Consider the following 104,288-nt stretch of genomic DNA (forward strand, 5'->3'; position numbering starts at 1 on the left):
AGTGCAAAGCCAGAAAAGCCACTTCGCCCTGTCCGAATCGATAAGTGGGGAACACTGTTTCGAGGGCTTGGCGGACAGCTGTCACGATTTCCTGATAATCTTGTTCAATTTTCTCCGTAAGCGGATTGTATGTTTGGATACCTTCCCTTGCGCGGCTGATCGCAGGTTCGATGTGGGCGAGCAGTCCATCGGTGAACGTTTCGTCCTTGTCCAGCTGAGGCAGCTGGATATCGGCTGCGACCGTCTGGATGAAGGCTTGCACTTGCAGCTCGAATAGCGGGTCGGAACGATGTGTCGTTTCATTCCGCTTGGCTCCTTGAATCTGTACTGCGATATAGCCGATCTCCGAAGCCGGAAATGTAATGGAGAAGGTAGTTTCCAATTCCCTGCTTAGCGCTGCGGCAATCGTATATTCTTCCGTTTTTTGTAAAGATTCAAGTAAAGGATGTGATAAGGTTACCAATTTATCCTGCCGTATTCTTTGAATCGTAATACTGATATACGTGATAAGCGCAACATATGCGTTATCCGCAATGGAATACGGCAGTTTGGTCAAATGATCCATTACATATTTCTCCACTGTTGTCATGCTCTGTACTTTGATGATGTTTTGAAGGAACTGATGCAACGTCTGTTCTTCATAATCCTTCGTGAAAGAATAGATGGAAGCTTGATCCAGCTGCTCCATCATGAGCTGGACGAGTACTTTCCTCTTTTCATTCTCTTCGCCTTCCAGCTCAACTCCAACACCGCGGCGCCTTACGATGGATAGCGAATAATCAGCTAGTCTTGCTTCCAATGCATCCAAGTAAACAGATATAGCTGTTTTCGATAATTGTACTTCATTTGCCAAATAGGCAACCTTAACCGGTTCGGCAGCTTCAACGAGCAAGTAAAGCAAATGGAGCAGCCGCTCTTCTTGTGTCGTATCCACTTCGACCGCATCGCGCAGCTGCTCTTGCAACGCTTCCATCTGAGCATTGTCTCCTTCGATCCGGATACCTGATCCGGTGACACGAAGCAATGATAGCTTATTCTCAGCGAGTGTCCGTTCCACTTGCTTCAATTCCCGGTGAATAGTTCGAGAGCTGACATTCAAATGCTCTGCCAGCTCTCGGATGGAGATGAATTGGTGTCTGGAACGCAGCAATTGCAGGATTATTCTTCTTTCTCTGCTGCTAACCATTTCCAAATCAATCACTCCTTACTTATGCTTGATGCTTTTTGAGGTTCTCGATCAGCTCTGCATATTTCGGACTGTTCAAGAAGTTTTCCACTGAGATATGCTCAGCATCCGGACGCTTATTGCGTGCACGGTCTGTTAGATTTTTCTGGGTGATGACAATGTCAGCATCATCCTGGATATTGGAGATGGCTGCGTTATCGACTGTTATATCAGTCAAGCTGGCATCTTTCAACTTCTTGCGGAGAAGGGAAGCACCCATCGCACTCGAGCCCATCCCAGCATCACAGGCGAACGTGATCTTATTTACATTGCTGTAATCGAATGTTCCGCTGCTCTGATCTTCATGCAGTGCCGCTGTATCCAGTGTTTCAGCAGCTTCATCCATAGCACCGCCGGTTTGGTTGATCCCGACTGCAGCTGCAGGTTTTGTACCCTTCATTTCCTTAGACTTTGCAGTTGCTTCTTCGATATCCGTTTCGGAAGCTTTACTGCTCTTCATGATGACTGCAGAGATAGCGAATGATACTGCAGCTGCGCCTAAAATACCAAGCGACAAGCCGAGATAATCACTTGGGTTGCCCATCAAGAAGATTGCGATGATACTGCCTGGTGATGCCGCGGCACGAAGACCGACATCCATCAGGGAGAATATAAGTGTTCCGGCTACACCGCCGCCAATTGCAGCAACAATCAAAAATGGTTTCATCAGGATATACGGGAAGTATATCTCATGGATTCCACCGAAGAAATGGATGATTGCTGCTCCTGGTGCAGATGCTCTTGCACTGCCTTTGCCAAAGAGCATAAAGGCAAGCAGGATACCTAATCCGGGACCCGGGTTAGCTTCCAATAGGAACAGAATGGATTTACCGACTTCAGCCGATTGCTCCAGTCCAAGCGGTGTGAAAATACTATGGTTGATTGCATTGTTTAGGAACAATACTTTCGCTGGTTCTATCAAAACGTTGACAAGCGGCAGAAGACCAAGTCCTACAAGCCAATCAACGCCAGCTGCTAATACATTCGTCAATCCTTCAAGCAGCGGACCTACAAAGTAGATAGCGCCAATTGCTAATGCGCCGCCGATGATACCGGCAGAGAAGTTGTTGACAAGCATTTCAAAACCAGAACGGACTTTGGATCCGATATGCTGATCAAACAGCTTGATGGCATATCCGCCAAGCGGACCCATCGCCATCGCTCCAAGGAACATCGGTGTATCCGGGGAACCGACGATCGCCCCCATGGTGACGATTGCCCCTACGACCCCTCCTCGGATATCGTGGACGAGACGACCTCCAGTGAAACCAATCAGCAGCGGTAATAGATAAGTGATCGATGGACTGACGATTGCTGCAATCGTTTCATTCGGGAAATACCCATCTGGTATAAATAACGCTGTAATAAGACCCCATGCGATAAATGCGCCGATGTTCGGCATCACCATGCTGCTCAGGTACGAACCAAACTTTTGAACTCGAGCGCGGACACTGGCTTTTTCCTGTGCCATGCTTTTTCCCCCTTTTATATGTGTGCAAAATAAATGAATAATGTAGTGCTTGCTTCTATCTTACGTCCCATGTATGCGATTTCACAACAGAAACAAACACCACCTTTGTCACTTGTCTTCCTGCCAACTGTGTCCATTCACTCAAGTATCCTTAAAAGAAATTGTTGCAGTATGCGGCGAATGTAAATATGACACTTTTGTTACTGATTTCCTCTTAGCTTTTAAAAGAAACGTAAAATTCATGAAAAAAGATACAGATTTTATGAATGTATCCGATATTAAGGGTAATCAAAAATTTTTAGGAGAATGGAAATATGGATAAATCATCAATCATTGGTGTCATATTGGGCTTGGTTGCCGTCGGAGTCGGTATGGTATTGAAAGGCGTAAGTCCAGCAGCACTTATCAACCCTGCTGCCATAATGATCATCATCGTAGGTACAGCAGCATCGGTCACATTAGCATTCCCGGGAAATGAATTGAAACGATTCCCGAAACTGCTTGGTGTAGTATTCAAAAACAAGCAGGAATTCGATACAAAAGAGCTTGTCCGCATGTTCTCGGAATGGTCGCAAATCAGCCGGAAAGAAGGGCTGCTGGCATTGGAGAATAGCGCTCGTGATGTAGAAGATGACTTTTTGCGTAACGGATTGAGCATGGCCGTTGATGGGGAATCACCAGAATATATCCGCAATGTGCTGAATGAAGAAGTCGATGCATTGGAGGAACGGCATGCAGTTGGTGCAGCCATCTTCACGCAGGCCGGCACTTATGCACCTTCATTAGGGGTTTTGGGAGCCGTTATCGGGCTTATTGCAGCACTTGGCGACATTTCGGATATCGATAAGCTGAGTCATGCCATTGCTGCTGCCTTCGTCGCAACGCTGATGGGGATTTTCACGGGGTATGTCATCTGTCACCCGATCGCCAACAAACTGAAACGGAAGACACAGCAGGAAGTCCAGCATAAGCTGCTGATGGTGGAAGGTATTCTTTCCATATTGGAAGGAGAGACGCCGCGCATGCTGGAACAGAAGATGTTAGCTTACTTGCCGAGTAAGGAAAAAGCTGAATTTGCCGAAGCTGAAGAGGATGTGGCAGTATGAGCCGGAAGCGCAAGCGCAAAAAACATGAAGAACATGTGGATGAATCCTGGCTGCTTCCGTATGCCGATCTTCTGACCCTGCTGCTGGCGCTTTTCATTGTCCTTTTTGCCAGCAGCTCGATTGATGCGCAGAAGTTCAATAAGATTTCTGATACTTTCAGCAATATCGTTCATGGCGGTGAAGGGCTGTTGGATTCCAATACGAGCATGACGCCGGGAAGTGAATCGGACTCTGCCATAATCGATCAAAATAATGAGGAAGAAAAGAAAGAAGAGACAGCTGCTGAAGAAAAAGAGAAGGATAACGAAGCTGATTTGGAAGCAGCGGAGCAGGAAGAGCTGAAAAAAATCCAGGAGAAAATCGAGACATATATCAAGGATAAGGACCTCAGTGATAAATTCTCAACCGATTTGACGGACGAGGGCTTGTTGCTGACGATCAACGATAATGTCCTGTTTAACTCGGGAAGCAGTGAGGTCAGTGTCAAGGATGAGGAGATTGCAAAAGAAATCTCCGACTTGCTTGTCATGGATCCGCCTCGGGAAGTAATTATCAGCGGCCATACCGATAATGTACCGATCAGCACATCGTCGTATAATTCCAATTGGGAACTAAGCGTGATGCGTTCGGTCAACTTCATGAAGTTGGTATTGGAGAATGATAAGCTGGATCCACGCTGGTTCAGCGCCAAAGGGTATGGGGAGTACAAGCCGATTGCATCAAATGATACACCAGAAGGCAGGGAAAAGAACCGTCGAGTGGAAGTTTTGATACTGCCGCGAACTGCCGAAACAGACTAACAGTCCTCTAAGGGCTGTTATTTTTTATTATGGAATGAAACTGCCTACAAAAGAATAGGGAAATAAGGTAGGATTGAGTTGGGGAAAATGGTGAAATACTAGGTATAAGCAGGAAAGAACGGAGGGAATAGCATGATACAAAAAGAAACATTACCAAAGCCGGTGGTTGATGCGTCCGATCGCAGCCGCCAACAGGAAGATGAACGTGTTGACGTTTGTCCTGCGGTCTGCAAGGACAACCAGATACCGGTCCATTATTACTTCACTTTTATGCCAAGTAACGAGCGTTTGCTTGTTGCAGAGGATGGCAGGGTACCTGCACAGCATGAAGTGGAAGAACTGGCTGTTCGTTATTATAGTTATATGACCAGTGTCCAGATGATACGGAGGCTGACTTCTGACAATGGAGTCAAATTGACAGATCAGCGCTATCATTCCTTTCGTCAGTTGCTGGAGGCTGTGGAGAAGAATGTCATGCATCTGGCGACCGACATCATTCAGCAAGCATTTGCCAGATTCTTTGAGCTTCTGGATACGATTCGGGAAAAGCAGCAGACAATATTGAAGCATACAGCCGAAGCGGAAAAACTGATGGATGATACGATCAGCAAAGGAACATTCACGAAGGCGGAACAGGAATTGATGGAACAGCATTTAAACAAAGTCGTACAGGCACAATATGCAATTGCACAGAAGAAAGAGGAGACGACAGCAAGCCAAGCAGAAGTATTTGAATTCTTCAAAGAGGAGATGTGGCTTGATCTCAAACTGATGTTTTATTATGTCAGGCTGCGGGTTTTGAAGAGAGAGCTATGGAGTGAAGAAAATTCGTATATGCAACATCCTGACAAACCAGCATTGGTGCCGGAAAGCCAGGATGAGCAATTCAAAGCATTTATCAAACAAAAACTGCGCAATGAAAAGAAGATATTAGCTTAGGGAAACAGCTTTAGGTTCGCGTTTATCAAACTGATATATATGGGTGAAACCGCATTGCTTTGCAATTTGAGCAGCCTCTTTTATGCCTGCACCGACTGTTTCTGCCTTATGAGAATCCGAGCCAAGTGTCAGGATCTGTCCGCCTAAATCATGGTAAAGCGATACGATTTGCGGTGTCGGAAGAGCTTCCCCTAGGGAGCTCCGAAGACCGGATGTATTGATTTCGATGCCGATACTGCGCTGTATCGCTTTTTCCAAAACAGCGGCAATCTGGTCCTTATACTGCTCGAATACATAAACTTCATGTCCTTCTTGGACAGCATACCGCTTCATCAAATCGATATGTGCGAGTACATCGATATCTGCATCCGAAACGAGCTTGTACATTTCGGCAAAGTAATCATCATAGAAGGTATCCCGATTCGCACGCAAATGCAGTCTTAGTTTTTGGTTGCCGATATTATGAACAGAACCCATGATGAAATCAAATGGAATAGAGCTGAGCTCTTTCTCATATACATCCATCATCAAATGCGGCTCACATAATTCGATCCCCATCTTGATGGTTAATTGGTCCCCATAGGATTCACGGGAATCCTTGATATCCTGCTGATATTTAGCGAAATCCATATGACCGTAGGTAGGTGCATCCGGATTCACGGAATAATGCTCAGTGAAACAGATTTCTTTGATTCCTTTGCTGATTGCTTGTTCACACACATCTTGCATCACAGCTTTGGAATCGATTGAGTTATTCGTGTGATGATGGTAATCCATATACATATCTCTAATCTGCCTTCTTTCCGTTTCGTACATATTAGGTTATCCACAAGTGGATAACGGCCACGGAATAGTATAACAAATTTATTGTATATATGCGATACCAATTAAATGAAACAAAGCCCATCATGCTTTCATCAAAGAGAGGATATAAGAGAAGAAAGCATCATGATCGACATCATACACCAATTGAATTTCCTTGCCGCTCTCATCTTCATATGTACGTCCCTGCGATGGACCGTCAGCCTCGACACTTATTTGGACAGGCTTTTTCTTCACTAATGAGCTGTTCCCGACAGAAGCTGTCGTAAGTACATCCCATAAATAATAGGTGGAATTCGTCTCAAAGTGGACTAGCGGCGGTACGGCAGCATAGCTTTGGCCGACAAAATCCACCCCTTCATGCTTGCGATTACGGGCCCATTCTTCCCGAATATCCACAGTCAAAGGCACTTGATTGGTACTTTCCAGCGCTACCATATCAATTAGTATGTCACTTTTCCAAACAATGTCCATCGCTTCTGGATCCCAGAAAGCATTCCACTCAGCAGTCCCATCATGTTCGGGCTCTTCGACATTGCCTGTTGGCAGCAAGGTGCCACCCATCCATACAAGCTTCTCGATATGCTGTACGATGCTGGGGTCCATTTCCAGAGCACGGGCCAAATCAGTAAGCGGCCCGATGAAGATAAGGGTTGTTTTTTCTTCTTGTGCTTTCAATTTATCGATTATATCCAGATGGGCAGGTTTTTCAGCAACCTTTGTACGCACTGGCAGATGTTCATTCAATATTGGTAATGCATCAACAAAGAATGCATGCATGCGCCAGTCTTTCGGAAACGGGTTCTTGCCCCGGGAAGTGGATGCTGCAATCTCAAGTGTCTCGCTATTGCCGAAGCGGTCGCTGATTTTCCGGCTCGCTGATAGAGCGGGCTCCAAATAGCAGTCTGCTGGAATGACGGAGCAGCCGATAAGGCGCACATTCTCCATTTTTAGTAAAAGATAAAGTGAAATTAGATCATCGACGCCGCCATCATGATTCAAATAGACGTTTTTCATTGTTATGACTCCCTTTCTTCTATGCTGTCTGACTTCCTTACTATATCATAGAAAGAGAGAGTCAATTTTGAGTATTCGCAAAAGAAGGAGAGTGCTTGGATGAAGCTAGTAGCTTATAAAGTTGGCAGAGACCTTAATCCGTATCGGATCGGCAGCAGGGTGGAAGGACGTATCATCGATTTACAGGAAGCGTACCGTCAGTTTCTCCTGTCAGAGGGGGAAATGGATTTGGCGATGACGGTGGAGAGTCTGCTTCCGGCTGATCCGAATGCTTTTTACAGCATGGGGCCGCATGCGATGAAGCGCGCTTTCCGAGCAGAGTCATTTGCACTTGCAGAAGGACTGGAGGAAGTTCAGTACAGGGCAGAAGAAATCACCCTCGGGCCGCCGGTTCCAAAGCCCGGAAAAATTGTTTGCGTCGGTTTGAACTATAAAGATCATATTGAAGAAATGGGCCGGGAATTGCCGAATTACCCAGTTCTTTTCGGAAAGTTCTCCAACGCGGTTTGCGCGCATGAACAAGGTGTGTATCATTCGAAGCTAACCGAAAAACTGGATTACGAAGGTGAATTGGCAGTGGTGATCGGGAGGAGGGCGCAAGAAGTAACAGAAGACGAAGCGATGGACTATATAGCAGGATATACCATTGCCAATGATGTATCGGCACGTGACTTGCAGCGTCGAACGCCGCAATTCCTTCAAGGAAAGACATTGGATCGCAGTGCGCCGATGGGTCCGCATCTTGTCACTGTGGAGGAAATAGAAGATATATCGAATCTATCGATACGCACGTTTGTGAATGGGGAAAAACGGCAGGATTCCAATACGAAGCATCTGATATTTTCCGTTCCTTACTTGGTTTCATTCATCTCTGGTATCATGACCTTGGAACCAGGGGATGTAATCATGACCGGCACGCCAAATGGAGTCGGATTTGCCATGGACCCGCCGCAGTTCCTGACTGAGGGGGACGTAGTCGAAATCGAAATCGAAGGAGTCGGACAGCTGCGGAACACAATCATTCCAAAGCCATCCCGACTTTAAAGGAAAGACGGCTCCGGACAACGGAGCCGTCTTTTTATTTATTGCTTATTTCCACAGGGAGGCCGTTGCTGAGGAATACATCCCGCATCGCCTTCTTTGCTTCCTCGGCGTCTTCGCCATATATCTCCAAGCGGAAGAAATCGGACGTCAGCACACTATTGGATAGTCCGAGCATACTTTTGGCATCTACCACTTTATTATCCATCACTAGAACAATACTCGATTTGAATTTGTTTGCAGTCTGGTTGATATCTACTGCAGCATGGATGAGTGTTTTCTTCGATCGCATATATCATTCTCCTTTATCTAGCATTTTGCAATACCAAATTTTACAGCAGTAGCACAAAAGTGCAAGCTCAACTAATTGATAGCGCTTACAAAGATCTTTGGTAGCAGTATAACATATTGTACAGTTAGTGCAATGATTTTAATAAGCATATGCAAAAAAGCGCACATCGCGTGCGCTATTATTAGAAAAATTCGAAGTTTTTTTCGCTCTGGCGGAAACTGACTTCAAATTTCCATTTCTTCGAATTGACAAAGTAGACGTTTACATCAACCGGTTCATCCGCTGCTGTGTAAGAGGTCCTTGTCACTTTGATCAAAGGTGTGAACTTCTGATCGAGTTGAAGTATTTCCTGGAGACTGTCATCGGCGATCACAGCTTCGATTTCTTCGTCAGCCCGGGCCACTTTCACTTGGAATTCATCATTGAGTATTTCAGCAATGGAGAAGAAATTATCATTCGTTTGTAATGACTCAACCGGAAACCGAGGGTGGACATAATGCTCCAAATAAATGATCGGATCTTCCTCGTAGTAACGCAGACGGGTCATTTTTGTCAGCTCTACATTTTCATCCACCTTCAATAGCGGAGCAATGGCTGGTGCATATACACTTTCGATATTGATTGTGCGCGACGTGATCTTTTCCCATTCGCTCAAGTAATAGTTGGTGAAACCTGTCATTCTTGTCCAGAGCTGTTTCGGTCGATTCTCGGATACGAACGATCCGCGACCTTGCAATCGGTAAATGAAACCGTCACTTTCCAGCTTGGATAAGGCTTGCCTGACTGGTGTCCTGCTAGCCTGATAGAGCAGGTCCAATTCTTTCTCGGACGGAAGCTTCTGCCCTTCTTTATAGAATCCACTCATGATCTTGCTGACTAGATCATCGTAGATGGTTTTGTATAAAGACTTCATTTTCACATCGTCTCATCCTTTAAATTAGAGATATAACTGAAACTAATGATAAGGAAGATTCTCCAGGAAAGTCAATGTATAGACTGAAAAAAAACAGGCCGGCCAATACTGGCAAGCCTGTTTTTCATATTATAGATTCATACTTTCTTCCTTCGTGGGAACTTCATCATGTTTTTTCGTCAGCTTACTAACTGCCAGCAGAACAATGGTGGAGATTGCCAGTCCCGGAATGATTTCATATATATACGTATCCAAGCCAAATCCTTTCCAGATTACAGTGACGACTGAACCGGTAATCATGCTCCAGAAGGCACCCCATTTGGTTGCGATATCCGAATAGAGGCTGAATAGGAGGACAGGAGCGAAACTCGCGGCAAGCCCAGCCCAGGCGTACTGTACGAGAGCGAAGACGGATTCCAGATTCAATAAGGCGATACCGATGGAAAGCAACGTTAGCACGACCATGGCGGATCGGCTGATGAATAAGGTTTGTTTACCGGTGTACTGCCTCTTTGAAAAGGACTTCCATATATCGCTTGCAATTGCTTGTGTCGTTACCATCAATTGCGAAGAAAAAGTCGATTGTATCGCGGCGAAAATTGCCCCGACAATTATACCTGCTATGATCGGATGCGACACCTCCAAAGCCACAGTAGGGAACACATATTCCGGGTCATCCAAATTTGGCAATAGGACACGTCCGATGAGCCCGAGTAAATTGGCCCCCGTCATGGTAATGATGATCCATGCCATCGCGATGATGGAGCCCTGCTTGATCGTCTGGCCGTCTTTGGCTGACAGGAAACGCTGGGAGATATGCGGCTGTCCGGGTACGCCAAACCCGAAAGCGATATGTCCAATGATGATGCCGAGTGCCAGTGAACCAGCATTGCCGGCTGCCGGGGAGACAAGCAGTGGATCGATGCCGGCAATAGTGTTGAAGAAGGCGTCAGGTCCGCCCAATTGGAAGAAAATCATATAGATAGGGAATCCCAGGAGTACACCGAGCATCATGAGACCTTGGGTGACATCTGTAATCATGACAGATCGGTACCCACCGAGTATGGAATACCCTAATACAAAAATACCGCTCAATATTAGACCGGTATTGAAATCGAAATCAATGACAGCATCCAATGTCTTTCCGGCAGCAGACAATTGGGAACCCATATAGGCAACGAAGAAAATGACGATTATCAAACTGGAGGTAACCTTCAGTAAATGCGATTTATCATGGAAGCGTTTCTCGAAATAATCGGACATGCTCAGAGCTTCCGACTTTTCGGAAAACTTACGCAGTCTCGGGGCAACGACAAACCAGTTTACAAAATAACCGATCAAAAATCCAGGCAGCATCCACATAGTCGATATACCGGCAAGATAGGCCTGGCCTGCTGCTCCGATAAAGATCCATCCGCTTGAATCGGTAGCACCTGCACTAATGGCAGTCGAAAACGACCCAAAATTACGATCTCCCAGATAAAATCCTTCTTCTCCTTTTGTGATGAATTTTTCAGCTGTATAACCAATCACGAAAACGGCCACTAAATAGATGATAAATGTTGCAATCATTCGTTATCTTCTCCTTCCTCTTTCATGCGGCTTGCTTGGATGAATGCAGCAAGCATACCTAAAACGGGGACGATAACGTATAAAAACCAAATGAGCGGTGTCATGCTATTGGCCTCCTTTAATCGATGCATTTAAGCTCTTCAATGATAAGGTGGGACAGTTATAGAGTCTGTTTTTTACCGTTGCGCGTATCTAAGATGCAGCGCAAAATAATATACTGATTATACATAGTATTATAAGTGGGGTCAAGATGTGAGGTGGTTATGGTATAGTTTATATTTTTTATCATACCTATTGAATAAAAATACACATTAAAGTATAATTACTAACTAATTCATACTGGTTTACAGGGGGTTACGATTGTGAAAGTTGCAATAATTGGCGGTACAGGTTATGGAGCGGTAGAGCTGCTTCGGCTTTTACATATACATCCATATGCAGAAGTGAAAGCAATCATCTCCCATTCCAGTGCGGGAAAATCATTGACCGAATTATATCCGCACACAGATGGTTTTATGCAAGGGAACATGGAAACATTTGATGTTGCAGCCCTGAAAGAGCAAGTGGACTTTGCCTTTTTTGCAGCTCCGCCTGGGGTTAGCAGAGATTTGCTTCCACAGCTTGCTGACGCGGGTATACGCTGTGTGGATCTGGCCGGGGATTTCCGCTTGAAGGATTCCGAAGTTTACAGCCAGTGGTATAAAGTGAACCCAGCTTCACAAGAATTATTGGAAAAGGCAGTTTACGGACTGCCTGAATGGAATAAGAGCAAGATAGCGGAAGCAGACTTTGTAGCAAATCCTGGTTGCTATCCGACGGCGGCTTTGCTTGGTCTGTTACCGGCTGTACATAATGGCCTGGTCGATCCAGCCTCCATTATCATCGATGCCAAGTCAGGCCTTTCGGGAGCAGGTAAGTCTCCGGGTGCCGTAACACATTATAGTGAAATCAATGAAAATATGAAAGCTTATAAACTGGGATCGCATAAGCATATTCCTGAGATTGAACAGCTTTTGGCAGAAGCGGGCGGTACGCAGCAGCCCATCAGCTTTTCCACACAGCTGGTGCCGATGACTCGAGGGATCATGACCACGATCTATGCCAATCTGCAAGTCGGTTTGTCGGAAACTGAATTATTGGAATTATATGAAACTTATTACAGGACTCACCCGTTTGTCCGACTCAGGCCGCAGGGAGAATGGCCGGCAACGAAAGAAGTTGCAACAAGTAATTTCTGTGACATTGGATTGCATCTGGATGAACGGACAAATAGGCTTACCATCATATCTGTCATTGACAACTTGGTAAAAGGAGCAGCAGGTCAAGCCATCCAGAATATGAATATCATGCAAGGCTGGGAGCAGGCTTCGGGTTTATGGATGCTGCCGGTTTATCCATGAAGGAGAGGGAACAAATGATAAAGGCAGAAAAAGCGGCATATACAATAATTGAAAATGGAAATGTCACCAGCCCAAATGGTTTCCAGGCAGGCGGGGCAGCTATTGGCATCCGCAAACACAACAAACTTGATTTAGGATGGCTATATTCAGACATCCCAGCTGCAGCTGCAGGTGTGTATACGTTGAATGCTTTTCGGGCAGCTCCGCTGCTCGTGACCGAAGAAAGCATCGAATTCGAGGGCAAACTACAGGGAATTGTGGTGAATAGCGGTATTGCCAATGCCTGTACTGGAGAAGAAGGTTTGGCGAATGCTTATGCAATGCGTAAAGCTTTTGCTGACCAGCTTGGGATTCAACTCCAGCATGCGGCAGTAGCATCTACTGGGCTGATCGGTGTCCAGCTGCCGATGGAAAAAGTGATGTCGGGAATCCAGGCAATTGAGGGAGAAGGCAGGGCGGATGATTTTGCTACAGCCATCCTGACGACGGATACATGCACAAAGCAGATTGCTGTCAGTCTGGAGATTGATGGTGTACCGATTACAATCGGCGGGGCTGCGAAGGGATCTGGCATGATTCATCCAAATATGGCGACCATGCTCGCTTTCGTGACGACAGATGCTGTTATTCCAAATGACATGCTGGAACAGCTGCTGAAGAAGACTACGGATAATTCCTATAATATGATCACAGTTGATGGGGATACAAGTACGAATGATATGGTTCTTGTACTGGCCAATGGAAAAGCAGGTAATAAAGAGCTAAGCCCGACTCATCCGGAATGGGAGAAATTCTCTGCAGCCTTCCAGTATGTGTCACAGGAATTGGCGAAGAAAATCGCTCGCGATGGAGAAGGAGCGACGAAACTTGTCGAAGTTCGTGTACAGCAAGCCAAAACAGAAGAAGATGCCAAAAAAATAGGCAAGGCTGTCGTGGCTTCCAGTCTTGTGAAAGCGGCAGTATATGGAGCGGATCCGAACTGGGGCCGTATCATTACGGCAGCAGGATACAGCGGCGCTTCCTTTTCCCCGGATAAGATTTCGGTTTGGCTAGGCGATAGCATGGTTGTTCAGAATGGCAACCCTATACTGTTTGATGAAGCGGAAGCTAGCGAGCACTTGAAGCAGGAAGCGGTCCTGATCACAATTGATTTACAGGAAGGATCCGAGGAAGCAAACGCCTGGGGCTGTGATTTGTCATATGATTATGTCAAAATCAATGCCTCCTATCGGACATGAGGGGGGCGGCTAGATGAATTTCCTGGTTATAAAATGCGGTGGCAGCATCATCGACCAGCTGCCCGATAATTTCTATGATAATATCGCAGCCATTCAAAAGCAGGGCGATTGGAAACCTATCATTGTACATGGTGGAGGCAAGCTGATCAATGATTTGCTGAAACAGACAGGGGTAAAGACGGAATTCGTCGATGGACTCCGGGTGACGACAGAAGAGGTGCTTGATGTTGTCGAGATGGCATTGAGCGGCGCTGTAAATAAGTTTCTTGTCCGAAAGCTGATGGCCCGGACGGATGCCTATGGCGTAAGCGGATTGGATGGCAAGCTGCTGTATGCAGAACCTGTTGCGAATGCGGATAAGCTCGGGCTAGTCGGAACTGTGACAGAGGTGAACACAGCTCTGATCGAACAGATTGTCTCACAAGATAATATTCCGGTCATTTCCCCGCTGGCTGGCGGGGAAGGAAATTGCCGGTTCAACATCAATGCCGACCTTGCAGCATCAGCCATCGCGCGTGCGCTCCATGCAGAGCTGTGCTTCATAAGCGACATTCCGGGGATTTATCGGCAGGAACAAGGGCAGAAACAGATGCTTACTAATGTAACGGACAGAGAATTGAAACAGATGATAAATGAGGGACTCATCAAGGATGGTATGATCCCGAAGGTGCGAGCAGCATTGGAAGCTTTGGAGCATGGAGCAGGAAAAGTCACCATCGTCAACGGACTTGCAAAGGACAGTTTATTGCAACTAGTGGAAGGTAAAGTCGCAGGAACAACCATTACATTATCGGAGGAGGCCCATCATGTCTGAAACGAATACAGCCGTATCAGCTGTCATGCCGACTTACAGCAGGTTCCCGATTTCCATAACAAAAGGGGAAGGAAGCTATGTCTGGGATGATGCAGGTAAACGTTATCTTGATTACACTGCCGGAATCGCCACTTGCAACTTAGGTCATGCCCCGACAACCGTGAAAGAAGCTGTCAAGGAACAGCTGGATACTCTATGGCATTGTTCCAACCTTTATCATATTCCGATTCAAGAACAGCTCGCGGAGCTTCTGACTGCCCATACATTCGCTGATCAAGTATTCTTTGGCAATAGTGGCGCAGAAGCGAATGAAGCAGCAATCAAACTGGCGCGCAGTTATGCCCAGAAGGTAAAGGGAACGAAGGCTTTCGAGGTCGTCACCTTCAGTCAATCCTTCCACGGACGTACGCTTGCGACACTGGCTGCAACAGGTCAGGAAAAGATCCAGAAAAACTTCGCACCGCTGACAAAGGGCTTCCGCTATCTCCCTTATAACGATGTCGAAGCATTGGAAGAGCTGATCGGTCCGGACACTTGCGGCGTTCTATTGGAGCTTGTCCAAGGAGAAGGCGGCGTAATCCCTGCTGATCCTGCGTGGGTAAAGGAAGTAGAAAGTCTTTGTAAAGAACATGATGTACTGTTCATGCTGGATGAAGTGCAAACCGGTGCAGGACGTACTGGTACGCTTTATGCTTATGAGCAGTATGGGGTAGAGCCCGATGTGCTGACTACCGCTAAAGGGCTAGCTTCAGGGATACCGATCGGGGCTATGCTTGCTTCCGGGAAGGCAGCCGCAGCTTTCGAAGCGGGCAGTCATGGCAGTACGTTCGGAGGAAATCCGGTAGCGGCTGCAGCGGGAAAAGCTACCTTGGGAGTGATCACGAATCCTGGATTTTTGATAGAAGTACAAGAGACCGCTGCTTATTTCCGGGGTGAGCTGGAAGCTATCGCTGCCAAGTCCAGTGCATTCACCGATGTGCGCGGGAAAGGGCTGCTGATCGGTCTAGGTACGACAGGAAAAGCGATCGAGCTTGTCCACCAGGCTCGTGAGCTAGGTTTGCTTGTTTTGGTAGCCGGGGAGCATGTGCTGCGTATATTACCGCCGCTCAATACAACCAAAGCGGAAGTCGATTTCTGCATCGGGACATTGAAGCAAATTGCAGGTGCATAAAGCAACGGAGCACTCATACAATACTTACGATTCCATTCAATTTGGAATCGTATTTTTTTGTCACAACTATCTGTTGTCGAAACAAGATACAATCGTTAAGATAGAAGAATATTAGGAGGTAAGCCATGTCCGCACATTATCTAGAAAAAATCAAAGCTTTCCAGCAGCAGAATGAAAACAGATATCGGATCGTCATTTCCTGTCCTGATCAGCCGGGAATTGTCGCAGCAGTTTCCGAATTCCTTTATAAGCAGCAAGCAAATATCATGGAATCAAATCAATATACAACAGATCCGGATGGGGGGAGTTTCTTCCTGCGGATTGAATTCGAATGCCGACAGGACGGCGATACGCAGCAGGAGCTGGAGCAAGGGTTCCAGCAGATTGCGGATCATTTCCAAATGGAGTGGCAGCTTGTGCGCGTCCGTAACCTGAAAAAAATGGCTTTATTCGTGTCGAAGGAACTGCATTGCCTGCAGGAAATTTTATGGGAATATCAAAGCGGCAACCTGATGGCCGACCTTGCGGTGATTGTCAGCAATCACGAGGACGCACGCGAATTGGCAGAAGCCTATGATATCCCATTCCATCATATCCCTGCCAACAAAGATATCCGTCAGCAAGCAGAGCGCCAGCAGCTTGAGCTATTGGAACAATACGATATCGACACCATCATTCTCGCGAGGTATATGCAGATCCTGACACCTCTATTCCTGGAGAATTATAAAAATAAAATCATCAATATCCACCATAGTTTCCTTCCAGCCTTCATCGGCGCTAAGCCGTATGAACGTGCTTTTGAACGTGGGGTGAAGCTGATCGGGGCAACGAGCCACTACGTGACATCTGATTTGGATGAAGGTCCGATCATCGAGCAGGATATCCACCGGGTCAATCATAAGGATAAAACAGAAGATCTAAAACGTGTCGGCCGTCTTGTCGAACGGAGTGTACTCATGCGTGCAATCAAATGGCATGTGGATGACCGTGTAATCGTATATGGCAATAAAACGATCGTATTTTAAAGGAGGACTTGACCATGGCGCCGAAAATAACGGTAATCGGCAGTCTGAATATGGATTTGACTGCTACTTCAGCAAAGCGTCCCGCTGCCGGCGAAACAATACTGGGTGAGCGCTTTGAGACATTCCCTGGCGGCAAAGGGGGCAATCAAGCTGTCGCAGCAGCTAGGCTTGGAGCGGATGTTACCATGATTGGAATGGTCGGTCAGGATCCTTTCGGGGATGAGCTGATGCAAGTTCTCCAGCGGGAAGGCATCTGGACAGAGCATATTGGCAGAGCCGCCACTTCTTCGGGTGTTGCTGTCATCCAGGTGGTAGAAGGGGATAACAGCATCACTGTCATCCCAGGAGCGAATTATCAGCTCACATCGGATTATATCGAAGCGAAGCGGAAAGTCATCGAAGAAAGTGATATTGTCCTCATTCAACTGGAGATTCCGCTCGAGGCAGTAGCAGCTGCGGCTGCATGCTGTAAGGAAGCGGATATACCTTACATATTGAATCCTGCTCCGGCACAGTCGCTGCCTCGTGAAGTCATCGATCAGGCAGCGTACGTGACGCCGAATGAATCAGAAGCTGCCATTTTATTTGACGATACAGATAAGGCACTAAGGGAATACGCCGATAAACTTGTCATCACAAAAGGGGAAGCGGGCGTCACCCACAGCGGCGGGCATGTAGCATCATTCCCTGTCCAGCCAGTTGATACGACCGGAGCTGGCGACACATTCAATGCTGCCCTCGGCCTCAAGCTGGCCAGCGGCAGTCCGCTGGATGAAGCTTGCCGCTACGCCAACGCAGCCGCCGCCTTGCAAATTGGCTCCCCAGGTGCACAAGCCGGAATGCCGACACATGATGAAGTCATCACCTTCATGAGACAAAACGGACAAAATCCTTTATAATAAGAAACGCTTGTGTAAAAGTCAGCAAGGAGGAATACAAATGGCAGGAAGAAAGCCAGAAGAAATGGAAGACGTAACATTGCTCGGTAACAAAAACAATGTCTACGATTTCGATTACAAACCTGAGGTTCTCGAAACCTTTGATAATAAACACACATACCGTGATTACTTCGTGAAATTCAACTGCCCGGAATTCACGACGCTGTGTCCGATCACGAACCAGCCTGATTTCGGTACTGTCTACATCAGCTACATTCCGGATGAAAAAATGGTGGAAAGCAAATCGCTTAAGCTGTATCTGTTCAGCTTCCGTAACCATGGAGATTTCCATGAAGACTGCATGAACATCATCCTGAATGACCTGAAAGAACTGATGAACCCACGCTACATCGAAGTATGGGGCAAGTTCACACCACGCGGCGGAATTTCTATCGATCCTTACGTCAACTACGGCCGTCCAGGCACGAAGTATGAGCAAATGGCAGATCATCGCATGATGAACCATGATATGTATCCGGAGAAAGTGGATAACAGATAAGATGTGATAAACTATATGGCCATGGGAAACTTGTAAAAATATGACCATTTGAGTATATGAGGAGGCATCCCTGATAAAGGGATGCCTTTTTTGTGCATACTATTACATGTAATGGCGGAAATGGATGAAGAATTGTTTTGCTCAGGTGTTATAATTCATTTATAGTAATTAGAATTTTGCTCTGCTTGAATCAAGAGCTCTAGCGGAGTATCGTGGGCTGCAATTATCGAAGGAGGAAATACATTATGAAAATCGTTGTTACAAGTATATTCGTAGACGATCAAGACAAGGCATTGACTTTTTACACAGAAACGCTGGGATTTGTGAAAAAGCATGATGAACCTGCTGGAGAATTCAGATGGATAACCCTTGTTTCTCCTGAAGAGCAAAACGGTACCGAACTTTTGCTCGAACCGAATAATAATCCAGTTGCCAAAGAGTATCAGGAGAAGCTTTTTGCGCAGGACATCCCTGCAACGATGTTTGGGGTGACGGATATTGAGAAAGAGTATAAACGCTTATCGGAACGCGGTGTGCGGTTTACTACAAAGCCGACAGAAATGGGAGAAGTCGCATTAGCTGTTTTCGACGATACATGCGGCAACTATATTCAAATAGTACAGAATAAAGTGAACGGTTAATTAGCTTTTTTTATATAAAAATGCCTGACAGATCAATTACTGTCAGGCATTTTTATTATTCCCCATCTGCTACTTTAACCAGTTGCTTACCTAGATTCTCACCTTTGAACAATCCAAGGAAAGCATCCGGTACATGCTCAAAACCTTCCACTACATTTTCTTCGTATGTTAGCTTGTCCTGTTTGAACCATTCGGATAGCTGTTTTTTTCCTTCGGCGAAGCGGTCGCTGTAGTCTCCGACGATGAAACCTTGCATTTTAGCTTTTGATTTGACGAGGAAGCCGTGTACACGCGGTCCTTGATCTTCTTTTTTGTTATAGGAAGAAATGCTGCCGCAGAGCGGGATGCGGGCGTGCGCATTAAGCAAGGGATATACAGCGTCGGATACGGGACCGCCAACATTATCAAAGTAAATATCCACGCCATCTGGGCAGGCTTTCTCAAGAGCTTTTGCCACATCGTCCTCTTTATAATTGACGACTTCATCCGCACCTAGCGTGTTTTTGACATAGTCAAGTTTTTTCGGAGAGCCGGCGATGCCGACGACGCGGGCGCCGAGTATTTTGGCGATTTGGACTACGGTTGATCCGACTGCGCCGGCTGCACCGGAAACGACGACCGTTTCACCGGATTTCGGTTCACCGATATCTATCAAACCGAAGTATGCAGTTAAGCCAGGCATGCCCAATACACCTAATGCAGTAGAGATTGGACCGAGATCTGGATCGACTTTTTGCAGGTTATCCGTATCGGCCGTGTTGTAACGGGCCCAAGGCAAATTGCCGAGCACAAAGTCGCCTTTTTGGAATTTATCTGATTTGGATTCGACAACTTGACCGACGACACCACCAGCAATTGGTGCATCCAGCTCGTATGGAGGTACGTAGGATTTCGTATCATTCATCCGGCCGCGCATGTATGGATCGACACTGATATAAATGCTTTTGATGAGCACTTGACCTTCCTTGAGCTCGGGGATTTCGGTTTTGACATAGCGGAAAGTATCTTTGGTTGGCATGCCTTCCGGGCGTTCTGCTAATTGGATTTCTTCGTTATTCGCCATTTGGCTTCATCTCCTTTTTGGTAATATGGCAATTGTAAGACGGGGCGGAAGCTCATACAACTCTTTTGCTTTTTGCGTTTCGTGGATACAAGTGGGGGAATAGTAAATACATAAAAACGCAAAGGAGTTTTTAGCATGCCATGGACCATGGACGATTATCCTGCTTCGCTGAAAAATTTGGACAAACCAGTCAAAAAGAAGGCAATAGAGATCGCCAATGCGATGGTGGATGAAGGCTACGATGAAAGCCGGGCCATTCCGATTGCGACCAGTCAGGCGAAAGAGTGGCATGGAAATGCCTCGAAAAGGGAAGTGAAGGATTTCATGAAAAATGATGATCCGACAAAACGGGATTCCGACGCGTCTCACAGTAACCCGGATTTAATCGATAATCCAGAGGAGGTCGTGCCCCATGATGAGGGCTGGGCAGTTCAAGCCAAGGGATCGAAACGTCCTTCCCAGGTATTTGATAATAAGCAGGACGCGGTGAAGCGAGCAAAGGAGATTGCAGAAAACAAAGGGACAGAGACGATCATCCATAAGAAGGACGGTTCTGTTCAGAAACGTGTTTAAAGAAAGAGCTGCATCAATCAAGATGCAGTTCTTTTGCTTTACTTCCTTTATGTACAACCAGGGATGTAGAACAAGATAAGACTTTATTTATTTCCATAAAAGCTTATAATGGGAAAAGCAAGACCATTTTGAAGAAAAGGTGGATCATTTCCATGAGAAGGTTAACCAAATGCATGGCGGCTTGTTTCGCAGTTGCCTTGATGTTCAGCTTTGCCTTTTCCGATGTTGTATCCGCAAGTACAGGAAAGAACACGGATAGTATCAATGAGAAATTCGGCTTGCCGATTGTCGTAGTTGGAGATTCGTTATCAGAAGCACAAAAAGAACAGGTCAGAGCAGACCTAGGTGTTACAAATACAGATAATGTTGAGGAAATCCCGGTTACTGCCGATGATATCGTGAAATACATAAATGGCGATGCCAATTCCAGAATGTATTCTTCAGCGATGATCACAAGGGAAGATGAAGGACATGGGCTTGATGTTCAGATCGTTACACCTGACAATATCACGCAGGTGACAGTCGATATGTATAAAAATGCTTTGCTGACAGCAGGTATCGAGGATGCAACAGTGGATGTAGCTTCTCCAGTAAAGGTTAGCGGCCATTCCGCTTTGACAGGTATTTACAAAGCCTATGATACTGCGGACGGCAACCTGGATCCGGAGCGGACTGAGGTAGCCAATGATGAGCTGGATCTGGCAACGGATTTAGCGCAGAAGGAAGGTCTGGATAACGAGAAAGTCACGCAGCTTTTGACTGATATCAAACAGGAAATTGCGGAGCAGGATCCTGCCACGCGGGAAGATGTGGAACAGATTGTTTCCGATCAGCTGAGCAAGCTGGAAATCAGCTTAAGCGATGAAGACCGTCAGCTGCTCATCGATCTTTTCGATAAGATGCGCGAGCTGGATATCAATTTCGATGGCGTGAAATCACAGCTTGATGACATTGCTACAACGATCCAGGACAAGATAGATGAAGTGGCCGGAAATGATGGTTTCTGGCAAGGTGTGAAGGATTTCTTCAAGTCGATTGGTGACTTCTTTAAAAATCTGTTTTCATAGGAGAGATGCGTATGCGTAACATCATTCAAACTGACAAAGCCCCACAAGCAATCGGCCCTTATTCCCAGGCGGTGGAAACAGCAGGGACCGTTTACATTTCCGGGCAGATTCCATTGGATCCGGCTACAGGAGAGATGGCTGGGACAATCGAGGAACAGACGGATCAGGTCATGAGGAACTTGTCCGCGATTTTGGAGGAAGCAGGGCTGTCATTCGACCAAGTGGTCAAGACAACGATATTCCTTACATCCTTGGACGACTTTGCAGCTGTGAATGAGGTATACGGCCGCCATTTGTCCGAACCTTACCCAGCACGGGCGACAGTGGAGATTTCCAAGCTGCCTAAAGGGGCAAGAGTGGAAATCGAAGCAGTAGCTGTCCGCAGCTTTAATATGTAAGAAGAAAGGATTGCCGAATTTGATCGGCAATCCTTTTTAGATGGAAGAGGTCCGGGTTTGTGTCCGGACATTCCGGATATGGGCGGTTAGCAATGTGATGCCGCAGATGATCAACAAGGCGCTGGTCATATAGAAAACCGCAGAGAAGCCGAAATAACCAGCCATCATACCGCCGAGTATCGGGCCGATGAAGTTCCCGAGGAAACGAAGGCTGTTATTATATCCGAGAACCTCGCCTTGCATGCTGACTGGAGCCGCTTGCCGGATATAAGCTACTCGCAGCGGAATGATACCGCCGATTGCCATGCCCAGAAGCAGGCGGATTACAGCGAGTTCCCAGACGGAACCGACCAATGCACCGGGTATATAAACAATGCCTGCGGCGAATATGAGTCCAATCAGGATTTTGACATAACCAATACGGTCGCCGAGCTTTCCCCACGTCCTTGTCATGAGCAGGTTGCCAAGTCCGGCTGCTGAAAATGCGATACCGGAGTAGAATGCTATATTCTCAGGTCCATGAAGTTCCTGCACGTATAAAGAGAGAATTGGCTGGACACTGAAATTGGCAATCTGGATCAATGCACTTAAAATGAGTACGACTAATAAAATCGGGTCTTTCAGGATATGCGCCAGGACTTCCTTGGAGGTATAGTGTGATTTCTCGCCTTTTTGAATTTTGACCGGATATTCCTTTGTTCCAAAAGTGACCAGGACGGCGGAGGTGAAGACGCTTATCGATACAAGCAGGAATGTCCCGTGGAATCCGATACTGTCAGCGAGAACCCCGCCAATCATCGGGCCGAAGAGCATACCTGTGATACTGCCGGTCTGTAAAGTACCGAGCACTCGTCCGGCAATGTGACTGGGTGTCTGCGTCGAGATGAATGCTTGGGATATCCCGATGAAACCGGTGAAGATTCCCATGAATACTCGAAGCATGAATAGCTGCCAGACATTTTCGGTGAATCCGAGCAGGAGAATGGAAACCCCCATGCCGAAGGAAGATATGATCAAAATGAGCTTCCGTCCGTATCGGTCACCGATTTTCCCCCAAAATGGCGAGCATATGAATGCGGTAACAAAAGTCACCCCGAAAATGATGCCAGACCAGCTTTGGACTTCCCGATCGGACAGCGTTCCGAATGATGAAATATATAAGGAGAGAAATGGCATGATCATACTCAAGCTCGCCGAGATGAAAAAGTTGGCGAACCACATGATAAACAGGTTGCGTTTTGCGAGCTGTTCGTCCGTCATTATGTGAAAAACACTTCTTTCGCATTAATATTTCGTTTCCCTAACTATTTATACACACGAATAGAAGGGTTATGCAAAAGGATAGCTTGGAAACGACAGGATAGAGAAAAATTGCAGGGGAACAATGAACATGATAAAATAGAGGATGTTCTGCTAATATAACATAATTTAGCAAACCACTTAAAATTATACATCAATTATATATAAATGTCAAATGTTTTGGAGGGACGCCGGTATGGCAGAAGATGAAAAGGATTTGAAGGATGAGCAAGCCCGTGTAGCCCGGGTCCAGGAAACGATCGAAAAGAAACGGGAAAAAACCGCAGGAATGATCCAAGGACTCCGGGAAAAAGTAATCGATTTGCGCAAGAATTTCTGGGAGGATGTAACTGTCAACCTGGATGAGCCGGATGATGTGAACGAAACGCAGGCCAGCTTGAAACAGCAAGCGGAACTTTTAGGTGAACGGGAGCGGACACATCAGCAAATCAATAATGAAGTGAAAACGCTGGACAGGCTGCAGCGCAACCCTTATTTCGGGCGTATCGATTTCCGGGAAGAGGGTGCTGATCATGACGAAGAGATCTATGTCGGCCTTGCGAGTCTGATGGATGAAAAAGAAGAGGATTTCTTGATCTATGACTGGCGAGCGCCAATCTCCAGCATGTATTATGATTTTTCGCCTGGAGATGCTTTTTATGAAACGATCGAAGGCAAGATACAAGGGGAAATGACGCTGAAACGTCAGTTCATCATTCGTAATGGGAAGCTGGTGGCTTTGTTTGATACTGGTGTGACAATCGGGGACAGCCTCCTGCAGTACGTGCTCGGCGGTAATGCCAGTACAGAGATGAAAAGCATCGTTGCGACGATCCAAAAGGAACAGAATCAAATCATCCGGAATGAATCTGCTGCCAATTTGATCGTACAAGGTGCAGCGGGCAGCGGGAAAACATCGGCTGCGCTGCAGCGAGTAGCTTACTTGCTATATCATTATCGTGATCGCATCTCGGCTGAGAATATCGTACTGCTGTCACCGAACCCGCTGTTTAATAGCTATGTATCCAATGTTCTGCCAGAGCTTGGCGAAGATAATATGAAGCAAGCCACTTTCTATGCTCATATGGATGCTCAGCTGGAAGGCAGGGAGACGATCGAGACGCCATTTGAACAGATGGAGTATATGCTGCTTGCTTCCGGAGAGGAAAAAGAGCAGCGGCTGGCTGGTATTCAATATAAGGCAAGTTTGGATTTCAAGCGTTACATCGATGACAAGCTGGACGAATTCAAGCGCGCGGGCCTCATTTTTAAAGATGTCAGTTTTCGTAAGCAGCGGATCGTGAGCAAGCAGGAGATACAATCCTATTTCTACAGCCTATCCAATACATTGCCGATTTCCAATCGCGCAGAGCTGACGGCAGCGTGGATCGTCGAAAAGCTGCAGCTTTGGGGGGAATGGGAAACAAGGAAGGATTGGGTACGGGAAGAAGTCGAGCTGATGGAAAAAGAGGACTATGTCCAAGCCTTTTCCGAGCTGCAAAAGAAAGAACGCTCTGAAACGGATGACTTTGAAGAAAACAAACAGGAAGAAGAGATACTTCGGAAATGGGTAGTCGAACGAAAACTGCGGCCATTGATCAAAAAAGTTCGTAAACATGCATTTATCAATGTAAAGAAATCTTATCTGCGCATGCTGAAGGCAGAAAGACGACCGGAAATGCCAGCTTCATGGCCGGAACTATATGAAACCACAAAGCAAAACCTCATACGGAAATATATGAGCTGGGAAGATGTGACGCCATTTGTATATTTCCGGGATAAGGTGCTTGGAGATCGTTCGGACAAATCCATTCGTTATGTGCTCATCGATGAAGCGCAGGACTATTCGGCATTCCAGTTCGCTTATTTGCAGCAGGCTTTCCCGAATGCAAGGATGACATTGCTCGGTGATATCAACCAGGCGATCCAAGCCCATGCTTTGACAGGGGAGAATGTGCTTTCTGGCAATACAGCCGACAGTCACCGAATCGAGCTGTGGCGCAGTTATCGTTCGACACGGCAAATAGTCGACTTCACAAAGGAGCTCTTGGATCATGCCAAGAATATACAACCGTTCAACCGTGATGGTGATTTGCCGACAGTGACAAAAGCTGCTGACGATAAGGAAAGACGTCAGCTGATTTTGGAGAAGATCCATTCCTTGCAAGAAGCTGGTTATGAAACGATTGCAGTCATAGGGAAAACAAGCAAAGAAAGCAGCGTCGCGCATGACTGGATCAAGGAAGAGATGGATGCGGATCTGATTACAGAAACAACTTCCCAATATAAAAAAGGGTTATCAGTAATACCGGCTTACCTGGCTAAAGGCATCGAATTTGATGCTGTCATCCTGTATGATGTTTCAGATGGATCATATGGGCATGAATCGGAACGTACCTTACTTTACACAGCATGTACAAGAGCGATGCATGAGTTGCATATGTACACGGTCGGGAACGTAAGTCCATTTATCAAAACAGCAGCTGCTGAAACTTATTCAATCAAATAAAAACAGGAATCCGCGAAGGATTCCTGTTTTTATTTACCATAGACCGATCAGTTTCCACCACAGTCCGCCAATTCCGATCCAGACGATCAAGTGTATGATGGAGATGAGGAAACCTAGCCCCCACCATTTTTGCTGGGAAACGAAGCCTGCGCCGAAGAATACAGGGGCAGGTCCGCTGCCGTAGTGTGTCAGACAGCCGAACAAGTTGCTGAAGAATGCTAGCAATAACGCTGACAATAATGGCGGCGCGCCAGCTGCCACAACAACGGAAAGGAAGGCAGCATACATCGCGCTGACATGGGCTGTGTTACTTGCAAAGAAGTAATGGGAGTAGAAATACACAACAGCCAAAATCAGCAAAGCAACCGGCCAGGATAGTGTGCTGACGACATCACTCATGATGTCGCTGAACCAAGGCACAAGACCAAGTTCATTCAAGTAATTCGCCATCATGACAAGCACAGCGAACCATACGAGTGTATCCCATGCCCCTTGTTCCTGTTTGATATCTGACCAAGTCAATACTTCCGTAAGCAATAGAACAACAAGTCCGATGAAAGCAGCAGTCGTAGAACCGATACCGAAGCTCTCACCGAAAATCCACAATACGAGCAGCAATAGGAATACAGCAATCATATACCATTCCGAGCGCTTCAGCTTGCCCATGCTTTGCAGTTTCTCGGTTGCCATTTCAGTCGCCTTCGGTGTCTCCTTGATTTCAGGAGGATATAGTTTGAAGATGACGAATGGGATAACGATCAAACTGATGATTCCAGGTACGATGGAAGCAAGGATCCAGCTTCCCCAAGAAATCGATTGTCCAGTGACACTTTCAGCGGCACTTGCTGCCAGCGGGTTTGCTGCCATTGCTGTCAGGAACATTGCCGAAGTGATGCCGTTCCCTTGATAAGATGTAAAGGTCAAGAAGGAACCGATTTTCCGCTCCGTACCGTCACCGCTTCTGGATCCATAAGAATTGGACAGCGATTGGATGATCGGGAAGATGATACCGCCGGCACGTGCTGTGTTGGACGGCATAGCAGGTGACAGGATCAAGTCACTTCCGATCAAGGAATAAGACAAACCTAATGTCTTCTTACCGAAAAGACGGACGAATAAATAAGCAATCCTTGAGCCGAGGCCTGTTTTGATAAAACCTCTGGATATGAAGAAGGCAATGACGATAAGCCAGATTGTACTGTTCTGGAATCCGCTCAGTGCTTCCTCTAAACCAAGTGTCTTCGTCAACACGATTGCTGTTAAAGAAAGGATCGCGACACTGCCCATCGGCATCGGTTTAATGATCAATCCGATGATCGTCGCGACAAAGATGGCAAACAGATGCCATGCTTCTGCTTTTACACCATCAGGTGAAGGGATGAACCATAGGATTACGCCGATCAATACCGTGATGAGGAGCGGAACCCATTTGACTTCCCGTTTTGATTTACTCGATGAATCAGCCATGATGAAGACTCCTTTAGAAAGTTATTAAATTAAGAAAACCATAACTATATTAGCATAAAAATATTGTTATAAAAGTATTCGAAGTTTAATAAGTGTTATATGCATTGATTTAAAAAATTTAATAAATCAGGAAGATTAAAGTGATTATAATGTAAAGAAAATAAGCAAAAAATAGTTCATACAGATTAAGTAACTCCCTGCTCCATACCCTGTATATATTGTTAGTATGTCAATGTTAATTAATAAAATTAAATGAGAATAAAAAAAGAATCCGAAAAAAATCGGATTCTTTGTCTTTATTGTGTCAATCTCTTGCCAAAAGTGCATAAACGGCGGCGACATCTTGCTTGCCATAGCCGTTCTTTTTTGCCAATGCATATAGCTCCTTGACACTATTCGTCATCGGGAGGGGAGCACCAGCTTCATAGGCTGTTTCGGAAATCTGCTGCAAGTCCTTGTATGCATGCTCTAAAGGGAATTGCGGATCAAAGTTCTGCTGGAGTATCGTATCTCGTTTACCTGCTTGGATGTCACTCGTCACTGGAAGGGCGAGCAGGACATCCATCAGATGCTCCCGGTCAAGCCCCACTGCTTCCCCGAAGCTTATGGCTTCGGATAGTCCAGTCAGAGACTGGACGAGCAGCATATTCACCGCCAGCTTAGTAGCTGAGCCGTTACCGTTGGCGCCCATATGCTGGATGCTTTGTCCCATTTTCTCAAGCAGTGGGGTGATCTCTTTGACATCTTGTGCATCACCGCCGACAAGGAAATGCAGCTTGCCCTGCTGAGCAGGTGCCTTGGAACCCGAAACGGGTGCATCGACAAAGCGGATTTGGTGTGCGCGGGCAGCTTCAGCCATTTCTTTGGTGAATGCTGGCTTGACAGTGCTGACATCCACCCAGAGGCTACTTTCCTTCATGCCGCTGAAAAGCCCATCTTCGCCATAAGCAACTGCTTGAACAGCTTGTGGGTCTGTCAGCATCGTAAATACGATATCAGCTTGTTCTCCGACTTTCCGAGGTGATTCTGCCCAGATGGCACCTTTGTCCAATAATGCCTGTGCTTTTTCTTTTGTACGATTATATACAACTAATTGTTCGCCCTTTTCGAGCAGATTTGCAGCCATGTTTTGTCCCATGATTCCTAATCCGATAAACCCGATCATATGAGCACCATCCTTTTTATTCAGTCATTTCTAGCATACAGAAAAACGGATTGTTTTTAAAAGTCTTTCGCACAGGATATGATAAAAAGAAGGAGTGAAGAGAATGAAGCTTAGTATATTGGATCAATCCCGTATGAAAGAAGATGGCAGTGCGATAAAAGCTTTGGAAGAAACGGTACGGCTGGCCGAACTCGCCGATCAGCTTGGCTATACGCGTTTCTGGGTGTCCGAGCATCACGCTGGCAGCCTGGCCCATAGCAGTCCCGAGCTTCTGATGGGGCATCTTGCTGCTAAAACATCACGCATCCGTATCGGCTCAGGCGGCGTCATGCTGCCTCATTATAGTGCGTATAAAGTAGCTGAGAATGCAAGATTGCTTGAAGCGCTTCATCCTGGAAGGATCGATCTGGGTATCGGAAGAGCGCCTGGCGGGATGCCGGCAGCGAAAAGAGCACTGCAAGAGCATAAGGTGATGCCTGAGGATTGGTATGATCGGCAAATACGTGACTTGCTTCATTATTTGAATATAAGAATAGAAGAAAAACATCGCTTCGGCGACTTGATCGCGATGCCAGATATCAACACGGCTCCGTCAGTCTGGCTGCTGGGCGGCAGCGCGGGCAGTGCAGGTCTAGCAGCATATCATGGAATCGGGTTCGCTTATGCCCAATTCATACGTGGAGAAAAAGATGCAGCGGTGCTGGATATGTATCGGAAATCCTTCCGGAATAATGGACAGAACCCGCAAATGATGGTCAGTTTGTTTCTGTTTTGTGCAGAAACGACGGAGGCTGCAGAAGCACTGGCAAAAAGCCATGAAGTTGCATCACTGCTGCAGGAGCAGGGAAGACCTGTCAAAGGAATGCTGCGGCCGGAAACAGCAGCCGATTATAAGCTGTCTCCTTATGAAAAGGAGCGTCTGGAAGATAACCGTGCGACCATGGTAATCGGAACAGCTGCTGAAGTGCTTCAGCAACTGGAAGGGTTGGAAGATTATTATGGCGCGGAGGTTGAATTCATGCTGACAAGCCCTGTCTATGAAGAGAAAGCAAGACAAGATGGATTCCGTCTGTTGATGGAGGCATATCAGCGCCGCAGTTATTCTGTTTGAATCGGACACTGCTATTCTGGTATAGTGAAAGGTGACAATTCATAAGAAATCTTATAACGAGTGGCGGAGGGAAAGGCCCGATGAAGCCCGGCAACCCACTGCGGGAGGGCAGTCCTGCAGGAAGGTGCTACGACCTGCAGCAAAAGCTGCGTGATAAGATGACGACGGCTGCAAGTAAGAGCTTCTTCTCATCGAAGAAGCTTTTTTGGTAGATTTAATGTGTCGTTCGGTAGGATTTCCTATGTGTAAAAGGAGTAATAACAATGAAATATGCATACTGGCAGCCAGTTTCAAACAGCTGGCTGCGCCATGTGGAGGATGGGGGGGCTTTGAGCCTTATATGCGTTCAGGAAACAGCACATATGGCTGAAAACTTGGGTTTTGATGCCGTATTCCTCCCAGATACCTACTTATACCAAGGAAAAAATGTCGATCAGAAGCTGGACTTTTGGAAAACGGCTGGAGCTATTGCCGAAGCAACAAATAAATTGCATATCATGGCAGCTGTCCGGCCAAGCATCGATCAGCCTGCAGAAGCCGCCAGGCAGGCGGTGAAGATAGATGAAATCAGTAATAGCCGGTTTTCCCTGGCAGTCGTTTCTTTCCTGCGTGAGGAGGAAAGAAAGCGGCAAGCAGGCGATATTGAGGGAACGGAGGAGTTCTATCTTCAAACAGAAGAATTCTTCGAGGTGCTGCGGGGAGTTTGGACTGCTGGCAGTTATACTTATGATGGACTGTATTATCAAGTAGAACATGTCGATTATTCGTCGGCGGGGAGTAAAAAGGGGATTTCGCCGTTATATGCAGGCGGAGAAAGCGACTACCTGCGCCAGACGATTGCCGAGACGTGTGATGCGTATGTCATGAAGGGCGGCACCGTGCAGGAAGTGGCCAGCATGATTGCCGATATGCAGATCCGCCGCGAAGCAGCTGGCAAGTCCGCGTTTACGGAGTTCGGTATGACAGCTTACGTCATATGCCGGGAAACAGAGGAAGAAGCTATCCAAGAATGGGAGCGTATCACCAGTGCGGACTATGAAGCCTATGTAACGGAAGAGGAGCTTGCACAAAAAAGCCAAATAAGTGATGATGCTGTTGCCGCTAGGGGGCTGCGACCGAACTTGGTCGGTACACCGGTTCAGATTGCACAGCGTATATTAGCTTATGAGCATGCTGGTGTCAGTCTCCTGCTGCTTCAGTTTTCGCCGCATAAGCAAGAGATGGAACGTTTCGCGAAAGAAATCATGCCATTGGTGGAAGAAATGCGCGAAAATTCCATTTGATTGGAAGTATGCGGTAGACAATCCATATGTTATCGCGTACATTAGAAAAAAAGAGTAAGTATGGGGGAAACTATGGAGCTATTGACGATTTTCGATGAGCGGCATCGGGAAATTGGCGTAAAAGAAAGACAGGCAGTCCATCGTGATGGTGACTGGCATGAGACTTTCCACTGCTGGTTCGTGGAACACGATGGTACAGAACTATACATTTATCTACAGCAGCGATCTTTCAATAAAAGTGAATTTCCCGGGAAATACGACATTACCGCAGCTGGTCATCTGGAAAGCGGCGAAACGCCCGTGGTAGGTGGCTTACGTGAGGTGCAAGAAGAATTGGGTGTCACACTTGAGGAAAGCGACTTATTCTATAAAGGTATCATCCAAGAAGAACTATTCGCCAAGGATTTAGTCGATCGGGAGTTCTGCCATCAGTTCTTTTATTATTTAGAGGAATTGCCGGATATTTTGCTGAATGAAGAAGTGGTTCAGATTGTCCGGATGCGGGTGAATGATCTGGAGAAACTAGTCGAGGGAAAAGCAGGGACAGCGGAAGCGGAAATTGTCGCTGGAGCTCCCCATCAGCGAATCGAGGTTACCCGCGAAGCGCTTTGTCCTCATCAGCTCGATTATTATCGGGAAGTCATCATGATCTGCCGTACATAGAAAAGGAGCAGCTATTGCTGCTCCTTTTCTTCTATCATCAGAAAGCCCAATTTCCTTTTTCGAAAATCTGTTCGACTTTGCCATCCGCTGTTTCGCCTGTAATGGATAGTTCTCCAGAACCAACCATGAAGTCAACATGTGCCAGACTGTAGTTGAAACCAATTGTTTTTAACTCTTCTTTCGATTTGCTGCGGGCATTTTTCACGCACATGCCGATTGCTTGTCCAAGTGCCAAATGACAGGATGCATTTTCATCGAATAATGTATTATTGAATACGATTCCGGATTGGGAAATCGGTGATTGATGGGGCACAAGCGCAACCTCGCCCAGGAAGCGGGCGCCTTCGTCGGTTTCCAGCAGGTTTTTCAACGTGTCGTAGCCTTTTTCCGCTGTGAAATCAACAACTTTCCCTTGCTCAAAAGTGAGGGAAAAGTTCTCAAGCAAAGTGCCTGCATAATTCAGTGGCTTTGTGCTGCTAACCGTTCCGTTCACCCCATTTTTCACTGGAATAGTAAATACTTCTTCTGTAGGGAGATTCGGTATATAGGTAGAGCCATCTTCTTTCATGAATTCTGCACAAGTCCAGAAGGATTCCGGATGCAGCTCAATCGTCAAATCGGTTCCAGGACCCGTATAATGCAGCTTGCGATAGTCACGTGCATTCAAATGGTCGGCGTTTTTCTTCATTGCTTCGACATGCTGTTCCCATAGCCCCACCGTATTTTCCTGATCGGAACGGGTAGTGAAGAAGATTGCATCCCATAGTTTATCGACTGCTGCTTGTCCCTTCGAATCAGGAAAAACAGATTCCGCCCATTCAACGGTCGGAACGGACGCAATGAGCCAGTTTATCCGGCCATTCGTTTTGTGGGCTTGATAACCTTGTCTAGCTGCGCCCATTGCTTTCGTATAACGGGCAACCCTTGCCGGATCGATTCCATCAAACAGGGATGGATTCGGTGTTTTGAGCTCCAGGAAAGCTGTATCAGCAGCTGCCAATTCTTCGTAAACACGTCCGCGGAATGGTGTGAAGTAATCCAAATCTTCTATTTTTGCATGCTTTATTTTTGCTTTCGTGATGTTATCATCCTGATAATCGACAATGACATCCCGCATTCCAGCTTCGTATGCTTTCTCGGCAACAATCTTTGTAAATGGTGCAGCTGCCAAATCTGCCACAATCACCAAATCCTGACCTTGCTTCACATTCAAGCCGATATGCAGTAAAAGCTCGGCGTATTTTGCTAACTTTTGTTCGAATTGCATGAGAATCCCCCTTTTACATTCTATCTTCATCATTTTACCAGAAAATTATGACTAGAGCCGATACTCCAAGGAGAATTTTGCGATCGGATCAAAATGGGAGGAGTGCTTGATATGACGCGGGAAGATCCAGCGTCGGGAAATCTGTTTCACTGCACTGGTCAAATCAGTGCCAGCACCGCTCCAAAAGGCCTGCCAGACGAACTTCGTGCAATAATTCCAATCGGTATCCGCCAAGGTGCGGTTGAATCGGTATCCTTTCATTGAATTAATCGACTGCTCCGCCCATGCTGCCGCTCCTGCCGGATCCATTTTTGGTCGAAGCAAGGTGATCGTTCCGCCATAACGGTGCCGGGATAGATAAGCAGGCAGTGATTCGGTGATCCCGCCAGATGGATGTGCATGAAAAATACGATCATCATCCCCGACAATGCCGGCATGGCTGAAGAAAAAGGTGGAGGGACCAATCGAGCTGTATAATACATCACCCGTCTGAAGCAACGCTTGTATGTCGGCAGCGGTTTGATAGAGCTTTTCAATTTCTGCTTTGGACTTCCTCATCGGGGTCACTCCTTGCTTAAATGTCATAAAATCGCAATTGAAAGCATGTTCCTTTAACGCTTCATGTATTATGATAGAGAAAGATTCTAGATTTGTGGAGGTTTAAGCATGCACGCATTAAAGAAACAAGGATACAGCATATATGATTTACAAAAGGATCTCGCATATGACGGGATGGAGAAGGATTTAGCTGAGTTACAGGCTGTTTTTGATACATTGCCTGCTGATAGTTATGCACCGGAACTGAACCGTTACCGCCGTTATTCCCGGGCAATCATCTTCGATAAGGACAATCGCCTGGAATGGTTGCCGGGAATCGAGCGAGAGAGTGGAAGCATGGCGCAATATTTCCAAGGCCGCTTCAACCCGGAGTACGTCGATTCCTATCGGGAATTCCCATCACTACCGGATCATATCCTGGAAAATAAACTATTGCAGAAAATCATCATGCATGATTACCATGAAACGTTCTGGCGGAAAGAGGACTTGATCCTCCCGGTTCATGCGGGCATACATTTCGTTAAACTTGAGGTGACAGAAGATGGACAAGAGGGTGTATCTTCTCCGAACTTGATTCATCAGGACGGTGAACCGTTCACTTTTGCACATCTTATCAAGCGTGACAATGTTGTCGGCGGACTGAATATCATCGCGACTCCTGCCTGTGCAGGTAAATTGCCGGAGGATGCAGACTCCAGTCAATTCCACGAAAGTTTCGAAATTCATCAGCCGCTTGAATCCTACGGGGTTCATGATGAGGCTGTCAGTCACTATGTGAGCCCAATCAGAAAAGGGGAGGCAGACCGACCTGGTGTACGTGCAGTCCTCTTGATCGATTTCCAGCCAACTGTACTAGCTTAAGTCCAGAAAGGGGATAGGGATGGCAGTTACCATACGCGAGGCAAAGAGAGCTGACTGTGGAAGAATCGGTGAAATCAGTACAAAAAGCTGGCAATTCGCTTATCAAAACATATTGCCGCCTGATTATTTGGCTGCCATTCGTCAGGAAGAGAGGACGGCACGTTTCGAAAAAGTACTCGAATCCGGTTCCCTTATGTTTGTTGCGGAAGTGGATGGAATGCTTGTCGGGTTCATCAGCGGGGGAAGATCCAGGGGAGGTGTGCATCCAGATCATGACGGTGAAGTATATGCCATTTATATAGATCCCGATTACACGAATCGGGGAATCGGTAAATTACTTTTGCAGTCACTGGAGAACAGGCTTGCTGCCGAAGGAATTCAAGGAGTGTTCGCCTGGATGCTTGTTGGGAATGAGGCCAGACACTTCTATGAAGGTCTCGGCGGAAAGAAGATTGCTGAGGATCAGCTTGAGATAGATGGTGTCTCTTATCCTGAAATTGCATATGGATGGAAGATAGCGGACAGATGATGTCCGCTATTTTTTTATGCGCAGGAACTCTGCCTGTATGTAGTGTGAACCATCAAAAGTGAGTTTCCAGATAGCTGGCATCGGCAGCTGCTTCCAGAAAGCATAATCAAATCTTTTATCGTAATGACCCATAGTCAGCGCCATCAGATTCCCATGCGTCCCGATAGCGACCCTTTTACCAGCATAAGCAGCGAGTATATCTTGACAAGCATCAACACCCCTTTTCCTGGCCGTCATATTCGATTCACCGCCAGGAAATTGGTATGTTTCCTCTGACCATAAACGGTCCATCGCTCCCTGGAAGTCTTCGACTGGATAGGACGCAATTTGTCTTTCGCGGAGTCTTTCATCAAAAACAGCAGCGGATGGATCAGCTACGATCGTTTCCCAAGCGCGCCGATATGGGCTGGAAATATACGCATCTAACTGTTCGGCTGCTAGTTGCCTCTGAACGATTTTGGCATCTGTGTAACCTTGCTCGGATAACGTCCGATTCCGTTCATCCGGCGTATAAATAGTATGTGCGTGGCGAACAAAATAAAGTGTTGTGTGCATAGCAATCCCCCTCAGGTTTATTCTATCAGAATGAAGGTGGGCGTTTGCAATTTCATTCGATTTAAGTTACATTTTGTAAGTAACTAATAAATTGTACGTTAAGGGGGCGAAGCAGATGATGGAGCTTCACGGTATTCACCATGTTTCAGCCATAACAGCAAATGCGGCAAATAACTATGATTTTTATACAAAAGTAATGGGAATGCGGCTTGTCAAAAAGACTGTCAATCAGGATGATACATCCATGTACCACCTATTTTATGCTGACAAGCTCGGCAGTCCAGGAACGGATTTGACTTTTTTCGAAATCCACCGGGCCGGCAGGACGTACGCAGGCAACAATAGTATCTCCCTGACTTCCCTGCGTGTGGCATCAGATGATGCCATCCAATATTGGGCCGGCAGATTGCAGGAATATGATATTCAAACCGAACAGGTGGAGATGCAGGGGCGCAAAGTCCTCTTTTTCGAAGATCCGGAAAAGCAAAGGCTTATGCTTGTGTCCGATGAACAGAACGAAGGCGTGGCAGGAGGAGTTCCGTGGGAAGGGGCGGACGTACCCGCAGAGTTTGCCATTATTGGTCTTGGCCCGGTGAAACTGACTGTTCCTGAGCTTGAGCCGACAGAGCGCGTCCTACTGGATTTGATGGGTTTCCGCAAAAAAGCAGAAGAGCAGCTTGCAGATGGGACCCATTTGCATATTTACGAAGTGAGTGAAGGCGGCACTGGAGCCGAGGTAATGGTGGAAGTGGTCCCTGGCCTGCAGAGGGAACGTCCTGGCCGCGGCAGTGTGCACCATGTAGCATTCCGTGTGAAAGATAGGGAAGAATTGGTGCGGGCAAAGAAAATCCTTTATGCTGCACATTTGCCGAATTCGGGACTAGTGGATCGATATTATTTCCAATCGCTCTACTTCCGAGAACCAAATGGTATTTTATTCGAGCTGGCTACTGACGGACCAGGGTTTGCGACAGATGAAGATCCTGCTGCATTAGGCGAGACATTGGCACTGCCGCCATTTCTCGAACAAGAACGGGTAAATATTGAAGCTGGATTGACACCGCTTGATACAAAAAGGAAATGACACCAATGAAACCGCCTCTTGAAGGCGGTTTTTTTTGGGGGACGGGGTTGACGCATAAAGCGGATATATGATTCTATAGATAGAAATATATACATAATGTTAAAGGCACTCCCGGGCGAGCGTACAAGGCGCGGGAATTTTTTGCACGATTTTGGGCATAACGTATAAGGATAATAGGAGTTGAAGACAGTGGGAAAAAGAACGAAATTATATGAAACAGCAAAGCGTTTGGGTGAGGTTGCATTAGGCAAGGGTCCCGCTGATTTAATTATCCGAGATGGTGTACTAGTCAACGTATTTACAGGAGAATTATTGGAGCATACAGATGTCGTCATTTCAGGCGACCGGATAGCATTAGTCGGAAAAGCATTACCGGAACATGAAGGACCGGAAACCAAAGTCATACCCGCAAATGGGCGTTATCTTGTACCAGGTTTGATCGATGGTCATATGCATGTGGAGAGTACCATGCTTTCGGTGACGGAATTTTCGAAGGCTGCCCTTGCAAAAGGGACGACGACGGTATTTATGGACCCTCATGAGATTGCGAACGTATTCGGTATCGAAGGCGTCCGTTATATGCACGAGGAAGGGCAGCAACTGCCGTTGAAAGTGTATACGACCTTCCCTTCCTGCGTGCCGGCAACCGATGACTTGGAAGACGCCGGTGCCAGCCTGACTGTAGCGGATATACAGGAAGGGTTGAGCTGGGAAAATGTACAAGGGCTGGGCGAAGTGATGAACTTCCCAGGCGTCGTTCATGGCGATAGCAAGATGCTTGGTGAAATTGCTGAAACAATCAAAGCAGATAAGACCGTAACCGGTCATTTTCCTTCAGAGGATCCATACGCGCTTCAAGCATATATCGCAGCAGGTGTTACATCCGACCATGAAACGATTGCCAAGGAAGATGCATTGGCTAAACTGCGTGCCGGCCTGCATGTACAGATTCGCGAAGGTTCAGCATGGCGCGATGTGAAGGAAGTAATCAAAGTCATCACGGAGTATAAAGTGGATACACGCAATATCTCCTTAGTGACAGATGACGTTTATCCGGAAACATTGATTACGAAAGGACATATGAACCATGTTGTCCGTCGGGCAATCGAAGAAGGACTTGATCCGATAACGGCGATTCAGCTGGCCACGATCAATTCAGCCCGGTATTTCCATATGGAAAATGATATCGGCAGTATCAGTGCTGGTAAATTCGCGGACTTGCTTCTTATAGATGACCTGCAGCAGATGGAGGCATCCATTGTCATCGCGGATGGCTGTATACAGTTTGAAAATGGCGGGCTACAGCAAGTGTTCCCGACGTATACATATCCGGAAGCTGTACGCAGCTCTGTACATCTAGCTCGTGAAATGAAGGCAGATGATTTCCTTCACAGCACAGATCGTCCGGATGGTGAAGTCAAGGTGAATGTAGTAGGCGCAATCGAGGGAAGTGCACGGACAGAGAAGATGACCGCAACCCTGCAAGTCAAGGATGGAGCAGTCCGGATCGATAGGAACCAGGATATCATCCATTTGTCTTGCATCGAACGACACAAGGGAACCGGGCAGGTATCCAATGTGTTTGTCCATGGCTTTCAGTTCCAGCATGGAGCAGTTGCCTCGACTGTTGCGCATGACAGCCATAACCTGCTCGTGATGGGTGTCGATAGGGAGGATATGGCCATCGCTGCCAACAGACTGGCGGAAATCGGCGGTGGTCTTGTAGCTGTTCTGAACGGGGAGATCTTAGCAGAATTACCGATGCCGATTGCCGGGTTGATGTCTGATCAGCCTTTGGAGACAGTTGTCGCCCAAGTAGGGGAACTGGTCAAAGCATGGGAGAAGCTGGGATGCAGCATCACCGATCCGATCATGACGTTCTCATTGATTGCACTGCCTGTCATCCCGGAAATTCGTGTGACGAACCGCGGACTTGCCGATGTCACGACATTCAAGCTCATCGATGTGATCATATCTGAATAGAGAGAGGGGAACCAGCAGAAATGCTGGTTTTTCTTATGTATTGAATATTATGATTTCTTCAATTTTCATTGACAAAAAGTTGGATCATCTGTTATTGTTCTTTAATACTTTACCATAATAAAGTGATGGAGGAATTTGAAGTGAACGCAGTTGTTATAGCAGTTCTTGCAGTTTTGATTCTCAGCTTGCTGCGAATCAATGTCGTTTTTTCATTGATATTGGGCTCCCTCATCGGCGGTCTTGTCGGAGGGCTTGGAATAGATGGGACGCTCGGAGCATTCACTGATGGTGTAGGAGGAGGAGCGAATGTTGCGTTGAGCTACGCGATGCTCGGTGGATTCGCAGTTGCGATCGCCAGCACAGGTCTTCCGGAAGCGATGGTGAGAGGTATCATATCCATCAGCGGGAAAAAAGACACAGCGCAATCCAAAAAGCGTACACGTGCGCTTATTCTAATCATGATTTTGATCATGGCTTGTTTTTCTCAGAATGTCATCCCGGTGCATATCGCATTCATTCCTTTATTGATTCCACCATTGTTGACAATCATGAATGACTTGCAAATAGACCGTCGTTTGACGGCGAGTATCCTGACATTCGGTTTGGTCACACCGTATATGCTGCTGCCGGCTGGCTACGGTCAGATCTTCCATGAAGTCGTTGCGACGAATATGACAGCCAGCGGCCTGGAAGTGAATCCGGATCAACTTACTTCTGCGATGCTCATCCCATCCATTGGGATGATAGTCGGTCTGGTCATCGCACTGTTTTCTTATAGGAAACCAAGGCAGTACCAAAATATCGAGATGCCAGTTCCGGATGAAGTGAAAGAAGAGAACGTGAAACTCAAACGTTCAACATTGATATTTTCCATTTTATCAATTGTTGCAGCGTTAGCAGTTCAGATCTGGACAGACTCCATGGTATTCGGGGCATTAGCCGGTATCATCGTACTTTATTTAACAAGAACACTTAAATGGAAAGAAGCAGATACCATTCTTACCAATGGGATGCGTCTAATGGCTTTCATCGGGTTCGTCATGATTTCTGCTTCCGGTTTCTCCAGTGTCATTGGCGCTACTGGTGATGTGGAATCACTTGTGAAAGATGCAGCTGCCGCAATCCACGGCAGTCAAGCTTTGGGTGCACTGATGATGCTTATTGTCGGTTTACTCGTGACGATGGGTATTGGATCTTCATTTTCGACGGTACCAGTTATTGCGACGATTTTTGTTCCTTTAGCAATTGAACTAGGCTTCAGCCCGATGGCTATCATTGCACTCGTTGGTACAGCAGGTGCTCTTGGTGATGCAGGTTCACCCGCTTCCGACAGCACACTTGGACCAACGTCCGGCTTGAATGCGGACGGACAGCATGACCATATGTGGGATACAGTCGTTCCGACATTCCTCCATTACAATCTGCCTGTCATTGTCTTCGGCTGGATTGCTGCTATGATCCTCTGATGGTTGAACGACGGACATGCTAGCGTTATGATACGTGTAGAGGATAAAAAGGGGCGATGACAGTGGAAGGCAAAACCGTACGCGAATTAGTGACGGCTATCAAAAATAAGGAGATCTCACCTGTTGAGGTGGCTTCTTATTATCTGGAGCAAACGGAAAAATCCAATGGCGACATCAATGCATTCGTTACGATGAACGAGAACTTGATTGCAGACGCGAAAGAGGCAGAAGCAGCAGTCATGCGCGGTGACGAGACAGGATTGCTTCATGGTATACCGGTCGGCATCAAGGATTTGACGCCTGTTGAAGGGATGCGAACCACTTTCGGATCACCAGCTTTCAAGGACAATATTGCAGATCGAGATGCAACCATCGTCAAGCGGCTTCGCCAAGCGGGTGCTCTGATCATGGGTAAAACGAATACGCCTGAATTCGGTCATAAAGGTACTACCGACAATCTTGTTTTCGGGGCGACTGTGAATCCTTGGGATCATGCGAAGACCGCAGGCGGATCAAGCGGTGGTTCTGCTGCTGCAGTAGCAGCAGGAATGGTACCGCTGGCGGAAGGAAGCGACGGAGGAGGCTCCATCCGCATACCAGCAAGCCTTTGCGGGATATTCGGCTTCAAACCAACATACGGCCGGATTCCGATGGATAATAATCTGGGTAATGTTTTCGGTTCCAGCTCACCATTCGTCAACCATGGACCGCTTTCGAATAATCCCGATGATAGCGCGCTGTTCCTGGAAGCTGTGCAGGGTCCGTCCACAACGGATCCATTCAGCCTGCCGCTTTTGGACAGTCATATCGGTTCATCCTATTTGGAAGGGCAGTCGCAAGGTCTTCGTATCGCTTATACATCGGATTTCGGCATGTATGCTGTCGATCCGGAAGTACGGCAGGTTGTCGAAGCGACATTTGATAACTGGCGCGCACTCGGTATGTCTGTTGAGACAGTGGATCTTGATTTTGATATGGATCGTCGTCAATTCAATGGATTCTTTACAAGCATGTGGTATGCTTCATCGGCAGCTGGCAGTGCCAAGCTGCTTGAAAGCAATCCGGAATGGGTGTCTGACTCCTATCGTGAGATGATTGAAAAAGGCAAACCGCTGATGGCTTCCGATTATCGTGCGTACGAACGGAATCGCACGACAGTCTGGAACAGGCTGCAGACGGTGCTTCAGGATTATGATCTAGTCCTATCACCGACACTGGCTGTCCCTGCTTTTGACTATCACTTATTGGGGCCTTCTGTCATTGATGGACAGCAGGTGAAGGAAGACGCAGACTGGATGATGACGCACGCTTATAATGTGACTGGACTGCCAGCAGCTTCACTTCCAGCAGGACTTTCACAAGGAGGCTTGCCGATCGGCATGCAGCTTGCCGCCAATCGTTTCCAGGATGCCCGTGTCCTGCGTGCAGCCAAAGCCTATATGGATGCCTACCCGCTTCGTTAAAAGCAGCTTCGGCTGCTTTTTTCATTTGTCCCAAAAATCCTGATTTTTTACAGAAAATTAACCAGAATCAAGCCTATCCTCCTATATCGGGTTAGTTTGATACCAGCTAGTATGGTAGATGACGGAGTTCGCCGGTATTTGCCGAACTTACTATTATTCTGGGGGAATCATGTTAATGGGGAAAAGAGTAGTATCTATTTTTGCAATAGTCGCACTTATTTGTTCGGGAATTTTGCCGGGTTTCTCTTCTGGGGCACAGGCAGCGGAGCATATTGCGGCACCGATACTATCGGAGTACGTGGAAGGAAGCTCCTACAATAAAGCGATCGAGCTTTATAATCCGACCGATGAACCACTCGATCTCGGTCAATTCGAGCTGGCAGGATATTTCAATGGCAATACAAAAGCAACTGCTTCCCTTACCTTATCGGGTACATTGGAATCGGGTGATACATATGTCATTGTCAATCCGCGTGCGAGTGAAGCCCTGCTTGCAGCCGCAGATCAGACGAACGGGAGTGTCATCAATTTCAATGGGAATGATGCTATCGCTCTCCAGCAGGATGGAACCGTTCTTGATGTCATTGGTGAAATCGGGAATGATCAGGACTTAGCCAAGGATATCGGCCTCATCCGTTCCGCTGATGTGACCGGAGGCAGCACAGTCTTCGTTCCGGAGCAGTGGGAAGAGACACCAAAAGATAGTTTTGGAACGATTGGGTCCCATGGACAGGAACAGCCAGGGGAAGAACCTGAAGCCGGAACAGTCCAGCCGATTGCCGATGTAAAGGGTAAAACAGGTGAAACGGTGACTGTGGAAGGGATTGCTACCGCAGATAATGCAAGCATCGGTGGTGGGAAGCTATCTGCGTTCATCCAAGATGAAACGGCAGGACTGAATATCTATCACACGGATGTAGCAGCTTTTCCGGAGATAAAAGAAGGTGATCTTATCCGCGTGACAGGAGAGATTACCAGTTACCGAGGTTTGACAGAGATAGCACCCGCAGTGGACGGTGTGACTGTCATTGCCTCCGATAATGAGGTTCCCCTTCCTGAAGAAATGACAATCAGTCAGCTCCAGGCTGAAGAGACAGCTGAACCCGCAGAAGGGGAACTTGTCCAAGTGACAGGATACATCAAGAATATTCCGGAAAGCCCGGCTGGTGGTGGATACAATATTCAATTCATCAATGAAAACTATGAATCTATCACATTGCGCATCATGGAATCTGCCTTGGATATTTCAACTGTGGAAGAAGGCAGGTGGTATACCGTTACCGGTATCCTGAGCCAATACGACAGCTATCAAATCCTGCCCCGTAAACAAGAGGATGTGGAGGTGGCGGCTTTGCAGCCGGAACCTCCAAAGACAGAGGGAACGTATACAGCAGTGGTAGAATCAGTTACTGATGGAGATACGATTCGTCTTCAACAGCCAGTGTTGGGATCGGATCGCGTCCGCTTTGTGAACGCGGATACGCCGGAAACATTCCATGCAATCAAAAATGAACTGGACCAGAACCAGATGGACCACGGCCAGGCAGCCTCTGATTATCTAAAATCCAAGCTATCTGCAGGTGATGAGATTACACTTGAAGTGGGAGAAGAGCCGACAGATAATTATGGTCGCTTGCTGGCGCAGGTCATCACCGCCGATGGGGAGAATATGAACCTTGAATTGGTGAAAGAAGGTTTGGCAGTCACTTACTTTATCGCACCGATTGGTGGGGAGAGCGAATATGCAACCTATCAGCAAGCAGTAGCAGAAGCCAAGGTGCAGGAAAAAGGAATTTGGAATCCAGAATCTCCATTGGAGGAGCTGCCGTTTGAATTCCGTGCCCGTTATGATGGCAGCGGACTGGATAAATATGTTGGGAATTCGGATACAAAGCAATACGTCACTCCTTATCAGTGGGAGGCCATACCAGTTGATAAACGCATCTTCTTCTGGACAGAACAGGATGCGCTTGACGCAGGATATGAAGCAGCTGGTGATGCAGATCCTCCTGCAGAGGAAGATAACCTTGCCGTCCAGCTGCTTGGTATGAACGATCTGCACGGCAAGATCGATCAGCAGTATGAACTGGATACGGACGGAGATGGCACAATAGATGGCACTTTCGGACATATGGATTATACAGCAGCGGCAATCAAACAGCGGGAAGCAGAGAATCCGAATAGCCTGCTCGTCCATGCCGGGGATATGATCGGCGGCAGCTCTCCTGTATCGGCACTGCTGCAGGATGAGCCGACAATCGAGATCATGGAAGCGATGGGCTTCGATGTAGGTACGATCGGCAACCATGAACTGGATGAAGGTACAGAAGAGTTATTGCGTATCGTGAAAGGCGGTGAGCATCCGAACGGAACTCCTGGCTATGATGGAACGGACTTTCCGACACTTTGTGCCAACTGTGTCTACAAAGACAGTGGTGAAACGATTCTGCCTCCTTACAGCATCCAGGAAGTCGATGGAGAGAAAATCGGCTTCATCGGAGTAAATACAACTGCTTCACTTGGTATGGTCATGCCGGAAGGGATTCAGGATATTACCATCACCGATGAAGTAGAAGCAGTCAATCAGGCAACAGCCGAATTGAAAGAACAAGGCGTCAAAGCAATTGTCGTCCTGTCCCATATGCCAGCTGAGCAAAGCGGGGACGGTGCGATAGGCGATGCAGCTAATATGGCCAATGCGGTGGATGATGAAGTTGATATCATTTTCGCTGCGCATAACCATGCCGTCGTCAGTGCAACGGTTGATAATAAACTGATCGTTCAGGCGTCTGAATATGGAAAGGCTTTTTCAGATGTGGATGTGGAGATTGATCGCGAAACAGGCGATATTGTTTCCAAAGAAGCTGAAATCGTATGGGTAGATCAGGGAGCTTACACACCTGATCCGACAGTCGGAGCCATCCTGGCTAAATATGCCGAAGAAGTAGCGCCAATCATGGATGAAGTCGTCGGCGTTGCAGCTAATACGATGACTGGCGGTTATGCAGTAAAAGGTGAAGCAGGCGACAATGCGCTTGGTAATTTGATCGCCGATGGCATGAGAGAGGCAATGGATAGTGACTTTGCATTGATGAATGGCGGCGGGATCAGGGATGATTTGCTGGAAGGCGATATCACTTGGGGTGAGCTTTTCAACATTCAGCCATTCAATAATACGCTCATGACATTCGAGATTGACGGAGCGGATCTGGAGGAAATCTTGAATGCACAGATCACTTCATACGGTCCGGATTACAGCATAAGCGGCTTTACGTATACATGGAATGGAGAAACGAATCAGGTTGTGGATATCAAGCTTCCTGATGGTTCTACGATTGACGAAGATAAAGTGTATACGATTACTGTGAATAACTTCATGGGAACATCTCAAGGAGATAAATATCGTCCGATCAGCGAACTTGGCCGCAATCCTGTAATGGGACCGGAAGATCTGGAGGCAACTGTTGCATTTGTAAGGAGCTTCGGGATGGAGCCGATTGCTTATGAAGCAGAAGGTCGTATTTCGGAAGTAAGCGGGGATACACCGACTGAGCCTCCGGTAGATCCGGAAGAGCCACCGACAGAACCAGAGCAACCGGATGAGGGCGATAAGCCGCAACATCCGATTATAGATTTCGTAAAAGACGTTCTCGATACAGTGTGGGATTGGATGAAGAAACTGTTTTGGCGCTGGTAATGGAAAAGGCCTTCAAGCAATTTTTGCTTGAAGGCCTTTTTTAGCTTTCAACAGCCGTTTTATCTTTGTTATACCAGATGAATTTACCGGTATAACCATAGATGATTGCAAGTCCGATAGCGACAAAGCTCAGCCACATGAATGGCAGATAGGAGAACGTAGAAACTCCGAGGATACCGGCCATATAAATACCGTTGTCTGACCATGGCACCATACCGGAAGTCAAGGTACCGCCGACCTCTGTATTACGGGAAAGAACACGGCGATCAAGCTGCTGCCTGTCATACGTTTTTTCCATCATTTTAGGTGTCAAGATCAAGGAAACATACATTGCACAGCCTAGGACATTTCCAAGGAAGGCTACAATCAAGGTTGCCAATGTCGTATTGCCCGCTGATATAAGTTTCTTTTCAAAGGTGGACACGATCACTTGCAGGACACCAAGTTTTTCAAGAAGCCCGCCGAAACCAAGACCGAAAATGATGACCATCAAGGTATCGAGCATACCCATCACGCCGCCTCGGTTAAGGATGCCATCGATGAAATTCACACCTGTATCAATTGAGAATCCATTATAAGCGGTGCCAAGAGCTTCTGCGAAATTCATTCCCTGGAAAAGGGATGCCCAGATGGCACCAAGCAGAGCGCCTGTAGCGATGACTGGCAGGGATGGTTTTTTCATAGCCAATAGTACAAGTACTGCTATAGCCGGAATCAGCATCAGGATGCTGATATCAAAGTTATCCATCAATGCGTTCTTCAATGATTCCACCCTAGCCTGGTCGATATCTTCTCCACCGTAGATGAATCCAACCCCTGTAAAAAGGATAGCCGTGATGACGAACGCTGGAACGGATAGGAAAAGCATCGCCCGAACATGTTCCAGAACATCTACCTTAGAAAGAGAGGATGCGAGTACGGTACTATCAGATAGAGGAGATAGCTTGTCCCCGAAATAAGATCCGGACAGCACTGCCCCGGCTACAAGCGGCAGCGGCATGCCAAGTCCTTCCCCGATCGCCATCATGGCGATGCCTGCTGTACCCGCTGTTCCCCAAGATGTACCTGTAGCAACTGACATGATCGAACAGATGATCAAGGTTGCCAGCAGGAAAATACTTGGATGGATGAATTCAAGACCATAGTATATTAATGTCGGTACGACACCGCCAGCAATCCATGTGCCTATCAAGGCTCCGACGGCCACTAGAATCAGAACTGCTTCCAGTCCATTCGAGATTCCGCTCATAATTGATTTCTGTAAATCCTGATATTTGTGCCCAAGGCGTATGCCAAGGATGATGACGACAAACCAAGATATGAAGAGCGCCAGCTGAATCGGCAAGTCAAGATAGACTGTGAAGGATAATACAAGCGCTAGAAAGATTCCTAGTATGATGATAATCTCTGTAATTGACGGTAATCTTGCTTCTTTCAAATCCAGTCCTCCTAAAAATAATAGTGAACCCGCTTACATATGGAAGCGGATAAAGATGCGCTTTATATCCCGCTTTTTTAAAAAACGGGACATATGCACATTTTTCTATTATCTATCAAAAAGCTCCTCGCCGGCAATACCCGGTTTTGTCATTTCGTAAGGATTCAAGATGATATCGAGTTCTTCTTCGGTTAGGACATCGTATTGAAGGCATAGCTCACGGATTGATTTTCCAGTGATAATCGCTTCGCGAGCGATTCGGGCAGCTACTTCATAACCCAAATGCGGATTGACTGCAGTCAGCAATCCGACACTTTTATCAACATATTCTTTCAGCAAAGCCTCGTTTGCTTCAATACCGATCAGGCAGTTGTCGGTGAAGGAACGGAAGCCGTTGTTCATGATGCTGATGGACTGTAAGAGGTTGAATACAAGTACAGGTTCCATGACGTTCAGTTCAAGCTGGCCAGCTTCGGAGGCCAAGCAGATTGTATTATCATTACCGATTACTTGGAACGCAATCTGGTTGATCATTTCTGCCATAACCGGATTCACTTTACCTGGCATGATGGAGGAACCTGGCTGACGTGCAGGCAAATTGATCTCGTTCAGCCCTGCTCTCGGACCGGAAGCCATCAGGCGGAGATCGTTTGCAATCTTGGACATATTCATCATACAAACCTTCAGGCTGGCGGATACCTCGGTATAAGCATCCGTGTTTTGTGTTGCATCTACAAGGTTCTCAGCTGTGACGAGCGGTAAACCGCTGTTGTCAGCCAAATGCTTGACGACACGCTCGATATATTTCGGGTTTGCATTCAGCCCCGTACCGACTGCTGTTGCCCCCATGTTGACCTCATACAAATGCTGGCGGGATTGTTTTATACGTTTGATATCCCTTTCCAGAACACGACTGTATGCTTCGAATTCCTGTCCTAGACGAATAGGTACCGCATCCTGCAGATGTGTGCGTCCCATCTTGATGACAGAATCGAACTGTTTTGCTTTTTTCTTGAATTCACCTTGCATATATTCCATCGTTTCGAGCAGTTTTTCGAGCATGTTCAATGTAGAAATATGGATTGCAGTCGGAAATACATCATTCGTCGATTGTGACATGTTCACGTGCGTATTCGGGCTTAACTGCTGATAATCGCCCTTTTCATGACCAAGGATTTCCAGAGCTCGGTTAGTTATGACTTCATTGGCATTCATATTGATGGAGGTGCCAGCACCGCCCTGGATCGGATCCACGATGAACTGGTCATGCCATTTGCCATTTATTATTTCTTCGGATGCTTGAACGATGGCATTTCCAAGCCCTTCATACAAGCGTTTTACATCCATATTGGCAAGTGCGGCCGATTTCTTCACGATGCCGAGTGCCTTGATCATTTCTTCATGGATGCGATAGCCTGTAATCGGGAAATTTTCTGATGCTCGTAAAGTCTGAATACCATAATAAGCATCTTTGATAATTTGTTTTTCTCCCAGAAAGTCTTTTTCAATCCGATGTTTCTCTTGTAAGTCTGCCATGACTTGAACCTTCCTTTTTCAATTATTTAAGAGGGCCATATAGTAATATCTTCAGCAATCGGCGTTTCCATCATGCGTTTCACTTCCTTTGGATCAGTGGATCGGCCAAGTGCCCACATGAGTTTCGGTACGATTGCTTCTGTGTTCATATTGCTGGAGCGTATCACCAACTCTTGATCGATACGGCGCCCAACTTCATAGATGGTCATATCTTCGCCTTCTTCCAGACATTGTGTCGTGATAACGACTACAATGCCCTTTTCCACTAATTCATTGATCTTTTGCAGAAGGTCTCGCCCTTCGAATGGGATGCCACCGCTGCCATAGCTCTCAATCACAACACCTTTATACATGCTTGCCAAAACATCAAGCATTTCAGGCTTGAGTCCCGGATACAGCCTTAATAAGAGTACATCAGTACAGAGGGAAGTATCAACGGTAAACGGCAGATTTTCTCCTTGTGTTTTCTTGTTATACTCGATGGTATCATCATGGATGAAGGCAATGTATGGATAATTGATACTTTCGAATGCATCATAGCTTTTGGTCCGCAGCTTTATCGCCCTTGTTCCCTGTATGACCCGGCCGTCAAATACGACATAAACACCGCCAACTTCTTCACAGGCAAAGCGAATGGCATCTTTGATATTCTTTTTCGCATCTGTTTTCTGGAAGGTGATCGGGATTTGGGAACCGGTAATGACAATTGGTTTACTGGAATTTTGCAGCATATAGGACAATGCTGCCGCTGTATAAGCCATTGTATCGGTTCCGTGGGTGATGACAAAGCCATCATAGGCATGATAATGATCGCGTACTGCTGCAGCCATCGTCACCCAGTCCTCCGGCTGCATATTCGTGCTATCGAGATTCATAAGCGATATCGTTTCCATAGTATATTCATTATCCAAGTCGGAAACATAGCTTAACAATTCATTCGCATCCACAGCCGGTGCCAAACCATTTTCTCCTTCGACTGATGCGATGGTGCCGCCGGTGGTAAGTAATAATAGCTTCTTCATTCCTGCACCTCTTCTATCTATCGTTACATATATGAGTTATTCGCTAATTGCGTACTTAAATCCTAATTATAGAGAAGGCAGAGGTTATTATCAAGGTTGTATTATTCGTATCGCGTACGAAAGCGGCAAGTTTGTGCTATAATGTAAAGAAGGAAAAAATAGCGGGGGAAGTAAGATGAATCTGGATCGGCTAACAGAATTGAGAAAGAAGAAGAATTGGTCTTTGCAAGATACTGCAGATCGTCTCGGTATTGCCAAAAGCACCTATGCGGGCTATGAGTCTGGGTACCGGCGCCCATCGTTTGAGGCGTTGATCACTTTGGCAGAGTTGTTCGGTACGAGCTGTGACGATTTACTCGGACGGAATTTCGAGAAGGATATCGAGCTGACCGATTTAAAGAAGAAGGAGCTGTCAGTCGATTACAGAAAGCTGACGGAAACGGAAACAAGCGGGGCGATCGCTTTTATCCGGGCAATGAGGGAAATAGAAAAGCAGAAATGAAAAAAACGCTTTGCAGTAAGCTGCAAAGCGTTTTATTATGCCAGTGTTTTCTCCAAGACACGTTCTGACTCGATGGGAGTTGTGTTTGCGAGAGTATTATATGGCAAACAAAGCGGCACTCCAGAGCGAGGATCGATGATGACATCTGCTTCGATATGGAAGACTTCCCGCAGGTTCTCTGCAGTTACAGTCTCAACAGGAGACCCTTCGCAAACAACCTGTCCTTTTTTTATCGCAATCATATGATCGGCGTAACGCGTAGCATGGTTGAGATCATGGACAACCATGACAATCGTCCGGTTTTCCTCGCGGTTCAGTTTATGCAGCAGCATAAGTACTTCCAGCTGATGTGCCATATCAAGGAATGTTGTCGGTTCATCAAGGAAGAGGGTTTCCGTTTCCTGCGCCAATGCCATCGCAATCCAAGCACGCTGACGCTGCCCACCGGAAAGTTGGTCGACTGCACGTTGGGCGAAATCTGCCATACCGGTTACATCGATTGCCCAGGCAATCATTTCTTTATCATAAGGAGTAAGTGTACCGAAACCTTTCTGGTGCGGATAGCGGCCATAAGCCACAAGCTCGGATACTGTCAGCCCCTCTGGTGCGACCGGGTTTTGCGGCAGGATGGCAAGCTGCTTTGCGACTGCTTTCGTCGATTGTTTATGGATGCTTTTCCCGTCCAATAGCACGGTGCCGTTCTTAGGCTTCATGACACGGGCCATCGTTTTAAGTATAGTGGACTTGCCGGAACCATTAGCTCCCACCAGTGCCGTAATCTTTCCTTTAGGAATTTCTATAGTCAAATCTTTTACGATTGATTTATCTCCATAGGCTACTTCAAGTAATTCCGTTTGTAAACGTCCCATTACTGGTACCCCTTTCAGCTTCTCTATGAGAATGAGATTCGTTATCATTTATATTGTCACAAAATTAGAGGCTATTCAAGGTTTATCCGGCAAATTTCATAAAAAAGTAAGATTTCTTCCAAACTGGCAGCGCATTGACATTGTATGGAATATTCAGATATGATAATGATAATGATTTTCAATTAAAGAACAGACCGGTAAGAGGAAGAGGAGTGTTAGAAATGCAATTGGAGCAGCTGATCAAGGAAAGAAGATCGATTTCGAATTATGATACAAGCAAACCAATCTCTTACGAAGAGATCCAGGATTTACTCGATGTATCAGTATGGGTACCGAACCATAAGATGACACAGCCTTGGCGATTCATCCTGATAGATGGAGAGACAAAGGAGCAGCTGGGTAATATCAATGCCAAGCAAGGAGCAAAGAGTGTTGCAACCGCCGAAGAAAAAGAGAAAAAGGCAGAGGCGCTGAAGAAGAAGATTACCGATGTGCCGTTATGGATAGCAGTTGTGCTGGAAGAACATACGCAAATGAAATTCCGGGAAGAAGATTATGCGTCTGCCAGTATGCTGATCCAGAATTTCAGCCTGCTTGCCTGGGAAAAAGGCATCGGAACAATCTGGAAGACGAATGCTTTGCTGGAGAATCAACAGGCGAGGGAATTGCTGCAAATCAAACCGGGGGAGCGTAATATCGGGCTGCTGCAGGTCGGTTATATCGGGAAAGAACCAAAAGCGAAGCCTCGAGTGCCGGCAAGCGACCGGACAACAATACTAAACTAAAAACAGCGATTCTGTTCAAACAGAATCGCTGTTTTTCTATACGATCTTTTTACGCAAATAACCTGAGATCAAGTCGATCAAAGATACGAGTATAATGACACCGAGCAATATGATTCCAACTCGCGGCCAGTTACGTGATTGCAATGCGAAGATAAGCGGAGCCCCGATACCACCTGCTCCGATGATACCAAGAATGGAAGCTCCCCGGACATTCAGTTCGAAACGATACAGCGTATAGGAAATGAAGCCAGGCAGGACCTGCGGTAAGACAGAGTAAACAAGGACCTGGATCCGGTTCGCTCCGGTAGCAATCAGCGCATCACGAGGACCATGGTCGATTGCATCCACTTCTTCAGCAAATAATTTACCAAGCATCCCGATGGAGTGGAGTCCCAAAGCCAGCACCCCTGCATATGAACCAGGACCAACTGCTTTAATGAAGATTATAGCCAGTACAACCTCTGGAAATACCCGGATATAACTAAGGACAAATCGTCCCAGCCCTGTAACGAAGAAGCCAGCTTTATTTCGGCGGCTTGCAGCCCAGAAGCCGAACGGCACGGTAAGAATCGCCGAAATGAATGTACCAAGGATCGAAATTGCCAATGTGTCGATTAAACCGTAAATCAAACCTTCTTCATCATTGACGAAATCCCAATCAGGGTGAATCACCCCTTCAAAGATAGCCTTGGAAATCTGGCCGGCTGTCTCCTTGATTTCGAACTCCTCAACCCCAGAGAATGCCCAAACATAGACTGCAGCCAGAATAACTAGAATAAGCACGCGGTTGAATACCCGCTTACCGCGGCCTTTTGGTTTGTCGACAGTATGTGTTGATATTTGGCTCATAGTAATTTCTCCCGAAGTTTATTACTCACAAAATCGATGATTAAGACAACGACAAGCGTTGCGAAAACCAAGGTATTCACCCGCGGATAGTTGAAAAAGCCAAGGTTGCTGTCAAATAAGAGACCGATACCTCCAGCTCCAACTAGTCCGAGAATAGCCGCAGCCCGGATATTTACCTCAAATGTATAAAGCACATAGGATACAAAATAGGCAGCGGCCTGCGGAATGATGGAAAAGGTGATCCATTGTATCTTATTTGCACCAACTGCAGTCATCGCTTCCATAGGTCCTTTGTCGATGCCTTCAATGGATTCATAAGTCAATTTGGCGATGATTCCGACAGAAAAAATTGTCAAAGCAAATATACCAGGAATCATACCTAATCCGAAAATTGCAACAAACACAGCTGCCAGAAGCAGTTCTGGTACGGTACGGATCAAATTGAGCACAAAACGTGCTGGATAGGAAATCCACGGAATCCGGTTAACGTTATTTGCACATAGCAGGATGATGGGTATAGCTATGATTGCACCGAATGTTGTACCGATTACAGCCATACGGATCGTTTCCAGCATTGGATCGATTATATCCATGAAATATGCCCAGTCTGGCGGGAACATCTCAATGAAGATGCTCGCCATTTGGTCACGGTTGGTAAACAGATCTGCAATGCTCGCATCGGTGCGCAAGTAGCTCCAAATAAGCAAAGCGAGCACAATTACTGCTGTGAGGTAATGCTTGAGTTTTGACGGCGGCTTCGGAACGATCTTTTTTGGAGGCTGAGTCATTCGGCTCCAGCTCCAACTGGTCCTCGCTGCTGTTCTTTTTCCAGCTGCTGTCCGTAGATTTCCTGGAATTTCTCATCAGTGGCTTCTTCCACTGGCCCGTCAAAAACGACTTCCCCGGCATTCAGCCCGATGATACGTGTTGCATACTGACGGGCAATATCGATGAAGTGAAGGTTGACGACCGTCGTGATGCCTAGCTCCTGATTGATCTTTTTCAAATCGTCCATCACTTGTTTGGTAGTCAGCGGATCAAGCGATGCAACTGGTTCATCAGCTAGGATGATTTTAGCTTCCTGCGCCAGTGCCCGGGCGATGGAGACACGCTGCTGCTGACCACCGGAAAGCTGATCGGAGCGTGTGTACGCTTTATCTATGATATTCACGCGATCCAGGGCATTAAGAGCCAAGTTCACATCCTCTTTCGGGAATAAGCCGAATACGGTACGTAACGTAGAGTGATAAGCAACACGCCCAGAAAGTACATTGCGCAGAACAGATGAGCGTTTCACAAGATTGAAGTTCTGGAAAATCATGCCGATATCGCGGCGGAACATGCGCAAGCTCTTTCCTCTTGCAGCGGTAATCGATTTGTTATCAATCAGGATTTCTCCCTCTGAGATTTCATGCAATCTATTAATCGAGCGCAGCAATGTGGACTTACCAGCACCGGAAAGTCCGACAATGACAATGAACTCGCCTTTTTCGATAGTCAAGTTGATGTTTTTCAAACCTTTGACGCCATTTGGATATGTTTTCGAAACATTGCGAAATTCTATCACTTTCTATACCAACCTTTTTATGTAGTTTAATAATTAAAAAGAAAAGTACTGTTCTGAAAAAGATATACATACAGACAAAAGCCCAGCCAGTCCAAGGATATCTCAGGCTGGCTGGATGGATAGGATTATGAAAGGGACTTGATTATTCTAAACCGTATTTCTCAGCGTACTCACGAACGACTTCGAAATTGCTGTCATCGGATTTTACGTAACCTTCATGTGTGTAAACATCGCGGATGATCTCCAAACCTTCCGGATCTTTACCGATGTTGATGAAAGCGTCTGTGATTTTTTCTTTCCACTCGTCATTGATCTCAGGAGTGATGGCAATTGTATCGTTCGGGATTTTTTCCGTAGTGGCGATTACTTTCGTATCTTCAAATACAGTCGGATAGTCGCCGCTTACAGTATTACGTGCATCCTGGAACGTAACGGCGGCATCTGTATCGCCGTTCAATACGCTGATGATGCCTGCATCATGACCTTTGACGATTGTCGGAGTCAGATCCTGCTGGATGTCCAAACCAACTTCATCAAGTGCGCCCGCTGGCCATACATAACCCGCAGAAGAAGTTACGTCCTGCACGGCGATGCTTTTGCCCTCTAGGTCTTCAAGGGAATTGATATCGGAATCTGCTTTGACTACGAATTGTGCAAGATAATAGTCTACTAGTTCATCTGTCGGAGAACCGTCTTCTGGATTGACACCGTAGCGCTGGGACTGAAGGATAACATCCGCAGCATCTTTTTCATGTGCCAAAACATAAGCTGTAGGCGGTAGGAAACCAACGTCTACTTGGCCGGAAGACATCGCCTCGACGATGGTGTTGTAGTTGGTAGATACGCTTACATCAACAGGAATATCAAGCTCTTCCTCCAGAAGTCCTTCAAGCGGTTTTGCTTTCGCTTCAAGTGTTTCAGCGTTCTGAGAAGGAACGAACTGCACACGCAATTCTTTTAGATCGCCATTGCTGCCGCTGTCGCCGCCCTCTGCGTTGGAATCGTCGGATCCACACGCGCTAAGCAAACCTGCTGCTAGAAATAGAGTCGCGCCGACACCTGCAATTTTCTTAAACATGATATACCCCCAAAAATTGTTTAATTTGCACTGCATGAACAACTATATCACGACTTGTTCCAGTTTATGTTAACTTACTGTAATAAGAATGTAAAGATAGTTTTGGCATGTTATGATAGATAATAGCAAAAACTGTTTTAATTCAGAAAATAAGGTCGGAGGAATCGATAGAATGTCTGATAACACGACAAATATTACACTGCTAGTCACTAGTGATGTGCATGGGAATATCTTTCCAACTACATACCGGGATCACGAACCAGCTCCTCAAGGTCTGGCACGGACTGCTGCTTTGATTAAGAGAATAAGGGAAGAAAAGAAACATGTGCTGCTCCTTGATAATGGAGATATGATACAAGGGACACCTTTGACGTATCATCATGCGAAATATCAATCCAATAAAGATAATCCAATGATCAGCTGTATGAATGAGCTCGGGTACGATGCAGCGGTGATAGGCAATCACGAGTTCAACTATGGCATGCCATACTTGCAATCAGCAATCCAGCTTGCGAATTTTCCTTATCTTTGCGGCAATATCCTTGATGAAACAAAAAAGGAACCTGTATTCGGAAAACCATTTGTGATCAAGCAGATTGATGATGTCAAAGTGGCCATCGTCGGTGTCACGACTCATTTCATACCGAATTGGGAGGAACCGCATCACATCGAAGGGCTTGCGTTTGAGCATGTGTTGGAATCGACGAGAAGATGGGTGAAGGAAGTTCGGGAGAAGGAGCGGCCGGATGTCTTGATCGTTGCTTATCATGGTGGATTCGAACGTGATTTGGAAACCGGCGAGCCGACGGAATCGCTCACCGGGGAAAACGTGGGATATGAACTTTGTCATTCAATAGAAGGAATCGATATTTTGATAACGGGACACCAGCATCGAACCCTTGCAGAAAAAGTGAATGATGTCACGATTGTGCAGCCAGGATCGAATGGCGCATTTCTAGGCGAGGTATCGATTGCTGTCGAACAACCATATAATAGTAGGAAGCGAGTTGTATCAGAGGCGAAACTGCATGAAATAACGAATGAAATCGCTCCTGATGAAACGATTCTGAACCTAGTTTCTTCCTATGAAGAGGAAACACAGAATTGGCTGGATCAGCCGATCGGAAAAATAGATGGGGATATGATCATCCGCGATGCATTTGAGACGAGGGTGAAGGAGACGCCTTTTATCGAGTTCATCAATAAAGTACAGATGGATGCTGCCGGTGTGGCCATCTCCAGTACAGCATTGTTCCATGACGCCTCACCGGGATTTCCACAGGATATTACGATGAGGGATATCGTCTCTAATTATATTTATCCTAATACACTGAAAGTGATTGAGATTTCGGGTGCCGATATGAAACAGGCATTGGAACTATCTGCGACTTATTTTTCATTGAGTGAAGATGGACAGCTCGAGGTGAGCCGCTCTTTCTTGGAACCGAAGCCACAGCATTACAATTATGACATGTGGGAAGGAATCGAATATATATTGGATATCAGTCGTGAGGTCGGGGACCGGGTGCGCGGATTGTCCATCAAGGGCAGCCCTGTCCTGGCAGATCAATTGTATCAGGTTGTAATGAATAATTACCGAGCCGCTGGCGGAGGAGATTATATCATGTTCAAAGGAAAACAGGTGGTCAGGGAGATTACAACAGACATGACGGAACTGATTGCTGATTACATCAGCAAGCGCAATGTAATAGAAGCAACTTGCAATCACAATTGGCGGGTGAGGAAGTAGGAAACAGGTGCAGCGGCGCCTGTTTTTTATTTAATTGGAAAATAAAAGGGGGTTATTAGTCCGTTTTTGTAACATTTATCCTAAGAAAAGCGGAAAAACGACAAATTATTGAGGAAAAAATGCCGTTAAAAACAAAGTCAACAAGAAATTTTAGTTTATTAATTTACATTATATGGAATAAATTGAGGTCTTTTATTACAGAAAAGCCCTCTGGGGCTTGGTTATCACTAGTTTTGTTACAATGATATTACAATGTAACAATAGTATTGCTGTGAGCGAAGCCTGTAATATAACCTTAAACTTCCTGTAACCCACTCCCCTTAGCCCATGTGATACCATAAGTCCTGTTAGAAATTTAAGGAGGTAAACGACGAATGAAAAAAACAGTCGTATCTTTAGCTACAGGACTAGTAATTGCGGGGGCATTCGGTACATCAGCATCGGCTGCTGAATATAATGTTCAAAAAGGGGATTCCCTTTGGAAAATCGCAGATAAATACGAAGTTAGTGTTAATCAGCTTAAAGAACTTAACCAACTTGATTCTGACCTAATCTTTCCTAATCAAAAATTGACTATAGATAAAGAAACCAACCAAGCAGACACATACACAGTACAAAAAGGCGATTCTCTTTCTAAGATCGCAGGGAAGTTCAACGTATCGGTAGGCGAGCTGAAAGCATGGAACAGCTTGAACTCCGATTTGATTGTAATAGGTCAGCAACTGGCGGTGACTGGCGGTGCGGTAGCAGAAGCAGCACCAGCACCAGTGAAGCAAGAAGCGCCTAAGCAAGAAGAAGCTCAGCAAGAAACAACACAGGAAGAAGCACCTAAACAAGAAGAAAAGCAGGAAGCACCTGCACAAACAGAACAAAAAGCAGAACCTGCTAAACAAGAAGCAGCTCCTGCCAAAGAAGATACAGCTACAAGTACTAGCCAAGAAGCAACGAAAGAACTCACAGTTTCCGCAACTGCATATACTGGTCAATGTGAAGGTTGCTCTGGTGTGACGGCTACTGGTATCGATTTGAATGCAAATCCAAATGCAAAAGTTATCGCTGTAGACCCAAGTGTAATTCCTTTAGGATCCAAAGTATGGGTAGAAGGCTATGGTGAAGCAATTGCAGGCGATACTGGCGGTGCAATCAAAGGTAATAAAATCGATGTACATGTACCAGATCAAAGCGCTGCATTGAACTGGGGACGTAAATCTGTAACAGTAAAAGTTCTAGACTAATACGGATAGCTTAAACAGGTGGAGCAAATGGCGGTTTGCTCTGCCTGTTTTTATTTATATTACAGTTTACCCGCCTGGGTGCAGGATAAACGGGAATCATTTTAAATTTACAGACGATTTACTTGTCTCATTTATGTCTTGGATATTTCCTTCACCACGAAAAAGACCGATGATGCTGAAACTGATGATCAGCAAGACAAAAATGCCGATCAGCCATTTTTGCATATAATTCCCCCCTTAATATGTGTATACTAGTATCTTACAAACTTTTTAAGTGCACATCTATGGAAATTTCACATAATAATCATGGAAAAAGTATGAAAGAGGGAACAATATGAAGCTGTTCAACGACTTGAACTTACAAAATAAACGACTTGAAGCACTACATAAATTGGGCTTGAATGAACCGACTCCAGTGCAGCAGCAGGCTATCCCGGAAATCCTGGCAGGGAAAGATGTGATTGCCAAAGCACAAACCGGTACAGGTAAGACGCTAGCGTTCCTGCTTCCGATATTGGAGATGCTGGAGACTGATAGTACGGGTATTCAAGCACTCATTCTCAGTCCTACGAGGGAGCTGGCCATTCAGATTTATGATGAATTGGCGAAGCTGATTCATCCTGGGGAAAACGTCGGTACGCTCGCTGTATATGGTGGACAAGATATCATCAAGCAGCTTAAAAAATTGGAAGGACGGGTGGATATCGTTGTCGCGACACCAGGTCGCCTGCTCGATCATATGCGCCGTGGCACGGTGGATCTTTCTCATGTCCGGACATTTGTCCTCGATGAGGCAGATCAGATGCTGCATATGGGTTTCTGGCATGACGTCAAAGATGTTGCAGCTGCTTTGCCTGATGCGAAACAGACACTGTTGTTCTCTGCGACCATGCCGAAGGAAATCCGTCAGCTGGCATCTTCCCAGATGCAGAAACCGAAAGAGATCACCATTCAATCAACCAATGTGACCTTGAAGGAAATCAAGCAGATTGTCCTGGAAATGCCGGATCGTGAGAAGCGGAATACTTTGAAGGTACTATTGCAGATGTACCGTCCGTTTGCTGCGATAATTTTCTGCAGGACGAGAAGGCGTGCTTCCGAGCTGCATGGTTACTTGCGCGGTCTAGGATTTGAATCAGACGAATTGCACGGCGACCTATCGCAGGCAAAACGTGAACGGGCCATGAAGAATTTCCGGGAATACAAGACACAGTTTCTCGTTGCGACGGATGTTGCGGCTAGAGGGTTGGATGTGGAAGGTGTAACCCATGTATTCAATTATGATTTGCCGGAAGACACCGAAAGTTATATCCACCGTATTGGCCGAACAGGAAGGGCTGGCAGTACGGGTTTGACTGTAGCCTTTGTGACACCTCGCGATCGACACCAAATCAAACAGATCGAAAAAGAGACGAAGCAGCGTCTGCCACGAAAAGAGCTCGTTTTTGGTGAAAACGGAAAGCCTGATTTACAGGATGCAGAATAAATATCCCTTGACAATTGAAAATAAGGGTACTACAATGAATCCAACATAACTGATACGTGAGCGAAGACGAAGAGTAGTAGCTTATGTGGTCACTTCAGAGAGCCGGTGTTTGGTGGGAATCGGTGTGGCGCATAGGTGAATGGACTTCCGAGCATCATAGCTGAAATTAACAGTAGGCTGTGGCGGCAACTCCACCGATAAGAGGAGCAAAGTGAGCTAGTTCGCTAGTTAACAAAGGTGGTACCACGGGTAATCTCGTCCTTTATTGGAGAGATTGCCCTTTTTTTATACACATAACTCGTGGATGAAGAGGAGTACATGCTGCTTGATTTGCACAGAGAGCCGGTTGTGGTGGGATTCCGGCCAAATCGGCAGCATGGAATGGACTTCAGAGAGATTCCTTGAACAATAGTAGGGGAATCCGGTTTCCCCCGTTACCGGGATAGGATATCAGGCTTGTGCCTCGTATCCGAATGAGCGGAAAGTGAGAACTTTCAATAGAGGTGGCACCGCGGTGAAGAACCGTCCCCTATGCATATGAAGCAATTCATGTGTGTAGGGGACGGTTTTTTATTTTTAAAAAAGAGGGAGCGAGAAAGATGATGGTTACAGAAAGCATTCGATATGAAAAGAAGCAATTGAACGGAGACACATTGACGCCAGTCGTGATTTACAAACGACTGACAGGCGAGAAGAAGTTTTTATTGGAGAGTTCGGTACACCATGCAGGAAAGGGACGCTATTCCATCATCGGTGCTAACCCTTACAAAGAACTGATTGGCAAGGGACGGGAAACGCTGGTCAAGGTAGCTGATCAGGAAGAAAAGATTGCCCAAAAGCCGTTAGAAGTTTTGAAGGAGCAGATAAGCGGCATGCAGCTCCCGATTGATTTTCCTTTTTACGGCGGTGCGGTCGGATACATGGCATACGATTCAATCCGGCAATATGAAGCAATAGGTGATGTGCCGGAGGATCCGATCGGGATGCCGGAAATTCATTTCATGTTTTATGAAGATATGATCGTATACGACCATAAGCATCAGCAAATCACGCTGCTGGCAGTTGATAGCACAGGCAGCAGATCGGAAGAAATGCTTCGGTCACGGCTGGATGAGATGGAAAAAGAGATAACGACCTTCAAGGATATACCGGATGCCATGTTGCCGCCAGTCCGATTCCAGCCTGAAACGGATCAAGCGACATTCATGCAAATGGTGGAAGATGCCAAAGCATATATCAAAGCAGGAGATGTATTCCAAATTGTGTTGTCACAGCGACTGACTGCGGATTTCACAGGAGATGCTTTCAGTTTTTACCGGAAGCTGCGGGCGAGCAATCCTTCCCCGTATATGTTCTTCCTCGATTTCGAGGATTATACCGTACTGGGAGCTTCGCCTGAAAGCTTGATCAAAGCAAGCGGCAATATAGTGACAGCTAATCCGATTGCAGGATCGAGACCACGCGGCAAGACGAGGGCGCAGGATGAACAGCTGACAGATGAGCTGCTGGCAGATGAAAAGGAACTGGCAGAGCATCGGATGCTTGTCGACTTAAGCCGCAATGATCTGGGTCGAGTGTGTAAGGTTGGCACCGTTGAGCTGACGAAATATATGGCAGTGGAAAAGTACCAGCACATCATGCATATCGTTTCCGAGGTACAAGGAGAGCTGGCAGATGGCATGACTGGATTGGACGCACTGATAGCTGCTCTTCCAGCGGGCACAGTATCCGGCGCCCCGAAAATACGTGCAATGGAACTTATCAATCAATTCGAAAAGAAAAAACGCGGTCTCTACGCAGGGGCAGTGGGCTATATCAATATGAATGGCGATCTTGATCTGGCGCTTGCAATCCGGACGATGATCGTAAAGGAAAATAAAGCATATGTACAGACAGGAGCCGGGCTTGTATACGACTCCGATCCCGAAACGGAATATCACGAAACGCTGCACAAAGCGAAATCTTTAACGGAGGTTGGTTTACATGATTCTGCTGATCGATAATTATGATTCTTTCACATATAACCTGTTCCAATATACAGCGGAACTTGGCGAAGAGGTTAAAGTGGTCCGCAATGATGCAATTACCATCAAGGATATCGAAGCGATGGATCCAGAAGCAATCATCATCTCACCAGGACCTGGCAGACCCGAGGATGCGGGGATCTGTGTCAAGGCAATCCGTCATTTTGCTGGGAAGATTCCAATCCTTGGCATATGTCTTGGACACCAGGCAATTGGCACAGCTTTCGGAGCAGACATCATCCGTGCTGGGCAAATCATGCACGGCAAGACATCGACACTTCGTTATGAAGGAGAACCGACCATCGAGAAGATCATCGGAGACTTACCGATCATGAGGTATCATTCTCTCGTCATTGATAGGCATACTGTCCCGGATCAATTGGCAGTCACTGCTTATTCAGAGGATGATGAGGAAATCATGGCTGTGGAGCATACGCATTATCCGGTATATGGATTGCAGTTTCATCCGGAGTCGATTGGTACCGAAGCTGGTAAAGAGATCGTGAAGCATTTTATCCAACTCATGAAAGAAGGGGAAAGTAATGGAACCGTTATTGGCTAAGCTTACAAACACAAAGGTTTTGACGTATGCAGAAGCATTGCAAGCATCACGTGAACTGCTGGACGGCCGCATGCCGGATGCTGTAGCAGGAGCCTTCCTTTCCATGCTGCAAACTCGCGGGGAAACAGCTGATGAAGTAGCTGGCATGGTGGCGGCTATCCGAGAAAAAGCACAGATCATCCCTCTTCAAGCTGCCAATGTGATGGATAACTGCGGTACAGGGGGCGATGGATCGCAAAGCTTCAATATCAGTACGACAGCTGCCTTTGTCATTGCTGGAGCTGACGTTACCATAGCCAAGCACGGCAACCGCAGTGTTTCCAGCAGAACAGGCAGCGCCGATGTACTGGAGAAGCTGGGTATCCCATTGTATTTGCCGGCTGAGGAGATGACCCATCTGCTTGAAGAGAATGGTATCGCCTTTTTGTTCGCGCCGCATGTACATCCCGGGTTGAAGCAAGTGATGCAGCTTCGCAAAGTGCTGCGCATTCCGACGATTTTTAATTTGATCGGACCGTTGACGAATCCAGTGCAGCTTGATTCACAGCTGCTCGGCATTTACCGCCGTGACATGCTAGGGATGATGGCAGAAGCTCTTCATAAGCTTGGGCGCAAGCGGGCAATCGTCATCAACGGCGCAGGCTACATGGATGAAGCATCACTGGCAGGAGAGAATCATCTTGTTTTGCTTGAGGATGGCAAGCAGACAGCCTTCACGCTCCATCCGGAAGAAGTCGGTTTGCCAGTATATCCGCTGGAAGCAATCAAGGGCGGAGATGCAGCTGAGAATGCAGACATTTTGCTGCGTGTATTGAACGGAGAACCTGGTGTTCATAGGGATACGGTCGTATTAAATGCAGGTCTAGGTATATTTGCCAATGGTAAAGCGGCTTCCATTCAGGAAGGGATCCGGCTTGCGAAGGAGAGTATTGATAGCGGTGAAGCAAGACAGAAGCTGCAATATCTGATTGATTATAAAAAGGAAGTGACTCCATGACATTCTTGGCAAGGATACTCGAAGAAAAACGAACAGAAATCACCACATTAAAGCAAACATATCGTCCGACAGCAGTACAGCGCAAGCCAATTTCCCTGTATGGGAGATTCCAGGAGCAGAAACAGCTTCAGATCATTGCCGAAATCAAACGGGCTTCGCCTTCCAAGGGGATGATCAATCCTGATGTGGTACCGGCGGACCAGGCTGGAATCTATGAAACAGCAGGTGCGGGAGCCATTTCCGTCTTGACTGATACACCGTTCTTCAAAGGTACGATGGACGATTTGGCAGCTGTCCGGGAAGCAGTCGATCTTCCGATTTTGAATAAAGATTTCATTCTTGATGAAATTCAGATAGACAGGGCAGCGGATTATGGAGCCGATGTGATCTTGCTCATCGTCGCAGCATTGGAAAAGGAGCGGCTGCAAGCTCTTTATCAGTATGCGAAATCGAAAGGGCTGGATGTGCTGGTAGAGGTGCATGATGAAGGAGAACTGGCACAAGCACAAGCGCTTGGAGCAAATATTATCGGCATCAACAACCGGAACTTGAAAACCTTCGAAGTTGACTTAGGTGTGACAGAGCGATTGATAAAAAAAATCGATACTTCGGCTACACTTGTCGTCAGCGAGAGCGGCATGGCGATACCGGCAGATGCTGCTCGTGTTGCAAAAGCAGGTGCAAAGGGCATCCTTGTAGGGGAAACGCTCATGCGCGCATCTGATGTATCTTCCATTTTGAAATCATTCCAAGTTCCCATAGGAGCAGAGCCATTATGATCGTAAAAATATGCGGGATCCAGTCAGTGGAGGCTGGGAAGGCGGCAGTGGAAGCAGGCGCCGATATGATAGGCTTCGTCTTTGCCGACAGTAGACGGAGAGTGTCACCGGAGCTAGCTGCCAGCATCAGCCAGGAGCTTCCGGATAATGTGAAAACAGTAGGTGTATTCGTCAATGAACCAATCGCAAGCCTGCAGGGAATAGCCGAGACTGCGGGACTTGATTATGTCCAACTGCATGGAGATGAATCCCCTGCTTATATCAAATCCATCAGCCACCCAGTTATAAAAGCTTTTTCGATAGCGTCCGAGGATGACTTAAAACAGCTGGAAGCATATCCGTGTGATTATTATTTGCTGGATAGTCCGGCAGAAGCATATCGCGGAGGTAACGGCACGACATTCGACTGGTCGCTGGCAAGCTCCAATTCAGTACCGAGGGAAAAACTTTTCCTCGCAGGTGGATTGCATGCCGGTAATGTACAGCAGGCCATTCAGGAAGTATGTCCTGCGGGAGTCGATGTCAGCAGCGGCGTGGAGACAAAAAGACAGAAGGATCCGGTTAAAATACAGCAATTCATTACAGCGGCAAAGAAAGGAAAGTGAAAAACATGGCTAAATATCCAACAGAAACGGGGCTTTATGGCAGCTTTGGCGGCCGTTTTGTACCAGAAACATTAATGCCAGCCATCTTGGAGCTGGAGCAGGCATCCAAAGAAGCAAAAGAAGATCCAGCCTTCCGGGAAGAGATGGCGTATTATCTAAAGCAATACATCGGACGAAAGACACCGCTTTATTATGCAGAACGTTTATCGGCGTCCCTGGGCGGACCGAAGATCTATTTGAAACGAGAAGACCTTAACCATACGGGTGCCCATAAAATCAACAATACAATCGGCCAGGCGCTGCTGACACAGCGGATGGGCAAGAAAAAGGTCGTTGCAGAAACAGGCGCCGGCCAGCATGGTGTGGCCACCGCGACAGTCAGTGCGCTGCTTGGGTTGGAATGCATCATCTTCATGGGGAAGGAAGACGTCAGACGGCAGGCTTTGAACGTTTACCGTATGGAGCTGCTGGGCGCACAGGTTGTATCCGTCGATCAAGGGAACGGTACGCTGAAGGATGCGGTAAACGAAGCGATGCGCTACTGGACAGCGAATGTGGAAGATACACACTACATCTTCGGTACAGCTGCAGGCCCGCACCCATTCCCACAAATCGTCCGGGACTTTCAGCGCGTCATCGGGGATGAAACGCGCAAGCAAATCATCGAAGCCGAAGGAAAGCTTCCGGAAGCGATTGTCGCCTGTGTCGGCGGCGGAAGTAATGCAATCGGCATGTTCTATCCATTCGTGGATGACAAAGAAGTGAAAATGTATGGTGTGGAAGCCGGCGGGAAAGGGTTGCCGACAGGACAGCATGCGGCTTCCCTTACCGAAGGCAAAGCAGGTATCTTGCATGGTTCGTTATCCTATCTGCTGCAAAATGAAGACGGCCAAGTGCAGGAGGCCCATTCCATTTCTGCTGGATTGGATTACCCAGGTGTCGGACCGGAGCACAGTTATTTGAAAGATGCCGGACGCGTCATATATGATGCAGTCACCGACGAAGAAGCTCTGGAGGCAGTTCGGCTTCTTTCCAGGACAGAAGGAATCATCCCAGCATTGGAAAGCGCGCATGCAGTGGCATACTGCAAAAAGCTCGCACCGACGATGGGGAAAGAGGATGTGCTGGTTGTATGCTTGTCCGGACGCGGTGATAAAGATGTGAATACAATCAGGGAAGCACATGAAGCTGGAGGGGATCTCAATGAGTAAAGCGAAGCTGGATACTGCATTCCAAATGGTGGCAGATGCTGGAGAAAAAGCTTTCGTACCGTATATCATGGCTGGTGATGGCGGCTTGGACAGCCTGAATGAACGCATTCGTTTCTTGGCTGACAGCGGCGCAACTGCAATCGAACTGGGACTGCCGTTCTCGGATCCAGTCGCTGATGGACCGACGATCCAGGCAGCAGGCATCCGTGCACTGGATGCCGGTACAACTGTCCAAGCCGTTTTGGATGAGGTGGCAAAGGAAAAAGCGAGCCGTACCGTGCCGCTTGTTATCATGACCTACTTGAATCCAGTCTTTGCTTATGGGGTGGAAGCTTTTGCATCGGCTTGTGTTCAAGCAGGCATATCCGGTCTCATCCTGCCCGATTTGCCGCTTGAGGAAGAAAGAATGGTAACAGAAGCGCTGAAAAAGCATGACATTGCATTGATTCGTTTGGTTGCATTGACGAGCACACCGGAAAGGATCCGGGCACTTGCTGAGCGCGCGGAAGGATTCCTTTACGCCGTAACAGTGGCAGGAACGACAGGAGAAAGGGCGAGCTTCGTCGATAAGCTCGGTACGCATCTGATGGCATTAAAAGAGGTCAGCAAGGCGCCTGTACTGGCAGGTTTTGGCGTCTCCACGCCAGAGCATGTAAGAGAACTGAGCCAGTATTGTGACGGGGTGGTAGTAGGGAGCAAGATTGTCGATGCTTTGCATCAAGGAAACAGACAGCAAGTGAAAGATTTGATTGCTTCAAGGAGATAAGCTAAGTGACTGGATTCAGGGAGTGGAGAGGTTTTCTCTGCTCTTTTTTTATGGAAGAGATGGTTTTGATTCAGTGAAACATTCCTGGCATCCGTCCGTATATATATGGAATAAGAAAGGAAGGATGGTGCTGATGCTTGAATTGAAAGATGTGACCAAAAGGTTCGGCAGGCATACTGCTGTGGATCGGCTGACATTGTCGATACCAGAGGGAGAGATTTTTGGATTCCTGGGAGCTAACGGCGCTGGGAAAACGACTACTTTCCGTATGATTCTGAATCTACTGGAGAATACGGAAGGAGAGATATTCTGGCATGGTAAAAAGATTACATATGATCAAAGCAATGAAATAGGCTATCTCCCGGAAGAACGAGGACTATATCCAAAGCTAACCGTAAAGGATCAACTCGTATACCTGGCCAAACTTAGGGGCATGGCAAAGACAGACAGTGTCAAGGCGCTTAAAAGATGGCTTGAGCGGTTCAATATCACAGAATATGAAAACAAAAAAGTGGAAGAGCTGTCAAAAGGGAATCAGCAGAAAATACAATTCATATCCGCTGTATTACACAATCCCCGTCTGCTGATATTGGATGAACCATTCTCGGGATTGGACCCAGTTAATGTGGAGATGCTGAAGCAAGCAGTCATCGAGTTAAAACAAGCGGGAACCTCGATCATATTCTCTTCCCACCGTATGGAGCACGTAGAAGAGCTATGCCGTTTCCTTTGCATCATGAAGCATGGAAGCCCCGTTGTGGAAGGCGATTTGGTAGAAATAAAGCGTTCTTTCCGCAAAAAGAACATTATCATCGCAGCAGACTATGACTTAACCTTCTTAAAAGAAACGGCCGGCGTTGTAAAATATCAGGAAACGCAGCAGGGATGCAAACTTCAAATTGCTTCTTCGGAAGATGCCGTGACCGTTTGGAAGCAGCTGACCGAGAAGGGATTTGTCCGTAAATTCGAAGTGGAAGAACCTACTTTGAACGATATTTTCATCGAAAAGGCAGGTGAGTCTTATGCGTAAATTTTGGATTGTATTTTTGCATACGTATCTCTCCCGTGTGAAAACAAAAGGCTATATCATATCAAGTGCAATCTTTTTACTTATCATTTGTGGAATTTTTTATGTGCCCGATATTATGGACCGTTTTTCTGGTGACAATGAAGATCCGGTGGTTGCTGTAATTGATGAGACTGAAAATCAGCAGCTTTACGAAGCGTTGAGTACCAATGCCGATGGATATCAACCCATGCTCTTTGACGGCAATGAAGAAGAAGCAAAGCAGGCAGTCGAAAATGAAGAATTTGAAGGTCTGCTCGTTTTGAGCCAGTCGGAGCAAAACCTGCCGCAGGCCGTCTTTTACGGTATGCAGCTGATGAATGGTACGAGCGATGATATTGAAGCGCAGCTGCAGCAAATCAAAGTTGCCCAGGCTGCCACGCAGGCTGGGGTGGATGAAGCAACCATCCAGGATATTTATACGCCGGTTTCCTTCCAGAGGGAAGCACTTGATGAAGAAGCAAAAACAGAAGAAGAACTGGCAGGATCATACGGCCTTGTCTATATTTTAGTCTTTGCGCTTTATATGAGTGTCATTGTTTACGGTATGATGATCGCAACGGATATTACCAATGAAAAATCATCCAGAGTGATGGAGATTTTAATTTCCAGTTCCTCTCCAGTCGGTCAAATGTTCGCTAAAATTCTTGCAATCGGAATGATGGGACTTACTCAAGTTGCGTTAATTACAGTTGCAGTATATACCATGATTCAAATTCGTGGTCAAGAATTGGGTGGAGGCTTCTTCGATTTCATTGGAATAGCCAATGCCTCGCCAGTCACATTGACCTTTGCGTTGGTATTCTTTATTTTAGGCTACTTCCTCTATGCAACCATATGTGCAGGGCTCGGTTCAGTGGTAAGCAGGATGGAAGATGTCCAGCAGCTTGTAAGTCCGGTTATCTTTCTGGTGATGGGAGCTTTCTTCCTTTCCATATACGGACTGAGCTCACCTGATTCGCCAATCATTGTTGTTGCATCTTACATTCCATTCTTTACACCGATGATCATGTTCCTGCGAATCGGAATGCTGGGAGTGCCGGCTTGGGAAATAGCTCTATCGATCGCAATCCTTGTAGCAGCAATCTTGCTCATTGCCTGGTTTGCAGCCAAGGTTTATCGCGGCGGTGTCCTGATGTACGGAAAAGGCGGTTCATTCAATCAGCTGAAGGAAGCGTTGAAATTATCGGGCAATATAAAGAATAAAAGTTGATCATGATATTAAAAAAAGGCTGTCGGGACTTTCTCGACAGCCTTTTGGTTTGTTTTCCGTGATTTTAACCCACTATGGAAACTTTGCCATGCACGCTGGAGAATGTACAGATTCACGCAGATCCATCATTCCTATATAATATCTGGGATAATTTACTTTCCAATGCGATTAAATATAACCGTATGGATGGAAGTATTGAATTTGAGTTAAAGCGGGTAAGGGAATATGCCCAGGTACGCATAAAAGATTCTGGTATAGGAATGACAGAAGGAGAGGCGGGTCGTATTTTTGATAGATTTTATCGGGCAGACTCTTCCAGGTCACGGATAATTGCCGGAACAGGGCTGGGAATGTCGATTGTGGCCAGTACGGCTGCCTTGCATCAAGGGAAGGTTTGGGTGGAAGAAACCTCGGAGAACGGAACTTCCATCATTGTGGAACTGCCAATATATAAATAGAAAAGACACTGCCATGTATGACAGTGTCTTTTCCCGTATCCTTTTTATTCATCTTGATTTAAGGTGGATACTTGCCAGGTGACGCCGAATTTGTCTTGCACTTGCCCGTATAGCGGACTCCAGAAAGTCTGCTGAAGTTCCATTGTGACATGACCGCCGATGGATAGCTTCCCAAATACATCTTTTGTTTTTTCAGGAGTGCTGATCATGACTGCGATTCCTACTTGGTCGCCGAGTTTCAGAGAGCTGCCAGGAAAGGTGTCCGATAACATCAATTCGTTTTCTCCTACTCTCAGATGCGCATGCAAAACGCGATCTTTTGCTTCTGGCGGAGTTGGATGATCTGGATTTTCCGGCATATCACCGAACGTTTGTAAACTTAGTACTTGTGCATCCAGTGCATCCTCATAGAACTTGACTGCATCTTGTCCATTACCATCCGTTACAATATACGCAATGATTCCTTTAACCATGCATCTTCATCCTCTTTCCTGCTTCTATTTTTGGGACCTGTATAGTTTTCGCTGCAGACTGCAATATTCCTGTATGAAAAACAGGAATGCTGCCGATCATCTTCCGAAATTTGTGAACATCCCGCCAATGTAATCTGTCACATTCTCCAGCTTGACATTTTCAATTTTTTCTCTGTAATCCTCGGGGTTATCTTCGGGGGCATAACCGATTTTTGCAGCATCGCGGTTGTCAAAATAATCATTATGCAAGGAAGAGACACCATAAAACACACTGGTACCAATTCGATCCGCTTCCAAACAGCGGACGATGAGCTGATTCATATCACGGACACTGATCCATGTATTCAGGTTCCGATGCTCGGCTGGTTTTTCGAGATAGCTGCCGATACGGAGGCTAGCCGTTTCAATACCGTGTTTTTTGTGATACATGTTAGCCAGATTTTCACCGAAAGCTTTACTGGCACCATAGAAAGTATCCGGCAAGTGCGGCGCATCCGGGCCAATCGATTGATTGATCGGATGAAAACCGACAGCGTGATTGCTGCTGGCAAATACGATGCGTTTGATGCCGTGTTTCCTGGCTGCTTCATAAATATGGAAGGTACTATCAAAGTTTGCTTTTTGAATCTTTTCATATGTGCTCTCCGTGGCGATGGCGCCAAGATGAACAATTGCATCGATGCCATCCATCAGCTGTTCGGTTTCCTGTGCATTTGCTAAATCGGCTTGGATAAAATGACCATAGCGGTGCAATTCCTCATCTTCCTTCACATCCGTCAAAACCAAATCATACTTACGGTATATAGCTTTTGCCAGATTTTTGCCAATATGCCCTGCTGCTCCTGTGATGAGTGATTTCAATGATGTTCGCTCCTAGTCTGTTCAAATTTAAGCAGCCACTCTTTCCGCCATGGTTCCCATGCGTAACCGGTAATTTGATTGTTCTTGCCAATCACGCGATGGCAAGGGATGGCAATCGCGAAAGAATTACGCCCGATTGCATTTGCGGCTGCCCGCACAGCCTGTATATTTCCAGCCTGGGCTGCGATTGCGCTATATGTAGTGGTGGTGCCGATCGGTATCGTTTTGACTTGCTGCCATATGCGCTGTTGAAAAGCTGTTCCCGTCGAAGCTAAAGGAAGCTCGAATGTATGCCGTTGTCCCAGGAAAAACTCTTCCAATTGCATCCTTGCCATTTTTGTCAATTCGTTATCAAAATGAGAAGCGTCATTTGTGAAAGTGATGGAGGTGATCAAACTATCTGTAGCAGTTATTCGTATGTTGCCAATCGGAGTAAGTACATTTTCGATATAAGACATGGAATATACCTCCTTATAATAGCTGCTGGTCCATTAAAAATATCGACATGGATAAGGAGGGAACCAATTTGGTATACCTTGATATCCAGTAAAATTATAACATGAAGGCAATCTGCCCTCCAAAGATGCACAAGATGGATTGTTGGAAAATTCTTATAAATATCCTTGCCAAATAGCTGAACTGCTACTAAAATGTACTTAAATGTTAACGATAACATTTTGACAGGGAACAGCTTTTGTCATACAAAATAAGATGGGAAGGCGGAGGTGTATGAAGCAATTCATGACGGAAGATTTTTTGTTGTCCAACAGGACAGCAGAAATGCTATATCATACCTATGCAAAGCAGTTACCGATCATCGATTATCATTGTCATTTGAGTCCCAAGGATATATACGAAAATAAGCAGTTTCGCAATTTGGCTGATGTGTGGCTGGATGGAGATCATTATAAATGGCGCTTGATGAGGGCGAATGGGGTGGAAGAAGCATATATCACAGGGAACAAGACTGATAAAGAAAAATTCCTTGCGTGGTCCAAAACCATTCCTATGACAATGGGAAACCCAGTTTTCCATTGGACCCATCTGGAACTGCAGCGCTATTTTGATATTCATGAAGTGCTGGGAGAGGAAACAGCGGAGGGAATATGGCAAAAAGCGAATGCGAAGCTTACAAGCGGTTCCTTCGGTGCCAGGGATATGATCGAGACCTCTAATGTGGAGGTGATCTGTACAACAGACGATCCTGCAGATGATTTGGAGTATCACCGGAAAATAAGGGGATTGGATGACTTCCATACGAAGGTGCTCCCAAGCTTTCGTCCTGATAAAGCATTGGCAATCACCAGTGATGGATTCACGGAATGGGTCCATCAATTGGCAGATGCAAATGGGCAAGTGATCCAGGATTATGACGACTTTCTTCAGTCCTTGCGGGCCCGTGTCCACTATTTCCACGAAGCTGGTGGAAGGGTAAGTGATCATGCCTTGGATCGGGTCGTGTATGAAAAAGCGACAAAAGAAGAAGCCGCCATGATTTTTAAAAAAGCAACAGCGGGAGAGGGAATCACCGATAAGGAAGAAAATAAGTTCAAGACGGTTACTTTACTGTTCCTGAGCAAGGTCTATAAGGAATTGGACTGGGTCATGCAATTCCATATCCATGCTTTGCGCAATAACAGCACCCTTGGCTTGGCCAAACTGGGTCCGGACACTGGATATGATGCAATGGATGATGGAGAGCTTGCCAAACCGCTCGTTAAATTCCTTGACCATCTAGATCGAAGCGATTGCTTACCCAAGACCATCTTGTATTCATTGAATCCAAAGGACAATCCTGTGCTTGCTACAGTTATCGGAAGCTTTCAAGGCGGAGGAGAACCAGGGAAGATGCAATTAGGAACAGCTTGGTGGTTCAATGATCAGCGAGATGGTATGCTGGATCAAATGAAAACGCTGTCAAATATGGGCGTGTTCGGAAGGTTCATCGGCATGCTGACAGATTCCAGGAGCTTCTTGTCCTATCCGAGGCATGAGTATTTCAGGCGGCTTGTCTGTGACTTGGTAGGCTCTTGGGTCGAACAAGGGGAAGCACCGAATGACGAAGCTTTGTTAGCGCAAATTGTCAAGAACATTTGTTATCATAATGCAAAAAATTACTTCAATTTTCCTGTCCGTTCTTTGAATGATGCGTGATCTCTCTTCTTAAGTGATTTTCGTGCTCCCTTTTGTGATATGCTGAAAACAGAAAATAGAGGGCGATACGTAAAGGCGGGTAGAAGAGATGAGTGTGACAATCAAAGATATTGCTAAGCTAGCAAATGTGTCTCATACAACGGTTTCCAGGGCATTGAATGATAGCCCGCTGATCAAAGAAAAAACAAAGAAACGTATTTTGCAATTGGCGGAACAATTGAATTATATCCCGGATTACCATGCTAAAAATTTAGTTATGCAAAAATCCCATACAATCGGATTGTTTTTTACAAGTATGGAAAAGGGGACTTCATCCAGCTTCCTTGTTGACACGATCCGGGGCGTGAACAAGAGAATCGATGTGCAATACAATCTTTTTGTCCGCGGGATAGATGATTATGATGATTTTTCGTACATTAATAACAAGCGGTTTGACGGTATTATCTTAATGAGCCAGAGTGATAAGGACAATGCTTTCATCTACAATATCATGCAAAAGGATATTCCGCTTGTCGTACTGAATCGGCAGGTAGACGACGAGGCAGTAATGAATATCATATCCAATGACAAAGAAGGATCTTACAGTGCAGGGAAGTACTTTATCGACTCCGGACACCGGAGGCTTGCCATTATCGAGGGGATACACGGCTTCAAATCGACACAGCAGAGAAGGGATGGTTTCCTGCAGGCGTTGATAGATCATGCAGTTCCGATCCATCAGGAATATCTTGTTCAAGGAAACTATGAGATGCAAAGCGGTTATGAGGCGATGCATAAGCTGCTTGATTTGCCTGAACCGCCAACAGGTGTCTTCTGTTCCAATGATGACATGGCAATCGGAGCGATGAATGCTGTGTTTGAGCGGAATCTTCAGGTTCCAACAGATGTATCGATTATTGGATTCGATGATATGGAATCAGCTAAGTATACAAATCCTTCCCTTACGACGGTTAAAAGACCGATTGAAAGAATCAGCATGGCTGGAATGGAAGCGATTCTTACCTTGATAGATGGGAAGGAAGCTTTACCGTATAAGCGGTCGATCGATACCGAACTCATCATTCGAAAATCAGTCAGCGAGTGTAGTGGCTAAGCCGGGATCGGTATAGCCAACGCTATTTTGTTAACGTGTGCATAAAAAGGGAGGGGCCAATGCATTTGAAACGGAATCATCATCCCGTCGCACCCCAGCGGGAGACTGTCTTACAGTTTGGCGATGGTGTGTTTTTAAGAGGGTTTGCAGATTGGATCATCCATCACATGAACCAGAAAGGACTATTTCAGGGAGGTGTTGTGGCTGTCAATCCTCGCCGCACAGGCAATGCCGAAAAATTGAATGACCAAGATGGACTTTACACTGTCTCGATACAAGGTATGCATGACGGAACGCTTATCAAGAGCGATGAAATCGTCAGTTGTATCAAACGGGGAATCCACCCTTATCTGAACTATCCATCTTATATGAAACTCGCAGAAAGCAATGATTTGCGATTCGTCATTTCAAACACGACGGAGGCCGGAATCCGTTATCGGGAAGGAGAGAGACTGAACGACCAGCCGCAAGAGAGTTTTCCGGGTAAACTGGCAGCATTTCTCTATCGGCGATATCAATATTTTGAAGGGAATCCGGAAAAAGGACTGATTTTCCTGCCGTGTGAATTAGTTGCGAATAATGGCGGACTGCTTCGTGAAATCATCTTGCGGTATGCAGGGGAATGGCGGCTGGAATCTGCTTTTACCGACTGGGTTAAGCAGGCCAATACGTTTTGTAATACGCTTGTTGACCGTATCGTCCCTGGCTATTCCAAAGAAGATTCTTTGCGTATCCAGCAGGAATATGGTTACGAAGATAAACTAGCGATTGTGGCAGAGCCTTATTATAAATGGATCATTGATGCTCCATCATTTGTACAAGAAGAATTCCCTGCTGCCGCTGCCGGTCTCCAAGTTCAGTTCGTAAGCGATCTAGGTCCATATGCATTGCTGAAAGTAAGAATCTTAAATGGACTGCATACTGCCATCATGCCGATCGCCTATCTCGCGGGGAAAGAAACAGTCAGGGAGGCAACAGAAGATCCGTTGATTGGATTATTGCTGAAATCTCTTTGTTATGAAGAAATCATTCCGGTCTTAGGCGTGGGTGAGGAGGAAGCGATTGCTTTTGCAGAAGCGATTTTCGAACGTTTCCGTAATCCATTTATCCGTCATGATTTATCTAGCATATCCCTGAACAGCATTTCGAAGTTCCGCACAAGAAATGTACCGACATTGAAAGCTTATATCGAGTCTTACGGAAGAGTGCCGAGATATCTTTCCTTCTCTTTGAGCGCATTACTTGTCTTTTATCGAGGCGTAAGAGCTGGTCAGCTAATTCCGCTGAATGATCAAGGGGATGTTCTTGAATTTTTCCGCTCAATATGGAGTACCGAAGAGGAAAGCTCGATACAATCGACTGTTTCCAAGATACTGGCCAAGGAAAGTCTCTGGGGAGAGGATTTGACAGAGTATGATGAATTGGTCGGGCAAGTGGTGAAACAAGTGGAGATGATGCTCACTTATGGAATGGGAGAATCACTGATACGACTGTTCCAAGTGAAGACAACTTGAAAGGAGGACAAGGATGAAAGATGTCATCAAAATTCACGATGATGATAATGTAGCGGTAGCATTACGCAATTTCAAAGATGAAGAGAAACTGATGATTGCCAATCGATCCATCACCATACAGAGTGGGGTGGCTCGCGGCCATAAGTTTGCTTTGATACCAATAAAAGCAGGGGAGGATATTCGGAAGTATGGAGCGGTGATTGGTCACGCCACAAAAGAAATCGAGGCTGGTGAATGGATTCATACGCACAATATGGAGACCAATCTTCACGATGCCATCACCTATAATTATGAGCCCAAGCAATATCAGATGCCAGTACCCGAGCAGCTTCGGACATTCATGGGGTACCGCCGAAAAAATGGTGCTGTTGGTGTACGCAATGGGCTTTGGATTGTTCCCACTGTAGGCTGTGTCAATGGAATCGGAGAACAGATCATCAAAGCATTCGAAGCCGAAATGACCGGGCAGCATCCTTTTGATCATGTGATGGTCCTGAAACATCACTTTGGCTGTTCCCAGCTGGGCGACGATCACATCAATACACGCACAATCCTCCAGCAAATGGTAAAACATCCTAATGCAGGAGGTGTCCTCGTCCTTGGTTTGGGCTGTGAAAATAATACGTTGGACGCTTTTAGGCAGACAATGGGTTCATTTGATGAAAGCAGAGTGAAATTCCTTGGCTCACAGGATGCAGATGATGAAATCGAGGAAGGTGTACGGCTTCTCAAGGAAATAAGCCAAGCAGCCTGCCATGACAAAAGAGAGGAAGTATCCGTGAGTGAGTTGAAAATCGGTCTGAAATGCGGAGGATCGGATGGATTATCCGGGATAACAGCTAATCCATTGCTCGGGAGATTTTCGGATTGGCTGATTGCATCGGGCGGATCGACTGTTCTCACAGAGGTGCCAGAAATGTTTGGCGCAGAAACCTTACTTATGGAAAGGGCACAAGATGAGGAGGTCTTCAACAAGATTGTACAGCTGATCAATGATTTCAAAGCATATTTTATCGAACATGGTCAGCCGATATATGAGAATCCTTCTCCTGGCAACAAGGAAGGCGGCATTACGACATTGGAAGACAAATCGCTGGGGTGTACACAAAAAGCAGGAGTTGCCCCGGTAGTTGACGTAATAAACTATGGAGAGGTTCTTAAACATAAAGGTCTAAATCTGCTGAATGCACCCGGAAATGACTTGGTCGCATCGACAGCCCTTGCAGCTGCAGGCTGTCAGATGGTATTGTTCACAACTGGCAGGGGAACACCATTCGGCACATTCGTGCCTACGATGAAGATTGCAACAAACACTTCAATCTATGATAAAAAACAGCATTGGATCGATTTTAATGCCGGTACGATCGTCGAGACCGGAAATGAGAAAGCGGTGTTGGAACTTTTTATTAAAAGCGTCATCGAGTCGGCCAGCGGAGCAGAAGTAATGAATGAGAGAAACGGATTCCGCGAGATAGCTATTTTTAAGACGGGAGTCACATTGTAGGGATAGTGTATTTTTTTTAACACACAATGAATGCGCTTTCAGTTATATCTTGACCTAGTGGAGTTTACAGAATTAACGTTAACAATGAGAAGATAACGTTTCGCTAAGATCATGACGATTAAAGGCAATGTTACCCAAGATGAAATATATCTATTTAGTTTCACGTTAACATTTAGCTGTTCAAAAAGAGCGATGGATGAGATAGCTAGCTGAACTGGAGATTAGGCAGTAATCCCCATTCATTCCTCACCATCGCTAAAAACCAAAAGGCTACCATCATTGAAACATAAATGACAGTCGTAGACAAACAAAAGGATGGATGTTTCTTAAGCGTAGCTGTAAAAAGGAGCAAATCCACGTGCAAAGAAAAATTGGGCTGACGCATCAAGTTGCTTATGGAAGTGCAAATTTACTAGGAAGCGGAGCGCTCGCTATCAGCGGCGCATGGTTGATGTATTTTTATACGACATTTTGTGGTTTGTCGATCGTGCAGGCAGCTGCCATCTTTTCGATAGCAAGTGTAGTGGATGCAGTAAGCAATCCGATAATGGGCTTTGTTACTGATAACTTCCATAAAACAAGACTAGGGAAGCGTTTTGGAAGAAGGAAATTCTTTATTTTGCTCGGTATTCCGATGATGGCCGTTTACCCGATGTTATGGGTGGAAGGCTTTGGTTTTTGGTATTACTTGCTCACGTTCATCCTGTTCGAGCTCATTTATACAGGAGTCATGGTACCCTATGAAACGCTTGCCGCCGAGATGACGAACGACTTCAGCCTGCGCTCTAAGCTGACCGGATTCAAGGCAATCTTCGGGAAAGTCGCCAATTTCCTAGCGGCTTTTATTCCGGGACGGTTTATCGCCGAATACGGACAAGATTCACCGCTACCATTTTTTTATACAGGTCTCTTATATGGGGGAATCATGTTCATTGCACTGATCAGTCTGTATATCTTCTCTTGGGAAAGACCAGCTGATCAGATCAAGGAGGAGCATACAAACTCATTATGGGAATCGATGAAAAAGCTATTCATCGATATGTTATCCACATTCCGCATTCGTACCTTCCGTCACCATTTAGGTATGTACTTATTCGGCTTTGGAGCTGAGTGGCTATTTGCTTCCGCGTTCACATACTTTATCGTTTTTGGCCTTGGTCAAGGCTCGGAGCTTGTATCCAATTTGCTCAGTTTCAGCTCGATCATGCAGTTGATTTCCACGACATTTTTTATCTGGTTGTGTGTACGCATGGGATTCGCGAGACCTTATCGTATTGCTCTCAACATTGTCATCTTGAGTGTCATAGCATACACGACGCTCTATTTCACAGGTTCACAGCATATGGTAATCCTGTTGTTTGCCATCACAATGTTCTTTGGTCTTGGTACAGGCGGAGTGTTCTATATCCCATGGAATGTGTATACCTTCCTGGCAGATGTCGATGAAGCAGTTACGGGCCGCAGGAGAGAGGGATTGTATGCCGGCGTCATGACCTTTGCCGGCAAACTGACAAGGGCAGTGATCGTCTATATTCTTGGTTGGGTACTTGGCTCTTTCGGATTCGTTTCAGGAGAGACGACTCAGCCGCAATCCGCCGTGTATGCTGTAGTAGGTGTCTTTGCTGTCGGTGTCATTTGTCTGGCGATAGGAGGAGTCATCTCCGCGTATAAGATGAAGCTTGACCGTCAATCACATAGTATTCTTATCGGCGAAATCGAACGCGTAAACAATGGAGGATCGATGAAAGAGGTGAAGGAAGAGGTCCGCGACATAATGGAAGCGCTAACAGGATTTCCGTATGACAAGTGCTTCGGCAACAATAATGTTGGATACAAATCCAAGCTAATAGATGACAAAAAACAAGGTAAATTCACTTCTTGAATAAATAAATTGGAAAGGGTGTTACCATGATAAACCAAAAAACAAAGAAGCTGTATCATGATTGGGCCGAAAAGACAGCATTATCTGTCATGAGAAGAAAGCCGGAGATAAATACGAAATGGGAATATGAAGATGGGGTCGTCCTCCAAGGAATGGAGCTTGTATATCATCGGACTAAAGACAGGAAGTTCTTGGATTACATGGTGAAGAGTATGGATCTTTTTGTAGATGCAGATGGTAATATACCAAAGTATGCACCGACAGAGTACAATATCGATCATATCAATAATGGAAAAGTTTTATTGGCTTTATACGAACATACTGGGGATAAACGTTATAAGAAAGCGGCAGCCTTGCTGCGTGATCAGCTGCGGACGCACCCGCGTACAAGCGAAGGCGCTTTTTGGCATAAGAAGATTTATCCGTATCAGATTTGGCTGGATGGACTCTATATGGGATCGGTATTTTATGCCCGTTATATTCAGGAATTCGGGGAGGAGCATGAGTTTGATGATGTGCTGAAGCAGTTCGATATATCCTATGCACATACAAGAGATGAGCAAACAGGTCTCTTGCACCATGCTTGGGATGAGAAGAAGGAGCAGCCATGGTGTGACAAGGATACAGGGTTATCCAAGCATTTTTGGAGCAGATCGGTGGGGTGGTATGTAATGGCAATTGTGGATGTATTGGATTATATTCCAATACATCATGACGGACGGAAGAAACTCCTTCAGATGCTCGAGGAAACTTTGGCAGCGTTAATGCAGGTACAGGACGAAGAAAGCGGTACCTGGTATCAAATCCTTGACCAGCCTGAGCGCAAGGGGAATTATTTGGAATCATCCGGGACAGTGATGATTTTATACTCGATTGCAAAAGGTATCCGAAAAGGCTATTTGCCGGAGAAGTGGTTCGATCAAGCGGAAAGGATCTATCGCGGTATATTGGATGAATTCATCTTGGAAACGAAGGAAGGCTTCGTGAACGTCAACAAAATTTGCCAAGTAGCTGGACTTGGAGGAAAAGATAAACGGGATGGATCCTTTGCATATTATATTAGTGAACCGATTGTCGCAAATGATCATAAAGGTGTAGGTCCATTCATCTTGGCCAGCGCAGAAATGGAAATGCTTCAGGCAAAAAAATGATAGAATTGAAAAAACTGCTGCAGTCTGCAGCAGTTTTTTTCATAGACCAAGTCGGGGAAGCTGGCTGTATAGCGAGCGCAGATAAGTAATGCTTTTTTCTATGTGAGGTTCTTTCGTACTCTCCAAAATGATTTGGACATACGGTTTTTTCTCGTGTATAAGGGAAAAGAGCAGTTCATAATTCAACAATCCCGTGCCAACTGGTACTGTCACCAGTTTACCATCCTGAATGGTGAAATCTTTGGCATGTACAATGGAAATATCGTCAGCGAGCAATTCGAATGCCTGCGTAATAATCTTATCCTGGTCTTTGTATGTAGCAGCTGTCAGCAGGTTGACTGGATCGAATATTACCGTGACATTGGAAGAGCTGACCGTATCCAGTAAGCGCTTTAATTTATCGGCAGAGTGAATAGGATGATTAACTCCAGCTTCTATCCCGACACACACACCGAATTTCTCTGCTTCAACAGCTAATTCCCTGACACTTTCCACGACTTGCTGAAAGGGCTCTTCACTGAAGTTATCCTCTGTATAAACAATTTCTTCCCTTACATTGCCTGTTTCAGTGGCTACAATCCGGCAGCCAAAGTCGCTTGCCCATTTTAGATGTTCCTTGAATGTATCCAAGCTAGTGCGTCTTTTTTTCAGATCGGGATGAATCATATTGATATAACAACCTAGTACAGCAATGGAGATCCCGTTCTGCTCGAATGTCCGGCGTAAAGTTGCACCCAGTCCTGGTGTCAGACTGCCGGCATCCGTTTGCAAATGCGGAAAGGATTTGCCCAATGCAAGCTGCACTGCTGTCAGTCCTTTCTGTTTTATCTGTTCAGCAAGTTTTTCCGCCGTGACAGTTGAAAAATCATGTCCTCTGATACCTAAGTTCATTTCCATTCCTCCTTATCTTAAGCAGCAACATGAGTGTGCCATCCTCATGCAGTTGGAATATCTGGTTGCTATTACCAGTATAGCATCCACATAATAAAACTACTAAGATGTCCGGTGAAAAGAGGCAGTATATAAAAAAGCAGAAGGCACTCGCTATGCAGCGAGTGCCTTCTGCTTTTTGACATTAACGATGATTAGCTGTACATCGCTGCAATTTCTTTTTGCAGCTTCTTATCAGAAACATATTCATCATAAGTCATATCTTTATCCACGATACCGTTCGGCGTGATCTCGATCAGACGGTTCGCGATACTGTTCACAAACTGCTGGTCATGGGAAGTGAATAGAAGCACACCCTTGAATTTGATCAACCCTTCGTTCAAGGATTGGATGGATTCCAGATCCAAGTGGTTCGTCGGTTCATCCATCACCAAGACATTGGATTTGCTTAGCATCATCTTGGATAGCATACAGCGTACTTTTTCCCCTCCGGAAAGTACACTCGCTTCTTTCAGTGCATCTTCTCCGCTGAACAGCATACGGCCAAGGAAGCCGCGAAGGAATGTTTCTGTCTGATCCTCCGGTGAATATTGACGAAGCCATTCAACCAAAGTCAGATTCACACCGTCAAAGTATTCGGAGTTGTCTTTCGGGAAGTATGATTGGGAAGTCGTGATACCCCATTTATACTCACCAGCATCAGCTTCCATTTCACCCATGATGATTTTTAGGAGTGCCGTTTTTGCGATTTCGTCGCGTCCGACCAGGGCTACCTTATCTTCACGGCCGATTGTGAAGCTTACATTATCCAGTACTTTGACACCATCGATTGTTTTCGTAATGCCTTTTACTGTCAATACATCATTGCCGATTTCGCGCTCTTGCTGGAACCCTACATATGGATAGCGGCGGGAAGAAGGTTTGATGTCTTCCAAAGTGATATTATCAAGCATCTTCTTACGGGATGTCGCTTGCTTCGACTTGGAAGCATTGGCGCTGAATCGCGCAATGAAGGCTTGCAATTCTTTGATTTTCTCTTCTTTTTTCTTGTTCTCATCCTGTGCCATTTGCGTAGCAAGCTGGCTGGATTCGTACCAGAAGTCATAGTTGCCGACATAAAGCTGGATCTTACCGAAGTCGACATCCGCGATATGGGTACAAATCTTGTTCAGGAAGTGACGGTCGTGGGATACGACGATGACTGTGTTCTCGAAATTGATCAGGAACTCTTCCAGCCATTGGATCGCCTGCAAGTCAAGTCCGTTGGTCGGCTCATCCAGCAGCAAAACATCCGGGTTACCGAACAAAGCTTGTGCAAGGAGCACTTTCACTTTCTCCGCACCTGTCAATTCCGCCATTTTTTTATCATGCAAATTCTCTGGGATACCAAGTCCTTTCAGAAGGACTGCAGCATCAGATTCAGCTTCCCAACCGTTCAGTTCAGCAAATTCGCCTTCAAGTTCAGCAGCACGCATACCATCTTCTTCAGAGAAGTCAGCCTTTGCATAAAGGGCATCTTTCTCTTCGATGATTTTGAACAGGCGCTCATGGCCCATCATGACGGTTTGCAGAACTTCGTGCTCTTCATAACCGAAATGGTTCTGTTTCAAGAAAGCGAGACGCTCTCCGTCACCAATCGCCACGTTACCAACCTGCGGCTCGACTTCACCTGAAAGTACCTTCAGGAAAGTGGATTTTCCGGCGCCATTCGCACCGATGACACCGTAGCAGTTGCCTGGGGTGAATTTTATATTAACTTCTTCAAATAGCTTTTTGTCGCCATATTGCAGACCTACATTATTTACCGTTATCATGTATACCATTTCCTCCATGATCAAAAATGTCACGCATGCCTTAAGCTTACGGGATTTATAGGTGTAAGTCAATGTTCTAAATTTTGTATCACACGTGCTGGAGGTAAGGTTGGCAGTATCAAAAGAACATCTGTTCACGGGAACTGTTCCATGCCCGCAGCTAACGAAATAAGCCGCCATGTGCTACACTATAGGAAGTGATTCGAAGAAAGGATGTTTTCATGGGTAAAACGGTTGTACTGGCAGAGAAGCCATCTGTCGGCCGCGATATAGCTCGTGTTCTTGGATGTACGAAGAAAACGAACAGCTATATGGAAGGAAAAGACTACATTGTAACTTGGGCGCTGGGTCATTTGGTGACACTGGCTGACCCAGAGACATATGACGATAAATATAAAAGTTGGAAGATAGAGGATCTGCCGATGCTGCCGGATAAGCTGAAGCTTGTCGTGATCAAGCAGACCGGCAGGCAGTTCAGTACGGTGAAAACACAGCTGACCAGAAGCGATGTCAGTGAGATTGTCATTGCGACGGATGCCGGACGTGAAGGGGAGCTGGTGGCACGCTGGATCCTGGAAAAAGCGCGTGTCAACAAACCGGTGAAACGGTTGTGGATCTCCTCGGTGACGGACAAGGCGATCAAGGATGGGTTCAAAAACCTGAAAAGCGGCAAGCAGTTTGAGAACCTCTATAAAGCAGCGGTGGCCCGCTCCGAAGCTGACTGGTATGTCGGACTGAACGCCACGCGTGCGCTGACAACGAAATTCAATGCCCAGCTATCCAGTGGACGTGTGCAGACGCCGACTCTGGCCATGATCCATCATCGGGAAGAAGAGATCAAGAATTTCAAGCCAGAGACATTCTATGGTATAGAAGCGAAGACGCAAAAAGGGCTGCGCCTCATCTGGAAGGATCAGAAGCATAACAGTACACGCACGTTCTCGAAAGATAAAGCCGAGCAGGTACTGCAGAAATTGAACCAGGTCAAAGGTACAGTGAAGGAAGCAGAGAAGAAGCTGAAGAAAAGCTATGCTCCGCAATTGTATGACTTGACTGAATTGCAGCGTGATGCCAACCGTTTGTTTGGCTTCGGCGGTAAGGAAACGCTCAATATCATGCAGCAACTGTATGAGCGTCATAAACTTTTGACATATCCGCGGACGGATTCCCGCTTTTTGTCCTCTGATATCGTGCCGACGCTCAAAGATCGTGTAAAAGCAGCCGGTGTAGGCAGCTACGGCCGTGTGGCGACTAAAATCACAAATGCGCCAATCAAAGCGACGAAGGCTTTCGTGGATGATAAGAAGGTATCCGATCACCACGCGATCATACCGACAGATCAAAATGCATACGGTGCCGACCTTTCCGATAAAGAACGGAAAATATATGACTTGGTCATCAAGCGTTTCTTTGCGGTCTTGTTCCCGCCATTTGAATATGAGCAGACAACGTTGACTGTCGAAGCTGCGGGAGAAGTGTTCAGTGCAAAAGGTAAAATCGTGAAGAAACAAGGCTGGAAGGAAGTTTATGCAAATCGTTTCGATGACGAAGAAGCAGATGATGACCAAACACTGCCGAATGTTGAAAAAGGTGAGCAGTGGACGCTTACGTATCGGATGACAACGGGTGAAACAAAGCCTCCCGAAAGATTCACAGAAGGTACCTTGCTGCATGCGATGGAAAACCCGGTCCGCTTCATGGCTGGAGAGAACAAAGACCTTATCAAGACGATCGGCCAAACAGGCGGACTTGGCACCGTTGCGACCCGGGCCGATATCATCGATAAGCTGTTCAATACTTTCTACATCGAGAAACAGGGCAAGTATTTGAAGATCACTTCCAAAGGACGGCAGCTGCTGGAGCTTGTGCCGGAAGATCTGAAATCCCCTGCACTGACAGCTGAATGGGAGATGAAGCTTGGTGCCATAGCCGAAGGAAAGCTGAACCAGAAGCAATACATTGCTGAAATGAAACAGTATGCCAAAGAAGTTGTCACGCAAATCAAAAACAGTGAACACAAGTACAAGCATGATAATATTACTGGTACGCAATGTCCTGATTGCGGCAAGCTGATGCTGGAGGTCAACGGTAAACGCGGCCGTATGCTTGTCTGTCAGGATCGGGAATGCGGACATAAGAAGAATATCGCCAAAACGACGAATGCCCGCTGTCCGAACTGCCATAAACGTTTGGAGCTTCGCGGAGAAGGAGAAGGCCAGATGTTCTTCTGTAAATGCGGACATCGTGAAAAACTCAGTACATTCAACGAGCGCCGGAAAAAGGAAAAATCCAATAAAGCGAGCAAACGCGATGTACAAAAATATTTGAAGAAAAACCAGCAGGATGATGGCTTTGCCAATACTGCTTTAGCAGATGCGTTAGCGAAATTTAAGAAACAGTAAACAGGAAAACCTGCCGATTGCATATCGGCAGGTCTTTTTAATGCATGCGGGATGAAGTTGCCTCTTGAAAGCTGAGTTTGCTTATCACATCATCCCAGACGATTTTTCCTCCATAAACGAGGAAGACAAAACCAAATACTACATCCAAGTAAGCCTGAAATCTGACGACAATCTTTCGAATACGTTTCATACCGACAAGCAGCAATGTTCCTATATACCATGCACTATTGCCAATCAAGAAACAAACGATCAGCAACAACGGATTATGCAACTGATCTGTACTGGTGAATTGCGGGAAAATACTGAGAAAGAACAAACTGACTTTCGGATTCAGGAAGTTGCTTAAAAAACCCATACGAAAAGCCTGTGTTTTGGAGATTGTCAATGTTGCTTCTTCCTGCTTTCGTTTCTGTTTGCGACGGACAAGATGAATAATCTTCTTTATTCCGAGATAAATCAGGTAACATGCACCGAGCAGTCGGATTGCAGTGAACAGAATGACGGACTGTTGCAAGATCATCGATAGACCTAGCAAGGCAAAGCTGATATGGATCAGCAGACTGCAGCGGTTGCCAAGCAATGTGATGAATCCGAATCTTTTTCCTTGTGACAATGTGTTCCGTGTCATAAGCAGGAAATCAGGACCCGGCGTTGCTGCCAAAGCAAATCCGAGCAGGATGATATCAAGCATGGGGAAGCCTCCTTTTTCAAAGATTCTAACATTTCCGGAAAAGAAAGAGAATGCACATAGAAAATCTTTATGGAGGCAGGAGCAGACTTTCTCTTTGTGGAATGAATAAGCAGGAGGAGATAGACATGCCACCGAAACATATAGTTTCTGCAGCAGCAATCGTTCGCAATGAACAAGATGAAATCCTATTGATTAAAGGACCGAGAAGAGGCTGGGAGATGCCTGGCGGACAAGTGGAAGAAGGCGAATCACTTACCCAAGCAGCAATACGGGAAGTGAAGGAAGAAAGCGGGATAGAAATCGAAGTGACGAAGTTTTGCGGAATCTATCAAAATGCAGGGGAAAGTATTTGCAATACGTTATTCCTTGGCAAACCGACGGGTGGTGTTTGTACGCCATCAGAAGAGAGCTTGGAAGTTGGATATTTTCCACTTGAGCAAGTCAGGAATATGGTCACTTGGGGAAATTACCTGGATCGGATCGAGAGCTGCCTCGATGAAAATCAACACCCTTTTTATGTAGCATTCTAATACATAAGAAGCACCTTGCTTAGGAAAAATAAGCAAGGTGCTTTTCGTTTTCAAGCTCTTATACCAGGGAAATAAATAAGCAAAAGAGGAAAGGGTGACGTTGTATGTCCATGCCGAAGGAAGAAGGATTAGATCATAGTCTTGCATTTTTTAAGGAAGGTTATGAGTTCATCCTGCATCGGAGGAAGAGCTTTCAGTCCAATGTGTTCGAAACTACCTTGCTAGGGAAAAAGGCGATTTGTCTGGGCGGTAAAGAAGGAGCAGAATTATTTTATGATACGGATAAGTTCATACGTGCTGGAGCAGCTCCAAATCGGCTTGTTAAAACACTGTTCGGTGAAGGTGGTGTGCAGACGCTGGATGGGGAACAGCACCGCAACCGAAAGGCGATGTTCATGTCCATCATGACAAAGACACAGCTGCAACGACTCGATAAATTGCTGGAAACGGAATGGGAGAAGGCTGGCGAGCAGTGGGAAAAAATCAATCAGATAACGTTATATGAAGAATCACAGAAGATTTTGATGAAGGCAGCATGTGATTGGGCGGGGGTACCGCTGGACGATGAAGAAAAAAGGACAGAGCAAATGCGTTGTCTTTTCGAATCGCCAGCTAGCGTAGGACCTGTCCACTGGAAAGGACGAACTTCTCGTACTGATGCCGAGGACTGGATTGCTGGACTTGTCGAGCAGGTAAGGAACGGGAATCTGCATGCTACCAAGGATGGAGCACTCCGTATCTTTTCCGAGCATCGGGATAGTGATGGGAAATTGCTTCCGGAGAGAATAGTTGCAGTAGAGGTGCTGAATATCCTGCGGCCGATTGTCGCCATCAGTATTTATATAGCGTTCGCTGCACTTGCCCTGCATCAATTTCCGCAAGAAAGAGAACGGCTGAAAAAAGGAGATGGCAGCATCCGCCGATTCGTACAGGAAGTCCGCCGCTTTTACCCATTCTTCCCGGCGACTGTTGCGAAAGTGAAACAGGACTTCGAATGGAAGGGATATCAGTTCAAAGAAGGTACGATGACCTTGCTGGATTTGTATGGGAACAATCATGATCCGAATCTATGGGAACAGCCGGATTTATTCCGCCCAGATCGATTCCTTGATTGGAAGGAAAGTCCGTTTGATTTCATCCCGCAGGGTGGCGGGGACTACGATATGGGACATCGCTGTGCAGGAGAATGGGTCACGATACAAGTGATGGAAGTTAGCATCGATTTTCTAGTTAATCGCCTGCGCTATAATGTACCGAAACAGGATTATAGCTATAGCCATTCCTCCATGCCCAGCATGCCGAAAAGTCAAATAATACTGGCTGATGTTCGGAAGCTCAACGATTGATTCGTAATAATATGCGATAATGGAGAGGGAGGAGATTATATATGGAAATCGTGCTTTTCCTTATCGCAGTTACTTTACATAACTTAGAGGAAGCTGTCTTTTTGCCTGCTTGGTCCAAGACAAGCAGGTTTCAAAAGACTGTAGAACCAAATGTATTTCGTTTTGCGGTAATAGTAATTACTTTACTTGCATACTCCATTGGTGCCTTGTATCTGCTTTGGCCATCTAATATATATTTTCAATACCTTCAGGTTGGTTTGATTGGCGCTATGCTGTTGAATGTAGTCATGCCTCATGTCATTGCAACGATGGCAGAGAAAAAATATGCGCCCGGCATCGTCACAGGTATTGGCTTGATTTTTCCGTTTGGTGGCCTGGCAATGTATCATATCCTTCAGGTTACAGAGATTACCATCTTGGAGGTTGTTATTACCGCTATTGGTATCGGCATATTACTAATAGGTTTAATAGTTGCACTATTTGCTATCGGAAAACGTTTCTTTTAGCCCCAGTCTTTTATTAGAAACAAGCTTCACATAATTCACCTTAATTGGATATCACAATAGTAAGTAAAATATAGTACAATTTTATAGTTATGTTCTTAAAATGAGAACGTTTTATTGATAAACTGGGAGACTGGGCAAAAAGGGGATCGTAGTATGGAAACAGATTGGTACAAATTAGATAGTGCTGGTAAGCTTTACGCTTCTACTGTTTCTTCCAGGGTATCCACTGTCTTTCGTCTTTCTGCAAGTATGTATAAATCTATCAATGCCTCATTTCTCCAAGAAGCTTTAGAGGAAGCATTAGAAGAGATGCCTTCTTTTAAAGTTATCGTAAAGAAAGGCGTATTTTGGTATTACTTCGAAAAAACAGCTACTATCCCTACTGTATCTGAAGAGCACTATTATCCTTGTTCCAATCTGTTCTTCACAGGTCGCAACACATTTCCTTACAGAGTGCTTTACTACAATAAAAAAATCTCTTTAGAGCTGTCCCATATGCTGACCGACGGCACTGGGGGAATGGAATTCTTAAAGCTGTTAGTAAGGAACTATTTGAAAAAAGAAGGTGTCAATCTGCCCTCTATAAGAGAAAAGCTTAGTGGGTTTAATTTTGATAACGCTTTTTTTCAACATTATGAGAAACTGGTTCCAAACTGGCAGGATACTCTGGATAAAGCGTATAAGCTTCCTTTGAGGCTGGACAAAAGAGGGGTTTATCACGTTACGACTGGTAAGTTGGAGATTCAGGTATTGAAGAACATAGCAAAGCAACACCGAACAAGTATCACAACTTATTTGCTGGCGTTATATGCTGAAATATTGATTGATATCCAAGCACAAAATTCGAAAACAAGAAGACCTATTACAATAAATGTTCCTGTTAACTTGCGTAATTTCTTTGAAACTAATACATTGAAAAATTTCTTTGTAAGTGTTCCAGTAACGATCGACCCTCGTCTCGGTACATATAGTTTCGATGATATCATTGAAACAATCAGTATAGAGCTTAAACGATATCTAAACGATAAACAATTAAAAACATTAATTGCCCGTGGTGTGAGGGGAGAACGGAATTTCCTGCTTCGAGTGCTTCCATTGTTTGTAAAGGACTGGATTTCCCCGATGGTACACGCCAAGTTCGGTGAAAATTTATATACAAGCTCGATTTCCAATTTGGGGATAATATCACTTGATAAAGAATTGGAAAAACATGTGGAACGTTTTGAATTTTATCCTCCGCCAAGTATCGGTAACAAGATAAAAGCAGGGGTAATAAGCTACAAGGATGATATGTATATTACATTTGGTAATTTGTCGAACGATCGGCTGGTAGAAAGAATGTTCTTTAGAAAACTAGTTAAAGAAGGCGTACGAATAAAAATCGAAACCAACAGGAGTGCATATTAATGGCTTACTGTCCTAAATGCGGGGTCAGTGTCGAAAAAGACCAAATTCCTTGTCCGCTATGCTTTACATACATACCGAAAATAGTGAGCGATGAAGAGTTGTTGGATGCCAACGGATTTCCGACATACTATAGTTTATATGAGAACCTACTCAGTTTTTTCATACGCGTCGTGTATCGTGTTCTCTGTGTTTTGATGATCCTGGGATTCCTTATTCCTACACTTATCGATTTCATATTGAATAAAGCGTTGACCTGGTCTTTATATAGTAACTTATCTATCATTATAAGCTGGAGTTTCCTGTATGTTGCCTTTGGCTATGTAAAAGGAACAAGAGATAAAATTATCGTCATACTGATAACAGTATGTGCTGGATTGGCAGGATTTGACGTAATCAATGGATATGCTGGATGGTCAGTCGAGATAGCATTCCCACTCCTGGCTATTACCTTGTCATTACTGATAATAAATATAGCCATCTTTAAAAGGAATAGAAGCTGGTTTCGCCAAAGCGGTTATATTATTTTTTCGATTCTTATTCTCCTCATCGGAATTGAATTTATCGTAGGCAGGTATTCAGATACGGAGAATATAGTTTTTCATTCTGTGGATGAGCTTCTTCCGTCTACTTTATTAGGTTCTATTTTGCTGCTGATTTCGTATCGGATGCCCAAAAAATGGGTTGAGAAGTTGAAACGGAAATTTCATATCTAAGTGGATTATGGACGCTCGTAAATTGTTTTTGATAATTTACGAGCGTTTTTTTGTTTGCTTTTCTTCATAGGAGCAATGAATCCCTGCTTGGGAAGGGCACAGACTCCGGGCTTTCTCACTTACCGCTCCGTTTCTGAACGGTCACCTTCGCCTTTCATAAGACCAAAGTCTTACGCAAGTTATGGCTGGGGGTCGTTATGGGAGAGAGGGAATGAAGGTAGACTAGGGGTATGAAAGGAGTGAGGCGTGATGAAGAAGGTGTTATTGGTCATTGGCGCTGTTATTGCTGGGGCGGTGTTGTTGGCGAATCTTGGGTCGCTGCTTGTACTGGCAGTCAGTGTGGCGATTGGTTATTACGGTTTGAGGAGATTCATCATGACAGATAGTGTTGGTGCCAAGATTGGCTGGGGTGCAGTGATTGGTATTGGTGTTTGCATCTCTCTTTCCAATCTGCCAGCGTTAATCGGGTTGATTGCCCTTGCGGCTTTGTACTATCTGTACAAAGCTTGGAAGAAGGAAAAAGAATCAGAGAAGTTCGATTATACTCTTTAAATTAAAGGAGGAGCATAGTGGACGATTACTTGGAGCAGCGCATCCGTGTGCTGGAGCTGGAAGTGGAGGAACTGAAGGAGCAGGCGAAACCAAGTCAGGTTAATACATGGATTTGGGCGTTTATTCCGATTTTGGCACTGCTAATCCCAGTATTGGCGTTGGCCGGGGATATATTTTAAACAAAAAAGGAGAGGTACACATGGAAAACATTTTTACTCGAATCAAACAGGCGGTTGCAGCAGATTTTCACGAAATTCTGGATAAGAAGGAAGAAAAGAATCCAACAGTACAGCTTAGCCAGTATATCCGTCAATGTGAGCAGCAAGCGAAGAAAATTCGCGAATTGATCGAGAAGCAGTATCAGCTGAAGCATGATTTCACGAAGGAATACCATGCAGCACAGGCGATGGCTGATAAGCGGGAGCGCCAGGCAAAGCTTGCCCAAGAGCAAGGTGAGGCTGAACTTGCTGAACAGGCTCAAGATGAACGCGAGCAATACCAAGAGCGTGCAGATAAAATCAAAGCGATGAAGGAAAAAGCGGATTCTGATTTGCAGGAGCTGGAGAAAAAATACGTGCAGATGAAGCACAAGCTGAAGGATTTATACGTAAAGAAAATGGAATTCGCGGAGCGGGAAAATGTCGCAAAAGCGCACCGCGGGATGAATGAGATCCTCAAGCACAAGCCAGAATTCGAATTCGCTTCCAATAAATTCAATGACCTGGAAGGATATATTGACCGGTTGGAGCGTAAAGTGGATGCAGATTATCGCAAGATGACGCTGGATGCCAAACTGTCAGATTTGGAAAGGAAATCTAGTTAAAATAAGCATGACGTGGTAATCTAGGAAGGACACAGACGGCTGTGTGCTTCCTTGTTTACACTTGCCGCATGAAAGGAGTGCCTCGAAGTGAAGCCGAACGATATGATACGCTGGCTGCTCATCACTGCAGCAGTGGTTTTCCTGGCTGAATTATTGCTATCGGGGACGGGTGTGCTGATTGGTATCGGTATGGGTATACTGTTCATCTATCTCGGAAAACGGCAGTTATCCGGTCGTAAAGGGACAATTTTATTTTGGCTGGGTATATTCATAGTTGCCATGAGTTTATTGCAATCATTCGCTTTTTATTTAGTTTTGACAGCTGGAATCATCTATTACTTTTCCAAAATCCACGATACAACGGATAAACCGCAAACCTATCAGCCATCCTTTGACCAATCTGCATCAGAGGAATCGGTCTTCGAACAAAAATCATTGTTTCAAAATAGCTGGTTCGGCGCGCAGTCGGCAGGCAGCAATGTGTACGAATGGCAGGATACCAATATTCAGTCCTTCATTGGGGATACGGTCATCGATCTGAATTATACCGTACTGCCGAAAGAAGAAGCTGTGCTGATGGTACGTAAAGTAATGGGGAATGTACGGATCATCGTTCCATATGATATAGAAGTGGATGTGCATCATTCCGTTGTTTATGGGTCGATCGCCATTTTTGAGCATCGGGAACAGAACAGCTGGAATAAAGTGATTCATATGCGGACAAAAGGTTATCAGCAATCTTCCCAGCGTATCAAAATTGTCACAAGTATTGTGGCCGGCAAGCTGGAGGTGGTGCGCGTATGAGTAATATCGTAAAACGCCATGTGGGATTCGGTATGCTGTACAGCCTGCTTTTGCTTGTGGGATTGGCTGCTTTGTATCTGTTGGATTTTCCAATTGATGATTGGAAATCCATCTGGACCATGCATGAAAGCAACATGCCGTTCCTGATTGCAGCACCACTCTTCGTCTTGTTCTCTGGTGCGATTCTTGGGTTATTTTCCGGTCTGTACTGGCGCAGGCGCTGGCATCAGGCCGCGCGGGAGTTGGAGAGCATCCGGGAGGGGCAGCAGCCTTTGAAGAAGCGCAGTTTCAGTTTATCCGAGCTGCAGCATACATGGACTGAGCTGGAACGTCTGCAAGCTTATATGAACGAACAGGCAAAGCTGGCACAGAAATTGACAAATGAGCGAGTGATCGACCAGGAAGAAGAAGTCCAGCGCATCGTCTCGGAAGAAAGAAATCGTTTGGCGAGGGAGCTGCATGACTCTGTCAGCCAAGAGCTGTTTGCTGCCTCCATGCTGATTTCCGCCTTGACGGAATCGGAAGAAGAGAATACGCCATTGTTCACTGCGCTGAAGCAGCTTGAGGCCATGGTCCAGCAATCGCAGCTCGAAATGCGGGCGCTGCTATTGCATCTTAGACCTGCTGCGCTGAAAGGAAAAACGCTGCAGGAAGGAATGGATTTGCTGCTTGAAGATTTGCGGGCAAAGGTACCACTTTCGATTGAGTGGGAGCTGGATACATTTCCAGTGGAGAAAGGCATCGAGGATCAGCTATTCCGCATCGTGCAGGAGTCGGTATCGAATACGCTGCGTCATGCAAAAGCGGAAAGTCTGTCAATCAAGCTTCTCCAGCGCGACAGCTTCATCATCCTGCTCGTTACAGATGATGGTATCGGCTTCGAAATAGGCACTGAACAGCCGGGAGCTTATGGTTTGCAAAATATGAAGGAAAGGGCAGCGGAAATCGGCGCCCACCTGCGGGTGGTAAGTGTGCCGAAGCAAGGCACACGCTTGGAGGTACGCGTTCCGATGCTTGATAGGGAGGAAGAAAGAACATGATCAAGGTACTGTTTGTGGACGATCATGAAATGGTACGGATCGGTGTTTCGGCATATCTATCGACACAAGCCGATATCGAGGTAATCGGGGAAGCGGATAATGGAGAGGAGGCAGTTAAGCTTGCGCTCGAATTGAAACCAGATATCATCCTGATGGATCTTGTGATGGACCGGATGGATGGCATAGAGGCGACCAGGCAAATCGTCGCAGCCTGGCCCGAGGCAAAGGTGATCGTCGTCACAAGTTTTCTGGATGATGATAAAGTATACCCGGCCTTGGAAGCGGGTGCTGCCAGCTATCTGCTGAAAACATCCAAAGCAACGGAAATAGCGAAGGCGATAAGGTCTACATATAATGGAACAGCTGTTTTCGAGCCGGAAGTGACAAATAAAGTGATGGCGCGCATGCGAAAACCACAAGCTCCTGTCTTGCACGATACGCTGACAGCAAGGGAGCAGGAGGTATTGCTTTTGATTGCCAAAGGAAGATCCAATCAAGAAATTGCTTCAGAGCTCTTCATCGCCTTGAAGACTGTGAAAGTGCATGTCAGCAATATATTGAGCAAGCTTGAAGTACAGGACCGCACGCAAGCAGCGATCTATGTCCATGAAAATGGGCTCCTCAATTAAAAAGCAGGCTTCCCTTCAGAAAGGGATAGCCTGCTTTTTATATCCCGAATGTATCATTCGGGATATATAGTTTGAAGCTCAGATTATCATTCGGTAAATCGAATTGTTCTACCTCCACATGGAAGTTGTTTTGTAATTCCATTTGTGTGACAGCGACATAGATGGATTCATCGTCTGGATTGATGGTGACCCATTCCGGCATCTTATAATATCTATCTATATATTTAAGAACCTTATCATTCGGCAGGGAAAGACTGCCAAGTGAGATATCGCGCTGTACGAGCAATAGATCGCCATTTTCCTGTACTTGCGGTTCAAGTGTTATTTGCAGCGGAATCCTTACGCCGAATGCCGTGATTCCGCCACTCAATTCAACGGCATCGTCACCGAGTACAACCGAATAATTATCGGAGTCATCGTTCAGCTCCTTATCGATATAGGCATTGATCAGTTCATTGACATTCGCTTTGGTAGAGCTGATGGTGAACTCAGACGAATCCGAGCTATCGAATTGAGCTTCCTCTGGCGGCTCTGGGGCCGGGCTGAATGCCGGAAGGAAGATAAGCAAAAGCAAGAGCAGCAGGACGATACCGTTCGCAATAGCCAGTATTTTAAAGTATTTCTTCCAGTCACGCTGTTTTGGTGGCTGTGTTTCATTCTTCCTGTTTTCCATGATAGTTCACCTGCCTATTCATCTTCTTCCTGTATAACAGGCTTGATACTTTCCAATACCCGTTGGGCAACTTTTCCATACCCGACTTCATTAGGATGGAAGTAGTCATCTGCCAGTAAAGTTGCCGTTTGGTTGTGGAATAAATCGGCTGTTTCAATATAATGCTGGTCTTCTCCTTCTGCGACCTGCCTGCCGATATCATTGTACTCATCGACGATCATGCCAAGCTGATCCTCTATTTCAGGGAAAGATTCTTCGAAAGGATTATAAAAGCCGATCAAATAAACTTCGGCATCCGGGTTCAGCGTATCAATCTTTTCGAATATATCTTTCATTCGTTCCTCATAGGACGGCATTGCCGCACTATAGTCATCGTAATCCAAATCGGTGAAGTGATCTTTCGTCACTTTCATGATATCATTGGCGCCGATTGTAATCAGGACAACATCGGCATTCTTGATAGAGGCTGAAATGACAGGATCGTCCAGCCTTTTCAACAGCTGATCCGTCCGATTGCCGCGTTTACCGAAATTATCGATTTTGACATGATCATCTGTTTCTTCGAAAGTCTGCTTCAGAATGCCGACATAGCCGCCGTTCTCTGTCGCATCACCCACTCCCTGGGTCAGGGAATCACCAACTGCTGTAATATGAAGATCTTCTTTGATGAAAAGCCCGAGTGTATCCTTGAGCAATTTCCGGAAGGCATCCTTGATTTCAGAGGAAGTGTCCGATTCTTCTTCCGATGCAGCTGGCTTCTCTTCTGAGTCATCGGGGGTATCTGTTTCACTCGGTACAATCTTCGTTGGGGCATTTGTGACCGTTGCCTTTTGATCGGACCCTGCAAAAACGATCAATGCCCCGATTACGATGGCGAGCAGGAACGATGCTACAATGTAGTAGATTTTTCTTTTTTGCAAGCATCATCACCCTCGGGAGAAATATAGTATCGTATTCCCGCCTATAAGTCTTTTAGACGGCGGTATACCGGAAAATACAATTGTAAATTGGTTGTAAAATTATATCTTACTAGATTCAGGGAAAGTTGGATAGTGGGAAGAGCTGGTACGCTATGTTTCGCTAAATGCTTTGTTGGGAACAAGTGTTATTAAAAAGGACAAGGAGGAACGCAGTATGAAGGAGTACAGTGTCGTACCGAATAAAGACGTCTCAGGCTGGTATGTGAAAATGGAAGATGTTGCACCGACAGAATACCATAGCACGCGAGATGATGCCGTTTTGGAGGCGGAAGGACTTGCTCGGGAAAATGCGCCTAGCAAACTCGTCATTTACGATGCACAGCATGAAGTGGAAGAAAAGCGGCAGTTTTAAAATTACCGGCATGAATTGCCGGTAATTTTTAACCGTTTGGGCAGTTCTTGAATAAGCTGAACAGCAGGAGGTGCAAGTATGGAATTTTCCTTGCTGCTGTTAGCTTTTTCCGGAATCGCATTGATCTGTATCGGAGTGTTGCGGCACTTCACGAAGGATCCGTTTGTCTTATTCATCCCTGCTGCTGTAACGGCGCTGCTATTGCTCGTCACCAGTATATTCTCTTTCCTGTTTCAGGAAGAGCTTATCAAAGGAACATTATATATCTTTGCTTCTATCTTATGCGGACTATTCGTGTTATTGCTATTCTTGCCACCTTTTCGTAAATGAAGGTGGCTTATTTTACAGCTTCGGCATGTTGCAGTTGTTTTGTCGTCAAGCGCTTCATACGGATGCCGGAAATGGTGTAGAGAATCAACGCGCCCCAAATGCATGTGAAAGCAATCATGTGTGCATGTGTGAATGTTTCACCGAAAAAGGTGACACCAAAGATCAGCATGAGTGTGGGGGCGATGTATTGTAGCAGACCGATCGTCGTCAAAGAAAGCCTGCGTGCACCATAGGCGAATAGCAAAAGCGGCGCGGCTGTGGCCGCTCCGGATAAAAATAGGATGATAGCTGTACCGGTTGCTATAGGGATGCTGTCTGCAGCAGGTACGAAAAGCAAATACAAAATAGCCAATGGGGTGACGAACATCGTCTCGATTGTCAGTCCGAACATCGGCGGGATCGTCACTACCTTTTTAAGCAGGCCGTACACAGCGAATGTGATTGCCAGCAGGAACGACACCCAAGGGAACACGCCGTAGCTGATGGTCAAATAAATGACACCGATCGCGGCAAGGATGAAGCTGAAAATCTGCAAACGCGTGCTTTTTTCCTTCAGGATGATCATGGCGAGCAGGATGCTGATGAGTGGGTTTATGTAATAACCCAGGCTTGATTGCAGGACATGACCGGAATTTACTGCCCAGATGAATACGAGCCAATTGAGACTGACCATGATGGAAGCTGCAAATAACCCCCAAAATGCGCGTTTATTCAAAAACAAATCCTTCAGCTGTTTGATGAAAGGATGGATTTTTCCTAGCAAAAGGACGACCAGGATCATCGTGACAAACGACCAGACGATTCGGTGAGCAAGTAAGTGGCCGGCATCGACTTCCTCTAATAAATTCCAAAACAGCGGCAGTACGCCCCACATCATGTACGCGATTGCAGCATACATGACACCGGACTTCGATGATTGCGATTGCATGTTGGCATGCGCCTCTCTTTCTATCTCTGTATGGATTAAGTGTAAGGTTGGGAATCGGGCTTTTCAATACTTTTGCTTCGTTAATGGGTAGAGAAGTTGTCAATGGCTGATGGAATACTATATATTAGTATGGGTAATTGGAAATATGCTACATATGAAGGGAGACGCTCATGTGCATATATTTGCGTATTTATTAGGATTATTGACTATTATAAACATCCTCCTCGCACTGGCAATTGTCTTCCTGGAAAGGCGCGATGCCAGTGTCACATGGGCATGGCTGCTCGTACTTGTATTCATCCCGGTAGCAGGCTTCGTTGTTTATTTGCTTTTTGGGCGCAAACTCTCAGGCAAGATATTCACCTGGGATACGAAGTCACGGCTTGGTGTGAAGAAACAAGTGCAGGCCCAGTTGCGTGCCATTGAGGAAGATACTTTTGTCTATAAACAAGAAGCAGTCAAGGAATATAAAGACCTTGCCTACATGCATCTTCGCAATGATGATGCCATCCTGACCCAGGGAAACGAAGTGGAACTGTTCACGGATGGCCAAAAGAAATTCCATGCACTGCTGCACGATCTTTCGCAGGCGAAAGACCATATCCATCTGTTATATTATATCGTGCGCAGTGACAAGCTGGGGGAACGTTTGGCGGACGTACTTATAAAGAAGGCCCAAGAAGGTGTAAAAGTGCGTTTTCTGTATGATGATATGGGTTCGCGCAGCATCAAAAAGAGCTATGTGCGCAAACTTGTAAAAGCTGGAGTGGAAATTGAAGCGTTCTTTCCGTCATTCATTCCGAAGATCAACCTCAAGCTCAATCACCGGAACCATCGGAAGCTGGCGATCATAGATGGAAAAGTTGGCTATATTGGCGGTTTTAACATCGGTGATGAGTATTTAGGCTATGATAAGAAATTCGGATATTGGCGTGATACGCATCTGCGGATAACTGGTGAGGCTGTAAGAGCGATGCAGACGCGTTTCATTTTAGACTGGAATCAAGCCTCGCGTCACGATATCGAGTATGAGGACCGTTATTATTTATCGGAACCAGCTGGTAATATCGGGGTGCAGATCGTATCAAGCGGACCGGATTCCGAGTGGGAGCAAATCAAGCATGGCTACATCAAGATGATTCTCTCAGCCAAGAAATACGTCTATATCCAGACACCATATTTCATCCCCGATGAGAGTCTGGCGGATGCGCTGAAGGTTGCTGTACTGTCAGGAGTGGATGTCCGGGTCATGATACCGAACAAACCGGATCATCCTTTCGTTTATTGGGCAACTTATTCCAATGCTGGTGATTTGATCAAGGCTGGAGCCAAGGTTTATATTTATCAAAATGGTTTCCTCCATGCCAAGACGATCGTTGTGGATGATAAGATATCTTCCGTCGGGACAGCGAATATCGATGTCCGCAGCTTCCGGCTGAATTTTGAAGTGAATGCATTTTTATATGACCAAAATACGGCAGGGGTATTGAAAGAAAAATTTGAAGAGGATATCCTATTATCAACGGAGCTTTCACATAAACTATATAAACAGAGATCAAACTGGATTCGTTTCAAGGAATCCCTCTCACGTTTGATCTCGCCGATCTTGTAGCCTAAAGTTTGGCGGAAAGAAGGAACCCAAGTGAAATCGAAACCATGCATCGCATCTTTGACAGTGAAAACGTCCCATGTACTTCCTCCTGATACAAATACACATGGCACATTATTCGGCGGGACACTTATGTCCCATATCGATGATGTTGCCGCTATAGCCGCTTATCGGCATGCCAGGCAGCTAGTCGTGACAGCTTCGACTGACAGTGTCGACTTCCTCGCACCTGTGAAGGTGGGGGATACGATTTGTGTTGAAGCATTCGTTACCTGGACTAATAATACTTCCATGGAGGTATTTGTCAAAGCCGTAACAGAAGATTTGCGAACAGGAGCAAGGAAAGTATCGGCAACCGCGTTTGTGACCATGGTGGCGCTGGATGAGAATAACCAGCCGATCGAGGTCCCGGAAGTATTCCCGGAAAGCCCCGAGGAGAAATGGTTGCATGATGGTGCACCGCAGCGTGCCGCATACCGCAAAGAACGGCTGAAACGTTCAAAAGAAATGGCAGTGGCATTTGGAACCGATTATCCATGGTTCCGCAATGACGGACGTAATTTTGAAGAAGAATAAGCAAGACGAGCCTGCTTCTACGGCAGGCTCGTCTTTTTTTATGTCAGGATATTTTTTTCTGCAGATGCACGTAAATCGGCAGCTGTATTTGTCAGCTACACCAAATTCTTCTTTTGGTACTTTTGTGACTGCGACACCTTCTGGATTGACTTGTTTGATTGCTTATAGCGGGTCAATAGTCTGGTGATGCAAGTTAAGGCCTGTGCTTGGAGAATGGTACAAATAGTGATCCGCATCGATTCCTCTTTTGTGCATTGCTTTTATACATGGTACTGCTGGCATGCTTGCTTCAATTTTCTTTTCCAATGTCGTGTCATTCCTCGTAAAAGTTATATATATATTTGTATCCATCGGAGGGATACAGAAATAGTTTGGCGTTCCATAACAAAAAAAGGGCTGTAAAATTTACAGCTCCTCTTCTTCTTCCATTGGTTGGATCAAGTTGCTGAACAAGTCATTCAACATCTCATAATGATGCTTCAGTTCCCGCTCGTCTCCATCGTGCGTAGTCAAGTATTCGATGCGTTCGTAAATGCTGTGAATCTCATATTTCTGCTCCATGGTGAGTGCTTGAATATCCAAGACAAGCGAAGCATCCATATCACTCGCTTCCAATTTCTTTAAATCCTTGCCGTATTCCTTATGAGGATTTGCCATTAGCTCCTGCGCTATGTCACTGAGAAAATAGGCCATGAAAAGGTCCGCATCCTGCTTATATTCATCATGGAAGTAAATACCGATCAATTGATCCAGATGGCGCACATTTGTTTTATTTCGGACGATTTGAATTTGCTTCCGATTGAATACGCTCACCAGGATCGGCGCTGCACCTGATACAGGAAACTGGTACCAAGGTTTACGGTTGCGGATGAGATGACGTTGATCGACCCGATGAGCCTTTCCATCCTCCAAATATTGCTCTAAGCCGTGCTCATGCTCTCGTTCTTCTTCAACATACAGCAACAGCATCTGCTCGTCCTGCTGTACGAGCTGTTTGTAATCAACGTATGTAAAGAAAGGCTGCTGCAATTGAGCGGCTTTTGATATACAAGGGAGGAAGTGGTGCTTGCCGATCTGCCACTGCCGCATTTTGCTGTTGTTAAAGCAGAAATACTGATTCGATCCCGTCTTTATACCATGTTTTGCACTGGCGAAATGATTCAGGGGCCGCACATTCGTGAAGCATTTTTGGCTTTCCTGGTAAAAATGCAATTTCCATTTGTCAGCTGCATTCAAATCCTGACGTCGGCGGATGGCACCGAGGGGATTTATCCGGTCGGATAGGATGTATGCTGCTGCTTGTTGCAGTTCCTGGACGGATTGGGTGCGGATGAACTCAATTGTGTCGTCGCTGCTTGATTTATCGAAAAGCAGCAAGGAACTCGTCGTGGCCGCCCCTTTGAACCAGCCCATTTGGATATCGGTGTTGATGATCATTTTCAGGCTGCCGTCTAGCAGGAGATACTCTTTAATTTTCGTACCATACCTCGCATTCAGGAAGTCCGAGGGCACGATGAAGGCAGCACGTCCATGTTCGTCCAGTTGATGTAGTGCTTTCAGCATGAATAGACCGTACAAGTTTGTATATGTAGAAAGCGATATGCCCATTTTCTGCCGGAATAGATTCAAGTAAATCTCCTTCTCATCATCGCTCCGAAAAGTTATGTAAGGAGGATTGCAAATGATACCATCATAAACTTTCTCCCAGCCATCTGAAAGGAAATCCTCCTCGTACAGGTGGATGGAAGGGCGAGATGTGAAAAACTCTCGATTAAACTCCAAAATCTCATCATCATCTTCATATGCATCAACTTCGTACCCGGCTGGTATATCCTTGATCAGCTTCCCCAGACCGACAGCAGGATCAAGCAGCCGGCCGCCATCCAGACTGTGCAGCACCCACTGTTTCATCATATCTGCGACCGCATCGGGAGTGAAATATTGTCCGTAATGCCGGCGGTGGAGCGCAGAGCTCTTATTTAAATAGGATTCTTCCAATTTAGATTCTTCCAACAGGGTACACCTCCAAAGGGGAATAGGTAAAAACAACTAGAATCATTGTATTATAAATCCTACATACTTTTCCAGTAAAAGGAGGGGAATTGCCGAAAAACCTGCCGGCTGGACGAATTCTTTCGATATTAACCATCCATCTTTAAAGATATGCAGGCTGGTTGATGGACATGGAGGAAAAGGAGTATAATACAACCAGTTATAAAAATGACAGCAAGTGTGCAAAAGGGGTTACGGACATGAAAAAAGCATTAACAATTGCAGGCTCAGATTCCTCTGGAGGAGCAGGTATCCAAGCGGATCTGAAGACGATGCAGGAATTTGGCGTATACGGAATGTCTGCTGTGACGACAATCGTTGCAATGGATCCTTACAATAGCTGGCATCATAATGTATTTCCGGTTGATGTGAATACGGTGAAGGAACAGCTGAATACGATCGTTGTCGGTGCAGGTGTCGACGCAGTGAAGACAGGAATGCTTGGTTCTCCTGAAATCATTGAATTGGCAGCCAGCATGATCGAAGAAAATAATATTCCAAACGTAGTCATCGATCCGGTGATGGTATGTAAAGGTGCAGATGAAGAACTTCAGCCGGAAAACACAGTCAGCCTGCGGGAAAAACTTGTCCCGCTTGCAACTGTCGTTACACCGAATTTATTTGAAGCTGCCAAATTGGCACAAATGCCATTGATTCATTCTGTGGAAGAAATGAAAGAAGCGGCACAGAAAATCCATGCTTTAGGTGCAAAATACGTCCTTGTCAAGGGTGGCAGCAAGCTGGAAACGGATAAGGCAATCGATGTGCTTTATGACGGAGAAAACTTCGAGATTCTTGAAAGTGAGCATATCGATACAACTTATACTCATGGTGCGGGCTGTACTAGCTCTGCAGCAATATGCGCATTGCTGGCGAATGGAAGCAGTGTAAAAGAGGCGATATACGAAGCGAAGACATTCATTACGGAAGCCATTCGCGGAGGCTTTAAGCTAAATGAATATGTAGGCCCTGTCAATCACGGTGCCAGAAAGTCCATGCCGCAGCAATAAGCAAGGATGGATGAGGAATAGCCGCCTGTACGGGCGGCTTTTTCCTTGTCCGGGAAGGAGGAGGAAATGCGTATTTTCAGCGTGGAAAATCTTACGAAAACATATGGCGATAAACAGCTGTTCCAAGCAATAGGGTTTCATATCGAAAGCCGTGAACGAATCGGGCTTGTCGGTGTCAATGGAACCGGAAAGTCGACATTGCTGAAGGTCCTGGCTGGCATCGAAAGTGCAGATAGCGGTGACATCGACCATAGCAAGACGTTTCAGCTTGCTTACTTGGCGCAGGAGCCCCAACTGACTTCCGGCAGAACAGTCCTGGAAGAGGTATTCAGCGGATCCAGTCCGATTTTGCAGACAATCCGTACTTATGAGGAAGCAATTTCGGCTTTGGAGAAGGAACCGGATAATGTCAAAATCCAAAATCGACTGTTCACCCTTCAAGCTAAGATGGATGCCGAAGACGCATGGGATGCGAGCACCCAGGCGAAAACGATTTTGACGAAGCTAGGCGTTGATTATTATACAACTTCTGTCGATGATCTATCAGGCGGCCAGCGAAAACGTGTAGCGTTGGCGAAAGCGCTCATTCAGCCTGCTGATTTATTGCTGCTGGATGAGCCGACTAACCATCTGGATAACGAGACGATTGAATGGCTTGAAGGCTTTTTACCTAGCTATCCGGGAGCGATCATGCTGGTGACACATGATCGTTACTTCCTGAATCGGATTACGAGCCATATCTTTGAATTGGAGATGGGCAGTCTTTATCGATATGAAGGAAATTATGAAACATACTTGACGAAAAAGGCAGAGCGCAAAGCACAGACACTCTTGGATCAGGAGAAGCATCAAAATACGCTTCGCCGGGAGCTTGCTTGGCTGCGCCGCGGCGCAAAAGCACGCACAACAAAACAAAAAGCACGTATCCAGCGTGTAGAGGAAATGAAAGAGGCAAAGTTCCAAACGCAGGATAATGATTTAACCCTCCAGGTCGGAGCTGCCCGGTTAGGCAAGAAGGTATTGGAAGCAAAAGATGTAACGGTCAAATTCGGTGATAAAACTTTATTCAGCCATTTTGATTTTCTGTTCAAGCCAGGTGATCGCATCGGCATCATCGGACCCAATGGCAGTGGGAAAACGTCACTTCTGAATACACTTGCAGGCAGAATTTCACCGACAGCCGGGGAGGTGGAAACAGGGGAGACCGTCAAACTTGGCTATTACACGCAGCTTCAGCAAGACATGGATCAACAGCTTCGCATCATTGATTACATCAAGGAAGTAGCAGAAGTCATTCATACCGCTGATGGCAATGTCATCACAGCGGAACAAATGCTTGAGCAATTCCTTTTCCCTCGGAGTCATCAGTATACGTATATTCATCGTTTGTCAGGCGGAGAAAGGAAGCGGTTGTACTTGCTCCGTGTACTGATGGAGGAGCCGAATGTCCTTTTCCTTGACGAGCCGACCAATGACCTGGATACAGAAACACTGGGGATCCTTGAGGATTATTTGGATAGCTATCCTGGCGTTGTCATAACGGTTTCACATGATCGTTATTTCCTGGACCGTGTAGTGGAACAGCTGATTCTTTTTCAAGGTGCAGGAGTCGTATCCACATTTTATGGCAACTATAGTGAATACCGGGATAAAGTACAGGAACAGCCAAAACCGCAGCAGCAAGCAAAGTCGGAACCTGTCCAAGAGCGAAAAGAAAAGAAAAAGCAGAAGCTCTCTTACAAGGAACAGCAGGAATGGAATACGATCGAAGATGATATTGCAGAACTGGAACAGCGCATCGAGGCGTGTGCGGCAGGCATAACTGAAGCCGGCAGTGACAGTGAGCTTGTCCAGAAGCTGTTTGCTGAGCAGCAAGAACTCGAACAGCAATTGGAACAGAAGATGGAACGATGGGAAACACTGTCCCTTATGGTGGAAGAAATCGAAAGCCAGAAACAATAAAAAAAGCGGAAAAAGCCGTTCAGGAACGGAGGGATAGGCGAGAAAGCCCGGAGTGGGTGTCCTTCCCGCGCAGGGATTTATCACCTATACCGTAGTTTCTGGTTTCAAGAGCTAGACATCACCGAAAAGCAAAAGAAACCGTTCAGGAACGGAGGGATAGGCGAGAAAGCCCGGAGTGGGTGTCCTTCCCGCGCAGGGATTTATCACCTATACCGTAGTTTCTGGTTTCAAGAGCTAGACATCACCGAAAAGC

98 protein-coding genes, 1 riboswitch and 2 other annotated features (1 of these 101 only partly in view) are annotated in these 104,288 nt (G+C 46.0%); of the genes, 65 read left to right on the plus strand and 33 right to left on the minus strand.

What is annotated here, in order from left to right; all coding sequences use genetic code 11:
* Together AB1K91_RS12220 and AB1K91_RS12225 are read right to left on the minus strand one after the other, a co-directional pair.
* On the minus strand, positions 1 to 1,186 hold the 5' portion of the coding sequence (locus AB1K91_RS12220; RefSeq protein ID WP_413090225.1) for a BglG family transcription antiterminator. 899 nt of this gene lie to the left of the window's left edge; the window shows 1,186 of its 2,085 coding nt (coding positions 1-1,186); it begins with the start codon at positions 1,184 to 1,186; its stop codon lies beyond the left edge, outside the window.
* Between the two features lie 22 nt (positions 1,187 to 1,208).
* Positions 1,209 to 2,696, minus strand: coding sequence for a PTS mannitol transporter subunit IIBC (locus AB1K91_RS12225; RefSeq protein ID WP_413090115.1), 1,488 nt, complete (start codon positions 2,694 to 2,696; stop codon positions 1,209 to 1,211).
* 314 nt (positions 2,697 to 3,010) lie between these two features.
* Here AB1K91_RS12225 and motA point away from each other — a divergent pair, with 314 nt between their 5' ends.
* From motA to AB1K91_RS12240, 3 genes are all read left to right on the plus strand, one after another.
* A complete protein-coding gene (gene motA, locus AB1K91_RS12230) occupies positions 3,011 to 3,802 on the plus strand; it encodes a flagellar motor stator protein MotA (protein ID WP_413090116.1) in 792 nt (263 codons plus the stop codon).
* Complete coding sequence (gene motB, locus AB1K91_RS12235; protein ID WP_413090117.1) at positions 3,799 to 4,602, plus strand: flagellar motor protein MotB; 804 nt, start codon at positions 3,799 to 3,801, stop codon at positions 4,600 to 4,602. The genes motA and motB overlap by 4 nt, the downstream gene beginning before the upstream one ends.
* A 132-nt stretch (positions 4,603 to 4,734) precedes the next feature.
* Positions 4,735 to 5,541, plus strand: coding sequence for a hypothetical protein (locus AB1K91_RS12240; RefSeq protein ID WP_413090118.1), 807 nt, complete (start codon positions 4,735 to 4,737; stop codon positions 5,539 to 5,541).
* Here AB1K91_RS12240 and AB1K91_RS12245 read toward each other — a convergent pair.
* On the minus strand, positions 5,533 to 6,357 hold the full coding sequence (locus AB1K91_RS12245; protein WP_413090119.1) for a histidinol-phosphatase HisJ family protein: 825 nt from the start codon (positions 6,355 to 6,357) through the stop codon (positions 5,533 to 5,535). The genes AB1K91_RS12240 and AB1K91_RS12245 overlap by 9 nt on opposite strands.
* 90 nt (positions 6,358 to 6,447) lie before the next feature.
* Complete coding sequence (locus tag AB1K91_RS12250; RefSeq protein ID WP_413090120.1) at positions 6,448 to 7,380, minus strand: nucleoside hydrolase; 933 nt, start codon at positions 7,378 to 7,380, stop codon at positions 6,448 to 6,450.
* Between the two features lie 99 nt (positions 7,381 to 7,479).
* Between AB1K91_RS12250 and AB1K91_RS12255 the strand changes: the two genes are divergently transcribed.
* Positions 7,480 to 8,424 (plus strand): fumarylacetoacetate hydrolase family protein, encoded by a 945-nt coding sequence (locus tag AB1K91_RS12255; protein ID WP_413090121.1) that lies wholly within the window; start codon positions 7,480 to 7,482, stop codon positions 8,422 to 8,424.
* 34 nt (positions 8,425 to 8,458) lie between these two features.
* Here AB1K91_RS12255 and AB1K91_RS12260 read toward each other — a convergent pair whose 3' ends face one another.
* The 3 genes from AB1K91_RS12260 to AB1K91_RS12270 all read right to left on the minus strand — a co-directional run bounded on the left by AB1K91_RS12260 (position 8,459) and on the right by AB1K91_RS12270 (position 11,198).
* Complete coding sequence (locus tag AB1K91_RS12260) at positions 8,459 to 8,713, minus strand: HPr family phosphocarrier protein (protein WP_413090122.1); 255 nt, start codon at positions 8,711 to 8,713, stop codon at positions 8,459 to 8,461.
* A gap of 181 nt (positions 8,714 to 8,894) precedes the next feature.
* Complete coding sequence (locus tag AB1K91_RS12265) at positions 8,895 to 9,626, minus strand: GntR family transcriptional regulator (protein ID WP_413090227.1); 732 nt, start codon at positions 9,624 to 9,626, stop codon at positions 8,895 to 8,897.
* Between the two features lie 129 nt (positions 9,627 to 9,755).
* Entirely contained in the window at positions 9,756 to 11,198 is a 1,443-nt protein-coding gene (locus tag AB1K91_RS12270) for a sodium/proline symporter (protein ID WP_413090123.1), read from the minus strand.
* A 362-nt stretch (positions 11,199 to 11,560) separates the two neighbouring features.
* Here AB1K91_RS12270 and argC point away from each other — a divergent pair, with 362 nt between their 5' ends.
* The 8 genes from argC to AB1K91_RS12310 all read left to right on the plus strand — a co-directional run bounded on the left by argC (position 11,561) and on the right by AB1K91_RS12310 (position 18,924).
* Positions 11,561 to 12,598, plus strand: coding sequence for an N-acetyl-gamma-glutamyl-phosphate reductase (gene argC / locus AB1K91_RS12275; protein ID WP_413090124.1), 1,038 nt, complete (start codon positions 11,561 to 11,563; stop codon positions 12,596 to 12,598).
* Positions 12,599 to 12,612: 14 nt separating this feature from the next.
* The gene (gene argJ, locus AB1K91_RS12280) at positions 12,613 to 13,836 is read left to right on the plus strand and encodes a bifunctional glutamate N-acetyltransferase/amino-acid acetyltransferase ArgJ (RefSeq protein ID WP_413090125.1); all 1,224 of its coding nucleotides are present in this window, start codon (positions 12,613 to 12,615) and stop codon (positions 13,834 to 13,836) included.
* A gap of 13 nt (positions 13,837 to 13,849) precedes the next feature.
* On the plus strand, positions 13,850 to 14,650 hold the full coding sequence (gene argB / locus AB1K91_RS12285; RefSeq protein WP_413090126.1) for an acetylglutamate kinase: 801 nt from the start codon (positions 13,850 to 13,852) through the stop codon (positions 14,648 to 14,650).
* Positions 14,643 to 15,821: an acetylornithine transaminase gene (argD, locus tag AB1K91_RS12290; RefSeq protein WP_413090127.1), complete on the plus strand. Its 1,179-nt coding sequence runs from the start codon at positions 14,643 to 14,645 to the stop codon at positions 15,819 to 15,821. The genes argB and argD overlap by 8 nt, the downstream gene beginning before the upstream one ends.
* A gap of 125 nt (positions 15,822 to 15,946) precedes the next feature.
* On the plus strand, positions 15,947 to 16,846 hold the full coding sequence (gene purU, locus AB1K91_RS12295) for a formyltetrahydrofolate deformylase (RefSeq protein ID WP_413090128.1): 900 nt from the start codon (positions 15,947 to 15,949) through the stop codon (positions 16,844 to 16,846).
* A 14-nt stretch (positions 16,847 to 16,860) separates the two neighbouring features.
* Positions 16,861 to 17,745, plus strand: a complete 885-nt coding sequence (rbsK, locus tag AB1K91_RS12300; RefSeq protein ID WP_413090129.1) for a ribokinase — start codon at positions 16,861 to 16,863, stop codon at positions 17,743 to 17,745.
* Positions 17,746 to 17,785: 40 nt separating this feature from the next.
* The gene (queF, locus tag AB1K91_RS12305) at positions 17,786 to 18,283 is read left to right on the plus strand and encodes a preQ(1) synthase (protein ID WP_411231110.1); all 498 of its coding nucleotides are present in this window, start codon (positions 17,786 to 17,788) and stop codon (positions 18,281 to 18,283) included.
* Positions 18,284 to 18,528: 245 nt separating this feature from the next.
* Positions 18,529 to 18,924: a VOC family protein gene (locus AB1K91_RS12310; RefSeq protein WP_413090130.1), complete on the plus strand. Its 396-nt coding sequence runs from the start codon at positions 18,529 to 18,531 to the stop codon at positions 18,922 to 18,924.
* 55 nt (positions 18,925 to 18,979) lie between these two features.
* Here the strand turns inward: AB1K91_RS12310 and AB1K91_RS12315 are convergent, their stop codons facing one another.
* Entirely contained in the window at positions 18,980 to 19,987 is a 1,008-nt protein-coding gene (locus AB1K91_RS12315) for an NADP-dependent oxidoreductase (protein ID WP_413090131.1), read from the minus strand.
* Positions 19,988 to 20,122: 135 nt separating this feature from the next.
* Here AB1K91_RS12315 and AB1K91_RS12320 point away from each other — a divergent pair, with 135 nt between their 5' ends.
* From AB1K91_RS12320 to AB1K91_RS12330, 3 genes are all read left to right on the plus strand, one after another.
* On the plus strand, positions 20,123 to 20,560 hold the full coding sequence (locus tag AB1K91_RS12320; protein WP_413090132.1) for a DUF2188 domain-containing protein: 438 nt from the start codon (positions 20,123 to 20,125) through the stop codon (positions 20,558 to 20,560).
* A gap of 152 nt (positions 20,561 to 20,712) precedes the next feature.
* On the plus strand, positions 20,713 to 21,627 hold the full coding sequence (locus AB1K91_RS12325; RefSeq protein ID WP_413090133.1) for a DUF1002 domain-containing protein: 915 nt from the start codon (positions 20,713 to 20,715) through the stop codon (positions 21,625 to 21,627).
* A gap of 11 nt (positions 21,628 to 21,638) precedes the next feature.
* Positions 21,639 to 22,025 (plus strand): RidA family protein, encoded by a 387-nt coding sequence (locus AB1K91_RS12330; protein ID WP_413090134.1) that lies wholly within the window; start codon positions 21,639 to 21,641, stop codon positions 22,023 to 22,025.
* Positions 22,026 to 22,061: 36 nt separating this feature from the next.
* Here the strand turns inward: AB1K91_RS12330 and AB1K91_RS12335 are convergent, their stop codons facing one another.
* Complete coding sequence (locus AB1K91_RS12335; RefSeq protein ID WP_413090135.1) at positions 22,062 to 23,285, minus strand: MFS transporter; 1,224 nt, start codon at positions 23,283 to 23,285, stop codon at positions 22,062 to 22,064.
* Between the two features lie 235 nt (positions 23,286 to 23,520).
* Here AB1K91_RS12335 and helD point away from each other — a divergent pair, with 235 nt between their 5' ends.
* A complete protein-coding gene (gene helD / locus AB1K91_RS12340) occupies positions 23,521 to 25,833 on the plus strand; it encodes an RNA polymerase recycling motor HelD (protein ID WP_413090136.1) in 2,313 nt (770 codons plus the stop codon).
* Positions 25,834 to 25,866: 33 nt separating this feature from the next.
* On the opposite strand, the gene AB1K91_RS12345 is transcribed toward helD, so the two are convergent.
* Together AB1K91_RS12345 and AB1K91_RS12350 are read right to left on the minus strand one after the other, a co-directional pair.
* Positions 25,867 to 27,300: an anion permease gene (locus AB1K91_RS12345; RefSeq protein WP_413090137.1), complete on the minus strand. Its 1,434-nt coding sequence runs from the start codon at positions 27,298 to 27,300 to the stop codon at positions 25,867 to 25,869.
* 304 nt (positions 27,301 to 27,604) lie between these two features.
* Positions 27,605 to 28,465, minus strand: a complete 861-nt coding sequence (locus AB1K91_RS12350) for an NAD(P)-dependent oxidoreductase (protein WP_413090138.1) — start codon at positions 28,463 to 28,465, stop codon at positions 27,605 to 27,607.
* A gap of 103 nt (positions 28,466 to 28,568) precedes the next feature.
* On the opposite strand from AB1K91_RS12350, the gene AB1K91_RS12355 reads away from it, so the two are divergent.
* From AB1K91_RS12355 to AB1K91_RS12365, 3 genes are all read left to right on the plus strand, one after another.
* Positions 28,569 to 29,576: an LLM class flavin-dependent oxidoreductase gene (locus AB1K91_RS12355; protein WP_413090139.1), complete on the plus strand. Its 1,008-nt coding sequence runs from the start codon at positions 28,569 to 28,571 to the stop codon at positions 29,574 to 29,576.
* Positions 29,577 to 29,624: 48 nt separating this feature from the next.
* Positions 29,625 to 29,736, plus strand: a riboswitch (SAM riboswitch).
* Between the two features lie 103 nt (positions 29,737 to 29,839).
* A complete protein-coding gene (locus tag AB1K91_RS12360; protein ID WP_413090140.1) occupies positions 29,840 to 30,859 on the plus strand; it encodes an LLM class flavin-dependent oxidoreductase in 1,020 nt (339 codons plus the stop codon).
* Positions 30,860 to 30,931: 72 nt separating this feature from the next.
* On the plus strand, positions 30,932 to 31,522 hold the full coding sequence (locus tag AB1K91_RS12365) for an NUDIX hydrolase (RefSeq protein ID WP_413090141.1): 591 nt from the start codon (positions 30,932 to 30,934) through the stop codon (positions 31,520 to 31,522).
* Between the two features lie 37 nt (positions 31,523 to 31,559).
* Here the strand turns inward: AB1K91_RS12365 and AB1K91_RS12370 are convergent, their stop codons facing one another.
* Entirely contained in the window at positions 31,560 to 32,789 is a 1,230-nt protein-coding gene (locus AB1K91_RS12370) for an aminopeptidase (RefSeq protein ID WP_413090142.1), read from the minus strand.
* 51 nt (positions 32,790 to 32,840) lie between these two features.
* Entirely contained in the window at positions 32,841 to 33,347 is a 507-nt protein-coding gene (locus AB1K91_RS12375; protein ID WP_413090143.1) for a hypothetical protein, read from the minus strand.
* Positions 33,348 to 33,455: 108 nt separating this feature from the next.
* Between AB1K91_RS12375 and AB1K91_RS12380 the strand changes: the two genes are divergently transcribed.
* Together AB1K91_RS12380 and AB1K91_RS12385 are read left to right on the plus strand one after the other, a co-directional pair.
* On the plus strand, positions 33,456 to 34,208 hold the full coding sequence (locus tag AB1K91_RS12380; RefSeq protein WP_413090144.1) for a 2OG-Fe dioxygenase family protein: 753 nt from the start codon (positions 33,456 to 33,458) through the stop codon (positions 34,206 to 34,208).
* Between the two features lie 19 nt (positions 34,209 to 34,227).
* Positions 34,228 to 34,737, plus strand: a complete 510-nt coding sequence (locus AB1K91_RS12385) for a GNAT family N-acetyltransferase (RefSeq protein ID WP_413090145.1) — start codon at positions 34,228 to 34,230, stop codon at positions 34,735 to 34,737.
* 6 nt (positions 34,738 to 34,743) lie between these two features.
* Here the strand turns inward: AB1K91_RS12385 and AB1K91_RS12390 are convergent, their stop codons facing one another.
* A complete protein-coding gene (locus AB1K91_RS12390; protein WP_413090146.1) occupies positions 34,744 to 35,292 on the minus strand; it encodes a histidine phosphatase family protein in 549 nt (182 codons plus the stop codon).
* 118 nt (positions 35,293 to 35,410) lie between these two features.
* On the opposite strand from AB1K91_RS12390, the gene AB1K91_RS12395 reads away from it, so the two are divergent.
* The 5 genes from AB1K91_RS12395 (at position 35,411) to AB1K91_RS12415 (ending at position 44,985) form a co-directional block, all read left to right on the plus strand.
* Positions 35,411 to 36,376: a ring-cleaving dioxygenase gene (locus tag AB1K91_RS12395; protein ID WP_413090229.1), complete on the plus strand. Its 966-nt coding sequence runs from the start codon at positions 35,411 to 35,413 to the stop codon at positions 36,374 to 36,376.
* A gap of 189 nt (positions 36,377 to 36,565) precedes the next feature.
* Positions 36,566 to 38,359: an adenine deaminase gene (gene ade / locus AB1K91_RS12400; RefSeq protein ID WP_413090147.1), complete on the plus strand. Its 1,794-nt coding sequence runs from the start codon at positions 36,566 to 36,568 to the stop codon at positions 38,357 to 38,359.
* Positions 38,360 to 38,499: 140 nt separating this feature from the next.
* Positions 38,500 to 39,825, plus strand: a complete 1,326-nt coding sequence (locus AB1K91_RS12405) for a Na+/H+ antiporter family protein (protein WP_413090148.1) — start codon at positions 38,500 to 38,502, stop codon at positions 39,823 to 39,825.
* Between the two features lie 62 nt (positions 39,826 to 39,887).
* On the plus strand, positions 39,888 to 41,288 hold the full coding sequence (locus AB1K91_RS12410) for an amidase (protein WP_413090149.1): 1,401 nt from the start codon (positions 39,888 to 39,890) through the stop codon (positions 41,286 to 41,288).
* Positions 41,289 to 41,463: 175 nt separating this feature from the next.
* Positions 41,464 to 44,985 (plus strand): 5'-nucleotidase C-terminal domain-containing protein, encoded by a 3,522-nt coding sequence (locus AB1K91_RS12415; RefSeq protein ID WP_413090150.1) that lies wholly within the window; start codon positions 41,464 to 41,466, stop codon positions 44,983 to 44,985.
* A gap of 40 nt (positions 44,986 to 45,025) precedes the next feature.
* On the opposite strand, the gene nhaC is transcribed toward AB1K91_RS12415, so the two are convergent.
* The 3 genes from nhaC to AB1K91_RS12430 all read right to left on the minus strand — a co-directional run bounded on the left by nhaC (position 45,026) and on the right by AB1K91_RS12430 (position 48,981).
* Positions 45,026 to 46,423, minus strand: a complete 1,398-nt coding sequence (gene nhaC / locus AB1K91_RS12420; protein WP_413090151.1) for a Na+/H+ antiporter NhaC — start codon at positions 46,421 to 46,423, stop codon at positions 45,026 to 45,028.
* 108 nt (positions 46,424 to 46,531) lie between these two features.
* Positions 46,532 to 47,959 (minus strand): aspartate ammonia-lyase, encoded by a 1,428-nt coding sequence (gene aspA / locus AB1K91_RS12425; RefSeq protein ID WP_413090152.1) that lies wholly within the window; start codon positions 47,957 to 47,959, stop codon positions 46,532 to 46,534.
* Positions 47,960 to 47,985: 26 nt separating this feature from the next.
* Positions 47,986 to 48,981, minus strand: a complete 996-nt coding sequence (locus tag AB1K91_RS12430) for an asparaginase (RefSeq protein ID WP_413090153.1) — start codon at positions 48,979 to 48,981, stop codon at positions 47,986 to 47,988.
* 175 nt (positions 48,982 to 49,156) lie between these two features.
* Between AB1K91_RS12430 and AB1K91_RS12435 the strand changes: the two genes are divergently transcribed.
* Complete coding sequence (locus AB1K91_RS12435; protein WP_413090154.1) at positions 49,157 to 49,483, plus strand: helix-turn-helix domain-containing protein; 327 nt, start codon at positions 49,157 to 49,159, stop codon at positions 49,481 to 49,483.
* Positions 49,484 to 49,518: 35 nt separating this feature from the next.
* Here the strand turns inward: AB1K91_RS12435 and AB1K91_RS12440 are convergent, their stop codons facing one another.
* On the minus strand, positions 49,519 to 50,352 hold the full coding sequence (locus AB1K91_RS12440; RefSeq protein WP_413090155.1) for an ABC transporter ATP-binding protein: 834 nt from the start codon (positions 50,350 to 50,352) through the stop codon (positions 49,519 to 49,521).
* A gap of 221 nt (positions 50,353 to 50,573) precedes the next feature.
* Here AB1K91_RS12440 and AB1K91_RS12445 point away from each other — a divergent pair, with 221 nt between their 5' ends.
* Complete coding sequence (locus tag AB1K91_RS12445; RefSeq protein ID WP_413090231.1) at positions 50,574 to 51,137, plus strand: nitroreductase family protein; 564 nt, start codon at positions 50,574 to 50,576, stop codon at positions 51,135 to 51,137.
* Between the two features lie 36 nt (positions 51,138 to 51,173).
* On the opposite strand, the gene phnE (AB1K91_RS12450) is transcribed toward AB1K91_RS12445, so the two are convergent.
* From phnE (AB1K91_RS12450) to AB1K91_RS12465, 4 genes are all read right to left on the minus strand, one after another.
* Positions 51,174 to 51,986 carry a phosphonate ABC transporter, permease protein PhnE gene (phnE, locus tag AB1K91_RS12450; RefSeq protein ID WP_413090156.1) on the minus strand — a complete coding sequence of 271 codons (813 nt, stop codon included), beginning with the start codon at positions 51,984 to 51,986 and terminating at the stop codon, positions 51,174 to 51,176.
* Entirely contained in the window at positions 51,983 to 52,774 is a 792-nt protein-coding gene (gene phnE, locus AB1K91_RS12455; protein ID WP_413090157.1) for a phosphonate ABC transporter, permease protein PhnE, read from the minus strand. The genes phnE (AB1K91_RS12450) and phnE (AB1K91_RS12455) overlap by 4 nt, the downstream gene beginning before the upstream one ends.
* The gene (gene phnC / locus AB1K91_RS12460) at positions 52,771 to 53,553 is read right to left on the minus strand and encodes a phosphonate ABC transporter ATP-binding protein (RefSeq protein ID WP_413090158.1); all 783 of its coding nucleotides are present in this window, start codon (positions 53,551 to 53,553) and stop codon (positions 52,771 to 52,773) included. The genes phnE (AB1K91_RS12455) and phnC overlap by 4 nt, the downstream gene beginning before the upstream one ends.
* A gap of 142 nt (positions 53,554 to 53,695) precedes the next feature.
* A complete protein-coding gene (locus tag AB1K91_RS12465) occupies positions 53,696 to 54,631 on the minus strand; it encodes a phosphate/phosphite/phosphonate ABC transporter substrate-binding protein (protein WP_413090159.1) in 936 nt (311 codons plus the stop codon).
* A gap of 172 nt (positions 54,632 to 54,803) precedes the next feature.
* Here AB1K91_RS12465 and AB1K91_RS12470 point away from each other — a divergent pair, with 172 nt between their 5' ends.
* A complete protein-coding gene (locus AB1K91_RS12470) occupies positions 54,804 to 56,381 on the plus strand; it encodes a bifunctional metallophosphatase/5'-nucleotidase (protein WP_413090160.1) in 1,578 nt (525 codons plus the stop codon).
* 374 nt (positions 56,382 to 56,755) lie between these two features.
* Positions 56,756 to 57,616, plus strand: coding sequence for a 3D domain-containing protein (locus tag AB1K91_RS12475; protein ID WP_413090161.1), 861 nt, complete (start codon positions 56,756 to 56,758; stop codon positions 57,614 to 57,616).
* Between the two features lie 96 nt (positions 57,617 to 57,712).
* On the opposite strand, the gene AB1K91_RS12480 is transcribed toward AB1K91_RS12475, so the two are convergent.
* Positions 57,713 to 57,841, minus strand: coding sequence for a hypothetical protein (locus AB1K91_RS12480; protein WP_413090162.1), 129 nt, complete (start codon positions 57,839 to 57,841; stop codon positions 57,713 to 57,715).
* 109 nt (positions 57,842 to 57,950) lie between these two features.
* Here AB1K91_RS12480 and AB1K91_RS12485 point away from each other — a divergent pair, with 109 nt between their 5' ends.
* From AB1K91_RS12485 to AB1K91_RS12535, 11 genes are all read left to right on the plus strand, one after another.
* The gene (locus AB1K91_RS12485) at positions 57,951 to 59,102 is read left to right on the plus strand and encodes a DEAD/DEAH box helicase (RefSeq protein WP_413090163.1); all 1,152 of its coding nucleotides are present in this window, start codon (positions 57,951 to 57,953) and stop codon (positions 59,100 to 59,102) included.
* A gap of 54 nt (positions 59,103 to 59,156) precedes the next feature.
* Positions 59,157 to 59,368 (plus strand) — a binding site (T-box leader).
* A gap of 26 nt (positions 59,369 to 59,394) precedes the next feature.
* Positions 59,395 to 59,635 (plus strand) — a binding site (T-box leader).
* Between the two features lie 66 nt (positions 59,636 to 59,701).
* Positions 59,702 to 61,105: an anthranilate synthase component I gene (gene trpE / locus AB1K91_RS12490; RefSeq protein ID WP_413090164.1), complete on the plus strand. Its 1,404-nt coding sequence runs from the start codon at positions 59,702 to 59,704 to the stop codon at positions 61,103 to 61,105.
* Positions 61,086 to 61,688 (plus strand): anthranilate synthase component II, encoded by a 603-nt coding sequence (locus AB1K91_RS12495; protein ID WP_413090165.1) that lies wholly within the window; start codon positions 61,086 to 61,088, stop codon positions 61,686 to 61,688. Before trpE ends, AB1K91_RS12495 begins: the two co-directional genes overlap by 20 nt.
* Entirely contained in the window at positions 61,669 to 62,685 is a 1,017-nt protein-coding gene (trpD, locus tag AB1K91_RS12500; RefSeq protein ID WP_413090166.1) for an anthranilate phosphoribosyltransferase, read from the plus strand. Before AB1K91_RS12495 ends, trpD begins: the two co-directional genes overlap by 20 nt.
* Positions 62,682 to 63,464 (plus strand): indole-3-glycerol phosphate synthase TrpC, encoded by a 783-nt coding sequence (gene trpC / locus AB1K91_RS12505; RefSeq protein ID WP_413090167.1) that lies wholly within the window; start codon positions 62,682 to 62,684, stop codon positions 63,462 to 63,464. Before trpD ends, trpC begins: the two co-directional genes overlap by 4 nt.
* Positions 63,461 to 64,069 (plus strand): phosphoribosylanthranilate isomerase, encoded by a 609-nt coding sequence (locus AB1K91_RS12510; RefSeq protein ID WP_413090168.1) that lies wholly within the window; start codon positions 63,461 to 63,463, stop codon positions 64,067 to 64,069. Before trpC ends, AB1K91_RS12510 begins: the two co-directional genes overlap by 4 nt.
* 5 nt (positions 64,070 to 64,074) lie before the next feature.
* Complete coding sequence (trpB, locus tag AB1K91_RS12515) at positions 64,075 to 65,280, plus strand: tryptophan synthase subunit beta (protein ID WP_413090169.1); 1,206 nt, start codon at positions 64,075 to 64,077, stop codon at positions 65,278 to 65,280.
* On the plus strand, positions 65,273 to 66,046 hold the full coding sequence (gene trpA, locus AB1K91_RS12520) for a tryptophan synthase subunit alpha (RefSeq protein WP_413090170.1): 774 nt from the start codon (positions 65,273 to 65,275) through the stop codon (positions 66,044 to 66,046). The genes trpB and trpA overlap by 8 nt, the downstream gene beginning before the upstream one ends.
* Positions 66,047 to 66,176: 130 nt before the next feature.
* Positions 66,177 to 67,076 carry an ABC transporter ATP-binding protein gene (locus tag AB1K91_RS12525; RefSeq protein WP_413090233.1) on the plus strand — a complete coding sequence of 300 codons (900 nt, stop codon included), beginning with the start codon at positions 66,177 to 66,179 and terminating at the stop codon, positions 67,074 to 67,076.
* Positions 67,069 to 68,325, plus strand: coding sequence for an ABC transporter permease (locus AB1K91_RS12530; RefSeq protein ID WP_413090171.1), 1,257 nt, complete (start codon positions 67,069 to 67,071; stop codon positions 68,323 to 68,325). The genes AB1K91_RS12525 and AB1K91_RS12530 overlap by 8 nt, the downstream gene beginning before the upstream one ends.
* Before the next feature lie 74 nt (positions 68,326 to 68,399).
* The gene (locus AB1K91_RS12535; protein ID WP_413090172.1) at positions 68,400 to 68,783 is read left to right on the plus strand and encodes a sensor histidine kinase; all 384 of its coding nucleotides are present in this window, start codon (positions 68,400 to 68,402) and stop codon (positions 68,781 to 68,783) included.
* Between the two features lie 44 nt (positions 68,784 to 68,827).
* Here AB1K91_RS12535 and AB1K91_RS12540 read toward each other — a convergent pair whose 3' ends face one another.
* The 3 genes from AB1K91_RS12540 to AB1K91_RS12550 form a co-directional block, all read right to left on the minus strand.
* A complete protein-coding gene (locus tag AB1K91_RS12540) occupies positions 68,828 to 69,256 on the minus strand; it encodes a VOC family protein (protein WP_413090173.1) in 429 nt (142 codons plus the stop codon).
* A gap of 96 nt (positions 69,257 to 69,352) precedes the next feature.
* Positions 69,353 to 70,117: an NAD-dependent epimerase/dehydratase family protein gene (locus AB1K91_RS12545; protein WP_413090174.1), complete on the minus strand. Its 765-nt coding sequence runs from the start codon at positions 70,115 to 70,117 to the stop codon at positions 69,353 to 69,355.
* Positions 70,114 to 70,575, minus strand: a complete 462-nt coding sequence (locus AB1K91_RS12550; protein WP_413090175.1) for a methylated-DNA--[protein]-cysteine S-methyltransferase — start codon at positions 70,573 to 70,575, stop codon at positions 70,114 to 70,116. The genes AB1K91_RS12545 and AB1K91_RS12550 overlap by 4 nt, the downstream gene beginning before the upstream one ends.
* Before the next feature lie 271 nt (positions 70,576 to 70,846).
* On the opposite strand from AB1K91_RS12550, the gene uxaC reads away from it, so the two are divergent.
* The 6 genes from uxaC to AB1K91_RS12580 all read left to right on the plus strand — a co-directional run bounded on the left by uxaC (position 70,847) and on the right by AB1K91_RS12580 (position 79,415).
* Entirely contained in the window at positions 70,847 to 72,271 is a 1,425-nt protein-coding gene (gene uxaC / locus AB1K91_RS12555) for a glucuronate isomerase (protein WP_413090176.1), read from the plus strand.
* Positions 72,272 to 72,359: 88 nt separating this feature from the next.
* Positions 72,360 to 73,364: a LacI family DNA-binding transcriptional regulator gene (locus AB1K91_RS12560; protein ID WP_413090177.1), complete on the plus strand. Its 1,005-nt coding sequence runs from the start codon at positions 72,360 to 72,362 to the stop codon at positions 73,362 to 73,364.
* Between the two features lie 59 nt (positions 73,365 to 73,423).
* The gene (locus AB1K91_RS12565; RefSeq protein ID WP_413090178.1) at positions 73,424 to 74,878 is read left to right on the plus strand and encodes a tagaturonate reductase; all 1,455 of its coding nucleotides are present in this window, start codon (positions 73,424 to 73,426) and stop codon (positions 74,876 to 74,878) included.
* Between the two features lie 13 nt (positions 74,879 to 74,891).
* Complete coding sequence (locus tag AB1K91_RS12570) at positions 74,892 to 76,382, plus strand: UxaA family hydrolase (protein WP_413090179.1); 1,491 nt, start codon at positions 74,892 to 74,894, stop codon at positions 76,380 to 76,382.
* Between the two features lie 358 nt (positions 76,383 to 76,740).
* The gene (locus AB1K91_RS12575) at positions 76,741 to 78,264 is read left to right on the plus strand and encodes an MFS transporter (RefSeq protein WP_413090180.1); all 1,524 of its coding nucleotides are present in this window, start codon (positions 76,741 to 76,743) and stop codon (positions 78,262 to 78,264) included.
* A gap of 26 nt (positions 78,265 to 78,290) precedes the next feature.
* Entirely contained in the window at positions 78,291 to 79,415 is a 1,125-nt protein-coding gene (locus AB1K91_RS12580) for a glycoside hydrolase family 88/105 protein (protein ID WP_413090182.1), read from the plus strand.
* Positions 79,416 to 79,454: 39 nt separating this feature from the next.
* On the opposite strand, the gene AB1K91_RS12585 is transcribed toward AB1K91_RS12580, so the two are convergent.
* Both AB1K91_RS12585 and AB1K91_RS12590 read right to left on the minus strand, forming a co-directional pair.
* Positions 79,455 to 80,306: a sugar phosphate isomerase/epimerase family protein gene (locus AB1K91_RS12585; RefSeq protein ID WP_413090184.1), complete on the minus strand. Its 852-nt coding sequence runs from the start codon at positions 80,304 to 80,306 to the stop codon at positions 79,455 to 79,457.
* Between the two features lie 194 nt (positions 80,307 to 80,500).
* Positions 80,501 to 82,120 carry an ABC-F family ATP-binding cassette domain-containing protein gene (locus AB1K91_RS12590; protein ID WP_413090186.1) on the minus strand — a complete coding sequence of 540 codons (1,620 nt, stop codon included), beginning with the start codon at positions 82,118 to 82,120 and terminating at the stop codon, positions 80,501 to 80,503.
* Positions 82,121 to 82,341: 221 nt separating this feature from the next.
* Between AB1K91_RS12590 and AB1K91_RS12595 the strand changes: the two genes are divergently transcribed.
* Positions 82,342 to 84,522, plus strand: coding sequence for a DNA topoisomerase III (locus AB1K91_RS12595; protein ID WP_413090188.1), 2,181 nt, complete (start codon positions 82,342 to 82,344; stop codon positions 84,520 to 84,522).
* A gap of 37 nt (positions 84,523 to 84,559) precedes the next feature.
* Here the strand turns inward: AB1K91_RS12595 and AB1K91_RS12600 are convergent, their stop codons facing one another.
* The gene (locus AB1K91_RS12600; RefSeq protein WP_413090190.1) at positions 84,560 to 85,213 is read right to left on the minus strand and encodes a LysE family translocator; all 654 of its coding nucleotides are present in this window, start codon (positions 85,211 to 85,213) and stop codon (positions 84,560 to 84,562) included.
* A gap of 125 nt (positions 85,214 to 85,338) precedes the next feature.
* Between AB1K91_RS12600 and AB1K91_RS12605 the strand changes: the two genes are divergently transcribed.
* The 11 genes from AB1K91_RS12605 to AB1K91_RS12655 all read left to right on the plus strand — a co-directional run bounded on the left by AB1K91_RS12605 (position 85,339) and on the right by AB1K91_RS12655 (position 93,563).
* Positions 85,339 to 85,743 (plus strand): NUDIX hydrolase, encoded by a 405-nt coding sequence (locus tag AB1K91_RS12605; RefSeq protein WP_413090191.1) that lies wholly within the window; start codon positions 85,339 to 85,341, stop codon positions 85,741 to 85,743.
* A gap of 104 nt (positions 85,744 to 85,847) precedes the next feature.
* Complete coding sequence (cypC, locus tag AB1K91_RS12610; RefSeq protein WP_413090193.1) at positions 85,848 to 87,089, plus strand: CYP152 family fatty-acid peroxygenase CypC; 1,242 nt, start codon at positions 85,848 to 85,850, stop codon at positions 87,087 to 87,089.
* Between the two features lie 41 nt (positions 87,090 to 87,130).
* On the plus strand, positions 87,131 to 87,595 hold the full coding sequence (locus AB1K91_RS12615; protein WP_413090194.1) for an HXXEE domain-containing protein: 465 nt from the start codon (positions 87,131 to 87,133) through the stop codon (positions 87,593 to 87,595).
* A 153-nt stretch (positions 87,596 to 87,748) separates the two neighbouring features.
* Entirely contained in the window at positions 87,749 to 89,002 is a 1,254-nt protein-coding gene (locus tag AB1K91_RS12620) for an alcohol acetyltransferase (RefSeq protein ID WP_413090195.1), read from the plus strand.
* Complete coding sequence (locus AB1K91_RS12625; RefSeq protein WP_413090196.1) at positions 89,002 to 89,715, plus strand: DUF6320 domain-containing protein; 714 nt, start codon at positions 89,002 to 89,004, stop codon at positions 89,713 to 89,715. The genes AB1K91_RS12620 and AB1K91_RS12625 overlap by 1 nt, the downstream gene beginning before the upstream one ends.
* 249 nt (positions 89,716 to 89,964) lie before the next feature.
* Positions 89,965 to 90,267 carry a lmo0954 family membrane protein gene (locus AB1K91_RS12630; RefSeq protein ID WP_413090197.1) on the plus strand — a complete coding sequence of 101 codons (303 nt, stop codon included), beginning with the start codon at positions 89,965 to 89,967 and terminating at the stop codon, positions 90,265 to 90,267.
* A gap of 17 nt (positions 90,268 to 90,284) precedes the next feature.
* Positions 90,285 to 90,446 (plus strand): hypothetical protein, encoded by a 162-nt coding sequence (locus AB1K91_RS12635; RefSeq protein WP_413090199.1) that lies wholly within the window; start codon positions 90,285 to 90,287, stop codon positions 90,444 to 90,446.
* Positions 90,447 to 90,466: 20 nt separating this feature from the next.
* Positions 90,467 to 91,090 (plus strand): PspA/IM30 family protein, encoded by a 624-nt coding sequence (locus AB1K91_RS12640; protein ID WP_413090200.1) that lies wholly within the window; start codon positions 90,467 to 90,469, stop codon positions 91,088 to 91,090.
* An 87-nt stretch (positions 91,091 to 91,177) separates the two neighbouring features.
* Positions 91,178 to 91,894: a cell wall-active antibiotics response protein LiaF gene (liaF, locus tag AB1K91_RS12645; RefSeq protein ID WP_413090201.1), complete on the plus strand. Its 717-nt coding sequence runs from the start codon at positions 91,178 to 91,180 to the stop codon at positions 91,892 to 91,894.
* The gene (locus tag AB1K91_RS12650; RefSeq protein WP_413090203.1) at positions 91,891 to 92,934 is read left to right on the plus strand and encodes a sensor histidine kinase; all 1,044 of its coding nucleotides are present in this window, start codon (positions 91,891 to 91,893) and stop codon (positions 92,932 to 92,934) included. Before liaF ends, AB1K91_RS12650 begins: the two co-directional genes overlap by 4 nt.
* Positions 92,931 to 93,563: a response regulator gene (locus AB1K91_RS12655; protein WP_413090204.1), complete on the plus strand. Its 633-nt coding sequence runs from the start codon at positions 92,931 to 92,933 to the stop codon at positions 93,561 to 93,563. The genes AB1K91_RS12650 and AB1K91_RS12655 overlap by 4 nt, the downstream gene beginning before the upstream one ends.
* Before the next feature lie 37 nt (positions 93,564 to 93,600).
* On the opposite strand, the gene AB1K91_RS12660 is transcribed toward AB1K91_RS12655, so the two are convergent.
* Both AB1K91_RS12660 and AB1K91_RS12665 read right to left on the minus strand, forming a co-directional pair.
* Positions 93,601 to 94,236, minus strand: a complete 636-nt coding sequence (locus tag AB1K91_RS12660) for a YpmS family protein (protein WP_413090206.1) — start codon at positions 94,234 to 94,236, stop codon at positions 93,601 to 93,603.
* Between the two features lie 14 nt (positions 94,237 to 94,250).
* The gene (locus tag AB1K91_RS12665; protein ID WP_413090207.1) at positions 94,251 to 95,156 is read right to left on the minus strand and encodes a GDSL-type esterase/lipase family protein; all 906 of its coding nucleotides are present in this window, start codon (positions 95,154 to 95,156) and stop codon (positions 94,251 to 94,253) included.
* A gap of 214 nt (positions 95,157 to 95,370) precedes the next feature.
* Between AB1K91_RS12665 and AB1K91_RS12670 the strand changes: the two genes are divergently transcribed.
* The gene (locus AB1K91_RS12670; RefSeq protein WP_413090208.1) at positions 95,371 to 95,568 is read left to right on the plus strand and encodes a DUF2188 domain-containing protein; all 198 of its coding nucleotides are present in this window, start codon (positions 95,371 to 95,373) and stop codon (positions 95,566 to 95,568) included.
* Positions 95,569 to 95,646: 78 nt separating this feature from the next.
* Positions 95,647 to 95,898, plus strand: coding sequence for a hypothetical protein (locus AB1K91_RS12675; protein ID WP_093725008.1), 252 nt, complete (start codon positions 95,647 to 95,649; stop codon positions 95,896 to 95,898).
* 7 nt (positions 95,899 to 95,905) lie between these two features.
* On the opposite strand, the gene rarD is transcribed toward AB1K91_RS12675, so the two are convergent.
* On the minus strand, positions 95,906 to 96,826 hold the full coding sequence (gene rarD, locus AB1K91_RS12680) for an EamA family transporter RarD (RefSeq protein ID WP_413090210.1): 921 nt from the start codon (positions 96,824 to 96,826) through the stop codon (positions 95,906 to 95,908).
* Positions 96,827 to 96,998: 172 nt separating this feature from the next.
* Here rarD and cls point away from each other — a divergent pair, with 172 nt between their 5' ends.
* Entirely contained in the window at positions 96,999 to 98,438 is a 1,440-nt protein-coding gene (gene cls / locus AB1K91_RS12685; RefSeq protein ID WP_413090211.1) for a cardiolipin synthase, read from the plus strand.
* Positions 98,439 to 98,468: 30 nt separating this feature from the next.
* Positions 98,469 to 99,011 (plus strand): acyl-CoA thioesterase, encoded by a 543-nt coding sequence (locus AB1K91_RS12690; protein ID WP_413090213.1) that lies wholly within the window; start codon positions 98,469 to 98,471, stop codon positions 99,009 to 99,011.
* Positions 99,012 to 99,416: 405 nt separating this feature from the next.
* Here the strand turns inward: AB1K91_RS12690 and AB1K91_RS12695 are convergent, their stop codons facing one another.
* Positions 99,417 to 101,024 (minus strand): Eco57I restriction-modification methylase domain-containing protein, encoded by a 1,608-nt coding sequence (locus tag AB1K91_RS12695; RefSeq protein ID WP_413090215.1) that lies wholly within the window; start codon positions 101,022 to 101,024, stop codon positions 99,417 to 99,419.
* Between the two features lie 239 nt (positions 101,025 to 101,263).
* Here AB1K91_RS12695 and pdxK point away from each other — a divergent pair, with 239 nt between their 5' ends.
* The gene (gene pdxK, locus AB1K91_RS12700) at positions 101,264 to 102,073 is read left to right on the plus strand and encodes a pyridoxine/pyridoxal/pyridoxamine kinase (protein WP_413090217.1); all 810 of its coding nucleotides are present in this window, start codon (positions 101,264 to 101,266) and stop codon (positions 102,071 to 102,073) included.
* 66 nt (positions 102,074 to 102,139) lie between these two features.
* Positions 102,140 to 104,035, plus strand: a complete 1,896-nt coding sequence (locus AB1K91_RS12705; protein ID WP_413090219.1) for an ABC-F family ATP-binding cassette domain-containing protein — start codon at positions 102,140 to 102,142, stop codon at positions 104,033 to 104,035.
* Positions 104,036 to 104,288 lie beyond the last annotated feature (253 nt).

Source organism: Terribacillus jepli (assembly GCF_047228925.1).
Classification (GTDB): domain Bacteria; phylum Bacillota; class Bacilli; order Bacillales; family Amphibacillaceae; genus Terribacillus.

Bases quoted from the DNA above. Each gene is read 5' to 3' on its own strand.
- AB1K91_RS12585 (WP_413090184.1), bottom strand. From the start codon at position 80,306: ATGAACTTAGGTATCAGAGGACATGATTTTTCAACTGTCACGGCGGAA.
- AB1K91_RS12625 (WP_413090196.1), top strand. From the start codon at position 89,002: ATGGCTTACTGTCCTAAATGCGGGGTCAGTGTCGAAAAAGACCAAATT.
- aspA (WP_413090152.1), bottom strand. From the start codon at position 47,959: ATGGCAGACTTACAAGAGAAACATCGGATTGAAAAAGACTTTCTGGGA.
- AB1K91_RS12255 (WP_413090121.1), top strand. From the start codon at position 7,480: ATGAAGCTAGTAGCTTATAAAGTTGGCAGAGACCTTAATCCGTATCGG.
- trpD (WP_413090166.1), top strand. From the start codon at position 61,669: ATGGAACCGTTATTGGCTAAGCTTACAAACACAAAGGTTTTGACGTAT.
- AB1K91_RS12265 (WP_413090227.1), bottom strand. From the start codon at position 9,626: ATGAAGTCTTTATACAAAACCATCTACGATGATCTAGTCAGCAAGATC.
- AB1K91_RS12605 (WP_413090191.1), top strand. From the start codon at position 85,339: ATGCCACCGAAACATATAGTTTCTGCAGCAGCAATCGTTCGCAATGAA.
- trpB (WP_413090169.1), top strand. From the start codon at position 64,075: ATGGCTAAATATCCAACAGAAACGGGGCTTTATGGCAGCTTTGGCGGC.
- AB1K91_RS12650 (WP_413090203.1), top strand. From the start codon at position 91,891: ATGAGTAATATCGTAAAACGCCATGTGGGATTCGGTATGCTGTACAGC.
- rarD (WP_413090210.1), bottom strand. From the start codon at position 96,826: ATGCAATCGCAATCATCGAAGTCCGGTGTCATGTATGCTGCAATCGCG.
- AB1K91_RS12595 (WP_413090188.1), top strand. From the start codon at position 82,342: ATGGGTAAAACGGTTGTACTGGCAGAGAAGCCATCTGTCGGCCGCGAT.
- AB1K91_RS12330 (WP_413090134.1), top strand. From the start codon at position 21,639: ATGCGTAACATCATTCAAACTGACAAAGCCCCACAAGCAATCGGCCCT.
- AB1K91_RS12660 (WP_413090206.1), bottom strand. From the start codon at position 94,236: ATGGAAAACAGGAAGAATGAAACACAGCCACCAAAACAGCGTGACTGG.
- AB1K91_RS12590 (WP_413090186.1), bottom strand. From the start codon at position 82,120: ATGATAACGGTAAATAATGTAGGTCTGCAATATGGCGACAAAAAGCTA.
- AB1K91_RS12475 (WP_413090161.1), top strand. From the start codon at position 56,756: ATGAAAAAAACAGTCGTATCTTTAGCTACAGGACTAGTAATTGCGGGG.
- AB1K91_RS12495 (WP_413090165.1), top strand. From the start codon at position 61,086: ATGATTCTGCTGATCGATAATTATGATTCTTTCACATATAACCTGTTC.
- AB1K91_RS12325 (WP_413090133.1), top strand. From the start codon at position 20,713: ATGAGAAGGTTAACCAAATGCATGGCGGCTTGTTTCGCAGTTGCCTTG.
- AB1K91_RS12240 (WP_413090118.1), top strand. From the start codon at position 4,735: ATGATACAAAAAGAAACATTACCAAAGCCGGTGGTTGATGCGTCCGAT.
- AB1K91_RS12360 (WP_413090140.1), top strand. From the start codon at position 29,840: ATGAAATATGCATACTGGCAGCCAGTTTCAAACAGCTGGCTGCGCCAT.
- AB1K91_RS12250 (WP_413090120.1), bottom strand. From the start codon at position 7,380: ATGAAAAACGTCTATTTGAATCATGATGGCGGCGTCGATGATCTAATT.
- AB1K91_RS12705 (WP_413090219.1), top strand. From the start codon at position 102,140: ATGCGTATTTTCAGCGTGGAAAATCTTACGAAAACATATGGCGATAAA.
- helD (WP_413090136.1), top strand. From the start codon at position 23,521: ATGGCAGAAGATGAAAAGGATTTGAAGGATGAGCAAGCCCGTGTAGCC.
- phnE (WP_413090156.1), bottom strand. From the start codon at position 51,986: ATGAGCCAAATATCAACACATACTGTCGACAAACCAAAAGGCCGCGGT.
- AB1K91_RS12355 (WP_413090139.1), top strand. From the start codon at position 28,569: ATGAAGCTTAGTATATTGGATCAATCCCGTATGAAAGAAGATGGCAGT.
- AB1K91_RS12470 (WP_413090160.1), top strand. From the start codon at position 54,804: ATGTCTGATAACACGACAAATATTACACTGCTAGTCACTAGTGATGTG.
- AB1K91_RS12430 (WP_413090153.1), bottom strand. From the start codon at position 48,981: ATGAAGAAGCTATTATTACTTACCACCGGCGGCACCATCGCATCAGTC.
- AB1K91_RS12675 (WP_093725008.1), top strand. From the start codon at position 95,647: ATGGAATTTTCCTTGCTGCTGTTAGCTTTTTCCGGAATCGCATTGATC.
- AB1K91_RS12270 (WP_413090123.1), bottom strand. From the start codon at position 11,198: ATGATTGCAACATTTATCATCTATTTAGTGGCCGTTTTCGTGATTGGT.
- AB1K91_RS12435 (WP_413090154.1), top strand. From the start codon at position 49,157: ATGAATCTGGATCGGCTAACAGAATTGAGAAAGAAGAAGAATTGGTCT.
- AB1K91_RS12245 (WP_413090119.1), bottom strand. From the start codon at position 6,357: ATGTACGAAACGGAAAGAAGGCAGATTAGAGATATGTATATGGATTAC.
- argD (WP_413090127.1), top strand. From the start codon at position 14,643: ATGTCTGAAACGAATACAGCCGTATCAGCTGTCATGCCGACTTACAGC.
- AB1K91_RS12345 (WP_413090137.1), bottom strand. From the start codon at position 27,300: ATGGCTGATTCATCGAGTAAATCAAAACGGGAAGTCAAATGGGTTCCG.
- trpC (WP_413090167.1), top strand. From the start codon at position 62,682: ATGACATTCTTGGCAAGGATACTCGAAGAAAAACGAACAGAAATCACC.
- AB1K91_RS12320 (WP_413090132.1), top strand. From the start codon at position 20,123: ATGCCATGGACCATGGACGATTATCCTGCTTCGCTGAAAAATTTGGAC.
- phnE (WP_413090157.1), bottom strand. From the start codon at position 52,774: ATGACTCAGCCTCCAAAAAAGATCGTTCCGAAGCCGCCGTCAAAACTC.
- AB1K91_RS12375 (WP_413090143.1), bottom strand. From the start codon at position 33,347: ATGAGGAAGTCCAAAGCAGAAATTGAAAAGCTCTATCAAACCGCTGCC.
- uxaC (WP_413090176.1), top strand. From the start codon at position 70,847: ATGAAGCAATTCATGACGGAAGATTTTTTGTTGTCCAACAGGACAGCA.
- AB1K91_RS12350 (WP_413090138.1), bottom strand. From the start codon at position 28,465: ATGATCGGGTTTATCGGATTAGGAATCATGGGACAAAACATGGCTGCA.
- AB1K91_RS12260 (WP_413090122.1), bottom strand. From the start codon at position 8,713: ATGCGATCGAAGAAAACACTCATCCATGCTGCAGTAGATATCAACCAG.
- AB1K91_RS12365 (WP_413090141.1), top strand. From the start codon at position 30,932: ATGGAGCTATTGACGATTTTCGATGAGCGGCATCGGGAAATTGGCGTA.
- AB1K91_RS12560 (WP_413090177.1), top strand. From the start codon at position 72,360: ATGAGTGTGACAATCAAAGATATTGCTAAGCTAGCAAATGTGTCTCAT.
- AB1K91_RS12535 (WP_413090172.1), top strand. From the start codon at position 68,400: ATGGAAACTTTGCCATGCACGCTGGAGAATGTACAGATTCACGCAGAT.
- AB1K91_RS12670 (WP_413090208.1), top strand. From the start codon at position 95,371: ATGAAGGAGTACAGTGTCGTACCGAATAAAGACGTCTCAGGCTGGTAT.
- AB1K91_RS12465 (WP_413090159.1), bottom strand. From the start codon at position 54,631: ATGTTTAAGAAAATTGCAGGTGTCGGCGCGACTCTATTTCTAGCAGCA.
- AB1K91_RS12510 (WP_413090168.1), top strand. From the start codon at position 63,461: ATGATCGTAAAAATATGCGGGATCCAGTCAGTGGAGGCTGGGAAGGCG.
- AB1K91_RS12390 (WP_413090146.1), bottom strand. From the start codon at position 35,292: ATGCACACAACACTTTATTTTGTTCGCCACGCACATACTATTTATACG.
- AB1K91_RS12565 (WP_413090178.1), top strand. From the start codon at position 73,424: ATGCATTTGAAACGGAATCATCATCCCGTCGCACCCCAGCGGGAGACT.
- cypC (WP_413090193.1), top strand. From the start codon at position 85,848: ATGTCCATGCCGAAGGAAGAAGGATTAGATCATAGTCTTGCATTTTTT.
- AB1K91_RS12570 (WP_413090179.1), top strand. From the start codon at position 74,892: ATGAAAGATGTCATCAAAATTCACGATGATGATAATGTAGCGGTAGCA.
- pdxK (WP_413090217.1), top strand. From the start codon at position 101,264: ATGAAAAAAGCATTAACAATTGCAGGCTCAGATTCCTCTGGAGGAGCA.
- AB1K91_RS12440 (WP_413090155.1), bottom strand. From the start codon at position 50,352: ATGGGACGTTTACAAACGGAATTACTTGAAGTAGCCTATGGAGATAAA.
- AB1K91_RS12415 (WP_413090150.1), top strand. From the start codon at position 41,464: ATGGGGAAAAGAGTAGTATCTATTTTTGCAATAGTCGCACTTATTTGT.
- rbsK (WP_413090129.1), top strand. From the start codon at position 16,861: ATGGCGCCGAAAATAACGGTAATCGGCAGTCTGAATATGGATTTGACT.
- AB1K91_RS12370 (WP_413090142.1), bottom strand. From the start codon at position 32,789: ATGCAATTCGAACAAAAGTTAGCAAAATACGCCGAGCTTTTACTGCAT.
- AB1K91_RS12380 (WP_413090144.1), top strand. From the start codon at position 33,456: ATGCACGCATTAAAGAAACAAGGATACAGCATATATGATTTACAAAAG.
- purU (WP_413090128.1), top strand. From the start codon at position 15,947: ATGTCCGCACATTATCTAGAAAAAATCAAAGCTTTCCAGCAGCAGAAT.
- AB1K91_RS12480 (WP_413090162.1), bottom strand. From the start codon at position 57,841: ATGCAAAAATGGCTGATCGGCATTTTTGTCTTGCTGATCATCAGTTTC.
- AB1K91_RS12620 (WP_413090195.1), top strand. From the start codon at position 87,749: ATGGAAACAGATTGGTACAAATTAGATAGTGCTGGTAAGCTTTACGCT.
- AB1K91_RS12655 (WP_413090204.1), top strand. From the start codon at position 92,931: ATGATCAAGGTACTGTTTGTGGACGATCATGAAATGGTACGGATCGGT.
- trpE (WP_413090164.1), top strand. From the start codon at position 59,702: ATGATGGTTACAGAAAGCATTCGATATGAAAAGAAGCAATTGAACGGA.
- argJ (WP_413090125.1), top strand. From the start codon at position 12,613: ATGATAAAGGCAGAAAAAGCGGCATATACAATAATTGAAAATGGAAAT.
- AB1K91_RS12630 (WP_413090197.1), top strand. From the start codon at position 89,965: ATGAAGAAGGTGTTATTGGTCATTGGCGCTGTTATTGCTGGGGCGGTG.
- AB1K91_RS12485 (WP_413090163.1), top strand. From the start codon at position 57,951: ATGAAGCTGTTCAACGACTTGAACTTACAAAATAAACGACTTGAAGCA.
- queF (WP_411231110.1), top strand. From the start codon at position 17,786: ATGGCAGGAAGAAAGCCAGAAGAAATGGAAGACGTAACATTGCTCGGT.
- AB1K91_RS12335 (WP_413090135.1), bottom strand. From the start codon at position 23,285: ATGACGGACGAACAGCTCGCAAAACGCAACCTGTTTATCATGTGGTTC.
- AB1K91_RS12540 (WP_413090173.1), bottom strand. From the start codon at position 69,256: ATGGTTAAAGGAATCATTGCGTATATTGTAACGGATGGTAATGGACAA.
- motB (WP_413090117.1), top strand. From the start codon at position 3,799: ATGAGCCGGAAGCGCAAGCGCAAAAAACATGAAGAACATGTGGATGAA.
- argB (WP_413090126.1), top strand. From the start codon at position 13,850: ATGAATTTCCTGGTTATAAAATGCGGTGGCAGCATCATCGACCAGCTG.
- AB1K91_RS12445 (WP_413090231.1), top strand. From the start codon at position 50,574: ATGCAATTGGAGCAGCTGATCAAGGAAAGAAGATCGATTTCGAATTAT.
- AB1K91_RS12530 (WP_413090171.1), top strand. From the start codon at position 67,069: ATGCGTAAATTTTGGATTGTATTTTTGCATACGTATCTCTCCCGTGTG.
- trpA (WP_413090170.1), top strand. From the start codon at position 65,273: ATGAGTAAAGCGAAGCTGGATACTGCATTCCAAATGGTGGCAGATGCT.
- AB1K91_RS12600 (WP_413090190.1), bottom strand. From the start codon at position 85,213: ATGCTTGATATCATCCTGCTCGGATTTGCTTTGGCAGCAACGCCGGGT.
- AB1K91_RS12225 (WP_413090115.1), bottom strand. From the start codon at position 2,696: ATGGCACAGGAAAAAGCCAGTGTCCGCGCTCGAGTTCAAAAGTTTGGT.
- AB1K91_RS12310 (WP_413090130.1), top strand. From the start codon at position 18,529: ATGAAAATCGTTGTTACAAGTATATTCGTAGACGATCAAGACAAGGCA.
- AB1K91_RS12315 (WP_413090131.1), bottom strand. From the start codon at position 19,987: ATGGCGAATAACGAAGAAATCCAATTAGCAGAACGCCCGGAAGGCATG.
- AB1K91_RS12550 (WP_413090175.1), bottom strand. From the start codon at position 70,575: ATGTCTTATATCGAAAATGTACTTACTCCGATTGGCAACATACGAATA.
- AB1K91_RS12615 (WP_413090194.1), top strand. From the start codon at position 87,131: ATGGAAATCGTGCTTTTCCTTATCGCAGTTACTTTACATAACTTAGAG.
- AB1K91_RS12395 (WP_413090229.1), top strand. From the start codon at position 35,411: ATGGAGCTTCACGGTATTCACCATGTTTCAGCCATAACAGCAAATGCG.
- AB1K91_RS12385 (WP_413090145.1), top strand. From the start codon at position 34,228: ATGGCAGTTACCATACGCGAGGCAAAGAGAGCTGACTGTGGAAGAATC.
- AB1K91_RS12580 (WP_413090182.1), top strand. From the start codon at position 78,291: ATGATAAACCAAAAAACAAAGAAGCTGTATCATGATTGGGCCGAAAAG.
- AB1K91_RS12640 (WP_413090200.1), top strand. From the start codon at position 90,467: ATGGAAAACATTTTTACTCGAATCAAACAGGCGGTTGCAGCAGATTTT.
- motA (WP_413090116.1), top strand. From the start codon at position 3,011: ATGGATAAATCATCAATCATTGGTGTCATATTGGGCTTGGTTGCCGTC.